General features: G+C 76.0%; 108 protein-coding genes and 2 pseudogenes (2 of these 110 only partly in view). 69 read left to right on the top strand and 41 right to left on the bottom strand.

Annotated elements, in window-relative coordinates:
* Positions 1-340, bottom strand: partial view of a GNAT family N-acetyltransferase gene (locus IEY94_RS10400; RefSeq protein WP_189169918.1) — the 5' portion only. 164 nt of this gene lie to the left of the window's left edge; only the first 340 of its 504 coding nucleotides appear in the window; it begins with the start codon at positions 338-340; the stop codon falls past the left edge of the window.
* 88 nt (positions 341-428) lie between these two features.
* Positions 429-1,214, bottom strand: a complete 786-nt coding sequence (locus IEY94_RS10405) for a hypothetical protein (RefSeq protein ID WP_189169919.1) — start codon at positions 1,212-1,214, stop codon at positions 429-431.
* 470 nt (positions 1,215-1,684) lie between these two features.
* On the opposite strand from IEY94_RS10405, the gene IEY94_RS10410 reads away from it, so the two are divergent.
* From IEY94_RS10410 to groL, 3 genes are all read left to right on the top strand, one after another.
* A complete protein-coding gene (locus IEY94_RS10410; protein ID WP_033342363.1) occupies positions 1,685-1,888 on the top strand; it encodes a cold-shock protein in 204 nt (67 codons plus the stop codon).
* A gap of 215 nt (positions 1,889-2,103) precedes the next feature.
* Positions 2,104-2,724, top strand: coding sequence for a hypothetical protein (locus IEY94_RS10415; RefSeq protein ID WP_189169920.1), 621 nt, complete (start codon positions 2,104-2,106; stop codon positions 2,722-2,724).
* A gap of 331 nt (positions 2,725-3,055) precedes the next feature.
* Positions 3,056-4,678 (top strand): chaperonin GroEL, encoded by a 1,623-nt coding sequence (gene groL, locus IEY94_RS10420; RefSeq protein WP_189169921.1) that lies wholly within the window; start codon positions 3,056-3,058, stop codon positions 4,676-4,678.
* A gap of 73 nt (positions 4,679-4,751) precedes the next feature.
* Here groL and IEY94_RS10425 read toward each other — a convergent pair whose 3' ends face one another.
* The gene (locus tag IEY94_RS10425) at positions 4,752-5,081 is read right to left on the bottom strand and encodes a hypothetical protein (RefSeq protein ID WP_189169922.1); all 330 of its coding nucleotides are present in this window, start codon (positions 5,079-5,081) and stop codon (positions 4,752-4,754) included.
* Positions 5,078-5,638, bottom strand: coding sequence for a DUF6232 family protein (locus IEY94_RS10430; protein ID WP_189169923.1), 561 nt, complete (start codon positions 5,636-5,638; stop codon positions 5,078-5,080). The genes IEY94_RS10425 and IEY94_RS10430 overlap by 4 nt, the downstream gene beginning before the upstream one ends.
* A 184-nt stretch (positions 5,639-5,822) precedes the next feature.
* On the opposite strand from IEY94_RS10430, the gene IEY94_RS10435 reads away from it, so the two are divergent.
* Complete coding sequence (locus IEY94_RS10435) at positions 5,823-7,019, top strand: dipeptidase (protein WP_189169924.1); 1,197 nt, start codon at positions 5,823-5,825, stop codon at positions 7,017-7,019.
* 4 nt (positions 7,020-7,023) lie between these two features.
* Here the strand turns inward: IEY94_RS10435 and IEY94_RS23970 are convergent, their stop codons facing one another.
* The gene (locus IEY94_RS23970) at positions 7,024-9,366 is read right to left on the bottom strand and encodes a S8 family serine peptidase (protein WP_268244832.1); all 2,343 of its coding nucleotides are present in this window, start codon (positions 9,364-9,366) and stop codon (positions 7,024-7,026) included.
* A gap of 139 nt (positions 9,367-9,505) precedes the next feature.
* Between IEY94_RS23970 and IEY94_RS10445 the strand changes: the two genes are divergently transcribed.
* The 3 genes from IEY94_RS10445 to IEY94_RS10455 are packed head-to-tail and all read left to right on the top strand — an operon-like array spanning position 9,506 to position 13,280.
* Entirely contained in the window at positions 9,506-11,278 is a 1,773-nt protein-coding gene (locus IEY94_RS10445; protein ID WP_189170230.1) for a glycerol-3-phosphate dehydrogenase/oxidase, read from the top strand.
* 14 nt (positions 11,279-11,292) lie between these two features.
* Positions 11,293-11,850: a hypothetical protein gene (locus IEY94_RS10450; protein WP_189169926.1), complete on the top strand. Its 558-nt coding sequence runs from the start codon at positions 11,293-11,295 to the stop codon at positions 11,848-11,850.
* A gap of 29 nt (positions 11,851-11,879) precedes the next feature.
* Positions 11,880-13,280: a PrsW family intramembrane metalloprotease gene (locus IEY94_RS10455; protein ID WP_189169927.1), complete on the top strand. Its 1,401-nt coding sequence runs from the start codon at positions 11,880-11,882 to the stop codon at positions 13,278-13,280.
* Between the two features lie 100 nt (positions 13,281-13,380).
* Here the strand turns inward: IEY94_RS10455 and IEY94_RS10460 are convergent, their stop codons facing one another.
* A complete protein-coding gene (locus tag IEY94_RS10460; protein ID WP_189169928.1) occupies positions 13,381-13,719 on the bottom strand; it encodes a GroES family chaperonin in 339 nt (112 codons plus the stop codon).
* A 133-nt stretch (positions 13,720-13,852) separates the two neighbouring features.
* Between IEY94_RS10460 and IEY94_RS10465 the strand changes: the two genes are divergently transcribed.
* On the top strand, positions 13,853-15,094 hold the full coding sequence (locus IEY94_RS10465) for an AI-2E family transporter (protein ID WP_373291267.1): 1,242 nt from the start codon (positions 13,853-13,855) through the stop codon (positions 15,092-15,094).
* 21 nt (positions 15,095-15,115) lie between these two features.
* Here the strand turns inward: IEY94_RS10465 and IEY94_RS10470 are convergent, their stop codons facing one another.
* Positions 15,116-17,281, bottom strand: coding sequence for an ATP-dependent DNA helicase (locus IEY94_RS10470; RefSeq protein ID WP_306341600.1), 2,166 nt, complete (start codon positions 17,279-17,281; stop codon positions 15,116-15,118).
* A 155-nt stretch (positions 17,282-17,436) separates the two neighbouring features.
* On the opposite strand from IEY94_RS10470, the gene IEY94_RS10475 reads away from it, so the two are divergent.
* The 7 genes from IEY94_RS10475 (at position 17,437) to IEY94_RS10505 (ending at position 23,485) form a co-directional block, all read left to right on the top strand.
* On the top strand, positions 17,437-17,943 hold the full coding sequence (locus tag IEY94_RS10475) for a ribonuclease FAU-1 family protein (RefSeq protein ID WP_189169930.1): 507 nt from the start codon (positions 17,437-17,439) through the stop codon (positions 17,941-17,943).
* Positions 17,944-18,065: 122 nt separating this feature from the next.
* Positions 18,066-19,052 carry an ABC transporter ATP-binding protein gene (locus IEY94_RS10480; protein WP_189169931.1) on the top strand — a complete coding sequence of 329 codons (987 nt, stop codon included), beginning with the start codon at positions 18,066-18,068 and terminating at the stop codon, positions 19,050-19,052.
* A complete protein-coding gene (locus tag IEY94_RS10485) occupies positions 19,049-19,879 on the top strand; it encodes an ABC transporter permease (RefSeq protein WP_189169932.1) in 831 nt (276 codons plus the stop codon). The genes IEY94_RS10480 and IEY94_RS10485 overlap by 4 nt, the downstream gene beginning before the upstream one ends.
* Positions 19,876-21,030 (top strand): sensor histidine kinase, encoded by a 1,155-nt coding sequence (locus tag IEY94_RS10490; protein WP_189169933.1) that lies wholly within the window; start codon positions 19,876-19,878, stop codon positions 21,028-21,030. Before IEY94_RS10485 ends, IEY94_RS10490 begins: the two co-directional genes overlap by 4 nt.
* A complete protein-coding gene (locus IEY94_RS10495; protein WP_189169934.1) occupies positions 21,027-21,650 on the top strand; it encodes a response regulator transcription factor in 624 nt (207 codons plus the stop codon). The genes IEY94_RS10490 and IEY94_RS10495 overlap by 4 nt, the downstream gene beginning before the upstream one ends.
* A 202-nt stretch (positions 21,651-21,852) precedes the next feature.
* Positions 21,853-22,479, top strand: a complete 627-nt coding sequence (locus tag IEY94_RS10500) for a DUF47 domain-containing protein (RefSeq protein ID WP_189169935.1) — start codon at positions 21,853-21,855, stop codon at positions 22,477-22,479.
* Positions 22,480-22,483: 4 nt separating this feature from the next.
* A complete protein-coding gene (locus tag IEY94_RS10505; RefSeq protein ID WP_189169936.1) occupies positions 22,484-23,485 on the top strand; it encodes an inorganic phosphate transporter in 1,002 nt (333 codons plus the stop codon).
* A gap of 49 nt (positions 23,486-23,534) precedes the next feature.
* Here the strand turns inward: IEY94_RS10505 and IEY94_RS10510 are convergent, their stop codons facing one another.
* Entirely contained in the window at positions 23,535-24,560 is a 1,026-nt protein-coding gene (locus IEY94_RS10510; protein WP_189169937.1) for a pentapeptide repeat-containing protein, read from the bottom strand.
* Between the two features lie 209 nt (positions 24,561-24,769).
* On the opposite strand from IEY94_RS10510, the gene IEY94_RS10515 reads away from it, so the two are divergent.
* Entirely contained in the window at positions 24,770-25,615 is an 846-nt protein-coding gene (locus IEY94_RS10515; RefSeq protein ID WP_229783505.1) for an NUDIX hydrolase, read from the top strand.
* Between the two features lie 222 nt (positions 25,616-25,837).
* Positions 25,838-27,304, top strand: a complete 1,467-nt coding sequence (locus tag IEY94_RS10520; RefSeq protein WP_189169938.1) for a peptide MFS transporter — start codon at positions 25,838-25,840, stop codon at positions 27,302-27,304.
* 61 nt (positions 27,305-27,365) lie between these two features.
* On the opposite strand, the gene IEY94_RS10525 is transcribed toward IEY94_RS10520, so the two are convergent.
* The 7 genes from IEY94_RS10525 to IEY94_RS10555 all read right to left on the bottom strand — a co-directional run bounded on the left by IEY94_RS10525 (position 27,366) and on the right by IEY94_RS10555 (position 35,256).
* Positions 27,366-28,496 carry a putative hexosyltransferase gene (locus IEY94_RS10525; protein WP_189169939.1) on the bottom strand — a complete coding sequence of 377 codons (1,131 nt, stop codon included), beginning with the start codon at positions 28,494-28,496 and terminating at the stop codon, positions 27,366-27,368.
* A gap of 130 nt (positions 28,497-28,626) precedes the next feature.
* Positions 28,627-29,478, bottom strand: a complete 852-nt coding sequence (gene pstB, locus IEY94_RS10530) for a phosphate ABC transporter ATP-binding protein PstB (RefSeq protein WP_189170233.1) — start codon at positions 29,476-29,478, stop codon at positions 28,627-28,629.
* Positions 29,479-29,511: 33 nt separating this feature from the next.
* A complete protein-coding gene (gene pstA, locus IEY94_RS10535) occupies positions 29,512-30,411 on the bottom strand; it encodes a phosphate ABC transporter permease PstA (protein ID WP_189169940.1) in 900 nt (299 codons plus the stop codon).
* Positions 30,408-31,451, bottom strand: a complete 1,044-nt coding sequence (pstC, locus tag IEY94_RS10540) for a phosphate ABC transporter permease subunit PstC (RefSeq protein WP_229783507.1) — start codon at positions 31,449-31,451, stop codon at positions 30,408-30,410. The genes pstA and pstC overlap by 4 nt, the downstream gene beginning before the upstream one ends.
* A gap of 88 nt (positions 31,452-31,539) precedes the next feature.
* Positions 31,540-32,598, bottom strand: a complete 1,059-nt coding sequence (gene pstS / locus IEY94_RS10545; protein ID WP_189169942.1) for a phosphate ABC transporter substrate-binding protein PstS — start codon at positions 32,596-32,598, stop codon at positions 31,540-31,542.
* Between the two features lie 675 nt (positions 32,599-33,273).
* Positions 33,274-34,359, bottom strand: coding sequence for a mycothiol synthase (gene mshD / locus IEY94_RS10550; RefSeq protein WP_229783516.1), 1,086 nt, complete (start codon positions 34,357-34,359; stop codon positions 33,274-33,276).
* 186 nt (positions 34,360-34,545) lie between these two features.
* Positions 34,546-35,256 (bottom strand): winged helix-turn-helix transcriptional regulator, encoded by a 711-nt coding sequence (locus IEY94_RS10555; protein WP_189169943.1) that lies wholly within the window; start codon positions 35,254-35,256, stop codon positions 34,546-34,548.
* 207 nt (positions 35,257-35,463) lie between these two features.
* Between IEY94_RS10555 and IEY94_RS10560 the strand changes: the two genes are divergently transcribed.
* The 5 genes from IEY94_RS10560 to IEY94_RS10580 all read left to right on the top strand — a co-directional run bounded on the left by IEY94_RS10560 (position 35,464) and on the right by IEY94_RS10580 (position 39,451).
* The gene (locus tag IEY94_RS10560; RefSeq protein ID WP_189169944.1) at positions 35,464-36,474 is read left to right on the top strand and encodes a hypothetical protein; all 1,011 of its coding nucleotides are present in this window, start codon (positions 35,464-35,466) and stop codon (positions 36,472-36,474) included.
* 47 nt (positions 36,475-36,521) lie between these two features.
* Positions 36,522-37,295 (top strand): LmeA family phospholipid-binding protein, encoded by a 774-nt coding sequence (locus IEY94_RS10565; protein WP_189169945.1) that lies wholly within the window; start codon positions 36,522-36,524, stop codon positions 37,293-37,295.
* Between the two features lie 86 nt (positions 37,296-37,381).
* Complete coding sequence (locus IEY94_RS10570; protein ID WP_189169946.1) at positions 37,382-38,224, top strand: sulfurtransferase; 843 nt, start codon at positions 37,382-37,384, stop codon at positions 38,222-38,224.
* A gap of 2 nt (positions 38,225-38,226) precedes the next feature.
* Entirely contained in the window at positions 38,227-38,547 is a 321-nt protein-coding gene (locus tag IEY94_RS10575) for a DUF1416 domain-containing protein (protein WP_373291268.1), read from the top strand.
* A gap of 79 nt (positions 38,548-38,626) precedes the next feature.
* A complete protein-coding gene (locus tag IEY94_RS10580; RefSeq protein WP_189169948.1) occupies positions 38,627-39,451 on the top strand; it encodes a hypothetical protein in 825 nt (274 codons plus the stop codon).
* Between the two features lie 8 nt (positions 39,452-39,459).
* Here the strand turns inward: IEY94_RS10580 and IEY94_RS10585 are convergent, their stop codons facing one another.
* Positions 39,460-39,828 (bottom strand): DsrE family protein, encoded by a 369-nt coding sequence (locus tag IEY94_RS10585; RefSeq protein WP_189169949.1) that lies wholly within the window; start codon positions 39,826-39,828, stop codon positions 39,460-39,462.
* A gap of 26 nt (positions 39,829-39,854) precedes the next feature.
* Here IEY94_RS10585 and mtfM point away from each other — a divergent pair, with 26 nt between their 5' ends.
* Together mtfM and IEY94_RS10590 are read left to right on the top strand one after the other, a co-directional pair.
* A complete protein-coding gene (mtfM, locus tag IEY94_RS23975; RefSeq protein WP_268244833.1) occupies positions 39,855-39,956 on the top strand; it encodes a small membrane protein MtfM in 102 nt (33 codons plus the stop codon).
* Between the two features lie 42 nt (positions 39,957-39,998).
* Positions 39,999-40,592: a heme-binding beta-barrel domain-containing protein gene (locus IEY94_RS10590; protein ID WP_189169950.1), complete on the top strand. Its 594-nt coding sequence runs from the start codon at positions 39,999-40,001 to the stop codon at positions 40,590-40,592.
* 39 nt (positions 40,593-40,631) lie between these two features.
* Here the strand turns inward: IEY94_RS10590 and IEY94_RS10595 are convergent.
* Positions 40,632-41,478: pseudogene (locus IEY94_RS10595) on the bottom strand (aminotransferase class IV); the annotation flags it as partial.
* 109 nt (positions 41,479-41,587) lie between these two features.
* On the opposite strand from IEY94_RS10595, the gene ygfZ reads away from it, so the two are divergent.
* The 7 genes and pseudogenes from ygfZ (at position 41,588) to IEY94_RS10630 (ending at position 47,001) form a co-directional block, all read left to right on the top strand.
* Positions 41,588-42,685, top strand: coding sequence for a CAF17-like 4Fe-4S cluster assembly/insertion protein YgfZ (ygfZ, locus tag IEY94_RS10600; RefSeq protein ID WP_189169951.1), 1,098 nt, complete (start codon positions 41,588-41,590; stop codon positions 42,683-42,685).
* A gap of 384 nt (positions 42,686-43,069) precedes the next feature.
* Entirely contained in the window at positions 43,070-43,684 is a 615-nt protein-coding gene (locus IEY94_RS10605; RefSeq protein WP_189169952.1) for a DUF4360 domain-containing protein, read from the top strand.
* Positions 43,685-43,771: 87 nt separating this feature from the next.
* The gene (locus tag IEY94_RS10610; RefSeq protein ID WP_189169953.1) at positions 43,772-44,731 is read left to right on the top strand and encodes an asparaginase; all 960 of its coding nucleotides are present in this window, start codon (positions 43,772-43,774) and stop codon (positions 44,729-44,731) included.
* A 63-nt stretch (positions 44,732-44,794) separates the two neighbouring features.
* A pseudogene (locus IEY94_RS10615) lies at positions 44,795-45,136 on the top strand (helix-turn-helix domain-containing protein); the annotation flags it as partial.
* Positions 45,137-45,156: 20 nt separating this feature from the next.
* Positions 45,157-45,663: a hypothetical protein gene (locus tag IEY94_RS10620; protein WP_189170278.1), complete on the top strand. Its 507-nt coding sequence runs from the start codon at positions 45,157-45,159 to the stop codon at positions 45,661-45,663.
* Between the two features lie 88 nt (positions 45,664-45,751).
* A complete protein-coding gene (locus IEY94_RS10625; RefSeq protein WP_189169955.1) occupies positions 45,752-46,117 on the top strand; it encodes a DUF2516 family protein in 366 nt (121 codons plus the stop codon).
* Positions 46,114-47,001, top strand: a complete 888-nt coding sequence (locus IEY94_RS10630; RefSeq protein ID WP_189169956.1) for an alpha/beta fold hydrolase — start codon at positions 46,114-46,116, stop codon at positions 46,999-47,001. The genes IEY94_RS10625 and IEY94_RS10630 overlap by 4 nt, the downstream gene beginning before the upstream one ends.
* 81 nt (positions 47,002-47,082) lie before the next feature.
* Here IEY94_RS10630 and IEY94_RS10635 read toward each other — a convergent pair whose 3' ends face one another.
* A complete protein-coding gene (locus tag IEY94_RS10635) occupies positions 47,083-47,847 on the bottom strand; it encodes a maleylpyruvate isomerase family mycothiol-dependent enzyme (protein WP_189169957.1) in 765 nt (254 codons plus the stop codon).
* Between the two features lie 105 nt (positions 47,848-47,952).
* Here IEY94_RS10635 and IEY94_RS10640 point away from each other — a divergent pair, with 105 nt between their 5' ends.
* Positions 47,953-49,005 carry a UDP-N-acetylmuramate dehydrogenase gene (locus IEY94_RS10640; RefSeq protein WP_189169958.1) on the top strand — a complete coding sequence of 351 codons (1,053 nt, stop codon included), beginning with the start codon at positions 47,953-47,955 and terminating at the stop codon, positions 49,003-49,005.
* A gap of 19 nt (positions 49,006-49,024) precedes the next feature.
* Here the strand turns inward: IEY94_RS10640 and IEY94_RS10645 are convergent, their stop codons facing one another.
* Positions 49,025-49,825 carry a class I SAM-dependent methyltransferase gene (locus IEY94_RS10645; protein ID WP_189169959.1) on the bottom strand — a complete coding sequence of 267 codons (801 nt, stop codon included), beginning with the start codon at positions 49,823-49,825 and terminating at the stop codon, positions 49,025-49,027.
* Positions 49,822-50,586, bottom strand: coding sequence for an SDR family oxidoreductase (locus IEY94_RS10650; protein ID WP_189169960.1), 765 nt, complete (start codon positions 50,584-50,586; stop codon positions 49,822-49,824). The genes IEY94_RS10645 and IEY94_RS10650 overlap by 4 nt, the downstream gene beginning before the upstream one ends.
* Positions 50,587-50,725: 139 nt before the next feature.
* On the opposite strand from IEY94_RS10650, the gene mshA reads away from it, so the two are divergent.
* Positions 50,726-52,045, top strand: a complete 1,320-nt coding sequence (gene mshA / locus IEY94_RS10655) for a D-inositol-3-phosphate glycosyltransferase (protein WP_229783533.1) — start codon at positions 50,726-50,728, stop codon at positions 52,043-52,045.
* Positions 52,042-52,569 (top strand): type III secretion system chaperone family protein, encoded by a 528-nt coding sequence (locus tag IEY94_RS10660; protein ID WP_229783535.1) that lies wholly within the window; start codon positions 52,042-52,044, stop codon positions 52,567-52,569. The genes mshA and IEY94_RS10660 overlap by 4 nt, the downstream gene beginning before the upstream one ends.
* Before the next feature lie 341 nt (positions 52,570-52,910).
* Here the strand turns inward: IEY94_RS10660 and IEY94_RS10665 are convergent, their stop codons facing one another.
* Positions 52,911-54,248, bottom strand: coding sequence for an MFS transporter (locus IEY94_RS10665; protein WP_189169962.1), 1,338 nt, complete (start codon positions 54,246-54,248; stop codon positions 52,911-52,913).
* Between the two features lie 289 nt (positions 54,249-54,537).
* Here IEY94_RS10665 and IEY94_RS10670 point away from each other — a divergent pair, with 289 nt between their 5' ends.
* Positions 54,538-55,287, top strand: a complete 750-nt coding sequence (locus IEY94_RS10670; protein WP_189169963.1) for a phosphoglyceromutase — start codon at positions 54,538-54,540, stop codon at positions 55,285-55,287.
* Positions 55,288-55,350: 63 nt separating this feature from the next.
* Here IEY94_RS10670 and phoU read toward each other — a convergent pair whose 3' ends face one another.
* A complete protein-coding gene (gene phoU, locus IEY94_RS10675) occupies positions 55,351-56,016 on the bottom strand; it encodes a phosphate signaling complex protein PhoU (RefSeq protein ID WP_189169964.1) in 666 nt (221 codons plus the stop codon).
* Positions 56,017-56,206: 190 nt separating this feature from the next.
* On the opposite strand from phoU, the gene IEY94_RS10680 reads away from it, so the two are divergent.
* On the top strand, positions 56,207-57,463 hold the full coding sequence (locus tag IEY94_RS10680) for a sensor histidine kinase (protein WP_373291269.1): 1,257 nt from the start codon (positions 56,207-56,209) through the stop codon (positions 57,461-57,463).
* 34 nt (positions 57,464-57,497) lie between these two features.
* On the top strand, positions 57,498-58,181 hold the full coding sequence (locus IEY94_RS10685; RefSeq protein WP_189169965.1) for a response regulator: 684 nt from the start codon (positions 57,498-57,500) through the stop codon (positions 58,179-58,181).
* Here IEY94_RS10685 and IEY94_RS10690 read toward each other — a convergent pair.
* Positions 58,163-58,357: a hypothetical protein gene (locus IEY94_RS10690; RefSeq protein ID WP_189169966.1), complete on the bottom strand. Its 195-nt coding sequence runs from the start codon at positions 58,355-58,357 to the stop codon at positions 58,163-58,165. The genes IEY94_RS10685 and IEY94_RS10690 overlap by 19 nt on opposite strands.
* Positions 58,358-58,410: 53 nt before the next feature.
* Between IEY94_RS10690 and IEY94_RS10695 the strand changes: the two genes are divergently transcribed.
* Complete coding sequence (locus tag IEY94_RS10695) at positions 58,411-58,929, top strand: DinB family protein (protein ID WP_229783537.1); 519 nt, start codon at positions 58,411-58,413, stop codon at positions 58,927-58,929.
* Positions 58,930-59,006: 77 nt separating this feature from the next.
* On the opposite strand, the gene IEY94_RS10700 is transcribed toward IEY94_RS10695, so the two are convergent.
* Both IEY94_RS10700 and IEY94_RS10705 read right to left on the bottom strand, forming a co-directional pair.
* Positions 59,007-59,858, bottom strand: coding sequence for a DUF3109 family protein (locus IEY94_RS10700; RefSeq protein ID WP_189169967.1), 852 nt, complete (start codon positions 59,856-59,858; stop codon positions 59,007-59,009).
* A 77-nt stretch (positions 59,859-59,935) separates the two neighbouring features.
* A complete protein-coding gene (locus tag IEY94_RS10705) occupies positions 59,936-61,822 on the bottom strand; it encodes a polysaccharide biosynthesis protein (protein WP_229783547.1) in 1,887 nt (628 codons plus the stop codon).
* Between the two features lie 154 nt (positions 61,823-61,976).
* On the opposite strand from IEY94_RS10705, the gene IEY94_RS10710 reads away from it, so the two are divergent.
* Positions 61,977-63,410, top strand: a complete 1,434-nt coding sequence (locus tag IEY94_RS10710) for a tyrosine-protein kinase domain-containing protein (RefSeq protein ID WP_229783556.1) — start codon at positions 61,977-61,979, stop codon at positions 63,408-63,410.
* On the opposite strand, the gene IEY94_RS10715 is transcribed toward IEY94_RS10710, so the two are convergent.
* A complete protein-coding gene (locus tag IEY94_RS10715) occupies positions 63,394-64,053 on the bottom strand; it encodes an arsenate reductase/protein-tyrosine-phosphatase family protein (protein WP_229783558.1) in 660 nt (219 codons plus the stop codon). The genes IEY94_RS10710 and IEY94_RS10715 overlap by 17 nt on opposite strands.
* Before the next feature lie 69 nt (positions 64,054-64,122).
* On the opposite strand from IEY94_RS10715, the gene IEY94_RS10720 reads away from it, so the two are divergent.
* From IEY94_RS10720 to IEY94_RS10740, 5 genes are all read left to right on the top strand, one after another.
* Complete coding sequence (locus tag IEY94_RS10720; RefSeq protein WP_189169968.1) at positions 64,123-65,238, top strand: DegT/DnrJ/EryC1/StrS family aminotransferase; 1,116 nt, start codon at positions 64,123-64,125, stop codon at positions 65,236-65,238.
* Positions 65,235-65,918, top strand: a complete 684-nt coding sequence (locus IEY94_RS10725; protein ID WP_306341601.1) for a sugar transferase — start codon at positions 65,235-65,237, stop codon at positions 65,916-65,918. The genes IEY94_RS10720 and IEY94_RS10725 overlap by 4 nt, the downstream gene beginning before the upstream one ends.
* A 56-nt stretch (positions 65,919-65,974) precedes the next feature.
* Positions 65,975-66,613 (top strand): NeuD/PglB/VioB family sugar acetyltransferase, encoded by a 639-nt coding sequence (locus IEY94_RS10730; protein WP_189169969.1) that lies wholly within the window; start codon positions 65,975-65,977, stop codon positions 66,611-66,613.
* 235 nt (positions 66,614-66,848) lie between these two features.
* Complete coding sequence (locus IEY94_RS10735; RefSeq protein ID WP_189169970.1) at positions 66,849-67,196, top strand: AbrB/MazE/SpoVT family DNA-binding domain-containing protein; 348 nt, start codon at positions 66,849-66,851, stop codon at positions 67,194-67,196.
* Entirely contained in the window at positions 67,193-67,675 is a 483-nt protein-coding gene (locus IEY94_RS10740) for a PIN domain-containing protein (protein WP_189169971.1), read from the top strand. Before IEY94_RS10735 ends, IEY94_RS10740 begins: the two co-directional genes overlap by 4 nt.
* Before the next feature lie 22 nt (positions 67,676-67,697).
* On the opposite strand, the gene IEY94_RS10745 is transcribed toward IEY94_RS10740, so the two are convergent.
* Positions 67,698-68,951 carry a glycosyltransferase family 4 protein gene (locus IEY94_RS10745; RefSeq protein ID WP_189169972.1) on the bottom strand — a complete coding sequence of 418 codons (1,254 nt, stop codon included), beginning with the start codon at positions 68,949-68,951 and terminating at the stop codon, positions 67,698-67,700.
* Between the two features lie 128 nt (positions 68,952-69,079).
* On the opposite strand from IEY94_RS10745, the gene IEY94_RS10750 reads away from it, so the two are divergent.
* The 6 genes from IEY94_RS10750 to IEY94_RS10775 all read left to right on the top strand — a co-directional run bounded on the left by IEY94_RS10750 (position 69,080) and on the right by IEY94_RS10775 (position 75,921).
* Positions 69,080-70,384: a hypothetical protein gene (locus tag IEY94_RS10750; RefSeq protein ID WP_189169973.1), complete on the top strand. Its 1,305-nt coding sequence runs from the start codon at positions 69,080-69,082 to the stop codon at positions 70,382-70,384.
* On the top strand, positions 70,368-71,609 hold the full coding sequence (locus IEY94_RS10755; RefSeq protein ID WP_189169974.1) for an O-antigen ligase family protein: 1,242 nt from the start codon (positions 70,368-70,370) through the stop codon (positions 71,607-71,609). Before IEY94_RS10750 ends, IEY94_RS10755 begins: the two co-directional genes overlap by 17 nt.
* Positions 71,606-73,450 (top strand): DUF4012 domain-containing protein, encoded by a 1,845-nt coding sequence (locus IEY94_RS10760; RefSeq protein ID WP_189169975.1) that lies wholly within the window; start codon positions 71,606-71,608, stop codon positions 73,448-73,450. Before IEY94_RS10755 ends, IEY94_RS10760 begins: the two co-directional genes overlap by 4 nt.
* Before the next feature lie 73 nt (positions 73,451-73,523).
* Positions 73,524-74,036, top strand: coding sequence for a hypothetical protein (locus IEY94_RS10765; protein ID WP_229783560.1), 513 nt, complete (start codon positions 73,524-73,526; stop codon positions 74,034-74,036).
* Between the two features lie 87 nt (positions 74,037-74,123).
* Positions 74,124-75,065 (top strand): Ppx/GppA phosphatase family protein, encoded by a 942-nt coding sequence (locus IEY94_RS10770; RefSeq protein ID WP_189169976.1) that lies wholly within the window; start codon positions 74,124-74,126, stop codon positions 75,063-75,065.
* Between the two features lie 64 nt (positions 75,066-75,129).
* The gene (locus IEY94_RS10775; protein ID WP_189169977.1) at positions 75,130-75,921 is read left to right on the top strand and encodes a sugar phosphate isomerase/epimerase family protein; all 792 of its coding nucleotides are present in this window, start codon (positions 75,130-75,132) and stop codon (positions 75,919-75,921) included.
* 116 nt (positions 75,922-76,037) lie between these two features.
* Here the strand turns inward: IEY94_RS10775 and IEY94_RS10780 are convergent, their stop codons facing one another.
* Complete coding sequence (locus IEY94_RS10780; protein ID WP_189169978.1) at positions 76,038-76,571, bottom strand: CGNR zinc finger domain-containing protein; 534 nt, start codon at positions 76,569-76,571, stop codon at positions 76,038-76,040.
* A 95-nt stretch (positions 76,572-76,666) separates the two neighbouring features.
* On the opposite strand from IEY94_RS10780, the gene IEY94_RS10785 reads away from it, so the two are divergent.
* The 5 genes from IEY94_RS10785 (at position 76,667) to IEY94_RS10805 (ending at position 80,402) form a co-directional block, all read left to right on the top strand.
* Positions 76,667-77,587 carry a proline dehydrogenase family protein gene (locus IEY94_RS10785; protein ID WP_189169979.1) on the top strand — a complete coding sequence of 307 codons (921 nt, stop codon included), beginning with the start codon at positions 76,667-76,669 and terminating at the stop codon, positions 77,585-77,587.
* A 167-nt stretch (positions 77,588-77,754) separates the two neighbouring features.
* A complete protein-coding gene (locus IEY94_RS10790; RefSeq protein WP_189169980.1) occupies positions 77,755-77,967 on the top strand; it encodes a helix-turn-helix domain-containing protein in 213 nt (70 codons plus the stop codon).
* Between the two features lie 307 nt (positions 77,968-78,274).
* On the top strand, positions 78,275-78,376 hold the full coding sequence (locus IEY94_RS10795; protein ID WP_007465623.1) for a 30S ribosomal protein bS22: 102 nt from the start codon (positions 78,275-78,277) through the stop codon (positions 78,374-78,376).
* A 36-nt stretch (positions 78,377-78,412) separates the two neighbouring features.
* Positions 78,413-79,513: an NAD-dependent epimerase/dehydratase family protein gene (locus IEY94_RS10800; RefSeq protein ID WP_189169981.1), complete on the top strand. Its 1,101-nt coding sequence runs from the start codon at positions 78,413-78,415 to the stop codon at positions 79,511-79,513.
* Positions 79,503-80,402 (top strand): lysophospholipid acyltransferase family protein, encoded by a 900-nt coding sequence (locus IEY94_RS10805; RefSeq protein ID WP_189169982.1) that lies wholly within the window; start codon positions 79,503-79,505, stop codon positions 80,400-80,402. The genes IEY94_RS10800 and IEY94_RS10805 overlap by 11 nt, the downstream gene beginning before the upstream one ends.
* 34 nt (positions 80,403-80,436) lie before the next feature.
* On the opposite strand, the gene IEY94_RS10810 is transcribed toward IEY94_RS10805, so the two are convergent.
* The 4 genes from IEY94_RS10810 to IEY94_RS10825 form a co-directional block, all read right to left on the bottom strand.
* Positions 80,437-81,966 (bottom strand): hypothetical protein, encoded by a 1,530-nt coding sequence (locus tag IEY94_RS10810; RefSeq protein WP_189169983.1) that lies wholly within the window; start codon positions 81,964-81,966, stop codon positions 80,437-80,439.
* Entirely contained in the window at positions 81,963-82,751 is a 789-nt protein-coding gene (locus IEY94_RS10815) for an HAD family hydrolase (protein WP_189170244.1), read from the bottom strand. The genes IEY94_RS10810 and IEY94_RS10815 overlap by 4 nt, the downstream gene beginning before the upstream one ends.
* 214 nt (positions 82,752-82,965) lie before the next feature.
* On the bottom strand, positions 82,966-84,084 hold the full coding sequence (locus IEY94_RS10820) for a DUF5667 domain-containing protein (protein ID WP_189169984.1): 1,119 nt from the start codon (positions 84,082-84,084) through the stop codon (positions 82,966-82,968).
* 241 nt (positions 84,085-84,325) lie between these two features.
* Positions 84,326-85,213, bottom strand: coding sequence for an ECF subfamily RNA polymerase sigma factor, BldN family (locus IEY94_RS10825; RefSeq protein ID WP_189170245.1), 888 nt, complete (start codon positions 85,211-85,213; stop codon positions 84,326-84,328).
* Positions 85,214-85,660: 447 nt separating this feature from the next.
* Here IEY94_RS10825 and IEY94_RS10830 point away from each other — a divergent pair, with 447 nt between their 5' ends.
* From IEY94_RS10830 to IEY94_RS10870, 9 genes are all read left to right on the top strand, one after another.
* Positions 85,661-86,872, top strand: coding sequence for a class I adenylate-forming enzyme family protein (locus IEY94_RS10830; protein WP_189169985.1), 1,212 nt, complete (start codon positions 85,661-85,663; stop codon positions 86,870-86,872).
* Entirely contained in the window at positions 86,869-87,117 is a 249-nt protein-coding gene (locus IEY94_RS10835) for a glutaredoxin family protein (protein WP_189169986.1), read from the top strand. Before IEY94_RS10830 ends, IEY94_RS10835 begins: the two co-directional genes overlap by 4 nt.
* Complete coding sequence (locus tag IEY94_RS10840) at positions 87,114-87,758, top strand: HAD family hydrolase (protein WP_189169987.1); 645 nt, start codon at positions 87,114-87,116, stop codon at positions 87,756-87,758. Before IEY94_RS10835 ends, IEY94_RS10840 begins: the two co-directional genes overlap by 4 nt.
* 448 nt (positions 87,759-88,206) lie before the next feature.
* Positions 88,207-88,932 carry a redox-sensing transcriptional repressor Rex gene (locus IEY94_RS10845; RefSeq protein ID WP_189169988.1) on the top strand — a complete coding sequence of 242 codons (726 nt, stop codon included), beginning with the start codon at positions 88,207-88,209 and terminating at the stop codon, positions 88,930-88,932.
* Positions 88,929-90,302: a glutamyl-tRNA reductase gene (locus tag IEY94_RS10850; protein WP_189169989.1), complete on the top strand. Its 1,374-nt coding sequence runs from the start codon at positions 88,929-88,931 to the stop codon at positions 90,300-90,302. The genes IEY94_RS10845 and IEY94_RS10850 overlap by 4 nt, the downstream gene beginning before the upstream one ends.
* Positions 90,299-91,318 (top strand): hydroxymethylbilane synthase, encoded by a 1,020-nt coding sequence (gene hemC, locus IEY94_RS10855; RefSeq protein WP_189169990.1) that lies wholly within the window; start codon positions 90,299-90,301, stop codon positions 91,316-91,318. Before IEY94_RS10850 ends, hemC begins: the two co-directional genes overlap by 4 nt.
* A complete protein-coding gene (locus tag IEY94_RS10860; protein WP_189169991.1) occupies positions 91,315-92,925 on the top strand; it encodes a uroporphyrinogen-III synthase in 1,611 nt (536 codons plus the stop codon). Before hemC ends, IEY94_RS10860 begins: the two co-directional genes overlap by 4 nt.
* Position 92,926: 1 nt before the next feature.
* Complete coding sequence (gene hemB, locus IEY94_RS10865) at positions 92,927-93,904, top strand: porphobilinogen synthase (RefSeq protein ID WP_189169992.1); 978 nt, start codon at positions 92,927-92,929, stop codon at positions 93,902-93,904.
* A gap of 127 nt (positions 93,905-94,031) precedes the next feature.
* On the top strand, positions 94,032-94,694 hold the full coding sequence (locus tag IEY94_RS10870; protein WP_189169993.1) for a hypothetical protein: 663 nt from the start codon (positions 94,032-94,034) through the stop codon (positions 94,692-94,694).
* Between the two features lie 51 nt (positions 94,695-94,745).
* On the opposite strand, the gene IEY94_RS10875 is transcribed toward IEY94_RS10870, so the two are convergent.
* The 4 genes from IEY94_RS10875 to IEY94_RS10890 all read right to left on the bottom strand — a co-directional run bounded on the left by IEY94_RS10875 (position 94,746) and on the right by IEY94_RS10890 (position 98,553).
* Positions 94,746-95,525: a class I SAM-dependent methyltransferase gene (locus IEY94_RS10875; RefSeq protein WP_189169994.1), complete on the bottom strand. Its 780-nt coding sequence runs from the start codon at positions 95,523-95,525 to the stop codon at positions 94,746-94,748.
* Positions 95,526-95,682: 157 nt separating this feature from the next.
* Positions 95,683-96,336: a chitin-binding domain-containing protein gene (locus IEY94_RS10880; protein ID WP_189169995.1), complete on the bottom strand. Its 654-nt coding sequence runs from the start codon at positions 96,334-96,336 to the stop codon at positions 95,683-95,685.
* Positions 96,337-96,449: 113 nt separating this feature from the next.
* Positions 96,450-97,451 (bottom strand): GNAT family N-acetyltransferase, encoded by a 1,002-nt coding sequence (locus IEY94_RS10885; protein WP_189170246.1) that lies wholly within the window; start codon positions 97,449-97,451, stop codon positions 96,450-96,452.
* Positions 97,452-97,518: 67 nt separating this feature from the next.
* Positions 97,519-98,553 (bottom strand): lytic murein transglycosylase, encoded by a 1,035-nt coding sequence (locus IEY94_RS10890; RefSeq protein ID WP_229783572.1) that lies wholly within the window; start codon positions 98,551-98,553, stop codon positions 97,519-97,521.
* A gap of 257 nt (positions 98,554-98,810) precedes the next feature.
* On the opposite strand from IEY94_RS10890, the gene IEY94_RS10895 reads away from it, so the two are divergent.
* The 3 genes from IEY94_RS10895 (at position 98,811) to IEY94_RS10905 (ending at position 104,240) form a co-directional block, all read left to right on the top strand.
* The gene (locus IEY94_RS10895) at positions 98,811-101,477 is read left to right on the top strand and encodes an ATP-binding protein (protein ID WP_189169996.1); all 2,667 of its coding nucleotides are present in this window, start codon (positions 98,811-98,813) and stop codon (positions 101,475-101,477) included.
* Between the two features lie 70 nt (positions 101,478-101,547).
* The gene (locus IEY94_RS10900) at positions 101,548-103,173 is read left to right on the top strand and encodes a hypothetical protein (protein WP_189169997.1); all 1,626 of its coding nucleotides are present in this window, start codon (positions 101,548-101,550) and stop codon (positions 103,171-103,173) included.
* Positions 103,170-104,240 (top strand): hypothetical protein, encoded by a 1,071-nt coding sequence (locus IEY94_RS10905; protein WP_189169998.1) that lies wholly within the window; start codon positions 103,170-103,172, stop codon positions 104,238-104,240. The genes IEY94_RS10900 and IEY94_RS10905 overlap by 4 nt, the downstream gene beginning before the upstream one ends.
* A 1,609-nt stretch (positions 104,241-105,849) precedes the next feature.
* Here the strand turns inward: IEY94_RS10905 and IEY94_RS10910 are convergent.
* Positions 105,850-106,851, bottom strand: a complete 1,002-nt coding sequence (locus IEY94_RS10910) for a 2-oxoacid:ferredoxin oxidoreductase subunit beta (protein ID WP_189170248.1) — start codon at positions 106,849-106,851, stop codon at positions 105,850-105,852.
* Between the two features lie 43 nt (positions 106,852-106,894).
* Positions 106,895-108,760 (bottom strand): 2-oxoacid:acceptor oxidoreductase subunit alpha, encoded by a 1,866-nt coding sequence (locus IEY94_RS10915; protein ID WP_268244837.1) that lies wholly within the window; start codon positions 108,758-108,760, stop codon positions 106,895-106,897.
* A 279-nt stretch (positions 108,761-109,039) separates the two neighbouring features.
* Here IEY94_RS10915 and IEY94_RS10920 point away from each other — a divergent pair, with 279 nt between their 5' ends.
* On the top strand, positions 109,040-110,707 hold the full coding sequence (locus IEY94_RS10920; protein WP_189169999.1) for an alpha/beta hydrolase: 1,668 nt from the start codon (positions 109,040-109,042) through the stop codon (positions 110,705-110,707).
* A 61-nt stretch (positions 110,708-110,768) separates the two neighbouring features.
* Positions 110,769-111,143 (top strand): NADH-quinone oxidoreductase subunit A, encoded by a 375-nt coding sequence (locus IEY94_RS10925; protein WP_189170000.1) that lies wholly within the window; start codon positions 110,769-110,771, stop codon positions 111,141-111,143.
* Between the two features lie 73 nt (positions 111,144-111,216).
* Here IEY94_RS10925 and IEY94_RS10930 read toward each other — a convergent pair whose 3' ends face one another.
* From IEY94_RS10930 to IEY94_RS10940, 3 genes are all read right to left on the bottom strand, one after another.
* Positions 111,217-111,822 carry a fascin domain-containing protein gene (locus tag IEY94_RS10930; RefSeq protein WP_189170001.1) on the bottom strand — a complete coding sequence of 202 codons (606 nt, stop codon included), beginning with the start codon at positions 111,820-111,822 and terminating at the stop codon, positions 111,217-111,219.
* Between the two features lie 131 nt (positions 111,823-111,953).
* On the bottom strand, positions 111,954-112,571 hold the full coding sequence (locus IEY94_RS10935; protein ID WP_189170002.1) for a hypothetical protein: 618 nt from the start codon (positions 112,569-112,571) through the stop codon (positions 111,954-111,956).
* 125 nt (positions 112,572-112,696) lie between these two features.
* On the bottom strand, positions 112,697-113,197 hold the 3' portion of the coding sequence (locus tag IEY94_RS10940; protein WP_189170003.1) for a fascin domain-containing protein. The gene runs 183 nt beyond the window's last position; 501 of the gene's 684 nt are visible here — the last part of the coding sequence; its start codon lies off the right edge, out of view; its stop codon occupies positions 112,697-112,699.

Below are 113,197 nucleotides of genomic sequence, written 5' to 3' on the forward strand. Positions count from 1 at the left end.
AGCCGGCGAGCGCGTCGACCAGCCCGCCGAGCACGCCGGTGCCGCGGTGGCCCGGCGCGACGTACACCGCGAACAGCGTCACCGCGGCCGGGTCGTGCGGCGTCGGCGCCCCGGCGGCGGTCGCGACGAACCGGCCGCGGTGCACCGCGACGAACTGCGCCACCCGGTCGCTGCCGGCCCGCTCGGCGGTCAGCGCGGCCAGCTCGGCGTCGGACCGCGCGGCGAAGGCGGCGGCGGTCTCCAGGTACGCGTCGGGGGAGTCGGCGAGCATCTCCAGCCGGACGGCCCGGACCGCCGCCGCGTCGGCGGCGGTCACCCGCCGGATCACCACGTCGCTCATCGACCCATCCTCCCGGGCCGCCCGCCGCGCCGCCGCGGCGCGGCGCGGGCGGGTGGGGCGGCCCGGGCGGTGGCCGGCGGCCGGGCGGTCAGCGGGCGAGGAGCTGGGTGCCGACCGACCGGCAGAGGTCCCGACCGTACGCGAAGCCGAGCTTGCTCGGGTACCGGGCCAGCACGCCGAGCACCCACTCCGGCGCGATGGCCAGGCAGCTCACGTGCCAGAGTTCGTCCTCCTCGCGCAGCAGCCACCCGTTCTTGATGGCCACGGCGGTCGCGGCGTCCGCCGGCAGCGCCGCCCGGACGCCGAAGTCGCCGGTGCCGCGGACGTTGCGCATCTGGTCGACCACCCAGGTCGTCCAGCGCGGCCCGGCGGCCCGGCCGTCGGCGACGCACAGTCCGATCCGGACGGTGTCCCGGGCCGAGGTGACCGTGTTGCTCCACCGGCCGGGCACCGGCGTGGTCTCGGTGAGGCCGCAGGTGGCGACCATCCGGCGGATCGAGGACTCGCGGCCCATCTCCTCGTACAGGTCCTCGGCCGGGCCGTTCTCCGAGTCGCGGATCATCGTGGCGATCCGGTCCAGCCGCTCCGCGCCGGGGTCCCGGTTGCGGTAGAACTGCTGGCGCAGGAAGTCCGACGCCAGCCACACCTTGATCATGGACATCGTGTCGCTCGTGGCGGCCTGGTTGGGCGAGCCGGTGATCCGCCCGGTGTTGCGGTCCAATAGGGCCCATGAGGCGAAACCGGGCGCCCGTACGGCCACCGGCTGTGGCGACAGCGTCACGGCCTGCGGCCGGGCCGGCTGTGCGGGGACGATCCGCGGTGTCGGATCGTCGACCACGAGTGCACTGATGGTGAAGCCCAGTCCGATCACCACCAGTAGTGCTACTGATGCGTACAGAACTTGTCGCAGGTGAGGAGGGGTGTCGCTGGGGCGGCGATGCGCGGGAGAGTGAGATGCCGGTGACACAGAGGACTAACGAGCGCGCCCCGAATACGGCCACGGTGTCCGGTTTGGGGCTGTGCGACGTCTGGTGCGTCGTGTAGCGTTCGAATCACTGCGTTCGGCGATCCTGCCGGACAAGGGATCACAACGGCTGACGTACGCATGGCGGACGGATGGCCGAGTCGTGAATCGGCTTGGTCGGGAGTGATCCGGGCCGAGGACGGGGCTGATGAGGACGGTGTTCGACGGGACGCCGACCACGGCGACGTCCCACCGGCACGGCACGGCGTGAACGGCACCACATACGCGGCGCACGACTCAGACGACACGGCGGCCCCGATCGGCGTACCTGCCCGGTCGGGGGTCGGAGACCCCGCACCATCACAGTGAGGAAGTGCACCGTGGCACAGGGCACCGTTAAGTGGTTCAACAGCGAAAAGGGCTACGGCTTCATCGCCGTCGACGGGGGCCAGGACGTGTTCGTCCACTTCTCGGCGATCGAGATGGACGGATACAAGGCCCTGGACGACGGCCAGCGGGTAGAGTTCGAGATCGCGCAGGGGCAGAAGGGTCCGCAGGCCGAGAAGGTCCGGGTCATCGCCTGATTCGGCCGGTGCTCTGCCGGAGCCGGTGAAACGAGCCACGTAAGGCGTCGATGGACGACCATCGACGCCTTCATCAACTCCCCGCGCGCCGCACCCCCGGTGCGGTCGACTCCGCCGCGGGGGGACGGGGCCATGACAACGACGCCGGCACCGCCGTGGTCGGACCCGCTCGTCAGCTTCCCCTGACCCGGTTCGCCGGCTGGTGGCGGTGCACGATGCGGACGCTGGCCGCCGGCTGGCCCGGTGCCGTCCTGGTCTCCCTGGTCGTACCGGGGCTGCCGACGGCGCTGGCGTACCTGCCGCTGCTGCGGTACTTCGGCACCGGCGGCACCGGCGCGCTGCCGGACCGGCCGCTGCTGCCGGACGACCCGCTGCCCCTGCTGGTCGCCGGGCTGGCGCCGCCGATCGTGCTGGCGCTGACCTACCCGCTGGGGTTCGCCGCCATCGCGCGCGTGCTGGTCCTGCGCGCGGCCGGCGAGCCGGCACCCGTGGGCGCGGCACTGCGGTACGCCGTGCGCCGCCTGCCCGGCCTGCTCGGGCCCTGCCTGGCCGCGGGCCTGCTCGTCGGGCTCGGCGCGCTGCTCTGCCTGCTGCCGGGCCTCGTCGTCCTCTTCGTGCTCAGCCTGGTCCCCGCGGTCGCGCTGTTCGAGCGGCGCCGGTCGCTGCGCCGCTCCGCCGCGCTGGTCGGCCGCCGGTGGGACGCCGTCCTCCTCGGCTGCGTGCTGGCCGGGCCCGGCTTCGTGCCGGTCGTCGCCGGCCTCCTGACCTGCTACGCCGAGGCCCGGGCGGGCGAGGCCCCGCTGTCCACCGCGACCCTGCGCGCCGAGCTGGGCTGACGCCGCGCCGGCCCGCCGCCGGCGCGCCGGCCGGGGGTCCCACGTGTGGTCGGTGCGGCCCCTGCCCGCTTGCACTCGACCGGGCAGAGTGCTAAACAAGGTGTTGGCACTCGCTGTCGTTGAGTGCCAGCTCAATGGTCGGGACGGTGGGGCCCCCGCCGGGCGCGCTGCGCCACTGGTGGGAGGCCGGTCGTCGCGGGCTATCCGGCCCGGCCGACGGTCGCGTGCGCCGTCCCGGCGCGCCGGTCGTAGGTGGGCGGAGCCCCCGCGCGCCCGGACGGGTGCGCGGTCGGCGCCGCAGTGTCGCTGATGTCCAGGAGGACAACGCCAGATGGCCAAGATCATTGCGTTCGACGAGGAGGCGCGCCGCGGCCTCGAGCGGGGTATGAACACCCTGGCCGACGCCGTCAAGGTGACGCTGGGCCCCAAGGGCCGCAACGTCGTGCTCGAGAAGAAGTGGGGTGCCCCCACCATCACCAACGATGGGGTGAGCATCGCCAAGGAGATCGAGCTGGAGGACCCCTACGAGAAGATCGGCGCCGAGCTGGTCAAGGAGGTCGCCAAGAAGACCGACGACGTCGCCGGTGACGGCACGACGACGGCGACCGTGCTGGCCCAGGCGCTCGTCCGCGAGGGTCTGCGCAACGTGGCCGCCGGCGCCAACCCGCTGGGTCTGAAGCGGGGCATCGAGGCCGCCGTGGCCAACGTCGCCGAGGAGCTGGCCAAGCTGGCCAAGGACGTGGAGACCAAGGAGCAGATCGCCTCCACCGCCTCCATCTCCGCCGGCGACCCGACCGTCGGCGAGATCATCGCCGAGGCGATGGACAAGGTCGGCAAGGAAGGCGTCATCACCGTCGAGGAGAGCAACACCTTCGGGCTCGAGCTCGAGCTCACCGAGGGCATGCGCTTCGACAAGGGCTACGTCTCGGCGTACATGATGACCGACGCCGAGCGCATGGAGGCCGACCTCGAGGACCCGTACATCCTCATCGTCGACTCCAAGATCTCCTCGGTGAAGGACCTGCTCCCGGTCCTGGAGAAGGTCATGCAGGGCGGCAAGCCGCTGCTGATCATCGCCGAGGACGTCGAGGGCGAGGCGCTGGCCACCCTGATCGTCAACAAGATGCGCGGCACCTTCAAGTCCGTCGCCGTCAAGGCGCCGGGCTTCGGCGACCGCCGCAAGGCCATGCTGGGCGACATCGCGATCCTGACCGGCGGCACCGTGGTCAGCGAGACCGTCGGCCTCAAGCTGGAGAACGTCGGCCTGGACATGCTGGGCCGCGCCCGCAAGGTCGTCATCACCAAGGACGAGACCACGATCGTCGACGGTTCCGGTGACGCCGAGCAGATCCAGGGCCGGGTCAACCAGATCCGCGCCGAGATCGACAACAGCGACTCGGACTACGACCGGGAGAAGCTGCAGGAGCGGCTGGCCAAGCTGGCCGGCGGCGTCGCGGTGATCAAGGTCGGCGCGGCCACCGAGGTCGAGCTGAAGGAGCGCAAGCACCGCATCGAGGACGCCGTGCGCAACGCGAAGGCGGCCGTCGAGGAGGGCATCGTCCCCGGTGGTGGCGTCGCGCTGGTGCAGGCCGGCAAGACCGCGTTCGACAAGCTGGACCTGACCGGCGACGAGGCCACCGGTGCCCAGATCGTCAAGGTGGCGCTGGACGCCCCGCTGCGGCAGATCGCCGTCAACGCGGGCCTCGAGGGCGGCGTCGTGGTGGAGAAGGTGCGCAACCTCCCCTCGGGCCACGGCCTCAACGCCGCCAACGGCGAGTACGTGGACCTGCTGGCCGCGGGCATCATCGACCCGGCCAAGGTGACCCGCTCGGCGCTGCAGAACGCCGCGTCGATCGCCGCGCTGTTCCTCACGACCGAGGTGGTCGTGGCGGACAAGCCGGAGAAGGACAAGGCCCCGGCCGCCCCGGGCGGCGACGGCGGCATGGACTTCTGATCCGCCGATAGCACCGCACACCCGGCCCCGGCCCCGGACGCGTCGCGCGTCCGGGGCCGGGTGCGTTCGTCCGTCAGGCGTTCACGATCTGGCCGATCAGGGCGACCACCACGGCCGCCGCCGTACCGCTGAGGGCGTCGAGCAGGAACCCGCCGCCGCGCCGCCGGACCGCGTCGAACAGCTCCGGCATGCGCTCGCGCTGGCGCAGGATCGCCTCGACCGTACCCGGGCCGGTCGGCGTGCCGTCGGCGGTCAGGTGGCCCTCGCGGTGCAGCAGGTCGATCAGCTCCCGGGCCCGGGCCACCGCCGGCCCCGGGTCGATCGACCCGACGACCTTGCCGATGTTGCCGTCGCCGTGCATCGAGATGTTGTCGCCGGTGTGGTGGTACTCCGCGGTCGTCATGCCAGCTTCCCCACATTCTTGTCGCCGTACATGTTGATCATGTCGCCGGTCAGGTTGACGATGAGCTGCTGCGGCACCTGGCGCACCACCTCGATTTCCGGCGGATCCTCGATGCAGCGAACAATGAGCTGCACCAGATCCTCGATGACCGTGAATTCCACGCTCGTGAGTACGGCCCGCGGACTGCCGGCCGTCACCAGTTCCAGGTTGAAGATGGGAACGAGCGGCCGGGCCCGCCGGATGAGGTACCCCAGAATCGCGACATAGCCGCCCAGCACGAGCAGCAGGACGACGCCGGAGGCGTTCGCGCCAGCGCTGTCGCCTCCGTTCCCGCCCGCCGAGCCGAACGCCCCGGCGGCGCAGCAGCCCAGCGCGAGCACGCCGCCGACCAGCCACCCGATCAGGCGGTTGCGCCGCCCGTGCGGGTTGATCGGGTCGAGCCGGGTGCTGCGCACAAGAGCGATGTTGTTGAGCGGGTATACCGCCGATCCGATGTGGATGGTACGTTTGGTGATGCGGACATCAATTGACCCCGGACTCACGGAATTCGGATCCATACCCCTGCCTTTCTGTTCCGGGCGCGGGGAGAGCGCGCCCGAGGACCCCCGGTGCTAGCGGAGTACGGATTTCAACGAGCCGATCTTTCGATGTGACATCGGTTCTTCGGGCATTGAAGTCGGCCCTGTCGTGCGCGCAGTGCAGTGACATGGCTCGACCCCCGGATTGTTGTACGGTCCAGGAATGACGTCGCAACGGATCACCGAGCTGCTCGCCACAGCGCCCATTCTGGACGGTCACAACGACCTCGCCTGGGAGATGCGGGTGCGGGTGGGGTACGACCTCGGGCGCCTCGATCCCGCCGCCGACCAGCGCGGCACCGGCCTGCACACCGACCTGCCCCGGCTCGCCGCCGGCGGCGTCGGGGCGCAGTTCTGGTCGGTCTACGTCGACGCGGAGGCGCCGCCGGAGCAGCACGTCACGGCGACCCTGGAGCAGATCGACTTCATCCACCGCTGGGTCGCCGCCCACCCCGACCGGCTCGCCCCGGCGGGCACCGCCGACGAGGTCGAGGCCGCCCGGGCGAGCGGCCGGATCGCCTGCCTGCTCGGCGCCGAGGGCGGGCACTCGATCGGCGGGTCGCTGGGGGCGCTGCGGATGCTGTACCGGCTGGGCGTCCGGTACCTGACCCTCACCCACAACGTGAACGTCGGGTGGGCGGACAGCGCCACCGACACCCCGGCCGCCGGCGGGCTGACCGCGTTCGGCCGCGAGGTCGTCGGCGAGATGAACCGGCTGGGGATGCTCGTCGACCTCTCGCACACCGCCCCGGCGACCATGCACGCCGCGCTGGACGCCAGCGCCGCCCCGGCGTTCTTCTCCCACTCCAACGCGCTGGCCCGCTGCGCCCACCCGCGCAACGTCCCGGACGACGTGCTGCGCCGGGTGCGCGACACCGGCGGGGTGGTGATGGCGACGTTCGTGCCGTGGTTCCTCACCGACGAGTGCCGGCAGTGGGCCGAGGGCGCGTTCGCCGAGCTGGACGCGCTGGCCGACCGGTATCCGCCGGGCAGCCCCGAGCTGGCCGCCGCGCGCGAGCGGTGGCGCGCGGCCCGGGCCGCCCCGCCGGTCGGGCCGGGGGACGTCGCCGACCACCTCGACCACCTGCGCGACGTCGCCGGGGTCGCCGGGGTCGGCCTGGGCGGGGACTTCGACGGTACGCCGATCGTGGTCCCCGGCCTGCCCGACGTCGCGGCGTACCCGGCGCTGCTGGCGCTGCTCGCCGAGCGCGGCTGGTCCGACGCGGACCTGGCCGCGCTGACCCGGCACAACGCGCTGCGGGTGCTGCGCGAGGCGGAGGCGGTGTCGGCGCGGCTGCGCCGCGAGCGCGACCCCTCGGTCGCCACCCTGGCCGCCCTCGACGGCCCGCCCGCCGCCTGAGGCGTCAGCCCGCGCGGGCGGCGGCCACCGCCGCGGCCGCGTCGACCAGGCCCGCGCCCGTGGCGTTCGCCGGGTCGCCGCCGCAGGTCACCCCGGCGCGCACGTCCCGGCTCGCCGTGCGGCGCAGCAGCTCCCGGGTGCCGGCGACGTCGCCGACCAGGCGCGGGTTCGCCGACCAGACCAGCGCGACCACGCCCGCGACGTGCGGCGTGGCCATCGACGTCCCGTCGTTGCGGGTGTACGTGCCGCCCGGCACCGCGGACAGGATGTCGGCGCCCGGCGCGACCACGTCCGGCTTCACCGCGCCGGCCGGCGTCGGCCCGCGGCTGGAGAACGAGGTGACCGCGCGGCCGGCGTCGACCGCGCCGACGGTGAACGCGTCCGGGTACGGCGCCGGCGGGTCGTCGATCGTCGCACAGCCGGGGCCCTCGTTGCCGGCGGCGGCGGCGAAGAACACCCCGGCGGCCCGGAACGCGGCGATCGCCGGGGCCAGCGAGGCGGTGTCGCAGCCCTCGGCGGCCGGGCAGCCCCACGAGTTCGTCAGCACGTGCGAGGCGCGGGCCGGGCGGCCGTCGCGGAACGGGTCGCCGCCGGGCGGGAACGGCGCCAGCATGAATTGCAGGCAGTCCAGGTACCGGGCCGGGTTGCCCAGGTTCCGGTCCAGGTTGACGCAGCCGACCCAGCCGGCGCCGGGCGCGACGCCGATCCCGCCCGCCCCGACGGCGGTGCCGAGCGTGTGCGTGCCGTGGCCGCCGCGGTCGGTGGGGGAGCGGCTGCCGTTCCACGGGTCGTACCAGGAGTCGTCCCCGCCGCGGAACGTGTTGCTCAGCCGCGGGTGCCGGCCGTCCACGCCGGAGTCGGACGTGCCGACGGTGATCCCGACGCCGGTGACGCCGGTCCGCCAGACCCGGTCGGCGCCGATCAGCCTGATGTTCCACGGCACGCCGACCGGGGCGGCGTCCTCGCCGCGGTTCGTCGGCACCGGCGCGGGCAGCGGGCGCAGCCGGGGGCTGAACAGCACCCGGGCGACGTCGGAGCGCCGTTCCAGCAGCGGGCGCAGGGCCGGGCCGGCGTCGACCTCGATGGCGTTGACCAGGTAGTACGGCGTGTACCGGAGGCCGCGGTCGGCCAGGTACGCGCGCAGGCCCGCCTGGGTGCGCTCGGCGTGCGCGACGAGCCCGGCGTACACCGCGCCGGTGCGGGCGGCGTGGCCGGGCAGGCCCGGCGGCGCGGCCGGGGCGGCGGGGGCGGCCTGGTCGCGCAGGACCACGAACAGCCGGTCGCCGAAGAAGCCCGGCTGCCCGGCGGCGGCGTACACGGCGGTGCCGGCGAGCAGCGTGGCGACCAGGGCGATCCCGGCGGTGACCCGGCCGGGGCCGGTCGGGCGGGCGAGCGCCGCGCAGGCCGCGCCGACCAGCCAGGCGGCGCCGACGGCGAGCAGGGTGCCGATCAGCGTCCAGTACGGCACGTCCCGGTCCAGCAGCAGGAGCGTGACCTCCTCGCCGTCCACGCCGGCCAGCGGCCCGAACGCGGCCAGCGCGACCAGGGCCCCGGCGGCCGCCCCGCCGCCGAGCGCGGCGGCGGCGAAGCCCGCGGCGCCGAGCACGAGCAGCACGGCCAGGTGCGGGCCGGCCGGCCCGGTGCCGGCGCCGAGCAGGAGCAGCGCCACGCCCGCGATCGGGCCGAGCGCAAGGGTGCGGCGCAGCCGCCCGGCCACCGGGTACGCCGCCCGGAAGCCGCGGCCGAGCAGGACGGCGGCGAGCGCGCCCACCGCGAGCGCGGCCAGGGCGGCCAGCGCGGTCTCGAGCGGGCCGCCGGCCGCGCCGAGCCACAGCCAGGGCAGCAGCACGACCGCGCCGGCGGCGGCGCCCAGCGGCAGCGCGCCGCGCGGCGCGGGCGGCGCGTCGACCCGGCGGTCGACCAGCCGGCCGGCGAGTGCGGCGAGGCCGGCGAGGAGGGCCAGCAGGAGCAGGTACCGCTCGTTCTCCGCCGGCGGGACCAGCCGGGCCGGGCCGAGCCAGGCGAGCAGCCCGGCGGCGGCCAGCCACAGCCGGCCGGTGTACCGGGCCCAGCCGGGGCGGGCGGCGACGGCGAGCAGCAGCGCGGGCAGCCCGACCAGCAGCGCGGTGCCGAGCGCGCCGGCGGTCCACAGCCAGTGCGGCAGCGCGCCCCCGGTGGCCAGCCGGAACTGGTCGACCACCCAGCCGGTGAGCTGCCCGCCCGCGGCGACGGCCGCGCTCCACAGGCCGACGAGGACGATGCCGACGATGCCGGCGGCCTTCCCGGTGGGCGGGGGCGGCGGGGCGAGGTACGGCGGCTGCGGGTGGGCGGGCCAGGGCGCATTCACGGACGAAACACTACGTGCCGCGCGCCCCGGCCGCGCCGCGTCCCACGCGGCCGGGGCGGGCGGCGGCATCGACGGGCGCCGCGATCGGCCGCCCGGCCCGGGGCCGGCGGGCTACGGTGGTGGCGTGCGTACGGCAACGGTGTCCCGGTCCGCGGCGAGCGAGCTGTCCCCCGAGCGGCGCCGCGCCGACCTGCGCCGGCTCGCGGACGGCGAGTTCGACGTGGTCGTCGTCGGCGGCGGCGTCACCGGCGCCGGGGCGGCGGTGGACGCCGCGTCGCGCGGGCTGCGGGTGGCGCTGGTCGAGGCGCGGGACCTGGCGGCGGGCACGTCCAGCCGGTCCAGCAAGCTGATCCACGGCGGGCTGCGGTACCTGGAGCAGTTCGAGTTCGGGCTGGTGCACGAGGCGCTGACCGAGCGCGGGTTGCTGGCCACCCGGCTCGCCCCGCACCTGGTCCGGCCGGTGCCGTTCCTGGTGCCGCTGGCCGCGCCGCCGGGGGTGCGCGGCTGGCCGGCGCGGGTGGCCCGGCGGGCGTACTACGGGGCGGGGCTGGCGTTGTACGACGCGTTCGCCACCGCCATGGGCTCCGGGCGCGGGATGCCGCTGCACCGGCACCTGTCCCGTGACGCCGCCCGGCGGCTGATGCCGAGCCTGCGCCCGGACGTGCTGACCGGCGCGATCCGGTACCACGACGCGCAGATGGACGACGCCCGGATGGTCGTCGCGCTCGCCCGCACCGCCGCGTCGCTGGGCGCGGCCGTGCTGACCAGCGCCCGGGTGACCGCGATCACCCGGACCGCGCGCGAGGTGACCGGCGTCCGGGTGACCGATGTGGAGGACGGCGCGGAGTACGCGGTCCGCGCCCGCACGGTGATCGCCGCGACCGGCGTGTGGAGCGACGACATCTCGGCCCTGCTGCGCGACGTCGGGGTGCGGCCGGGGCTGCGGGTGCGGGCGTCGAAGGGCGTGCACCTGGTGGTACCCCGGTCGGCGATCTCCGGGACCGCGGGGCTGATCCTGCGGACGGCCAGCTCGGTGCTGTTCGTGATCCCGTGGGAGGGGCACTGGATCATCGGCACCACCGACACCGACTGGACGTTCGACCGGGACCACCCGGCGGCGACCGCGCGGGATATCGCGTACCTGCTGGACCAGGTCAACCCCGTCCTCGACCGGCCGCTGACGACCGCGGACATCGAGGGCGTGTACGCCGGCCTGCGCCCGCTGCTGACCGGCGACTCCGAGGCCACCTCGGCGCTGTCCCGCCGGCACGCGGTGGTCGAGCCGATGCTGGGGCTGCTGCTGGTCGCGGGCGGGAAGTACACGACGTACCGGGTGATGGCCGCCGACGTCGTCGACCGCGCGGCCCGCCGGCTGCCCGCCCCGGTGCCGGCCTCGCGTACCGACCACCTGCCGCTGCTGGGCGCCGACGGGTACCACGCCGCCTGGCGGGACCGGGCCGACCTGGCCCGCCGGCACCAGGTCAGCGTCGGCGTGGTCGAGCACCTGCTGGAGCGGTACGGCAGCACGACCGTCGACGTGCTGCGCCGGGTCGCCGCCGACCCGGCGCTGGCCGCGCCGCTGCCGGGGGCGCCGGAGTACCTGGCCGCCGAGGTCGCCCACGCCGCCTCCGCCGAGGGCGCGCTGCACCTGGAGGACGTCCTCACCCGGCGGACCCGGATCTCGATCGAGACCGCGCACCGGGGCCTGGACACCGCCCCGGCGGCGGCCGCGCTGATGGGCGACGTGCTCGGCTGGGACGCCGCCCGGCGCGAGCGGGAGATCGACTGGTACCGGCAGCGGGTCGACGCCGAGCGGCGCTCGCAGGCGGTCGGCGACGACGCGGGCGCGGACGCGGTCCGGCGCACGGTGGCCGATGCGCGTGCGGCGGCGGGGAACCAGCGGGGCGGCTGAGGCGTCGCATCGACATGAATCGAATCCCCACGGCCCTCGCCGGGCTCGTGGCCCTCAGCGTGGTCGCCGGCTGCGACGCCGGCGCGGAGCAGCCCCGACCGGCCGCCGGCGGCGTGATCGAGACCGTGCCGCCGGAGCCCGTCGCCACCCCGAGCCCCCTGCCCAGCGCGACGCCGCGCCCGAGCCGCCCCGCCGGGCGCGGCGACGGCGACCGCCGGCGCGCCCGGGCCGGCGCCGGCCGGGTCGCGGTACACCGCTCGGGCGGCCTGGTCGGGCACGACGACGTCCTGACGGTCACCGACGCCGGGAGCTGGCGGTTCACCTCCGACGGCCGGTCGCGCGGGCGGGGCGCGCTCAGCGACGAGCGGGAGGCGCAGCTCGACGAGCTGGTCACCGGCGCGGCCCTCGCCGACGAGTCCCGCAAGCCGATCAAGTACGCCTGCCAGGACGGCATCCTGTACCGGGTGGTCAGCGGCGGCCGGACGGTGAGCTGGCGGGACTGCGGCCCCGGCAGCTACCCGCGGGCCGCCCGGACCATCGCCGAGCGACTGCGCGCCTGGACGGCCCTGTAGCGCCCGGCGGGGGGCACTAGGCTGGCGGCGTGGCCGATCACCCCGCCCCGCAGCCCGCCGTCCCGCCGGAGCCCGCGCCGGACCCGGCCGCCGCACCGACCACGGTGATCCCGCCGGAGGAGCTGGTGCCGCCGCGCGGCGGGCGCTGGCGCCGGGTGCTGCTGCTCGCGGCCCTCATCGGCGGCATCGCGCTGTGCGCGCTGGCCATCCTCGGCTACCTCGGCTCGCGGATCGGCCCCGGCGCGCTCGCCATCGGCGTCGGCGCGGCGGTGCTGCCCGTACCGGTGCTCGTCGCCGCGTTCCTCTGGCTGGACCGGTTCGAGCCGGAGCCGGTCAAGTACCTGGCCTTCTGCTTCTGCTGGGGCGCGTTCGTCTCCACCCTCGCCTCGCTCGCGGTCAACAGCGGCGCCAGCGCCCTGTTCGGCCGGGTGGACCTGCCCGACTCGCTGGTCGCCGTCCTCGTCGCCCCGTTCATCGAGGAGCTGACCAAGGCGCTCGGCCCGCTGCTGCTGCTCTGGCGGCGGCGCCGGGAGATCTCCGGGATCACCGACGGCATCGTGTACTGCGGGCTCGCCGCCACCGGCTTCGCCATGGTGGAGAACATCCTGTACCTCGGCGGCCACGGGTACGCCAGCAACGCCGACGAGTACGGCCCCGCCTCCGGCGCCCAGGCCGTACTGGCGATGTGGATCGCCCGGATCCTGTTCACCGGCTTCGCCCACCCGCTGTTCACCGCGATGACCGGCATCGGGGTCGGCTTCGCCGCCCGCTCGGCGCACCGCTGGACCAGGGTCGCGGCGCCGCTCGCCGGCCTGCTCGTGGCGATGATGCTGCACGGCTCGTGGAACCTCATGGCCACCCTGGCCGCCGACTCCGGCGAGCCGGCGATCCTGCTGTACGGGTACGTGGCCGTGATGCTGCCGATCTTCTTCGGCATGGTCGGCTTCGCGCTGGTGCTGCGCTCGTGGGAGGGGCGGCTGACCGAGCGGATGCTCCCGTACTACGTCCGGGCCGGCTGGCTCAGCCCGCCCGAGGTGGCGGCGCTGAGCACGCTCACCCGCCGGCACGCCGGCCGGGTGTGGGCCCGCCGGGTGGCCGGCGAGGCGGGGGTGCGGGCGATGCGGGCGTTCCAGTTCGCCGCGGTCCGGCTGGCGCTGCTGCGCGACGGGATGCGCCGCGGCCTGGACGGCACGCCCGAGCAGGTCGCCGCGACCGCCCGCGAGGAGGCGGAGCTGCTGGCGACGATGAGCGCGTACCGGCAGGTGTTCACCGGCCGCGACCCGGTCGCGCCGCCGGCCCGCTGGACCGGGACGCACTACGAGATCGACTTCCCGGACGGGGTCCGCCGCCCGGTCGACCCGCCGCCGGAGCCGGTGGTCCCGCTGCCGATGGTGCCGGCCGTACCGCTCCACGGCTACGGCCCGCGCTGACGCGCACCCGGCGCGGGCCGGCGGCGGGTTCGGGCTGGTGGCAGGTCGGGCCGATGGTGGCCCGGCCGGGGCTGGTGGCGGTGGGGGGCCGGCCCGCGATTCAGAGGTACAGGCCCGTGGCGTCCGGCTCGACGCGGCTCGCGGCGACCGCGTGCACGTCCCGCTCGCGCAGCAGCACGTACTGCCGGGCCTGCAACTCGACCTCGGCCTTGTCCTCCGGGTCGAACAGCACCCGGTCCCCGGTGACGATGGCCCGGGCGTGCGGCCCGACGCCGACCACGGTGGCCCAGGACAGCCGCCGGCCGACCGACGCGGTGGCGGGGATGACGATGCCGGACGACGAGCGCCGCTCGCCCTCGGCCCCCTCCAACTCGACCAGCACCCGGTCGTGCAGGAGCCGGATCGGGAGGCCGGAGTCGATCTTCGCATCGGTGGTCACGCGAAAGACGGTACATTGCGCCCGCGCGGCCAGCCGGACGAGCCGCGGCCGACTACGGTGGGCCGGGGGTACACCGGCGGGAGGATTGACCGATGACCGGCGCGGCACGCAGGAGCGGGGCGACCTCGGGCGGGTGGGGCACGTGAGCCGCTGGGGTTCGTGGCTGCGGCGCTTCGGTCGCCGCCCGGCGCCGCCGCCGGGCGAGGCCGAGCCGGTGGCCGCCGACGAGGCGCCGACCGAGAGCGTCAGCCCGGTCGACCGGCCCGACCCGGCGGGCCCGCTGCCGTACAAGCACGTGCCGTACGGGCTGCGCGTCGGCGGCGCCTGGGCCTGGCGCCTGCTGGCGATCGGCGTGGCCGGGTTCTACCTGCTGGAACTGATCGGCGTCCTGCGCATCGTGATCATCCCGTTGATCATCGCGATGCTGCTCGCCGCGCTGCTCGGGCCGGCCGTCCGGGCGCTGCGGGAGATCCGGGCGCCGCGCTCGCTGGCCACCGGCGTCGTCCTGGTCGCCGGGCTGACCGCGGTGGTCGGCACGCTGACCGCGGTGGTCAGCCAGTTCGTCGAGAACGCCACCAAGCTGAGCACCAACGCCTCGGCCGGCGTGAACAAGATCTCCAAGTGGCTGCGCGACGGCCCGCTGGACCTGTCCGACCGGCAGCTCGACCAGGCGCTCGAGACCGGCCAGAAGTGGCTGGACGAGAACACCGCCTCGCTGACCAGCGGCGCGGTCTCCACCGCGGCGACGCTGTTCGAGATCCTCACCGGCATGGTGCTGGTGCTGTTCGCCACGTTCTTCTTCCTGCGCGACGGCGACCGGATCTGGGCGTTCCTCGTCCGGCTGTTCCCGACCGCGGCCCGGGAGCGGGTGGACGGCGCCGGCGAGGCGGCGTGGGCGTCGCTGGGCGCGTACGTCCGGGCGACCGTGCTGGTGGCGTTCATCGACGCGATCGGCATCGGCCTGGCGCTGTACGTGCTGGACGTCCCGCTCGCGTTCGCCCTCGCGGCGCTGGTGTTCCTCGGCGCGTTCGTGCCGATCATCGGCGCGGCGCTGTCCGGGACGGTCGCGGTGCTGGTCGCGCTCGTGGACGTCAACGGCGGCCCGGTGACGGCGCTGCTCGTCCTCGGCGCGGTGATCCTCGTCCAGCAGATCGAGGGGCACGTGCTGCAACCGCTGATCATGGGCAAGGCGGTGGCGATCCACCCGCTCGCCGTGATCATCGCGATCGCCGGCGGCGTGGTGCTGGCCGGGATCATCGGCGCGCTGATCGCGGTACCGCTGGTCGCGGTCCTCAACACCGGCATCCGCCACCTGGTCCAGCGCTTCCCGGCCCCGCCGCCGGACGCGGTGGTGGTCAAGGCACCCCCGGCCTGACCGGCCGGGGCCGGGCGCCGGTCAGGCGGGGGTCTTCGGGCGGGCGGCGTCGGCCAGGCGGGTCAGGGCCGCGCGGGCCACGTCCGGGCGGGTCGTGTACCAGAACGGCGGCAGCGAGCGGCGCAGGAACGCCCCGTACCCGCGGGCCGTCTCCAACCGCGAGTCCAGCACCGCGACCACGCCCCGGTCCCCGGCCGAGCGGATCAGCCGCCCCGCCCCCTGGGCCAGCCGGATCGCCGCGATCGGCACGCTCACCGAGGCGAAGCCGGACCCGCCGGACGCGTCCACCGCCGCCGACCGGGCGGCGGCCAGCGGCTCGTCCGGCCGCGGGAACGGCAGCCGGTCGATGACGACGAGCTGGCAGGCGTCGCCGGGCACGTCCACCCCCTGCCACAGCGACATGACGCCGAACAGACAGGTCCGCGGCTCGGCCCGGAACCGCTTGACCAGCAGCGGCAGCGCCTCCTCGCCCTGCAACAGCACCGGCAGGTCGGTCCGGGCGCGGACCACCTCGGCCGCCTGCTGCGCGGCCCGGCGGGAGGAGAACAGGCCGAGGGTCCGGCCGTCGAGCGCGCCGACCAGGTCGACCAGCTCGTCGGCGCCCGCGTCGGGCAGGCCGCTGGCGGCGGGGCGGGGCAGGTGCGCGGCGACGTACAGGATGCCCTGCTTCGGGTAGTCGAACGGCGACCCCACGTCCAGCCCCCGCCACCGCGGCGCTCCCGCGCCGCCGTCCGGGGCGCTCCCCGCCGCCCGCGTGCCACCGCGCCGCGGCGCCCCGGCGGCCGCGCCCTCGCCGGCCGGAACACCGCCGGCACCGCCGGGCGGGGCGCCGCCGGCCGCCGCGGAGCGCGGTGCCGGCACGTCGGCGACGACCGGCTCCGCGACCGGCGTCGGCGGCAGGCCCAGCGACCGGGCGACCGTGTCGAACCGGCCGCCGAGGGTCAGCGTCGCCGAGGTGGCGACCACGGTCCGGTCGGCGTACAGGTGGCCGCCCAGCGTGGCCGCCACCGACAGCGGCGCCACCACCAGCGCCCGCCGCGACCCGCCGCCGAACTCGCCCCGCTCGACCCAGGTCACGTCGTGCGGGTCGGCGGCGAGCAGCCGCTGGGCGGTGTCCGACAGCTCGTCCAGCAGCGCCCGGGCGGCCTTCTTCCGGACCGCGTCGGCGTCGTCGGCCTTGATCTCGCCCAGCCCGTCCAGCGCGCCGCGGGCGGCCGAGTCCAGCAGTGTGCAGGCGGCGGCCAGGGCCGGCGGCAGGCCCTCGGTGAGCCGGCCGGCGGGGGCGCCGTCCAGGCCGAGGGCGAGCGCGTCGCCGGCCTCGGCCAGCGCGTCGTACCCGCCGCCGGGCGCGACCGGGCGCAGCCGCTTGGCCGCCCGGTCGATCGACTCCGGCGTCAGCTCGGCCTGCGCCGCCGAGGACACCCGGTCGGCCAGCTCGTGCGCCTCGTCCACGACGAGCAGCTTGTGCGGCGGGATGATGTGCCCGCCGGCGATCATGTCCGCGGCCAGCAGGCTGTGGTTGGTGACGACGATGTCCGCCTCCCGGGCCCGGGCCCGGGACGCCTCGGCGAAGCACTCGTCGCCGAACCCGCACCGGCTCGCGCCGACGCACTCGCGGGCCGGCATGGAGACCAGCCGCCACGCCTTGTCGTCCACGCCGGGGTCCAGCTCGTCGCGGTCGCCGCGCGGGGTCTCCATCGCCCAGTCGCGCAGCCGCTCGATCTGCTTGCCGAGCCGCCCGGCCTGGCCGAGCCAGGTGGTCGCGCCGGCGGTCGGCGCGTCGAACAGCCCGTCGTCCGGCTCGGCCTCGGTCGAGGATTCCAGCCGGGACAGGCACAGGTAGTGGTGCCGCCCCTTGAGCACGGCGAACGTCGGCTTGCGCCCGAGCACCGGCTTGACGGCCGCGGCGAGCCGCGGCAGGTCGTGGTCGACGAGCTGCGCCTGGAGCGCCAGCGTGGCCGTCGAGACCACCACCGGGCCGTCGACCAGCAGGGCCGGGGCGAGGTACGCCAGGGACTTGCCGGTGCCCGTGCCGGCCTGCACGAGCAGGTGCTCGCCCGCGCCCACCGCGGCGTCGATCGCCTCGGCCATCGCCTGCTGCCCCGGCCGGGCGCTGCCGCCCGGCACCGCGCCGACGGCGGCGGCGAGCACCGCCCGTACGTCGACCGTCCGCGTCCTGTCCACCACCGCCCGACGGTACCGGCCGCCCCCGACGCCCCCGCGGCCCGGACCGGCATTTCCCCGGTGATCACGGCGGGCGCCGGTCCGCGCCCGGCGATTCCTGCGGGTAGTCCCTTGATCACGCAACGGTCGGCCGAGCAAGCAGACGGTTAAATGGGGGAATGGGCGGTGGCGAGGTGCGGGTGGTCTACACCAAGTACGACGGCGGCGTGCATCGGGACTACCCCGCGCGCCGGCTCGCCGAGGACGACCTCGGCACCTGGCTGGGCATCCCGGCCGGTACCCCGTCGATCTACCACGGCCGCCCGCTGCGCCAGGAGCATCCGTACGTGGTGCTCGTCCCGCGCGACCGCTGGTGGACGGCGATGTTCAACCCGCCGCCGCGCACCGCCGAGGTGTACTGCGACATCACCACCCCGGCCCGGTGGACCGGCCCCGACGAGGTGCACCTGGTCGACCTGGACCTGGACGTGGTCCGCCGCCGGCACACCGGCCTGGTCCAGCTCCTCGACCAGGACGACTTCGCGGACCACCTGGACGGGTTCGGCTACCCGGCCGACCTGGTGGTGGCCGCCCGGCGGGCGGCGGGCTGGCTGTTCGGGGCGCTCGGCGACGGCACCGAGCCGTTCGACACCACGTACCGGACATGGCTCGCCCTGGTGACCTGACAGCCCGCGACCCGACAGTCCCCGGGTGACCCGGCAGCTCGCCCGGGGACCTGACAATTGTCACGCCCGATCGGTGACGGCCCGCACCGGTCCGGCCGGCGCCCGCGGCGTCGAATGGGTCCATGACGACGACACTTCCCGCCCCCGCCCCGGCCGCCCGCCGGGCCGCCGCGCCGGACGCGGTCGCGCTGGCCGGGGTGACCAAGACGTTCGGCCCGGTCACCGCGGTCGACGACCTGAGCCTGCGGATCGCCCCCGGCGAGGTGGTCGCCCTGCTCGGCCCGAACGGCGCCGGCAAGACCTCCACGATCGACCTGGTCCTCGGCCTGGCCGACCCCACCCGCGGTTCGGTGGCGGTGTACGGGGGGCCGCCGGCCGCCGCGATCGCCACCGGCGCGGTCGCCGCGGTCATGCAGACCGGCGGGCTGCTCAAGGACTTCACCGTCGCGGAGACGGTCCGGTTCACCGCCGCCCTGTACGCCCGCCCGCGCCCGGTCGCCGAGGTGCTCGACCGGGCCGGCATCGCCGACCTGGCCGGCCGCCGGGTCGGCAGGTGCTCGGGCGGGCAGCAGCAGCGGCTGCGGTTCGCGCTGGCCCTGCTGTCCGACCCGGACCTGCTCATCCTCGACGAGCCGACCACCGGGATGGACGTCGGCGGCCGGCAGGACTTCTGGTCGGCGATGCGCAGCGACACCGACCGCGGCCGCACGGTCATCTTCGCCACGCACTACCTGGAGGAGGCCGACCGGTACGCCGACCGGATCGTGCTGATGCGCCGCGGCCGGGTGGTCGCCGACGGCACGGCGGGGGAGATCAAGGCCCTGGCCAGCATCCGTACGGTGCGGGCCACGCTCGCCGGCGCCGACCGCGCCGCGCTCGCCGCCCTGCCCGGGGTGAGCGGCGTGGACGTGCGCGGGGACAGCGTGGTGGTCCGCGGCCGCGACTCCGACGCGGTGGCCCACTACCTGCTGACCCGCACCGACGCCCGGCACCTGGAGATCACCGGGCACGACCTCGAGCAGGCCTTCCTGACCCTGACCGGCGACGACGACACCGCGCCCGCCGGCCGCGACCACGCCGCCGCCGGCGCCGAGAGGGGTACCCGATGACCGCCGCGACCACCGCACCCGCCGCGACCACCACCCGCGCCGCGACCACCGCCGCGGCCGGCGCCCGCCGGGCGCCGCGGCTCGGCGGCTTCTCGCCGACGCTGATCGGCCTGGAGATCCGCCGCGTGCTGCGCAACCGGCGCAACGCCATCTTCACCATGATCATGCCGGCGGTGTTCTTTCTGATCTTCGGCACCTCGCGGGAGTTCCGCACGCAGTCCATTGGCGACGGCGGTAACGTGACCGGGTACGTCCTGGTCAGCATGGCCGTCTATGCGGCGCTGCTGGCGACCACGGCCGCCGGCGCCGCCGTGTCGATCGAGCGGGCCGCCGGGTGGAGCAGGCAGCTCCGGCTCACCCCGCTGCGGCCGGGCGCGTACATCGCGGTCAAGGTGATCGTGGGAATGCTCTCGGGGGCGGTGGCGGTGGCGGCGGTATCGGTGGTCGGCGCGTTCGCCGGCGCCCGGCTGTCGCCCGGCGACTGGGTCGCCTGCCTGCTGCTGGCCTGGGGGTGCGCGCTGGTGTTCGCCGCGTTCGGGCTGTTCATGGGGTACCTGCTGCCGAGCGAGAACGTCATGCAGGTGCTCGGACCGGTGCTCGCGGTGCTGTCCTTCGCCGGCGGCCTGTTCATCCCGCCGGAGCAGCTCGGCACCGTGCTGGCCGACATCGCGCCGTACTTCCCGACGTACGGGGTGGCGCACCTGGCCCGGTACCCGCTCACGCAGGACGGCTCGCTCGCCGGCGCGATCCTCAACGTGGCGCTGTGGACGCTGGTCTTCACCGCCGGCGCGATCTGGCGCTTCCGCCGGGACACCGCCCGGGTATGAGCCGCTGCCCCGGACCCCGACCGCCGGCCGCCCGCGCGCGCCGGCGGTTCGGCCTGTTCTTCGCCGCGATCTGGCTGGTCTTCCTGTACGAGACAGCGGTCCGGGTCGGCGCCGCGCCGCTGGGCGAGCGGCTGACCGGCTGGGCCGCGCTGGCCGCGTTCGTCGGCGTGTACCTGCACACCATGCTCGCCTTCGGCCGGGCCGCGCACCTGCACCGCCCCGAGCCGGCCGGGCTGGTCTGGCTGCGGATCGTCGCGCTCGCCGGCCTGGTCCTGCTCGTCGTGCCGGCCGCCGGGGCGCACGCCGCCGTCATGCTCATCTACGTGACCGCCGCCGGGGTGTTCGGGCTGCCGACGGCGCAGGGCGGCGCGCTGGCCGCGGTCCTCGGGGCGACGCTGTTCGGCACGGTCCTGGCCAGCCCCGAGCTGGCCGGGCCGGGCCTGGCGATCGGCTTCACCATGGCCACCGCGGCCTCGTTCGCGAGCCGCCGGGCGCAGGAGCACCGGGGCCGGCTGGCCGAGGCCCGCGACGAGCTGGCCACGCTCGCCGTCCAGCAGGAGCGGGCCCGGATCGCCGCCGACCTGCACGACATCCTCGGCCACTCGCTGACCGTGGTCACGGTCAAGGCCGAGCTGGCCCGCCGGCTGCTCGACGTCGACCCCGAGCGGGCCCGGGCCGAGCTGGCCGACCTGGAGCGGCTGAGCCGGGACGCGCTGGCCGACGTCCGGGCGACCGCCCGCGGCATCCGCGGCGCCTCGCTGCCCGGCGAGATCGCCGCGGCCGGGGTGGCGCTGGCCGCCGCGGACATCGAGGCGGACCTGCCGACCGCCACCGACGAGGTGCCCAGCGCCCGGCGCGAGGTGCTGGCCCGGGTGATCCGCGAGGCGGTGACCAACGTCGTCCGGCACAGCGGCGCCCGGCACTGCACGGTCCGGCTGCGCCCGGACGGCGTCGAGGTGGTCGACGACGGCGCCGGCCCGCCGCCGGGCGCCGACCCGCTCGCCGCCGGGGACGGCCTGGCCGGGCTGCGCCAGCGGGTCGAGGCGGCCGGCGGCGTGCTGACCATCGGGGACCGGGCCGACGGCGCGCCCGGCTTCCAGCTCACGGTGACGCTGCGGGGCGACCCGCCGGCCCCGCGGGAGGGCGCATGACGACGGACCCGATCCGGCTGCTGCTGGCCGACGACCAGGCGCTCGTCCGCGACGCCCTGGCCGCCCTGCTCGACCTGGAGCCCGACCTGGCGGTCGTGGCCCGGGTGGGCCGCGGCGATGAGGTCGTCGCGGCGGCCCGCGAGCACCGCGCGGACGTCGCCCTGCTCGACATCGAGATGCCCGGCGGCGACGGCCTGGCCGCGGCGGCGGACCTGGCCGCGGCGTACCCGCGGTGCCGGGTGCTGATCGTGACCACGTTCGGCCGGGCCGGCTACCTGCGCCGGGCGCTGCGCGCCGGCGTCGCCGGCTTCCTGGTCAAGGACACCCCGGCGGAGCGGCTCGCCGACGCCGTCCGCCGGGTGCACGCCGGCCTGCGGGTGGTCGACCCGGCGCTGGCCGCGGACTCCCTGGCGTACGGCGAGTCGCCGCTGACCGAGCGGGAGGCCGAGGTGCTGCTGGCCGCCCGCGACGGCGGCACCGTCGCCGACGTCGCCGGGGCGCTGGCGCTCTCGCCCGGCACGGTCCGCAACCACCTGTCCTCGGCGATGGGCAAGACCGGCGCCCGGACCCGCGCCGAGGCGGTCCGGCTGGCCGAGGAGCGGGGCTGGCTGCTGGGCTGATCGGGCGTGATCGGCGGGGTTTCGCCGGCAGCGACCGGTTCTCGTGTGAACCTGGGGTGAACGCGACGTGAAGGCAAAGGGTGGCGCCGCACCTGGCTGTCCGCCGCTGGTGGGGGTTACCTAGCATTCGCGGTGAGTTCATCGGACATTAGAGCCCGGCGTCGCCGGGGTCGTGAGCGACCAGGCTAAGAGGTGCCCTGCGGTGAAGTTCTCCTTCCGTCCGTCCGAGGGTGTGTTCTACGAGCTGTTCACCAGGGCGGCGCAGAACCTGGTGAAGGGCACCGACCTGCTCCTGGAGCTGGCCCTGCCCGGGGTCAACGTGCAGTCGGTGAGCGAGCGGCTGGTCGAGGTCGAGCACGACAGCGACGAGCTGACCCACGAGCTGTACAACAAGATCAACTCGACGTTCATCACGCCGTTCGACCGGGAGGACATCTACCGGCTCGGGTCGCTGCTCGACGACGTGATGGACCACATGGAGGCCGCCGGCAGCCTCATCTACCTGTACGGCCTCACCGACCTGCCCGCGCTCCCGCGCGAGCTGCACGAGCTGGTCAACGTCCTGGACCAGTGCGCCAAGGTCACCGCCACGGCGATGCCGCAGCTCAAGGTCATGAAGGACCTGTCCGAGTACTGGGTCGAGATCAACCGGCTGGAGAACGAGGGCGACCGGGCGTACCGGATGCTGCTGGTCCGGCTGTTCTCCGGCGAGTACGACGCGCTCACGGTCCTGAAGATGAAGGAGGTCGCCGACGAGCTGGAGGCCGCCTGCGACGCCTTCGAGCACGTGGCGAACACCGTCGAGACCATCGCGGTCAAGGAGTCCTGACCCCGTGAGCCCCGAGTTCATCGCGGTCGCGGCGGTGATCCTGGCGGCGTTGGCGTTCGACTACACCAACGGCTTCCACGACGCCGCCAACGCGATCGCCACGTCCGTCTCCACCCGCGCGCTCACCCCGCGGGTGGCGCTGGCCATCGCCGCCGTCGGCAACCTGCTCGGCGCCTTCGCCGGCGCCAAGGTGGCCAAGACCGTCGGCAGCGGCATCGTCAGCCTGCCCACCGGCATGGACAGCCTCGGCATCGTGCTCGCCGGCGTGATCGGCGCGATCGCCTGGAACCTCATCACCTGGTACTTCGGCCTGCCCTCGTCGTCCTCGCACGCCCTGATCGGCGGGCTGGTCGGCGCCACGATGTTCGGCTCCGGCACGGTGCTGTGGGACGGCATCCTCGAGAAGGTCGTCATCCCGATGATCGCCTCGCCGCTGGTCGGCTTCTTCCTCGGCGGGGCGGCGATGGTGGCGATCATGTGGACCTTCCGCCGCGGCAACCCGGGCCGGCTGAACCGCGGCTTCCGCCTCGCGCAGTCGCTGTCCGCCGCCGCGATGGCCGTCGGCCACGGCATGCAGGACGCCGCCAAGACCATGGGCATCGTCGTCCTGGCGCTGTACACCGGCGGCTTCCAGGCCAACAACGAGCACATCCCGACCTGGGTCTTCTTCACCTCGGCGACCGTCCTCGCGCTGGGCACGTACGCGGGTGGCTGGCGGATCATCCGGACCCTCGGCCGCCGGGTCATCCACCTCGGCCCGCCCGAGGGGTTCGCCGCGGAGGCGGTGGCGTCGTCGGTGCTGTACTCGGCGGCGGCGCTGAGCATGCCCATCTCCACGACGCACACGATCACCTCGGCGATCATGGGCGTGGGGGCGACGAAGCGGTTCTCGGCGGTGCGATGGGGGGTGGCGGGGAACATCGTCACGGCGTGGGTGTTGACGATCCCGGCGGCGGGCGTGATCGCCTGCCTGGTCCACCTGGCCATCGCCCCACTGTTCCACTGACGACGCGCGACTGTCGGCGGGCTGCCACGGCGGTCCGCCGACGGCTCGGTCAGAAACTTTCGAGCGTCTGCCGAACCCGGTCACTGACGCGGGGCGCCAGCGGGGGACAGTGCTCGACCGGCGTGATCGGCGGCGCGCCGCATGCGCCCGATAGATCCGCTCCGGCCAATTTTGCTCCGGCCATCCTCGCGCCGGTGAGGTTCGCACCCGCGAGCCGAGCGCGGGTCAGGTCGGCGCCCCTGAGGTCCGCCCGCGCGAGGTGGGCCCCACTCAGGTCCGAATCCGGTAGCCGGGCGCCCCGGAGATCGGCGTCCAGGAGAACCACCCGGATCAGCTCGGCGTTGGCGAGGTTGGCAGTCCCGAACTTCGCTTTGATGGCCACCGCCTCGGAAAGGTCGGACTCGCCGAGATCGGTACCGGCGAAATCCGCCAGGAATAGTTGCGCATTCCGGAGGTGAGCATGATTCATGGTGGCCTTCGTGAATTCGGCGGCGACGAGTTCTGATTCGGACAGGTTGATGCGCCACAGAATGGCGTTGTTCACTTTGCAGAGCTTGCAGTCGGTACCGCGAAGGTCGGCATGGGACAGTTGGACGCCGCTGAGGTTGGTGGCTTGGAGGTTCACCCGGCCGCGGGCACTGGGGTCGGGGCGCTCCGGCCGCCGGGCGAGAACGCGTATCGCGGCCTCCACGTCGATGTCCTGCTTCTCCGGTGCGGCGGTGCGCGCGGGGGTACGATTCCGCACGAACGCCGACAGAACCTCGACGATCGTCGACTGGTCGAACTCCGATTCGCGCATGATGCGCTCGAGCGAATAGATGCCGCCGAGCCGCATGTCGAGCTTGTCCGCTCCCGGCGTACCGAGCTGTTCGATCGCCTTGTTGAATCTGTCCGTGAGCTGCCCGGTCAGGGTGATCTGCCGCTGGCGCTTGCTCTCCTCGGCCGTGGCGACGATGCCCCGCGCCGCCCAGCTCGCGGCAAAAGCCGTCACGACGACCGTGAGCAGCGAAACGAACTGGGAGAAGCGGTCCGGTTTCGGCTCCAGCCGGCCGGAGAGGTCGACCTTGACCAGCATCGGCTGTCGGCGTGCGGTCCGGAGGCGTCGGCGGAGACTCGACATGGCCCCCATTGTCTGTCGTGGACGCTCCGGCGCCGGCCCACTCACCCGAACCGGGGATCCCCGATCGGGCCCCGGATACGCGGGTCCGCAGCCCGGCGACGATTTCCGCCGGGGCAACGAGTGGCAGAGTGGGCGTGATCCGCCGCCGAGCAGGGAGAAAACAGGTGACTGGGGACATTACGCCGACGCGCTGGCCGCTACCGCCCGCCCTCGCCGAGAAGGCCGCCGCCTTCGCCGCCGCCGGCGCGCCGCCGGCCGCCCCGCGGGTCGCCGCCACGGTGGTGCTGCTGCGCCCCGCCGGCACCGGGGACGGGATCGAGGCGTACCTGCTGCGGCGGGCCGCGACGATGGCCGCGTTCGGCGGCATGTACGCCTTCCCCGGCGGCAGCGTCGACCCCGCGGACGCCGACGCCGAGGTCGGCTGGGCCGGCCCCGACCGGACCGCGTGGGCCACCCACCTGGGCCTGTCCGGCGCGGCCGCCGGCGCGGTCGTGGCCGCGGCGGTGCGCGAGGTGTTCGAGGAGGCGGGCGTCCTGCTCGCCGGCCCCGGCCCCGGTACGGTCGTCGGCGACGTCGACACCCCGGCCTGGGAGGCGACCCGGCAGGCGCTGCTGCGCCGCGAGCGCAGCCTGACCGGCGTGCTCGCCGACGCCGGCCTGGTGCTGCGCTCGGACCTGCTCGTGCCGTGGGGCCGGTGGGTGACGCCGGACTTCGAGCCGCGCCGGTTCGACACGTACTTCTTCCTCGCCGCCCTGCCCGCCGGCCAGCGCCCGCGGGACGTCTCCGGCGAGGCCGACGAGGTGCGCTGGCTGCCGCCGGCCGACGCGCTGGCCGGCTGGCGGCGCGGCGAGCTGGCGATGCTGCCGCCGACGGCGGGCACGCTGGAGTCGCTCGCCGGCTTCGCCGACGTCGGCGCGGCGCTGGCCGCCGCGGCGGCGCGCACGCCGGTCCGGCCGCTCCAGCCGCGGCTGGAATTGGTGGACGGGCGGCCGTACGCGGTGGTCGATTAGTTGAAAACGAGTACCGTTAGCGATTAAGGTTTGGGGTAACGCCCTACGGGGGACTTCGGTGCTCGGGCGTACCGGGCGGCTGCTGTTGGGGCGGCCGCGGCACATGGTGGCGCCGCGGGACCGGTGGGGGAGCCGGCCCGCGGCCCGCTCCCGGAATGGTCCGCGTCACCTGGTTAGGGCGGCCTAATTCGGCACTCGTCGATGTGTGCCATAGTGCGGGGCATGATCCAGCCAACGCGCGCCCCGGAGCGCACTTTCCTCGGCCAGCCGCGCGCGCTGGCGAACCTGTTCGGCCTCGAGCTGTGGGAGCGGTTCTCGTTCTACGGCATGCAGGGCATCCTGGTGCTGTACCTGTACTTCACCGCCGCCGAGGGCGGCCTCGGCATCGACAGGGCCACCGCGACGAGCATCGCCGGCGCGTACGGCGGCACCGTCTACCTCTCCACCATCCTCGGCGCCTGGCTCGCCGACCGGCTGCTCGGCCGGGAGCGGGTGCTGTTCGCGAGCGCCTGGGTGGTGATGGCGGGGCACATCGCGCTCGCCGTCCTGCCCGGCCTGCTCGGCATCGGCGTCGGCCTGGTCCTCGTCGCGCTCGGCAGCGGCGGCGTCAAGGCCACCGCGACCTCGCTCGTCGGCACCCTGTACCCCGACGGCGACACCCGCCGGGACGCCGGCTTCTCGATCTTCTACATGGGCATCAACATCGGCGCCCTGCTCGGCCCGCTGCTCACCGGCTGGCTCCAGCAGTCGTACGGCTTCCACCTCGGCTTCGGCGTCGCGGCCGTCGGGATGGCGCTCGGGCTGATCCAGTACCGGCTCGGCCGCCGCCGCATCCGCGAACTCGGCGGCGGCGTGGACCGCCCGCTGCCCCGCCAGCACCGCGCCCTGTACATCGCGGTGGCCGCCGCGGCGCTGAGCGTCCTCGCCGTGCTGGTGGTGACCGGCGTGATCACCGCGGACCGGCTCTCCACGGTCGTCGTCGGGCTGGCCCTGACCGCTGCCGTGGCGTACTTCGCGATCATCCTGGGCAACCGGGCGCTCAGCCGGGTCGAGCGGCGCCGGGTGCTGGCGTTCATCCCGCTGTTCATCGCCAGCGCGGCCTTCTGGGCGCTGTTCCAGCAGCAGTTCACCGTCCTGCCGATCTACGTCGACGAGCGGCTGGACCGGCACATCCTCGGCGGCGAGATGCCGATCGCCTGGGTCAACTCGATCAACCCCATCTTCGTGATCGTCTTCGCCGGCGTGCTGGCCGCGCTGTGGACCCGGCTGGGCCCGCGGCAGCCGTCCGCGCCGCTGAAGTTCGCCCTGGGCACGATCGTGATGGGCGCGGCGTTCCTGCTGTTCATCCCGCTGGCCGGGGGCGGGGCGAACAGCGTGTCGCTGCTGCCGCTGGTCGGCATCCTGTTCTTCTTCACCCTCGCCGAGCTGCTGCTGTCCCCGGTGGGCCTGTCGGCGGCGACGACGCTGGCGCCGGCGGCGTTCCGCACCCAGATGGTCGCGCTGTTCTTCCTCTCGGTCTCGCTGGGCTCGGCCCTGGCCGGCACCCTCGCGGGCTCGTACTCCGCCGACAACGAGGTCCCGTACTTCGGCGTGATCGGCGCGGTGGCGATCGCCCTGGGCCTGGTCCTGGCTGCCATCTCCCGCCCCATCCGCCACCTGATGTCCACCGAGGACGCCACCGGCGCGTGAACATCGGGGGTGGGGTGCCGACGTCGTACCCCACCCCCGATGTTGATCTCGGGTGGCGGGTTCAGGGGGATTGGGTCCAGATCAGGCTCAGGTACGCGCCGAACCAGGCCGAGACCAGGCCCGCGCCCGCCAGGGCCGTCCAGCGGCTTCGGGGGCCCGCGTCGGCGAGCATGGCGGCCAGGGGGAGCAGGAGCGGGAAGGCCGGAATGAGCAGGCGGGCCTTCGAGTGGAAGAAGCCCGCCGTGCCGACGACCAGCAGCAGCGAGACCAGCGCGTAGACCGCGACCGGCGCGGGCGCCCGCAGCATCGCGAGCGAGAGGACGGCGAGGAACAGCACCAGTACGACCATCGAGATCGCCAGCGCGACCGACCGGTCGGTCAGCAGCCGTGCCGCCGTGCCGAGGGTCCAGCCGCCGCCGTCGAAGCGGGACCCCCACACACTCTGTACCTGCAACCAGCCGTCCCACCGACCCAGCCGCCGGCCGACCCAGCCCTGGTAGGCGAGCCAGCCGACGGGGGCGAGGGCGGCGCCGGCGACGGGGCGCCACCACGGGCCCGCCGCCGGGTCGGTACCGCGCGTCCGGAATCGCTGCCACAGCGCCATCCCCGCGGCGACGCCGACGGCGGCGATCAGCGCCGGCGCGTTCGCCCGGGCGAGCCCGGCGACCGCGCACAGCGCGCCCGCGACCAGCCACCGGCCGCGGAGCAGGGCGAGCAGGCAGAACGCCGCCAGGGCCGTGAAGAGCGACTCCGTGTACAGCATCTGCTGGACGACCGCGTGCGGCAGCGCCGCCCACAGCGCCACGAGCGCCAGCCCGGTGCCGCGGTCGCGTACCTGCTTCCCGACGAGGTAGAGCCCGGCCGCGGCGGCCAGCGAGGCGACCCAGCCGACGAACAGCCCCGCGCCCACGGGGTCGACGGCCGGCAGCAGCGCGACCAGGCGGATCAGCAGGGGGTACAGCGGGAAGAAGGCCAGGTTGGACGCACTGCCCGGCGGGGCGCCCGCGTCGTAGCCGTGGGTGGCGATGCCGACGAGCCAGGCGGAGTCGTAGCGCCGGCCGAGGATGGTGAGCAGGTCCGTGCCGCTGCGGTCCGCCCACACGGCCAGCACCGCCAGTGCCGTGGCGCGGATGACGACGTATACGCAGAGCGCGGTGACAACGCCCGGAATGCGGCGCCGTACCCGGTCCATGCGCCTGCCCACTCCCGCCCGTCCTGCCGGTCGCATCGTACGCCAGACCCGGTCGGCGCGGAGGTCGGCGGCGGGGCCGTGACCGGTGCGGCCGGCCGGGACGTGGACCCGTCCCGGCCGGCCCCGGGGATCAGCCGAAGCGGCCGGTGATGTAGTCCTCCGTGCGCTTGTCGGCCGGGTTGGTGAAGATCTTGCCGGTTTCGCTGAACTCCACCAGGCGGCCGTGCCGGACGCCCGCGTCGTCCACCTCCGCCGTGAAGAACGCCGTGTAGTGGCTCACCCGGGCCGCCTGCTGCATGTTGTGCGTGACGATCACGATCGTGTACTGGCCCGCCAGCTCGTGCATCAGGTCCTCGACCTTGCTGGTGGCGATCGGGTCCAGCGCCGAGCACGGCTCGTCCATCAGGATCACGTCCGGCTGGACGGCGATCGTCCGGGCGATGCACAGCCGCTGCTGCTGCCCGCCGGACAGCGCCAGCCCCGAGGTCTTCAGCTTGTCCTTGACCTCGTCCCAGAGGGCGGCGCCGCGCAGCGCCTGCTCGACCCGGTCCGGCACGTCGTTCTTGATCTTGTTGATCTTCAGGCCGTACGCGACGTTGTCGAAGATGGACTTCGGGAACGGGTTGGGCTTCTGGAACACCATGCCGATCCGGCGGCGGACCTGGATCGGGTCCACGTCCCGGCCGTAGATGTCCTGGCCGTGGTACGTGATCCCGCCCGCGACCCGGGCGCCGGCGATGAGGTCGTTCATCCGGTTCAGCGAGCGCAGGACCGTGGACTTGCCGCAGCCCGACGGGCCGATCATGGCGGTGATCTGGTTGGTGTGCACGGGCATCGTGGTGTTGCGGACGGCCTCGTACTCGCCGTAGAAGACGCTGACGTCGGCCAGCGACATCACCGGGGGGAGGCCGGGCGCGTGCCGCGGCTCGGGTACCAGCCCCGCGGCGACGGGGGCGCTGGTGAAGCCGTCCGGGTGGGTCATCTGGGTCACCTGTTTTCCTCCTGCCGAACCTGGTCAGCGTTCCTTGATGGCGAACCGGGCCGAGATCAGCCGGGCGATGACCGTGGCGGCGAGCACGATCGCCACGAGCGTGATCGCCGCGCCCCAGGCGCGGCCGTTGGCCGCCGGGAACGGCTCGGACGCGTTCTTGAAGATCAGCGCCGGTAGCGCGACGTTCTCGCCGCCCAGCGACCAGTTCGACCGGTACGTGAGGCCGATCGTGAAGATCAGCGGCGCGGTCTCGCCGGCCGCCCGGGCGATGGCGAGCATCGCGCCGCTGGTGATGCCGGAGATGGCGGCCGGGATGACCACCGTCAGGGTGGTGTACCAGCGCCGGGCACCCAGCGCCGCGCTCGCCTGGCGCAGGTCCTCGGGGACGAGCCGGAGCACCTCCTCGGTGCTGCGGATGACCACCGGCAGCATCAGGCAGGCCAGCGCCAGCGCACCGGCGAAGCCGGACTTCTGCTGGAGCGGGACGACCAGGACCACGTAGATGAACAGGCCCATCACGATCGACGGGACGCCGGTCATGATGTCGGACATGGAGCGGATGAGCTTGGCCAGCGCGGAGCCGCGGCCGTACTCGTTGAGGTAGACCGCCCCGAGCACGCCCAGCGGGATGGCCAGCAGCGCCGCCGTACCGGTGATCACCAGGGTGCCGATGATCGCCGGGTAGATGCCGCCGCCGGTCCGCCGCGGCGAGTTGGGGATGTCCGCGGTGAGGAACTCGGCGGAGATCGCGCCGGCGCCCTGCGCCACCACCTTGTAGATGATCAGGGCGAGCGGGATGGCGGCGAGCGCCAGCGCCGCGTACATCGCGGCGTTGGCGAGCTGGTTGCGGACGCGCCGTTCGGCGGGCAGCGCCCGGCGGGTCAGGTTCAGGGCCGGGGTCGGCCGCGGCGGTGCGACCGTCATGCGGCGGCCCCCCTCATCCGGATCTCCGCGCGCCGGACGACGAACCGCGCCAGCACGTTGACCAGTACGGTGATGACGAACAGCACCACGCCCAGCCCGATCAGCGACGACCGGTGCAGCGGCCCGGACTCGCCGAACTGGTTGACGATGACCGCGGGCAGCGCGTCGCCGGAGGCGAACAGGTTCGCGGTGATCTGGACCGAGCTGCCGATCACCAGCGCGACCGCGATGGTCTCGCCCATCGCCCGGCCGAGGCCGAGCATCACGGCGCCGACGAGGCCGCCGAAGCTGTGCGGGAACACCGCACCCTTGATCATTTCCCACCGGGTCGCGCCGAGGGCGTACGCGGCCTGCATGTCCGCCGACGGCACGGTGGTGAAGACCTCCCGGGAGAGGGAGGTGATGATCGGGATGATCATGATGGCCAGGATCAGGCCGGCGGTGAGGTAGTTGCGGCCGGTGCTGACCGGCTCGCCGAGGACCGTGTCCAGCACCGGGATGCCGTCGACCGCGCGGTGGATCGCGCCGTACACCGGGCCCAGCGCGGGCGCCACGACCAGGATGCCCCAGAGGCCGAAGACCACCGACGGTACGGCGGCCAGCAGGTCGATGACGGTGATCGCGGGCCCGCGCAGCCTGCGCGGCGCGACCTGGGTGAGGAACAGCGCGATGCCGACCGCCACCGGGACCGCGAACAGCAGCGCCAGCGCCGAGACGACGAGCGAGCCGTAGATGAACGCCAGCGCGCCGAACGACGCCCGCTGCGGGCCGTCGCCGTCGGGGTCGTTGGGTACCCAGGCGCTGTCGGTGAGGAAGCCGAGCCCGGACTCGCGCAGCGCGGGCCAGCTCTGCTGCAGGGTGGCGAGGAGGATCAGGGCGAGGACGGCGAGCACGGCCAGGCCGGAGCCGAGGCACAGGTACCGGAACAGGCGGTCGCCCAACAGGTCCCGGCCGTGACTGGCCAGGGCGGGAGCGGCGGCGGCGCTCCGCTGGTGCCGAGCCGCGGCGCTGCGGCCGTTCGGTTCGGGGGGACTGGTCAAGGTCAACTCCATCAGCGTGGTCGCTGGCTGTGGGATGCGGGCAGCCGCCGGGCGGACCGGGTCCCCCCGGCGGCTGCCGGTCGTCGGATCAGATCTTGTCGAGCTGGGCGAGCGCCTTGGTCTTCAGCGCGTCGGGCAGGACCGCGAAGTTGACCTCGGCGGCGATGTCCCGGCCGTCGTTGAGCAGGTACGTGATGAAGCCCTTGATGGCCTTGGCCTTGGCGGCGTCGTCGTACTTGGTCTTGACCAGCAGGAATGTCGGCGCGGTGATCGGGTACGCGCCCGCGCCGGCGGCGTTGAGCGGGCTGTAGCTGACGTCCGCGGCGACCTCGGCGCCGGCCAGCGCGGCGGTGGCCCCCTCCAGCGTCGGGGCGACGAACTCGCCGTTCTTGTTCTTCACCGCGGCGAAGGTCAGGCCGGTGGCCTTGGCGTCGCTCAGGTCCACGTAGCCGATCGCGCCGTTGCCCTGCTTGATGAGCTGGGCGACGCCGCTGTTCTTGGCGCCCGCCTGGGTGTCGGCCGGCCAGGCGACGGTGTCGCCGCTGCCGAGCTTCCACAGCGGCGAGGCCGCGGCCAGGTACTTGGTGAAGTTGCTGGTGGTGCCCGAGCCGTCCGACCGGTGCACGACCGTGATCGGGGTGGCCGGCAGGGTCACGCCGGCGTTGTCCGCGGCGATCGCCGGGTCGTTCCAGACCTTGACCTGGCGGGAGAAGACCTTCGCCAGCGTGTCCGGGCTGAGCTTGAGGTCGCTGACCCCGGTCAGGTTGTACGAGATGGTGATCGGCGCGGCCACCGTCGGGACGTACAGGAACTCGCCCGTCTTCGGGCCCTGCCCGTCCTTGACCAGGCTGTCGGTGCCGGCGAAGTCGGTGAGGCCCTTGCCGAACTCCTCCTTGCCCGTACCGGAGCCGACCGGGTTGTACGTGACGGTCAGCTTCGGCGCCGCGTCCTTGAACTTGGCGATGACCTCCTGGTAGTACGCGTCCGGGAAGCTGGCCCCCGACGCCTTCAGCTCGCCGGAGAGGTCGCCGAGGCCGCCGGCCGCCGGGTCGCTCGTTCCCTTGTCACCGTTGGAACAACCCGTCAGGGCCAGTGCGGCCAGCGCGAGACCGGCCAGACCGGCGCGGTAGCGCGTGTTGCGGTTCACCTCAATGTGCCTCTCTGTCAGGGAGATGAACCAGCTAGCCACTGGCCCATCGAGTGCGAACGTAGGGGCAGCAGGTGACCGGGGAAGTCGACCGAGTTGAACGCCCGGTGAACAGGCAAAACCGTATGCGTGGCGTGCCCGGAAGGGTCACATGTCCGTTACGTGAATCGATTCCCGACATCAATGTCAACAGGTATATCGGTCAAAGCGGCGGACAGTGCGGACCGGCGAACCCGGCCGGTCGTAATCGGTTACGGCACGCATAGACGGAAACGAGATCCCGCCCCGTTCGGTAATCGGCGCGCGCCGATGCACACAGCGAGTGGGGCGGTCCGCGTCCGGACCGCCCCACTCGCTGGTAAGCACATGTGTCGTTGGTCAGCGCGCGATGGCTACCTCCGTCGTCGTGGGGCCGCCGGGACCTGGCGGCGCAAGGTGGAATAGTCGGCGCCCCGCCCGCGGGAGCGGGGGGAGCGGCTGACCCGTCTGCGCTATACGCTAGGCAAACGCCGGCAAATCGGACAGCTAGCATTCGGCCACAAGCCCGCGTCGCGGAGCCAGGGGCGCGCGCCGGACGGCGGTCGATGTACGCCGGTCGACGTAACCCGACCGTGGCGGATCCGTGACGGAACGTGGTTCACTCCGGCGGCGTACGCGCGCCGCCGCCGGCCCTCCTCAGTGGCGGTACTGCACGTCGGTGGTGTGCCGGACGAAGCCCAGCCGGGTGTACAGCCGGACCGCGGCGGCGTTCGCCTCGTCCACATAGAGCAGGACGGTGTCCAGCCCGCGCCCGCGCAGGTGGTGCAGCCCGGCCAGGGTGAGCGCGCGGCCGAGCCCGCGACCGTTCGCGGCCGGGTCGACGCCGAGCACGTACACCTCGCCCAGCGCCGCCGTGCCGCCCGCCGCGGGGTGCATCTTCGTCCAGTGGAAGCCGACCAGCGCGCCGTCGTCCACGCGCTCGGCCAGCAGGAAGCCGGCCGGGTCGAACCACGGCTCGGCCCGCCGCTGGGCCAGGTCGTCGGCCGTCCACGCGCCCTGCTCGGGGTGGCTGGCGAAGGCGCGGGCGTTGAGCGCCAGCCAGGCGGCGTCGTCGGCGTCGGGCACGTACGCCCGCAGCCGGACGCCGGCGGGCAGCTCCGGGGCCGCGGCGTCGTCGGTGAGCCGGCGGCGGAGCTGCCACAGCTCGCGGGCGCGGGCGAAGCCGAGGCGCAGGGCGAGCGCGCTCGCCGCCGGGTGGTCCCCGTGCGCCCACACGGCCAGCCCGCTACCGACCGTGCCGTCCCGCCGCACACCGCCCGCGCCATCGGCGCCGCCCGATCCGCCGGTGTCCGCCGCGGACACCGGGCCGCTCGGGGCGGCATCCGATCCGGCGGTGCCCGGTGCGGCGTCGGCGGTGCCCGGTGGGGTGGCGGTGGCGTCCGCCGCGGCTACCGGCGCGGGGCTCCCCGCCGCGCCCGGTGCCGATGCGGCGGCGAGGGCCGCCGTGGCCAGGGCGCGGCCGATGCCGCGGCGGCGCCACAGCGGGTGCACGACCCACTCGGCGCCGGTCGCCCCGAGGTGCGCGTACCCGACCACCTCGCCGGACTCCGTCCAGCGCGCGACCAGGTGGGTGCCGGCGCCGCCGTGCCGCAGCGCGAGCAGGGTGTGCTCGCTGAGCGCCGCGGCGCCGTCGGTGGTGTCGGCGAGGGCGGCGAGCGCGGCCACGGCGGCGATCAGCGTCGGGGTGGGGGCGGGTGCGGGCAGCACGGCGAAGGGCGTCACCGCCCCACCGTAGCCACCGCCGCGCCCGCCCGCCGCCGCCCCGACCACCGCGGCACCGCCGGCTCCCCGACCCACCCGCACCGACCGCACATCGCGACCACCGACGGGAGCCCCGACCCCGACCACCGACGGCCCCGACGCCGACCACCGACGGGAGCGCGGCGAGAGTGCGGCCGGCGGTGCCGGTCAGGTGCGGGCCGGCTCGGCGTCCGGGACCGCGCGCGGCGGCGGCACGACGAACTTGTACCCCACCTGCCGCACCGTCCCGATCATCGCCTCGTGCTCCGGCCCGAGCTTGGCCCGCAGCCGCCGGACGTGCACGTCCACCGTTCGGGTGCCGCCGAAGTAGTCGTACCCCCACACCTCGCGCAGCAACTGGTCCCGGCTGAACACCCGCCCCGGGTGCTGGGCGAGGAAGCGCAGCAGCTCGAACTCCTTGTACGTCAGGTCCAGCGGCCGCCCGCGCAGCCGCGCCGCGTACGTCTGGGGGTCGATCGTCAGGTCCCCGGCCCGCACCGGCCCGCCGGCCGCGCCCCCGTCGGGGTCCTCGGCGCGCAGCCGGCCGACGGCGAGCCGCAGCCGGGCCTCGACCTCGGCCGGGCCGGCGCCGGTGAGCAGGACGTCGTCGATGCCCCAGTCGGCCCGGACGACCGCCAGCCCGGCGTCGTCGACGACGGCGAGCAGGGGTACGGACAGGCCGGTGTGCCGCAGCATCCGGCAGGTCGCGCGGGCCTCGGCGAGGTCGGCCCGGGCGTCCACGAGGAGGGCGTCGGCCTCCGGCGCGGCGACCAGCTCGCGCACGTCCCGGTCGGCGGTGCGGACGACGTGGCCGAGCAGGTCGAGCGCCGGCAGCACGGCGGCGGCATCGACCGTGGCCGTCAGCACCAGCAGGCGCACCGTTCCCACCTCCGTCCCCCGCGCGGGCGGTGCGCTGCGCACCGGCGCCGTCACCGGCCGCGCCGCGGGCCCCGGCCGGGCGGCGGTCCGGCCCCCGGCGGACCGGCCGGCGGACCGGCCGCCGCGGCGGGGCGGAAGCTCAGACCCCCGAGAATAGCGGCCGCGCCGCGCACCGGGCTCGACCGCGCGTCTGGCACCATCGACTGCGTGACCCCCTCCAGAACTGACGCCGGCTCCGACCCGTGGGCCGATGACGACCCCGCGCTGACCGGCGCTCGCGCCCCGGCGGGGGCCGCGCGGGAGGTGGCGGAGGACCCGCGGGTCACGGCCGAGGCGGCCCGGGTCGAGGCGGCCCGGGAGGCCAAGTCGGCCGAGCCCGTACCGGTCTCGCCGGTGCTCTCGGTCGCCGTGGCCGCGTTCGCCGCGCTGCTCGCGGTGGGCCTCACGCTGGGCGCGCAGGGGATCGGGCTGGGGTCGGGGCGGCTGCCGTACGTCGCGGTGATCCTCGGGGTGCAGTTGCTGTTCATCCTCGCCTCGACGATGGCGATGCGCCCGCCCGCGCTGCCGGCCGTGTTCGGCGTGTCACTGCTCGTGGCGCTCGGCGCCGACCTGGGCGCGGTGCTGCCGGACGAGGCGTCCCTGGCGCCGCTCGGCCTGGTTGCGGCGGCGGGCTTCGGGCTGGCCGTACTGGCGCAGCTGCTGCGCCGCGCGGACCGCGAGCGGGTCACCGAGTCCCTCGGCGCCACCCTCATGATCATGATTGGCGTGGTGGCGTTCGCCACACTGGTGGTACTGACCCGGACGCCCGCCGGTACCCAGACGATCACGCTCTGCGTGACCGCCGCCGGGGTCGGCCTGGTCGTCGCCCGGCTCACCGACCCGATCTCCGCGACGCCGCGGCTGGCCCCGCAGGTGCCGCGGGGCGCGCTGGGCGTCGTCATCGGCGCGATGACCGGTACGGCGGCCGGTGCCCTGCTCGGCAGCTACCTGATCAGCCCGTTCAGCCCGACCAACGGTGCCGTCCTCGGGCTGCTGTGCGCCTGCGCGGCGGTGCTCACCGACCTCGGCGCCAACTACGCCGAGGCCGGGCGGCAGATGGCGGGGGACCCGCCGACCTTCTGGATCGCCCGGCACATGCAGGGCCCGATCGCCGGGTTCGCGCTCGCCGCGCCGGTCGCATATGTGGGGAACGCCCTATTCCTCTTGCCGACCGGCTGACTTAGGATACTCACACCCGTCTATTAAATATTCATTAATTGGTGAACATGGCTCACTCACACGCGCCCGACGCGCCGCGCCCCAAGCGGCGCCGGGTCGTCAAGACCCTCCTCATCCTGCTGATCGTTCTCGGCTCGCTGGTCGGCCTGGACAAGTTCGCCGCGATGGTCGGCGAGGAGCAGATCGGCAAGACCATCCACGACCGGCTGATCACCCGGCAGGTCACGGCCAGCGACCCCACGGTCCGGGTCCGCGGCTTCCCGTTCCTCTGGCAAGTGCTCACCGGCGAGTACCGGCAGGTGGACGTCACCCTGACCGACGTCCGCGCCGAGGGCGTCCGGCGGAGCGCGTCGGCGGTCCGGCTGCCCCGGCTGGCCGTCAGCTTCCGCGACGTGCGGGCCCGGCTGGACCAGATCCTCGACGGCGGCGACATGGTCGCCAAGACGATGACCGGGACCGCCCTGATCGACTACCCGACCGTCGCCACGCTGGCCAACCAGCCCGGCCTGGAGCTGTCCGGCGTCGACGGCAAGCTGCGCGCCCGGCTGCCGGTCTCGCTGTTCGGCCGCGACTTCACCGTCGTCGGCATCGGCCGGCTGGAGCCGGACGAGGACACGATCGGCATCCGGTTCGAGCAGGTCACCGTCGAGGGCGACCGGGTCGACGCGAGCGTCCGGGACGCCGTCCGCGACTTCGGCTCGAAGATGTCGATCGACCTCCAGCTCCCCGACCTGCCCTTCCCGCTCACGATCGAGCGGGTCGAGCCGGGCCCGGACGGGCTGACGATCACCGGGACGACGACGGACGTATCGCTGCGCTGACCCGCGAATCGCCCCGAACCTGGATAATCGGCCCTGTGGCCGGGTCATCGGCCCGGACGGGTCACACCTCCAGCGAAGGGTTGCGCATGAGCCGGGACACCGCCCTCGTCTCCGCCGACTGGGCCGAGGAGCACCTGGGCGCCGACGGCGTCGTCTTCGTCGAGGTCGACGAGGACACCACGGTGTACGACAAGGCCCACCTGCCGGGCGCCGTGCGGCTGGACTGGCGCACGGACCTGCAGGACCCCGTGCGCCGGGACTTCGTGAACCGGGAGCAGTTCGCGGCGCTGCTCTCGGCCCGCGGCATCGCCACCGACGACACGGTGGTGCTGTACGGGGGGAACAACAACTGGTTCGCGGCCTACGCGTACTGGTACTTCACCGTGTACGGCCACGCCGACGTCCGGCTCCTCGACGGCGGCCGCAAGCGCTGGGAGCTGGACGGGCGGCCGATGGACGACCTCCCGGTCAGCCGGCCGGCCACCGCGTACGCCGCGGGGGAGCCGGACCGCACCCTGCGCGCCTTCCGGGACGACGTGCTCGGGGCGCTCGGCTCCTGCAACCTGGTCGACGTACGCTCGCCGGACGAGTACGCCGGCCGGCTGCTCGCCCCGGCCCACCTGCCCCAGGAGCAGTCGCAGCGGCCGGGCCACATCCCGACCGCGGTGAGCGTGCCGTGGTCCCGGGCGGCGAACGAGGACGGCACGTTCAGGGACGACGACGAGCTGCGCGCGTTGTACGCCGACCTGGACCCGGACCGGCCCACGATCGCCTACTGCCGGATCGGGGAGCGATCGGCTCACACCTGGTTTGTGCTCAGAGAACTGCTGGGAATGTCGAACGTACGGAACTACGACGGCTCCTGGACGGAGTACGGCTCGCTCGTCGGCGTGCCGGTGGCACTGGGGGACCGACCCGGGGAGGCATGATCATGGTGGTGTCGGCGGTGAGCGGGTGTGCCGCTCCGTTGCAGGAGGCACCCCTGCCCGCGGGAGTGGATGTGACCAGGGACACGGTGATCAGCGGCATCGTGCGCGCGGGCGGGGCGCCCGTCGGCGGCGCGTACGTCCGGCTGCTGGACCATACCGGCGAGTTCGCCGCCGAGGTCGTCACCTCGGCGGCCGGCGAGTACCGGTTCTTCGCCGCGCCCGGCGACTGGACGCTGCGCGTGCTGTCCCGGTCCGGCAACGCCCGGGCGCGGCTGACCGCGGTACCCGGCATCAACCCCACCGACATCACCGTCGCCGCCTGACCCGCGCGCCCCGGCAGCCCCCGGCGCGGCCCGCCCGCGGGCCGGCGGGGCGCCCGGGCCGCGGCACTACGATGGCGCGGTGACCGAGGGATCCGCCGCGCCGCCGCCGACCGTCCCCCGGCCGTGGCGGCGGGTGCTGGTCGCCGCCGCCGTCGCCTGGGGCCTGCTGCTGGCCCTCCTCGGGTACCGGTCCGCCGCCGACGGCCCGGCCACCGTCCGCGAGCAGCGCCCGGTCGCCGCCGCCGCCCCGACCGTCGACCGCGCCACCGTCGAGGTCGCCCGCGCCGCCGCGGCGGCCGGTGCCCCGTTTGTCCTGGACCCGGCCCGGCTCCGGAGCTGCGACCTCACCCCGCTGCGCCCCGGCGCCGCGCTCGACCGCGAGCTGACCGTCGTCGCCCCCGGCGGGGACGCCGCCGCCCTGCTCGCCGCCCTGCGCCGGGCCCTCCCCGCCGGGTACGGGGCCAGCCTCGGCCGGTCCGCGGACGGCCCGCGGCTGGCCGCCGACGCCGGCGACTTCGTCGCGCTGACGGCCGCGGCGTCCGGGCCGGCGATCGCGGTCCTGATCTCCACCGGCTGCCGCCCGGCCTCGCCCGGCTGGACCCCGGCCCCACCGGCCGACGGGTCGGCCGACGCCGCGATCCCCGGCCTGGCCGGCTGGCTGGCCGGCGGCGACCCGGTCCGGGTCCTGGTCCGGCTGCCGGACGGGCGCGCGGCCAGCTCGGTCACCGTCGAGGGCGCGCCGCTGCCGTCCGGCGACGGGCTCGCCGCCCGGCTCGGCCGCCCGCTGCCGGGCACGCCGCAGCGGTGGGTGCGCGGGGCGGGCGGCGCGGCGCTGCTGTGGGAGCGCAGCGGCGACCGCCTGCGGGTCACCCACAGCGGCTACGAACCACCCGCCGCGAGCTGACCGCGGCCTCAGTAGACGAGCGGGCGGGCGCCGTCGGCCAGGCACTCCTCGACGAACGCCGCCGCGCCCGCGATCCGGACGCCCGGCAGCAGGTCCGCCCCCGTCAGCTCCCGGCGGGCCGCGCACTGCGTGCACACCGTCACCGTGCCGGCGGTGAGGACCGCGGCGAGCAGGTCGTCCAGCGGCGCCGAGTGCGGCAGCGCGAACTCCGCCGCCCGCCCCGGCACCGCGAGCCACGCCGACTCGCCGGTCAGCCACAGCGAGACGGGCACGCCCGCCGCCGCGGCGGTCGCCGCGACGGTGAACGCCTGCGCGCACCGCTCGGGCGCGTCGGTACCGGCGGTGGCTTTGACGACGAGCGAGGGGTTGTCGGCCATGCCGACAGCTTAGGATGGTGGCCATCATGGTGACCGAGGTCGGGTTCGTCAGCCTGCTCGTCGCGGCGTTCGGGGCGCTCGCCGGCGGCCTGGCGTACCTCGCGGTCCGGCTGATCCGCGGCCGCTAGCCGGCCGCCCCGCCGCGCGCGGATGGCGCGTATCCTCGCCGGGTGACGAGCGAGAACCCGATGCAGCCGCCCCCCTGGCTGAACGCGCCGCCGGTGGAGCCGTACCCGTACGAGGAAACCTACGACCTGCGCACCGGGCCGGACCTGCACCCGGCGCTGCTCGGCCTCCTGCCGTACGTCGGGCTGTGGCGCGGCCGCGGCCGCGGCGGCTACCCCGGCATCGAGGACTTCGACTACGCCCAGGAGATCAGGATCACCCACGACGGGCGGCCGTTCCTGTCGTACGAGTCCCGGTCGTGGATCCTCAACGACGTGTCCGAGCCGGTCCGGCCGGCGTTCCGCGAGGTCGGCTGGTGGCGGCCGGTGCTGGTCGACGGCAAGGGCACCGACGAGGTCGAGGCCCTGCTCACCTCGCCGACCGGGGTGATGGAGCTGTACCTCGGCAAGCTCGACGGCGTGAAGCTGGAGCTGGCCACCGACGTGGTGATCCGGACGGTGACCGCGAAGGAGGTCACGGCCGGGCACCGCCTGTTCGGGATCGTCGAGGGGGCGCTGCTGTACGCGCAGGAGATGGCGGCCGAGGGGCGCGGCCTGAACCCGCACCTCTCCGCCCGCCTCATCCGCGCCGGCGGCTGACGACTCCCCCGCGGCCGACCGACCCCGGGCCGGCGGCCGTCCGGCCGGGGCGTCAGGCGGTCGGGAAGCCGGCCAGGTCGAGGAGGGCGGCGGTCAGCGGGGAGGTCGGCAGGTCCGCGTCGTCGAGCCGCCGGACCGGTGCCACCCCGCGGACCGAGGACACCAGCCACACCCCGTCCACCCCGCGCAGCTCCGCCGGCGTGATCATCCGCTCGACCGGGCGCAGGTCGAGCTTGTGGGAGTGGTCGAGCAGGTAGCGGGCCGTGCAGCCGGGCAGGATGCCCGTCGTCGTCGCCGGTACGGTGCCCAGCTCGTCGCCCGCCGACCACAGCAGCGACGACGTCGGCGCCTCCAGCGCCCAGCCGTCGGTGGCGACCCACAGCAGCTCGTCGGCCCCCTGCGCCGCGGCCCAGCGCAGGGCGGCCATGTTCATCGCGTACGACAGGGTCTTGGCGCCGCCGAGCAGCCACGGCGCGGCCGTGCGCGCGTCGGCGGCGACGCCGAGCGACGCGGTGATCGCGGTCACCCCGCCGGACCGGGCGGCGCGCGACGCCGGCGGGACCGGGCCGAGCAGGGCCAGGACGGTGACCGCCGGGCCGCCCTCGGGGCCGCGGGTGCAGATCAGCCGCAGCGCGCCCTCGCGGTCGGCCGGCCACTGCTCGCACGCCTGCGCGGCCAGCGTGGTCAGCGCGGCGGCGGGCGGGAGGTCGAGGTCGAGCCGGGCGGCGGAGCGGGCCATCCGGTCGAGGTGCTGGCGCAGCAGCCAGGGCTGGCCGCCGCGCACGTGCATCGTCTCGAAGACCCCGTCGCCGCGCAGGACGCCGATGTCGTCCGCCCGCACGACCGGCGTGTCCGCCGGTACGACGCCCCGCCCGAGTACGGCCACGACCCGCTGCTGCTCGCCCACCCCCCGAGCCTACGCCGCCCGCCCCGCCGCCGCGGCGGCCCGGCCGGGCGGTGCGGCCTAGGATGGAGGCCGGCCGCAGGGAGGGCATGTGATCGCGCAGCAGGGGGCGGTGGCCGCCGAGGCCATCGATCCGCAGACCGTCGACCAGCCGAGCGCCGCGCACCGCGCCGCCGGCGTCGCCTCCGTCGCCGCGCACTACGGCGACCCGCTGCGCGAGCAGCGCACCCTGGAACGGGCCGCCGGCCTGGTGGACCGGTCGCACCGCGGGGTGCTGGCCGTCCCCGGCGCGGACCGGCTGAGCTGGCTGCACAGCCTCACCACCCAGCACCTGACGGCGCTGGCCGAGCCGGCCGGCACCGAGCTGCTGGTCCTGTCGCCGAACGGGCACATCGAGCAGCACGCCCTGGTCGCCGCCGTCGGCGGCACGGTCTGGCTGGACACCGAGCCCGGCGCCGCGGCCGACCTGCTCGGGTTCCTGGACCGGATGCGGTTCCTCACCCGGGTCGAGCCGCGCGACGCCACCGCCGAGTGGGCGGTGCTGTCGCTGGTCGGCCCGGACGCCGCCGCGGCGCTGGGCGTCCCGCTGCCGGGGGCGGCGGCCGTCGCGCCGGTGCCGGGGCCGAAGTTCCCAGCCGGTACGGTCGCGGCCGCGCCGACCAGCGCCTACCCGGTGGTGCCGCTGCCCGCGGGCGGGTTCGCCCGGGCCGGGCGGCTCGGCATCGACCTGGTGGTGCCCCGGCCCGCGGTCCCGGACGTGGTCGCGGGGCTGGGCGTCCCGCTGTGCGGGGTGTGGGCATACGAGGCGGTGCGGGTCGCCGCCCGGATCCCGCGGGTCGGCGTGGACACCGACCACCGCAGCATCGCCGCCGAGGTGGACCTGATCGGCCCGGCCGTGCACCTGGACAAGGGGTGCTACCGCGGCCAGGAGACCGTGGCCCGGGTGCACAACCTCGGCCGGCCGCCGCGCCGGCTGGTCCTGCTGCACCTGGACGGCGTGGCCACCGACCTGGCGCCGGCCGCCGGTACCCCGGTGCTGACCGCCGAGGGGCGGGCGGTCGGCTTCGTCGGCACGGCCGTCCGGCACCACGAGCTGGGGCCGGTCGCGCTCGCGGTGGTCAAGCGGAGCATCGCCGACGACGCGGCCCTGCGGGTCGGGGAGTCGACCGCCGCCATCGACCCGGCCTGACCGCCGGGCGACCCCGCCCCGCCCCGCCCCGCCCCGCCCCGCTGCCCCGCGGCCGCCGGGCGCCGAGCGCCGCGTGGCACAGGTGGCGCTCGGGCGGCCGGGGCGCCACGGCGGGGCGCGTTCATCCGCGCGCCGATCGGTCCGAAGTGGAGTCGGGACCGGGCGGGTCGGCGGCGGCGCGGCGCACCGGACTGGCCGGACAGTCCGGCCCGATCGGACGTCCGGCCAGTTCGACGTCGTGCGGGTTGGTTTGACGTATCGACGGCGATACCTTCTATCCACGCTTCGGGGGGCGCGGCGCGGCCGCCGTTCCCGATCCGTCCGGTGGTGCGCGCCAGCCATCCGCAACGATGTTTGGGGGAGCCGATGACCAGGGCAACGCGAATGACATTCGGAATCGCCCTCGGCGCCGGCCTGCTGGCGACCGCGGGCACGGCAGTCGCCGGTACCGCCGGGGCCGACCCGGCGATCACCGTGAAGGGCCTGATCGGCCACAGCGGCGCCTGCGCCTCGGCCAAGCCGAAGCTGGTCGGCGTGCAGGAGAACAACGTGGTGGCGATCGCCATGCCGCCGATGGCCGTCCGGGTGGGCCAGGTGGACAGCGGCGAGCCGGTGGCCAGCGGCAGCGCCACGTGCAGCCTGAACTTCCGGGTGGTGGCGCCCGCGGGGTACACCGCCGAGCTGAAGCAGGCCCGGTTCGTCGGCGCCGCGACGCTGGCCGAGGGGGCGACCGCCAGCAGCGAGGTCAACTACCTGCTGCCCGGCTTCGCCGGCAAGTACGTGACCACGACCAAGCCGTTCACCGGGCCGAGCGCCGACCCGTGGACGTACACCGACGAGCTGCCCGCCGCGTCCGGCAAGGCGCAGGGGCAGTCGGTGTCGCTGGACGTCGTCCTGGCCGCCAAGGCCGGGCCGAACAGCGCGGCCGGCTCGATCCAGTGGACCACCGAGGCGGACGGTGCCACGATGCACCTGGCGTTCGCGCTCAAGGCCCGGTAAGGACGGCGGACCCGGGCGCGCGGCCGGCGCCCGGCTCACGTACCGTTCGGGCCGTCTCGTCGTGATCAACTGGGTACGGTCGGGGGCATGGGCAAAGCGTATGAGGGCGGCGCGCCGCTGGTGGAGGTCGTGCGGTCCGGCTTCGCCGAGGGGCAGCACCGCGGCTCGGTCGTCGTGCTGGACGCCGACGGCGCGCCGGTCGCCGCGGCCGGTGACGTGACCGGGGCGATCTTCCCGCGCTCGTCCAGCAAGCCGCTGCAGGCGATCGGCATGCTCCGCTCCGGCCTGCGCCTGGCCGACCCGGCCGACCTCGCGCTCGTCGCCGCGAGCCACTGGGGCGAGGACTTCCACATCGCCCGGGTGCGCGCGCTGCTGCGCAGCGCCGGCCTGGACGAGACCGCGCTGCGCTGCCCGCCGGCCCTGCCGCACAGCGAGGCCGCCCGGGCCGCCCTGTACGCGGCGGGCGGCGGCCGGGCCCGGATCTTCATGGACTGCTCCGGCAAGCACGCCGGGATGCTGCTCACCTGCCGGGAGAACGGCTGGCCGCTGGAGGAGTACTTCGACCGCGAGCACCCGCTGCAGGAGCGGCTGGCGCTGGCGATCGAGGAGTTCACCGGCGAGCCGGCGGTGGCCACCGGCGTGGACGGCTGCGGGGCGCCGGTGCTGGCCGCCTCGCTGACCGGGCTGGCCCGGGCGTACCTGCGGATCGTGCACGGCGACGTCGGCTCGGTCGAGCGCCGGGTGGCCGACGCGATGCGGGCGCACCCCGAGCTGGTCGCGGGCACCGGCGCGCCGGACACCGCGTTCATGGCCGGCGTACCGGGGCTGCTGTGCAAGGTCGGCGCCGAGGCGGTGTGGGTGGCCGCGCTGCCCGGCGTGGGCGCGGTCGCCCTCAAGATCGATGACGGCGGGGTTCGGGCCCGGCCGCCGGTGCTGGTGTCCGCGCTGCGCCGGCTGGGCGTGCGCGGGGACGTGCTGGACCGGTCCGCCGAGGTGCCGCTGACCGGCGGCGCGGCCGTCGTGGGCAGCCTGCGTGCCCTTTGGTGACGCCGCTAACTTTTGCAAGCATTCTGCTTGCAGTTGCTAGCGGCGGCGGGCTAGCGTCGGTGCGTGACCGAGGGCAGCCGCGACGTCGGCGAGTTCATCCGGGACCTGCGCCGCAGCGCCCGGATCTCGCTCCGGCAGCTCGCCGAGCAGGCGGGCGTCAGCAACCCGTACCTCAGCCAGATCGAGCGGGGGCTGCGCAAGCCGAGCGCCGAGGTGCTCCAGCAGCTCGCGACCGCGCTGCGGGTGTCGACGCCGCTGATGTACCTGCGGGCCGGCCTGCTCGACGGCGCGCACAGCCCCGGGGTGCTGGCGGCGATCGCCGGCGACCCCGACCTGACCACCGCGCAGAAGCAGTCCCTGACCCAGATCTACGAGACCTTCAAGCGGGAGAACCAACGCCACGCACCGAGCCCGGAGGAGCCGTCATGAGCCACGAGTCGAAGAACCGCATCCCGAATCCGCTGTACGCCGCCGCGGGCGCCGGCGACCTGGCGTTCCAGCAGTTGCGCAAGCACCTGCCGGCCGCGGTCGACCAACTGCGCGGACGCGCCACCACCCTGCGCGAACGGGCAACCGCCGGCGAGTTCGACAAGCTGCGGTCCGACGCGCGCAGCGCGCTGTACCAGGCGACCGAGAAGGCCGGCGAGATCTACCGCGACCTGGTCGTGCGGGGCGAGCGGGTGGTCGGGCACGCGACCGAGCCGGCGGAGCCGGCCAGGGGCGTGGCGACCGTACCGGCCGCGACCCGGCCGGCCGGCAAGCCCGCCGCGCGCAAGCCGCGCAAGACGGTCCCCCCGCCGGCCGCCGCCGACACCGGCGGCGCGGGCGCCCGCAAGCCGGGCCTCACCGCGCACAAGGCCGCCCCGGCGCCCGAGCCGCGCGACGGGTCCGGCCCGGAGCCGCACCGGGACGGGCCGGACAACCGGTCCTGACCGGGGCGGCTGGGGCGGGCCCGGCCACCCGGCCCGGCCAGCGGGGGTGTGGCAGGCGCACCCCCGCCACCCGGCATAAGCTGACCGCATGGCCCTCACCGCGCCGCTCTTCTATCTGACGGTCGTCGCCGCGCTCGACCTGGTCGTCGGGCTGATCGCCTCCGGCCTCACCGTCGTATCGTTCGGGCACTGCCTCACCCAGCGCGCCGACGCGTTCACCGCCATCGGGACGCTGCCCAAGCCGGGCTGGCTGGCCCTGCTCGGGCTGACCGGGCTGCTCAGCCTGTTCCAGACGCTGTTCGCGTTCGTCGACCTGGTCAACGGCGGCGGGGGCGGCGGCGGGCTGCCGTTCGGCCTGCTCGCCCAGCTCATCGGCGCGGCGGCGGGCCTGGTGTACCTGCTGGACGTCCGCGCGGGGCTGCGCGGCCTGACCGACGGCCGGGGCATGTGGTGAGGGATTTCCGCTGGCCGCCGCCTCCCGAGGGCGGCCCGCGGATCTCCGGCCCGGGCCCGAGCGCCCCGCGCAGCGGCCGGCCCACCCTGCCCCCGACGCCCACCGCGCTCGTCCCGACGCCGCACGGCGTCGAGCTGGAGCACCTGAGCACCGGCTCCGGCGAGCCGGTCACGATCTTCGCCCACGGCCTCGGCAACGGCATCGCCGAGACCCGGCCGCTGGGCAGCGGGGTGGCCGGGCGGCGCGAGTTCTTCCACTTCCGCGGGCACGGCCGCTCGGCGGCCCCCGCCGGCCCCTGGGGGTACGCCGACCTGGCCCGCGACCTGCGCGCGGTGGCCGACCTGACCGGCGCGGACCGGGCCGTCGGGGTCAGCCTGGGTGCTGGCGCGCTGGCCCGGCTGCTGGTCGAGAGCCCCGAGCGGTTCAGCCACGCGGTGTTCTTCCTGCCGGCCGTCCTGGACCGGCCGCGCGGGCCGGTCGCCCGGCTCCGGCTGACCGAGCTGCTCGCCGCGATCGAGGACGGCGACCCGGCCCGGATCGCCGACGCGGTCGCCCGGGACATCCCGCCCACCGTGCGGCACACGCCGGCCGGCTGGGCGTACCTGCGGCAGCGGGTCGAGCAGCTCAGCACCGAGGGCCTGGCGCCGGCGCTGGCGGGGCTGCCGGAGGCGGTCGCCGTACCGGACCGGGCCGACCTGCGCCGGGTCACCGCCCGCTGCCTGGTGCTCGGCGCGCGCGGCGACGAACTGCACCCCGCGGCGGTCGCGGAGGAGCTGGCGGCCGCCCTCCCGGACGCCACCCTGCACGTGTACGACCGCCCGGGCGTGCTGTGGACGGCCCGCGCGGACCTGCGCACCCGCATCTCCGGCTTCCTCAACGCCTGACGCGCCGACCGCGCGCGGGTGGGTGCATCCGTGGTCGCTCCCGCGACAGCGCATGCACCCGGTCCCGGTGGAGCGCCGGCGTCAGCCGGGGCGGAGGGCCGTGAGGAGGGCGGTGTCGCCCGTCGTGGCCAGCGTGCCCATCGGGATCCGGCCCCACAGGGCCAGGTGCAGGTCGCTCGCCGTACCGGCGGCCGTCGCCGTGGTCGGGTGCTCCTCCGAATCCAGCAGGGTGTCGGTGTCCAGCAGGGCGATGCCGCCGCCGCGCAGCCGGACGTACCACTCGCTGGCGATGTCCGTGGCGGTCAGCCGGACCACCCCCTCGTGCGGGCCCGGCGCCAGCCAGCGGCCCGCGGGCAGCCAGGTGTCCAGCACCTCGGTCACGCCGTCGGCGGCCAGCTTGGCCTCGGTCGGCACCGGGGTGCCGGTCGCCGCCTCGGCGTCCCACCGGTGGATGGCCGTCTCCTGGGCGGCCCGGCGGAACCAGAACCCGGCCGTCTTGCTCTGCGGGGCCCAGTTCCACGCCGGCAGCGCCGGGTCCAGGTGCTCCAGCGTCGCCAGCAGCAGCTCGTACCGCTCGGCCCACCACTGCGCCGCCGCGGGCCAGGGCGGGACCTCGACCCGGTGGTCGACCAGCCGCTCGGGCGGCTCGGTCACGCCGCGGTCCACGTGCGATCTCATCCACGAGTAGACCCGGCCGACGTGGCCGACGAGCGTCTCCAGGGTCCAGCCGGGGCAGCTCGGCACCGGGGCGGCGCCGTCCGCCGACTCGGTGGCGAAGCGCAGCGCCGCCCCGTCGTGCCGCAGGGCGGCCAGCCAGAAGTCCTTGCCGCCGATGATCCGGTGCATCCCGCACCCCCTCGCCTCGTGCGGGTCGGCCGGACCCGCGCGCGGTCCACTGCCGTTGGCGGGCCGACGTGGGGGTGACCCCGGCGCCCGGCCTAGGGTGGTGGCGTGTCCGACGATAACTCCGATGTGCCCGCCGTGGCGGATCTGTCGCTCGCCGTCCACACCACGTTGCGCCTGGGCGGTCCGGCCGCGGAGCTGGTCATCGCGGCGAATGAGGACGAAATTATTCAAAACGTCGCAGGTGAGACGCCCTCCGTGGTGCTCGCCGGGGGCAGCAACGTCGTCGTGGCCGACGCCGGCGTACCGGGGCGGGCGCTGCTGATCCGCAGCCGCGGATTCACCCCCCGGCGGGACGGCGACGCCGTCGCGCTGACCGTCGCCGCGGGCGAGCCGTGGGACGGCGTGGTCGCCCGGGCGGTCGAGGCCGGGTACAGCGGGCTCGAGTGCCTGTCCGGCATCCCCGGCTCGGCCGGGGCCACGCCGATCCAGAACGTCGGCGCGTACGGCCGGGAGGTCGCCGAGACGATCACCGCGGTCCGGGTGTACGACCGGGTCGACGGGGTGGTCCGGACGCTCGCCGCGGCCGACTGCGGGTTCGGCTACCGGCACTCGCGGTTCAAGCGCAGCACCCGCTGGGTGGTGCTGGACGTGACGTTCCGGCTGGCCGCGGTGCCGCTGTCCGCCCCGATCCGGTACGCCGAGCTGGCCGGCGCCCTCGGCGTCGAGCCCGGCGGCCGGGCGCCGCTGGCCGACGTGCGGGCGGCGGTGCTCGCGCTGCGCGCCGGCAAGGGGATGGTGCTCGACCCGGCCGACCCGGACACGTACTCGGTCGGCTCGTTCTTCATGAACCCGGTGCTGGACGCCGCCGCGCACGCCGCGCTGGCCGCCCGCGGCGACGCCCCGCGCGGCTGGCCGGGCGCCGACGGCACGGTCAAGCTCAGCGCGGCGTGGCTGATCGAGCACGCCGGGTTCGGCAGGGGGTTCAGCCTCGGCGGCGGGGTCGGACTGTCCACGAAGCACACCCTCGCGCTGACCAACCGCGGCGCCGGCAGCACCGCCGCGCTGCTCGACCTGGCCCGGCACCTGCGGGCCGGCGTGCACGACCGGTTCGGGGTGACGCTGCAACCGGAGCCGGTGCTGGTCAACTGCGCCCTGTAGCGGCGGCCCGGCGCCCGGTTCAACCGTCGCCGGCGACGGCTCCGGGCGGCAGCCCGGCGGCCGCCACCGACCACGGGACGGTCAGCAGCCCGCGCCGGTGCTCGGCGTCGGTGGACAGCAGCGGGTACGCCGCCGCCACCGCCGCGACGGCCCGCCGCCACCGCTGCCGCGCGCCGAACGACCCGGCCGCCGCGGCCCAGCCGGTGTCGAGGGCGGCGAGCAGCGCGTGCACCCCGGTACCGGGGACATTGTGCTGGATCAGCGCCTTGGGCAGCCGCTCGGCGAGCGTCGCCGGCCGGTCCAGGTGGCGCAGCCGGGCGGCCAGCGTCAGCGCGGACGGCACCGGGTCCAGCGTGATCCAGGCGGCGTGCCGGCCCAGCTCGTCGCTGGTCGCGTCGACCAGCGCGCCGCCCGGCGCCAGCGCCCCGGTGACCGCCGCCCAGGCGGCGGGGACGTCGACCGCGTCGTACTGGCGCAGCACGTTCGCCGCCCGGACCAGCACCGGCCGCAGCCCGGCCAGCTCGAACCCGCCGCGGCGGAAGTCCAGCCCCGGCGGGTCGGCGGCGGGCGCCGCCGCGGCCACTCGGGCCGGGTCGATCTCCAGGCCGACCACCCGGACGTCCGGCCGGACCCGGGCCAGCCGCGCCCGCAGCTCCACCGTGGTCACCGGCGAGCCGCCGTAGCCGAGGTCGACGACGAGCGGGTCGGCGGCCGCGCGCAGCCGGTCGGCGTACCGGTCGGCGAGCCACAGGTCCAGCGCGCGCAGCCGCTGCGGGTTCGTGGTCCCGCGGGTGATCACGCCGAGCGGCCGCCGGCTCACGGCACCCGGTGGACCCGGTGCTGCGCCGCCTGGGCCAGCGGCCGGACGACCAGCCGGTCGATGTTGACGTGCGCCGGGCGGCTGGCGCACCAGGCCACGCAGTCGGCGACGTCGGCGGCCACCAGCGGCTCGGCCACGCCCGCGTACACCGCCGCGGCGGCCGCGGCGTCGCCGCGCGTGCGGACCAGCGCGAACTCCTCGGTCCGGACCATCCCCGGGTCGATCTCCACCACCCGGACCGGCCGCCCGCACAGCTCCAGCCGCAGCGTCTCGGCGAACGCCCGCTCGGCGTGCTTGGCTGCGGCGTACCCGCCGCCGCCCTCGTACGTCGCCAGCGCCGCCGTCGACCCGATCACCACGACGGTCCCGGCGGCGGCCTCGACCGCCGGCAGCAGGGCCCGGGTCACCCGCAGCGTGCCGAGGACGTTCACCTCGTACATCCGCAGCCAGTCCGCCGGGTCGGCCGCCTCGATCGACTCGGTGCCGTGCGCGCCGCCGGCGTTGTTGACCAGGAGTGTCACCTCACCGGACAAATCGGCCACTGCGGACGCCAGGCCGGCGACCGCGGCATCGTCGGTGACGTCGCAGGTCACCGCGGTGGCGGCGCCCCCGGCCGCGGTGATCTCCTTGACCAGTGCGTCGAGGCGGTCCGCGCGGCGCGCGGCGGCGACGACGTGGAAGCCCTCGGCGGCCAGCCGGCGGGCGCTCGCGGCGCCGATGCCACTGGAAGCGCCGGTCACGACGGCGATCGGTGTGCTCATGGGCCACATTGTCGCCCGCCGCCCGCCGGCCCGGGCGAGAGGTCGGTCACCGGGGATTCACTTCGGTCGCCGGCGGCGGGAAGATGTCCCGCGGTACGGGCGTTCCCACCGCTGGGCACTCGACCGGAGGGAGCACAGGGTGGCGGAACGGGCAGGGGACACGCCGCGGCGCATCGCCACCGTATCGGTACACACCTCGCCGCTGCACCAGCCCGGCACCGGCGACGCGGGCGGCCTGAACGTCTACGTCGCCGAGGTCTCCCGCCGGCTCGCCGCCCGCGGCGTCGAGGTGGACGTGTTCACCCGGGCCACCGCCGGCGGGCTGCCGCCCGTGGTCGAGATGGCGCCCGGCGTCCGGGTCCGGCACATCGTCGCCGGCCCGTTCGAGGGGCTGGTCAAGGAGGACCTGCCGGCGCAGTTGTGCGCGTTCAGCACCGGCGTGCTGCGCGCCGAGGCCGGGCGGCCGCCGGGCTGGTACGACCTCGTCCACTCGCACTACTGGCTGTCCGGCCAGGTCGGCTGGCTGGCCAAGGAGCGGTGGGGCGTGCCGCTGGTGCACACCGCGCACACGCTCGCCAAGGTCAAGAACGCGCAGCTCGCCGAGGGCGACCGCCCCGAGCCGATGGCCCGGGTCATCGGCGAGGAGCAGGTCGTCGGCGAGGCCGACCGGCTGATCACCAACACCGCCGCCGAGGCGCGCGACCTCGTCGACGGGTACGGCGCCGAGGCCGACCGGGTCGCGGTCGTCGCGCCGGGCGTCGACCTGGAGCGGTTCCGGCCGCCGGCCGCCGGCTGCGCGGCGACCGTGCGCCGCCGGGCCCGCCGCGAACTGGCGCTGCCCGAGGACGGCCGGATCGTCGCGTTCGTCGGCCGGATCCAGCCGCTCAAGGGCCCGGACGTGCTGCTGCGCGCCGTCGCCGCGCTCGCCCGCCGCGACCCGGCCGCCCTCGCCGGGCTCACCGTCGCCGTCGTCGGCGGCCCCAGCGGCAGCGGGCTGGACCGGCCGACCGCGCTCATCGAGCTGGCCCGCCGGCTCGGCATCGCCGACCGGGTGCGCTTCCTCGCCCCGCTGCCGCCGGACCGGCTGGCCGCGCTGTACCGGGCGGCCGACCTGGTGGCGGTCCCGTCGTACAGCGAGTCGTTCGGCCTGGTCGCGCTGGAGGCGCAGGCGTGCGGCACGCCGGTGCTCGCCGCGGCCGTCGGCGGGCTGGTCACCGCGGTCCGGGACGGCGTCAGCGGCGTCCTGGTCGACGGCCACTCCCCGGCCGCCTGGGCCGCCGACCTCGGCCGGCTGCTCACCCGCCCGGCCCGGCTCGCGGCGCTCGGCGCCGGCGCCGCCGCGCACGCCGAGCGGTTCTCCTGGGACCGGACGGTCGACGAGCTGCTCGCCGTCTACGGTGAGGCGATGGTGACGAACCGGCGCCGACTGCGGGCGCTCATGGCCGGGGCGACGCGGTGACGGCCGCCGTCGCCGACCTGATCGAGCGGGTGTGCGCGGAGCGCGAGCTGCCGTGCGAGCGGACCGGGCCGCGGTCGTACGCGGTCACCCTCCCCGGTACGCACAAGCTCAGGACGGTCTGCAACCTGATCGTCGGCGAGCACGCGCTGCGGCTGGAGGCGTTCGTGATGCGCCAGCCGGACGAGCGCCGCGAGGACCTGTGGGCCTGGCTGCTGCGCCGCAACGCCCGGCTGTACGGGGTGGCGTTCTCGATCGACGGCGCCGGCGACGTGTACCTCACCGGCCGGGTGGGCCTGGCCGCGGTCACCGAGGAGGAGCTGGACCGGCTGCTCGGCGCGGTGCTGACGTACGCCGACGAGTCGTTCGACACGATGCTGGCGATCGGGTTCGGCGAGTCGATCCGGCGGGAGTGGCGGTGGCGGCGCAGCCGGGGCGAGTCGGTGGCCAATCTGCGCGCGTTCGCCCACCTCATGCCGGCGGACGCCGCACCGGCCGGATCGGACACCGGGGTCGGCACCGGATAATTGTGATCACTTCCCGTGGTCAACCGGCAACCCGAATGTGACCCGAGCGACATTCGCAAACGGTTGTCGTACATGAATCCTTTCCCTAAAGTCGGAGCCGGCACCGGATTGGGACACGGTGCCGATCCCGGGCTCCACGGCAGTGGCAGCCGCCCGCGCGAGCGGGCCGGCGCCGCGACCGGGTGGAGCATGGGGTGGGGAATGGGCGACCTCGGTCGCCTTGCCGTTGGGGAACGGCCAACGAAACCGGCGGGCCCTGCTGCGCACTCGTGCGCGACAGGACCTCGCCGGTTTCCTTTGTCTCCGGACGATATGGTTCGGGCCCTCTGTCGGCGATGCGGTCAGCGGGCCCGTGCGGGCGTCCCCGGTGGGGGTTCGCCCGCCGCCGCGGGCATGGGCTCGCCGGGCATCGGCTCGGCCGGCAGCGGCCCGGACGCCCCGGACGCGGTCGGCAGGGCGCCGGCCAGGCTCGCCGCGATCGCCATCCGGCGGCGCCGGGCGGGCGCCGCGGCCAGGTGCAGCGCCGCGATGGCCACGCCGATCCCGCCGCAGCCCAGCCAGAGCACCGTGTCGCCGCCGTGCTGCTGTACCCAGCCGCCCAGGATCGGCGCGCTGAAGCTCGCCACCTGCCAGGACAGCGACCACATGCCCTGGTACCGGCCGCGCATGCTGTCCGGCGCCAGCCCGGCGACGAGCGTGTTCGCCGCCGGTACGTTGATCATCTCGCCGACCGTCCACACCAGCACCGTCGCCGCGTAGACCCCGGCGGTGTCGGCGAACGCGGTCAGCGCGAAGCCCACGCCGGTGACCAGGCCGGCGGCGGCCAGGACCGCGGAGTGGTCCCGGCGGCCGAGCAGCCGCGGCACGAACAACTGCCCCGCCACGATCAGCACCCCGTTGACCGCGATCACCCAGCCGAACGTCGCCGGCCCGAGCCCGTCGTGGCCCATCGCGACCGGCAGCGTGGACATGTGCTGCATGACGACGATGGCCAGCAGCAGGTTGCCGAGCAGGAAGACGCCGAACACCCGGTCCCGCAGCACCGCCCGGACGCCCCCGCGCCGGGGCGCGGCCGCCGCCGCGGCGGGCAGCCGCGGGGTGCCGCGCAGCCCCACCGCGACCAGGACGGCCATCGCCACGGTCGTCGCCGCGTCGACGACGAACAGCAGCGCGAAGTCCGCCCGCGCGGCCAGCCCGGCGAGCGCGGCGGCCAGCGCGAAGCCCAGGTTGATCGCCCAGTAGTTGAGGTTGAACGCCCGCAGCCGGTCCCGCTCGGGCACCACGTCGACCATCAGCGCGCCGACCGCCGGCCGGACGCCCTCGGTGAACGTGCCGAGCAGGAACGCCACCGCGACGATCGCCGCCCGGTCGGTCACCGCGCCCAGCGCCAGCATCAGCGCCGCGGCGCCGAGCTGGGCGGTGACCAGCGTCGGCCGCCGCCCCCAGCGGTCGGCGAGCACCCCGCCGGCCACCGCGCCCAGCGCCCCGCCGGCGCCGTACGCGCCGAGGACCAGGCCCGCGTACGCGGGGGAGAAGCCGCGCGCGGTGGTCAGGTAGATCGACAGGAACAGGACGACGAAGCTGCCGACCTTGTTGACCAGGGTGCCGGTCCACAGGATCCAGAACGCCCGGGGCAGCCCGCCCGCGGTCCGGTACAGCCACTGCCGCGCCGCCCGCATCCGCCCCCGCCTTCCGCCGCGCCCCGATGCCGGCCCACCCCGCCCACCGGCCTTCGGTAATGTGCCGTTGCTCCGCCGTACCTTACCGGGGGTCATGCTAGCCGCCCGGCGGGCATCGGCGCACCCGGATATGTGCGGCGGCCGCGCACCCTTCGGCTCCGGCCGAAGGGTGCTGCGCGCGGGCGCCCGGCCGGCCATGCTGGGCGGGCGCACCCGCCGACCCCACGACCCCGCGGCCGGCGGGTGCGCACGCCGCCGGCGGCGCCGGCCGGTAGGGCAGGATGGGGCCATGACTGTGGGTACCCTGGTGCTGCTGCGGCACGGCGAGAGCGAGTGGAACGTCAAGGGCCTGTTCACCGGATGGGTCGACGTCGACCTGACCGCGAAGGGCGAGGCGGAGGCGCGGCGCGGCGGCGAGCTGCTGGCCGAGCACGACCTGCTGCCGGACGTCGTGCACACCAGCCTCCAGCGCCGGGCGATCCGGACCGCCGAGCTGGGCCTGGCCGCCTGCGAGCGGCACTGGATCCCGGTCCGCCGGTCCTGGCGGCTCAACGAGCGGCACTACGGGGCGCTGCAGGGCAAGGACAAAAAGCAGACGCTCGCCGAGTTCGGCGAGGAGCAGTTCATGCGCTGGCGGCGCTCGTACGACACCCCGCCGCCGCCGCTGCCGGACGACAGCGAGTTCGCCCAGGCCGGCGACCCGCGGTACGCGTCGCTGCCGGGCGAGCTGCGCCCGCGCACCGAGTGCCTGCGGGACGTGGTCGGGCGGCTGCTCCCGTACTGGTACGACGCGATCGTGCCCGACCTGCGGCTGGGCCGCACCGTGCTGGTGGCCGCGCACGGCAACTCGCTGCGCGCCCTGGTCAAGCACCTCGACGGGATCTCGGACGCGGACATCGCCGGGCTGAACATCCCGACCGGGATGCCGCTGCGCTACGACCTCGACGCCGACCTGCGCCCGACGGTCGCCCGCGGCACCTACCTGGACCCGGCGGCGGCCGCCGCGGCCGCCGCGGCCGTGGCCGACCAGGGCCGATGACCCGGTCCGCGCGGCCCGCGGCGCCGGCCCGCCGGGCCGCGCCGCCGGGCCGCGCCGGGTCGGTCAGGGGCGCTGGTCGGCGCCGGGGCCCGCGGGCGCGCCCGTGACCAGGTACACGACGTGCTCGCCGACGTTGACGGCGTGGTCGGCGTACCGCTCGTAGAACCGGCCCAGCAGCGCCGCGTCCACCGCCGGCTCGATGCCGTGCGGCCAGCCGGGCCCCAGCACGACCTGGAGGAGCTGGCGGTGCAGCGAGTCCATCGCGTCGTCGGCCTCGTTCAGCCGGGCGGCTCTGGCCGCGTTCGGCGCCGACAGCACCGAGGTCATCTCGGCGACCAGCCGGTCGGCGACGTTGCCCATCTGCCGGAACACCCCGACCAGCTCCTGGGGCAGCGCCGGCGCCGGGTGCCGGCGGCGGGCCGTCCGGGCCACGTGGGTGGCCAGGTCGCCCATCCGCTCGACGTCGCCGGCGATGTGCAGGGCGCTCACCACCGCGCGCAGGTCGCTCGCCACCGGGGCGCGCAGCGCGAGCACGCGGTGCACCCCCTGCTCGACGTCGTGGTACATCGCGTCGATCGCCGCGTCCCGGGCGACCACCGCCTCGGCCAGTTCGAGGTCCGCGGCGATGAGCGCGTCGGTGGCCTGGCTCATGGCCGTACGGACGGCCTCTCCCATCGATACGAGTAGGCGGCCGATCTCCAGCAGGGCGGCGTCGAACTCCTCGCGCATGGTGCTCCTCACCTCGGGTTACGGGTCACGGTAGGGCGGGGGAAGCGGCGCGCGGGTGAACTGCGGTGAACGGTTGCCGGCAGCGCCGTGAACACTGCCTTGCCGCTGTCGCATTCGTCACGAACACTGCCCCGCTGGGGTGAACAATCGACCGTACGATCAGATCGTGGAATCGGCGGTAGGGATGGCGCTGACCGACGCTGCGGTGGTCAGCGCGGTCGCCGGTTTCGCCGGCGGCCTCGCCGCCGCGGCCGGACTGCTCCTCCTCCGCCGGAACTCACGGGTGGCGTCGCTCGGCAGCGGCGTCCGCCGGGCCCCGGGGAGGTCGACCATCGGCGTTCAGCAACTCCCGCTCACCGCGGATGTGCACCGGCGCAGTCTCGACGCGCTGCGCGCCGGCGTCGTGGTGCTCGACATCGACGACGAACCGGTGCTGGTCAATCCGGCCGCCCGCGCGCTCGGCCTGCTCCGCTCCGGCGGCGCGCCCGGCTCGGTCGTCGCCCACCCGATCATCCGGACGCTCGCCGGCCAGGTCCGCCGCACCGGCGTCCGCCGGGAGGTCGAGCTGGACCTGCCCCGTGGCCACGACCGCGCCCAGGACCCGCTCGGCATCCACCTGTGCGCGGTCTCGCTCGGCGGCGGGTACGTCGCCATCGAGGCCGCGGACGTCACCGAGGCGCACCGGGTCGCCCGGGTGCGCAAGGATTTCGTCGCCAACGTCAGCCACGAGCTGAAGACGCCGATCGGCGCGCTCCAGTTGCTCGCCGAAGCGCTGCTCGACGCCACCGACCCGCAGACGATCGCCGAGGACCCGACCGAGGACGTCGCCGCCGCGCGCCGGTTCGCCGAGCGGATCCAGATCGAGTCCACCCGGCTCGGCCGGCTGGTCAACGAGCTGCTGGAGCTGTCCCGGCTGCAGGGCGGCGAGCCGCTGCCGGACCTGCTCCCGGTGTCGCTGGACTGGGTGCTGGCCGAGGTCGTCGACCGGTCCCGCACGGCGGCGCACGCCAAGCGGATCGAGGTCCGGGTCGTCGGCGGCAAGGGCTACACCGTCTACGGGGCGGACACCCAGGTCGCCACGGCCGTGGCCAACCTGGTGGAGAACGCCATCGCGTACGCCGGCGAGGGCACGAGCGTCACGGTCCGGGTGGTGCCGGAGGACGAGTACCTGGCCATCTCGGTGACCGATGAGGGGATCGGGATTGCCGCTGCGGACCTGGACCGGATCTTCGAGCGGTTCTACCGTACGGATCAGGCGCGTTCCCGGACGACCGGCGGAACCGGCCTCGGGCTGGCGATCGTCAAGCACATCGCCACCAACCACGGCGGCCGGGTCGACGTGCGCAGCACGCTGGGTGAGGGCTCGACGTTCACCCTGCGGCTGCCCGCCCGCCCGCCGGACGAGTCGTTGACGACACCGATCCCCGGTGGGATCGGCGGACACTAACGCGGCGTACGCCGCGTAGAGGGAGGAAGTTCAGTTGGCCCGGGTACTGGTCGTGGAGGACGAGGAGTCGTTCTCCGACGCGCTGTCGTACATGCTGCGCAAGGAAGGCTTCGAGGTATCGGTCGCCCCGACCGGTACGTCGGCATTGACGGAATTCGACCGGACCGGCGCTGATATCGTCCTGCTCGACCTGATGCTGCCGGAGATGGCCGGCACCGAGGTGTGCCGGCAGCTCCGGCAGCGGTCCGCCGTACCGATCATCATGGTCACGGCCCGGGACAGCGAGATCGACAAGGTGGTCGGCCTGGAGATCGGCGCCGACGACTACGTGACCAAGCCGTACTCGCCGCGCGAGCTGGTCGCCCGGATCCGGGCGGTGCTGCGCCGCCGCTCCACCGAGCCGGTCGAGTCGACGGCCGGGACGCTGTCGGCGGGGCCGGTCCGGATGGACGTCGAGCGGCACGTGGTCACGGTCGACGGTTCACCGGTGCAGTTGCCGCTGAAGGAGTTCGAGCTGCTGGAGCTGCTGCTGCGCAACGCCGGGCGGGTGCTGACCCGGGGTCAGTTGATCGACCGGGTGTGGGGCGCGGACTACGTCGGCGACACGAAGACGCTGGACGTGCACATCAAGCGGCTGCGCTCCAAGGTGGAGCCGGAGCCGTCGTCGCCCCGGCACATCGTCACCGTCCGCGGCCTGGGCTACAAGTTCGAACCCTGATCCGACACGAGTACGGCCGGGTCGCCGGCGAGCCGGCGCAGGAGCGGCGCGTGCCGCTCGATGATCTCGTCCGCCAGGGCGGCGAATTCGACCTCCGCCGGGTGCTCCGGCCCGGCGGGGCGGGCGGCCGGCGCGCGGATTCCCTCGAGGTGCCGCTCGTCCGTGGGCGTGGCCATGCCCGTCATGGTGGCAGAGTGGGGGCCACGATCGCATCGGGTGGGGAGCAGCCGTGGACAGTGACGTCGATCCGGTGCTGGACGGGCCGGGGCTCGGCGAGACCGGTACGTGGGAGCTGCTCGTCGGCTACCTGCGCTGGTACCGCGCCGCCCTGCACCGCAAGCTCGAGGGCCTGACCGACGCGCAGCTCCGCACCCCGCTGCCCCCGGTCGGCTGGGCGCCGCTGGCCCTCGTCCAGCACCTCGGCTGGATGGAGCAGCGGTGGCTGGTGTGGGGCTTCCGCGGCGAGTCGGTGCCGGCCCGCCCGCCCGGCGGCGCGGCCGCGGAGTGGCGGGTCGAGCTGCCGACGGACGGGATCCTCGCCGGGTACGCCGCCCGGACGGCCCGGTCCGACGCGATCCTGGCCGGCGCCGCGGTCACCGACGTGGCCGCGGTGGGCGGCCGGTTCAGCCGGGCCGCGACGGCGCCGTCGCTGGGGCGGATCCTCGCGCACATGGTGCAGGAGTACGCCCGGCACGTCGGCCAGCTCGACATCGTCCGCGAACTGATCGACGGCCGCACGGGCGAGTAGCGCCCGCGGGGTCGGCCCACGGACGGCGGCGTACCCGCGGCACGGTCAGCGCCACGATCCGCGCGGACGGAGAGGCGCTAGGGGATCGGGTGCGGCGGGGCGGCCGGTTCGGCGCCGCCGGGGGTCGGGTACGGGTGGGTCGCCGCCGTCGTCGCCGGGTGCGGGGCGAGCTGCCCGCCGTTCGCCCGCGCGCCGCACAGCCGGGCCAGCTCGGTGTACGCCGGCTCGCCGATCAGGGCGACCAGCTCCGGCGCGTACGACACGTACACCGGCTCGGCGCCGACGTGCGCCTCCGGCGACGAGGTGCACCACCAGTGCAGGTCGTGGCCGCCCTCGCCCCAGCCGCGACGGTCGAACTCGCCGAGCGTGGTCAGCAGGATGCGGGTGTCGTCGGGGCGGTCGACCCAGTCCTGCTCGCGGCGGATCGGGAGTTGCCAGCAGACGTCCGGCTTGTACTCCAGCGGGTGCGCGCCGTCGCGCAGCGCCTGGCCGTGCAGGGCGCAGCCGCCGCCGCCGGGGAAGTCGGCGTCGTTGAGGAAGACGCACGGGCCGTCGTCGCGGGTGGCCGTGCGCCGGGCCGGGGACTCGCCGTCGACGCTGTCCATCTCGGTGTAGTTGGCGAAGCCGCGGCGGTAGTGCTGCCAGGTGGCCCGGCCGAGCCGGGCGGCGGCGGCGCGGACCCGCTTCTCGTCGTCGGCGTCGGTGAAGAACGCGCCGTGCGAGCAGCAGCCGTCGGCGGCCCGGTCGGCGATGATGCCGTGGCAGCCGCGGCCGAAGACGCAGGTCCAGCGGGACAGCAGCCAGGTGAGGTCCGCCCGGACGCGGTGCTCTGCGTCCGCCGGGTCGGCGAACTCGATCCACTCGCGGGCGAAGTCCAGGCCGACCTCGCGGTCGCGCGGAAGGATCGTCACCGGGGTACGGGTAGCCACTCGCTGAGGGTAGGGGAGCGCGGCGCCGGACGGCCGGCTTCCGGGCGGATGTCGCTCCCCGGATGCGGACCGGCGGGTCAGGCCCCGTCCCGCGGTGGGCTGGCCGCCGCCGATGCCGGCGTGACCGCTGCCGGCGGCATCGGGGTCGGCGGCATCGGGGTCGGCGCGGCCGGGGTCGGGGTGAGCAGCCGGACGGCCGCCGCGTGCGGGACCGGCGCGGCGCACAGCTCGGCCAGCGCCGCCCGGACCGCCGCCGGCTCGCCGTGCGGGTCCAGCCGGTCGAGCAGGGCCGGGTCCAGCGGCGGTACGGCGACGTGCGAGATCATCGGGTGGATCGGCCGGGCGTCGCGCTCGCCGGTGCCGAACAGGTCCTCGTGCACCTTCTCGCCCGGCCGCAGTCCGGTGTAGACGATCTCGGGGGTGCGGCCCATCATCGCGCCCATCTGGTGCGCGACGTCGACGATCCGCACCGGCGGGCCCATCTCCAGGATCAGCGCCTCGCCGGCCCGGCCGATCTCGGCCGCCCGCAGGACCAGGGCGACCGCCTCGCGGACGGTCATGAAGTACCGGGTGACCTCGGGGTGGGTGACGGTGACCGGGCGGCCGGCGCGGAGCTGGGCCCGGAACGCGGTCAGCACCGAGCCGCGGCTGCCCAGCACGTTGCCGAAGCGGACGGACAGGAACGTGCCGGCGGCCCGGCCGGCGGCCTCGGCGGTGAGCCGCTCGGTGATCCGCTTGGACAGGCCGAGGACGCTGGTCGGGTTGGCCGCCTTGTCGGTGGAGATGTTCACGAACCGGTCCACCCCGCCGCAGGCGGCCAGGACGTTGAGCGTGCCGACGATGTTGGTCTTGACCGCCTCGGCCGGGTGCGTCTCCAGCATCGGCAGGTGCTTGAGGGCGGCGGCGTGGAAGACCACGTCGGGGCGGCGGGTGGCGGCGATCCGGCGCAGCGCGGCGGCGTCGCGGATGTCGGCCAGGATCGTCTCCGGGCCGTCCAGCAGCGCCCGGCCGGACATCGAGAGCTGGGTGGCGTGCAGGGCGGACTCGTCGCGGTCCAGCAGCATCAGCTCGGCCGGGTCGAGGCGGGCGATCTGCCGGCACAGCTCGGAGCCGATCGAGCCGCCGGCGCCGACCACCAGGACCCGCCGGCCGGTCAGGTACGCCGCCGAGCCGGCCAGGTCGGGCGGGACGGGGTGCCGGCCGAGCAGGCTGGCCACGTCCCACGCGCCGGGCTCGTCGGCGCCCTCGATGAGCAGGTTCGTCTCCGGTACCGGCTGGACCGCGGCGCCCGCGGCCCGGGCCTGCCGGTACAGCGCGTCGAGCCGGTCCGGCGGCACCGGCGAGGTGAGTACGACCAGCCGGGCGCCGGTGGCGGCGATGGCGGGGGCGACGTCCGCGCGGTCGCCGACGACCGGCACCCCGCCGTCGGCGGCGGCCGGGTCGACGGGGTGGTCCGGGACGAGGCCGACCGGGCGGTACCGGCAGCCGTCGTCGGTGCGCATGAGGCCGGCGAGGGCGTACGCGCTGGCCGCGCTGCCGTACAGCAGGACGGGCGTGCGGCCGGCCGGGCCGCTGCGGCGGCCCCGGCGGCGGTCCCAGCCGGCCCGGCCGGCGAGGATGAGCGCGGCGGCGACGGCGCAGCCGGTGGCGGTCGCGTCGGCGGGCAGCAGCGCGCCGGCCGCGGGCAGCGCGAGCGCGACGACCACGGCGGCGGCGAGCAGCAGCGTCCCGGCGAGCCAGGCGGTCGCCCCGCGGCCGGTCAGCGCGGCCGGCGGGCGGGGGGTGACGCGCAGCAGCACCTGGTGCAGGCCGAACGCCACCGCACTGGTCACCACCAGCGGGTCGGGGCGCGCGCCGCCCGGCCCGGCGGCGAGCGCGCCCGCGGCGAGGCCGAGGGTCCAGGCGACGGCGTCCGGGACGGCCCAGCCGCTCGGCGGAGCGGGGGGCGGTTCGCGCACGGTCACGACGGCAACACCTGCCCTGGGTCTATGTGGGGCTTCGGTGAGCGTATGGGGGCCGGGGGCTGCTCCTCCCCGAATTCGGCTAATCGGGGTTCTCCGGCAATCAGTGACCATATAGTCGGTTCGCGGCCTTTGTCCGAGACTATGGGGTGATCGGGTGAACGTGCGCGACCTGCTGCGCATCCTCCGCAAGCGCTGGTGGCTGGTGCTCGGCGCGGTGACGGTGGCGCTCAGCCTCGCCGCGGTCGTCACCGTGCGGACCACGCCGCGGTACCGGACCGACCTGACCTTCTTCGTCACCACCCCGAACTCGGGCGTGGGCGAGGCGTACGAGGGCGGGCTGTTCTCGCAGGCCCGGGTCAAGTCGTACGCGGCGCTGCTGAGCAGCGACCGGCTCGCCGCCGCGGTGGCCCGCAAGGCCAACACCGGCCTGTCCCCGGACGCCGTCCGCCAGCGGGTCAGGGCCGAGCCGAACCCGGACACCGTCCTGCTCGACGCCACCGTCACCGACGAGTCCCGGCAGCGCTCGACGCTGCTGGCCCGGCACGTGGCGACCGAGTTCGAGGCGCTGGTCGAGCTGCTGGAGACGCCGCCGGGCGCGCCGAAGTCCTCGGTCAAGGTCGAGGTCGTCGCCGGCCCGACCCTGCACCCGGATCCGGTCGAGCCGCGGCCGCTGCGCAACTTCCTGCTGGCCGGGCTGCTCGGGCTGCTGCTCGGCGCCAGCGCCGCCGCGCTGCGCGAGCTGCTCGACACCACCGTCAAGACGGCCGAGGCGCTCAGCCACGCGGCCGGGGCGCCGGTGCTGGCCGCGGTGCCGCTGGAGAGCGCGCTGCGCGACGCCCCGCACCGGCTGGTCACCACGATGGCGCACACCCCGCGGGCCGAGGCGCTGCGCCAGCTCCGGACGAACCTCCAGTTCGTGGACGTGGACCACCCCGTCCGGACGGTGGTGGTGACCAGCGCGATCGCCGGCGAGGGCAAGTCCTCCACGGCGTGCAACGTGGCCACGCTGTTCGCCGAGGCCGGCCGCCGGGTGCTGCTGGTCGACGCCGACCTGCGCCGGCCGCGGGTGGCCGAGTACCTCGGGCTGGAGGGCGCCGCCGGGCTCACGACGCTGCTGGCCGGGCAGGCGACGATCGACGACGTGGCCCAGCCGTACGGCACCCGGATGTGGGTGCTGCCCTCGGGCTTCCAGCCGCCGAACCCGTCCGAGCTGCTCGGCTCCGAGCACATGTCGGTGCTGCTGGACATGTTCCGCGAGCGGTACGACATCGTGGTCGTCGACTGCCCGCCGCTGCTGCCGGTCACCGACGGCGCGATCGTCGCCGCCCGGGCGGACGGGGCGCTGCTCGTCACCCGCGCCCGGCGCACCAACGTCGCCCAGGTCGAGGCCGCCGCGGCGGCCCTGCGCTCGGTGGACGCCCGGCTGCTGGGCTGCGTGTTCAACATGGTCACCCGCGGCGACGGCGACCCGTACGGCTACTACGACTACGGCACCGCCGTCGCCATCGGCCGGCACGCCGGGCCGCGGGCGACCGGCCCCGGCGGGCTGCCGGACCCGCGTCCCGAACCGGTCAGCGCGGGTCGATGACCGCGGCGACCCGGCCGACGGCGCGCCGGATGGTCTCGGCGCAGTCGCGGAACGCGGTCAGCGGTCCGCCGACCGGGTCGGCCAGGTCCTCCTCGGCCGGGTCGCCGGCCGGCGCGAGCGCGCGCAGCCGCGGCACCGCGGCCAGCAGCCCGGCCAGCCCGCCGGCCGGCGCCGGCGCCGGGGCGAGCGCGCCGACCGCGCCCGCGGCCACCGGCCGCGGCTCGGCGGCGAGCAGCGTGAGCAGCAGCGGCTCGGCGGCCGCCCGCGGGCCGGCGATGCGGTCGGCGTGCGGCAGCGCGGCGGCCAGCCGGGCGAATTGCAGGAGCGTGAACGTCCGCCCGACCGCGGCGGGGACCAGCCGGACGCAGGCCGCCCGCTCCGCCCGGCTCGCCGTCAGCACCAGGTCGGCGCCGTGCAGCAGGACCGGGTCCAGCCGGCGGCTGCGGAACCCCTCGTCCAGCAGGCCGGCGCGGCGCAGCACCTCGGCGGCGTGCGGGTGCATCGGCTGGTCGTCGCGGGCGTGCGTACCGGCGCTGGCCACCTGCACCCGCGGCCCGAGGGCGGCGGCGGCCAACCGCTCGGCCATCGGCGACCGGCACAGGTTGGCCCGGCAGACCACGAGGATGCGGAAGTCCTCGACCACGGTTCCCTCCCCGTCGGCGCGGCACCGGGCGGCCCCGGTACGAAGTCACGATATATCGGGAGTGGCCGAATGACCCGCGTGCTGCTCTCCCCGCCGGACATCGGCCCGCTGGAGGAGGAGTACGTCCTGCGCGCCCTGCGCTCGGACTGGCCCGCGCCCGGCGGCCCGGAGGTGGCCCGGTTCGAGGACGAGCTGGCCGCGTCCGCCGGGGTGCCGCACGTCGTCGCGGTCAGCTCCGGCACCGCCGCGCTGCACCTGGCCCTGCTCGCCGCGGGCATCGGGCCGGGCGACGAGGTGGCGGTGCCGACGCTGACGTTCGCCGCGACCGTCCACGCCGTCCGGTACACCGGGGCGCGGCCGGTGCTGGTCGACGTCGACCCCGCCGACGGCACGCTGGACCCCGAGCTGCTCGCCGACGTGCTCGCCGCGCGGCCGGCCGTCCGGGCGGTGGTGCCGGTGGACCTGTTCGGCCGGTGCGCCGACCACGCCCGGCTGGAACCCGCGTGCGCGGCGGCCGGCGCCGCGCTGGTCGTGGACGCCGCCGAGTCGCTGGGCGCCGCCCGGCACGGGGTGCCGGCCGGGGCGGCCGGGCGGGCGGCGGCGTTCTCGTTCAACGGCAACAAGATCATTACCACCTCCGGCGGCGGCGCGGTCGCCACCGCCGACGCCGCGCTCGCCGACCGGTGCCGGCACCTGGCCAACCAGGCCCGGCTGCCGGTGCCGCACTACGAGCACGACGAGCTGGGGTACAACTACCGGCTCAGCGCCCTGCTCGCCGCCCTCGGCCGGGCCCAGCTCCGCCGGCTGCCGGAGCTGTTGAAGCGGCGGCGGGCGATCCGCGAGCGGTACGTCGCCGCCCTCGCCGGCCGCCCCGGCGTGCGGCTGCCCGGCGCCGACGACCCCGACGCGAACTGCTGGCTCACCCCGCTGCTGGTCGACCCGGCCGACGCCGGCTGGACCGCGGGCGCGCTCGCCGCCCACCTCGCCGCCGCGGGCGTGGAGACCCGGCCGATGTGGCGGCCGATGCACCGGCAGCCGGCCAACGCGGGGCTGCCGGCGTACCGGACCGGGGTCGCGGACCGGTGGGCGGCAACCGGCCTGATGCTGCCGAACGGGTCGGCCACCGACGACGCCGCGCTGGACCACCTGTTCGGCGCGCTGCGGGCGTTCCCGGGGTGGGCGTGACGGGGACCGGGCGGCGGGCGGCCGGCGGGCGTACCGGTCGCGGGCGTCGGTGGTACCGGCGCGGCAAACGGCTGCTCGACATCGCGGGGGCGGCGGCGCTGCTGCTGCTCGCGGCCCCGCTGTACGCGGCGGTCGCGGCGACGGTGTGGGCGGCGCTCGGCCGGCCGGTGCACTTCCGCCAGGTCCGGCCGGGGCTCGGCGCGCGGCCGTTCGCGCTGGCCAAGTTCCGCACGATGCGGCCCGTCGGGCCCGGCCGGGTCAGCGACGCCGACCGGCTCACCCCGGTCGGCCGGTGGCTGCGCCGGACCAGCCTGGACGAGCTGCCGACGCTGTGGAACGTGCTGCGCGGCGAGATGAGCCTGGTCGGGCCGCGGCCGCTGCTGCCGGAGTACCTGCCGCGGTACTCGGCCGCGCAGGCCCGCCGGCACGAGGTGCGCCCCGGTGTGACCGGGCTGGCCCAGGTGCGCGGGCGCAACGGCGTGCCCTGGCCGCGCCGGCTGGCCCTGGACGTCCGGTACGTGGACACCTGCTGCCTCGGGCTGGACCTGCGCATCCTCGCCGCGACCGCGGCACTGGTCTGGCGCGGCACCGGGGTGGCCGGCCCCGGCTCGGCCACGATGGAGGAGTTCCGCGGCCAGCCGGCGGGGGCGCCGCGGGTGACGGCCGGGGCGCCGCGGTGACGGCCGGAGTGCAGCGGTGACGGCCGGGGCGCAGTGGTGATGGTCGGGGCGCCGCGGTGACGGGCGGGGCGAAGCCCGACGGGGTGGTGGTGCTCGGCGCCGGCGGGTTCGGCCGCGAGGTCGCCCAGTACGCCGAGGAGACGTGGGGCGCGGGCGTGGTCCGCGGCTTCCTGGACGACCGGTACAGCACCGGCGCCGACCTCGGCGCCGAGGCGCCCGTGCTGGGCGGCACCGACCTGATCGAGTGCGGCGCCGACTACCTGGTGGCGATCGGCAACGCCCGGGCCCGGGCGCGGCTGGCGGCCGTGGTCGCGGCGCGCGGCGGCCGGCTGGTCACGCTCTGCCACCCGGCGGCGCACGTGGCGCCGACCGCGCGGCTCGGCGCGGGGTGCGTGCTGTGCCCGTTCGCGTTCGTCGGGGCCGGGGCGTGGGTGGGCGAGAACGTGGTGCTGAACACGTACGCGTCCGTCGCGCACGACGCGGTCGTCGGGCGGGACTGCGTGTTCTCGCCGTACGCGACGGTCAACGGCGAGGTGGTGCTCGGCGCCGCGGTGTTCCTCGGCACCCGGGCGACGGTGACGCCCCGGCACGAGGTGGGGGCGGGGGCGGCGCTGAGCGCGGGGGCGGTGGCGTTCCACGACATCGCCGCGGGCACGGTGGTCGCCGGCAACCCCGCGGCCGTCCGCCGCGACTGACTCCCGCGCCGCCGTCATTCGCGAATCGTCGCCACCCGGACGCGCGACGATCGGACTCGGACGCCCCGCGGCAGCTCCGTCGGCAATAGCGGTCTCGACTGACGATAACGGACGTGAGGTGCGACGCGACCCGGTATTCGTGGCACGATTTCCGATCATGCCAATATCAGCGTAGTGTGGCGGATGCGGTCAAGTGGGCAGGTGCTGAACCTCGCCGGAGAAGGGGAGCTGAGCCATGCAGCATGCGGGGCTGGCCCGTCCAGAGCCCGAGACGATCCCGAGCCGGGTCACCGGCAACCGGGTGCAGATCCCGCTGGAGGTGCGCCGCACCCTGGACCTGCAGCCGGGCGACCGGTTGGTATGGATCACCGACGCCACCGGCGTGCGGGTCACCACCGCCCGGGCGCTGGCCGAGGCGGTCTGGGCCAAGAACACCGGCGGCGACGCCGGCGATTCCGGGGAGTACGTGCGCGCCCAGCGCGACGCTGAGGAGCAGCGCGTCCGGCACACCGACGAGGCCGACTGGGCCGGCGTCGACACCGGCAGCGCCAAGCTCGCCGCGGCGCTGTTCCCCGGCGCGTGAGCGCCCCGGGGTCGGCGGGTAAGACCGTCCTGGTCTTCGACACCTCGGCGGTCCTGGCCTGGCTGCTGCAGGAGGTCAATCGGTGGAAGCGGATCGACAACGTGCTCAAGCATCCGGACGTCGAGGCCGTTCTGCCGGCGGCCGCGGTTGCCGAGGTGCTGTACGGCGCACCGATGCGCGGCAACACCGCCACCCGCGACGAACTGCTGGTGAGCATGGCCGCGCATCTGCGCGTGGAGCCCGTAACCGCCGAGGACGGCGCGTGGGCCGGCGACCGGATCCTTGAATCGCACCGCAATCCGGTGGTCTGGCCGCCGGAGAAGAAGCGGAAGAACAGCACGCTGGCCTTGGGCGACGGCTTGGTCCTGGCCGTGGCTCACCGACTCCGCGCCCCGGCGGTCACCTTCGACGCCGCCTGGGCGAAGTTCCGCACAATGGAGTTCAGGCTGTTCAACCCGTACGACGTGCCCAACACCTGAGCTCGCGGGCGGCCCCGGGGCGTCAGGCGACCGGGGTCGGGATGCGGCGGGTGCCGGCGGCGGCCAGCAGCAGGCCGTGGAAGCGGTCGAACAGGTCGTCCCGGCTGAAGTGCCGCTCGCCCACCCGCCCCGCCGCCGCGCCCGCGACGCGCAGCCGCTCCGGGTCCCGCAGCAGGTCGGCCAGGGCCGCCGCCGCCGCGCCCGGGTCGCCCGGCGGCAGCCGCAGGCCGGCGCCGTTGGCGACCAGCAGGTCGGTCAGCCAGCCGCCGTACGTCAGCGCCACCGGCCGGCGCGCGGCCAGCGAGTCGAAGACCTTGTTCGGCGCGCTGCCCTGCAACGACGGCAGGTCGGCCAGGGTGGAGACGGTGACCGTGCTGGCGCCGAACCAGGCGGCCGCCTCGGCCTTGCTCATCGCGCCGCGCAGGAACACCGTGCGGTCCAGCAGCCCGGCGGCGGCGGCCAGGGCGCGGACCCGGCCGAGCCGGTTGCCCGTACCGACGATCGCCACCCGGGCCGCCGGCAGGGCCGGCGCGAGCGCCGCCGCGATCCGGATCAGGTACTCGACGTCGTTGGCCAGGCCGACGGTGCCGGCGTACAGCAGCAGCGGCCGGTCGCCGAGCCACGGCTCGCGGGCGCGCAGCCGGGCGCCGGCGGCGTCGGCGCCGGCGAACACGTCCCGGTCGGTGCCGTTGGGGACCAGGTCGACGACCGTCGCGGGGAACCGCCGGCGGATGCTGTCGACGATGCCGGGCGTCACGCCGATCACCCGGTCGGCCCGCCGGTACGCCCACCCCTCGAGCGCCCGCCCGGCCCACCGGCCGGCCGGCGACCGCAGCGCGCCGAAGTCGATGGGCAGGTCCGGCCACAGGTCGCGCACCTCGAGGACCAGCGGCGCCCTCCAGCGCCGGGCCGCGGCGGCGCCGGGTACCGCGATCGTCAGCGGGGTGCTGGTGGCGAAGACGAGGTCGGCCGGGAGGCGGACGGCGCGCGCGCTCGCGGCGGCGGCGAACGCGGCGAAGGCGCGGATGCGCCGGCGGAAGGCCATCCGGTTGTCGCACGGCACGGGCAGCCAGTGCACCCGCACGCCGGCCTCGTCGGTCACGTACGGGCGCCGGCGCGGCGGGCCGTCGTCCGGCGGCGGGCCCGACACGACCGAGACCCGGTGCCCGGCGGCGGCGAGCCGGCGGGCGAACTCGTACGGCCGCTGGCCGCCGCTCATCGCCGGGGTCCGGAAGTACTGCGTCAGGTAGGTGATGCGCACCGCGTCCCCGGCCATCGGAGGAGTGTCACTGGACGGTCGCCGAATACCCGAAACCGTCCTTATTAAACCAGTTATGCCGGTAATGTCGCTTGCGCCGAGCGGTGCCGCCGCCCGGACCGGAAACGGGGGAGACAGCACGCGTGATGTCCGCGGCCGGAAGGACGGCGTGGTACCTGCTCGCCGGGCACGCGGTCGTCCTCGTCGCCGGCCTCGGCGTCAACATGGCGTCGGCGCACGCCCTCGGCCCCGGCGGGCGCGGCGAACTGGCCCTGCTGCTGCAACTGTCCTACCTGCTCGGCGTCGTCCTCGTCGCCGGCGTCGACCGGGCCTACCCGGCGGCGCTGCCCGCCCCGGCGACGTTCGCCGCCGCCCGGCGCGAGGTCGCCGCGCTGGTCGCGCCGGCGGCCGTACCGGTGGGGCTGGGCTGCGCCGCCGTCGCGGCGCTGCTGGCCGTCCGGGGGGCGGGGGCGCCCGCGCTGTACCCGCTGCTCGTCGGCGGGCTGGCCATCGCCTCGCTCGGGCTGACCACGATCCGGATCAGCGCCGCGACCGTCGCCGACGGGCGCGGCTACCTGCGGGCGAACGTCGCGGCCCAGGCGCTGCTGCTGGCCGGCGCGGCGCTGCTCGCGCTGACCGCGCGCGGCGGGCCGGCGGCGTGGCTGGCGGTGTACGCCGCCGCCCCGCTGACCGCGGTCGCCGCCCACCGGTTCGCCGCCCGCCCGCCGGACCCGCGCCGGGTATCCGGCGCCGCCGCGCCGGCCGGCGCCGGCGATGCGGCCGGTCCCGATCCGGCGGCGGTCGCGCGGCGGCGGCGGATCCGGGCGGCCGGGCGCCGGCTGCTGCCCGGCGCGCTCGCCTCGTTCGCCACCCTGCGCGCCGACCGGCTGCTCATCCCGCTGCTGGCCGGCCTGCCCGCACTGGGCCTGTACGCCGTCGCCGCCGCCTTCGCCGAACTCTGCCTGATGCCCGTCCAGAACTACGTCGACGCCCACCTGCCCCGCTGGCACCTCGCCGCGGCGGACGGCGCGCTGCCCGCCGGCGGGCTGCTGCTGCGCGCCGCCGGCTACGCGGTGGCCGCCGCGCTCGCCGTCACCGCCGTCGGGACGGCGTTCATCCGGCTGGGCCTGCCGGCGGCGTTCGCCGGGTCCGCGCTGGTGCTGCCGCTGCTCGCCGCCGCGGCGGGCGGCTGGGCGGTCTCCCGGGTCGCCGCCGGCCTGGCGCTGGCCCGCCGCCCGGCCGCGGCGGTCTCCGTCGCCGACGGCGCGGTGCTGGCCGTCACCGCGGGCGGCCACCTGCTGCTGATCCCCCGGTACGGCCTGTGGGGCGCCGCCGTCGCGGCGCTGGCCGGCTACCTGCTCGCCGCCGCCGCGATGAGCGCGCTCGCCCTCGGCGGCGGCCGGCGGCCGGCCGGGGCGGGGCGGGAGGCCGCGCGTGCCGGCGCCCGCTGACCGCGCCCGGACGGCCTCGCCCGTCCTCGTCGCCGGCCTGTTCGTCGTCGTGCTCGGCGGGCGGTTCGGCCCGGCCGCCGAGCACGCCCGCCCGCTCGGGCTGGACCCGCGGGCCCTGGCCTGCCTGGCCCTGCTGCTGCTGACCGTCCTGTGGGCGCTGGGCGCCGGCCGGTACCGGGTGCCGCTGCGCCCGCTCGGCGGCGTGCTGGCGCTGCTCGGCTACCTGCTGCTGGGCGGCCTGTGGGCGCACCCGGCCGCCCGGCTGGACGCCGTCGGCCTCGACCTGGCCATGCTGGGCGTGCTGGTCGTCGCCGCGGCGCTGATCGTCGCGCCCGACCCGGCCCGCGCGCTGTACTGGTTCCTCCTGCTGAGCCTCGGCGCGGCAGTGGTGTTCGCGGTCGCCGCCTGGTACAGCGGCCCGGGCCAGCAGGGCCGGTACGCGGCCTTCGGCGGCGGCCCGAACGTCTTCGTCCGGATCCAGTGCCTCGGCGTGATCAGCGCGATCGCGTTGGCCCTGCGCGACCGCCGCGCGTGGTACCTGACGCCGACGCCGCTGCTGCTGTACTCGGCCTTCCTCTCCGGCTCCCGCGGCGGCCTGGCCGCGCTGACCGTCGCCGCCGCGGTCGCGCTGGTGGTCGGCTGGCGGCTGCGGCTCGGGCACGCGCTCGGCGTGCTGGCCGCGGGCCTCGGCCTGGCCGTGCTCGCGTACGTCGCCGGCAACGCCGGGCTGACCCGGCTGTACCGCCGGTACACGCTCGCGGGCCTGCAGGGCGGCGACTTCTCCGTCCGGCCGGAGCTGCTGCGCCGGGCCTGGCGGGTGCTCGCCGACGACCCGCTGTTCGGCGGCGGGCTGGACGGCTTCCGCGCCCACGCGGGCCGGTACATCGACATGGACTACCCGCACAACCTGGCCGCCGAGGTGGGTGCCGACGGCGGCGCCGTCGGCCTGGCGCTCCTCGCCGGGGCCGTCGCCTGGCTGCTGCTGCACGCCGGCGGGCGGGCGACGTGGGCCACCTGGGACCGCGGCGGCTGCCTGGTCGCCGCCGCGTACCTGGCCGCGGCGAGCATGTTCTCCGGCGGCTACTACGACACCCGGCAGCTCTGGGTGTACCTGACCTTCCTGGCCGCGCTCGCGGCCAGCGGCGGGCCGGCGCCGGCGGCGCCGCGGCCCGGACAGCCGCCGGTGCCGCGCGCCGGCGCCGACCGGAGGGAGATCGCCGCGTGACGCTCATCGAGGACCCGGCCGTACCCCGACTGCGCCCGCCCGCCCAGCGCGGCGAGCGCCGCCGCCGCTGGCGCGCCCGCCGCCGGATCCGCCGCCGGGTCGCCGCGCTGGTCGGCTGCGCCGCGCTGCTGCTGCCCGGCCTGGTCTGGGCGGGCAGCCGCGGCTGGATGGTCCGGGACCACCTGGTGCTCGCCGCGCAGCTCGTCCGGACGCTGAACGGGCAGGTCCGGGCGGGCGAGGTCCGGGCCGCCGAGCGGACGCTGAGCGAGTTGCAGGTGCACGCCGACGCGGCCCGGATGTACGCCGACGACCCGCTGTGGCGCGGCGTCGGGCACGTCCCGGTGGCCGGCGACGACGCCCGCGCGGTGTCGGTGGTGGCCGGCACGGTCGGCGAGCTGGCCGACGTCGGCCTGCCCGCGCTGCTGCGCTCGGTCGGCCGGGTCGACCCGGCCGCGCTGGCGCCGACCCGCGGCCGGCTGCCGCTGACCCCGCTGGCCGCCGTGGCGGCCGACCTGGCGACCGCGGAGGCGACGTTCGCCGCCGGCGCCGCGCGGATCGCCGGGCTGCGCCGGGCCGGCCTGGTCGGGCCGGTGCGCGCGGCGGTCGACCGGCTCGGCGCCGAGCTGCGCGCGGCCACCGGCGACCTGGGCACGGCGGCCCGGGCGGCGGCGCTGCTGCCGCCGATGTTCGGCGCGAGCGGCCGGCGGGAGTACCTGCTGGTGTTCCAGAACCTCGCCGAGGCGCGGGCCACCGGCGGCCTGCCCGGCGCGTACGCGGTGGTCGCGGCCGACCACGGCCGGGTCACGGTGGTCGCGCAGGGCAGCGCGTCCTCGCTGCGCCCGTTCCCGCGCCCGGTGCTGCCGCTGGACCCCGCGCAGGCCGCGCTGTACACCGACCGGCTCGGTACGTTCCCGGCCGACGTGAACCTCACCCCGGACTTCCCGACCGCGGCGACGACGCTGCGCGAGATGTACCGCCGGCGCAGCGGCCGGCTCGTGGACGGGGTGCTCGCCACCGACCCGGTGGCCCTGTCGTACCTGCTCCGGGTGCACGGCCCGGTCCCGGTGCCGGGCGGGCCGCCGCTGGCCGGCGACACCGCGGTGCGCACGCTGCTGTCCGGCACGTACCGGCGGATCCGCTCGTCGGTGGCGCAGGACCGGTACTTCGCCGCGGCGGCCCGGGCGACGTTCGCCGCGCTGACCGGCCGGGCCGACCGGCCGGCGGCGCTGATCCGCGCGCTGGGCCGGGCGGCGGGGGAGCGGCGGCTGCTGGTCTGGTCGGCCCGGCCGGACGAGCAGCGCCGGCTGGAGCCGACGGTGCTGGGCGGCCGGCTGCCCGCCGACGACGGCGCCCGCCCGACCGTCGGGGTGTTCCTGAACGACGGCAGCGGCGCGAAGCTGGGCTACTACCTGCGCCAGTCGGCCGCACTGCGGCCGGGCGGCTGCGTGGCCGGGCGGCGGGAGTACGCGCTGACCGTCCGGCTGTCCTCGACCGCGCCGCGGTCCGGGCTGCCGGTGGCGGTGACCGGGCTGGCGCTGGGCGGCGACCCGTACACGCTGCGGACCAACGTCACGGTGCTCGCCCCGGCCGGCGGGGCGCTGGTGGGGATGGCCGAGAACGGGCGGCCAGTGCCGTTCGGCGCGGGCGCCGACCGCGGCCGCCGGGCCGGCATCCGGACGGTGGACCTGCGCCCCGGCGCGACCACCGAGCTGACCGCGGTCCTGCGGGCGCCGCGGGCGGCGAGCGCCGCCGCGCACACGCCGCGGCTGTGGTTGACCCCCCGACTGACGGGCTGGTCCCCATCCACCGATTCGACTGACGGGTGCCGGAACGCGCAGTAGCTTCGTCCTAGGGAGGGTTTTTCGCGAAAGTCCGTCATTTTCGGTCCTGGGGGATATTGTGCGTTTGCTGCGAGTGTTGATCCCGCTCCTCGCGATGCTGGCGGTCGCCACGCCCGCCGCGGCCACGCCGTACCCGCCCGCCCCGCCCACCGCGACCGTGAACATCGGCACCGTGGGCAGCGGCGGCACGGTCCAGTTCACCGCCACCGGCTTCCTCGGCGGCGAGCAGGTCAGCGTGAGCGTCTCCTACACCGGCGCGACCCTGGGCCTGCGGCTGGTGTCGGCCCGCCGCGACGTCGTGGCGACCGTGACCGCCGACAGCGGCGGCACCATCACCCTGCCGCTGACCCTCACCACCCCCGGTACGGCGACGATCACCGCGACCGGCCTCACCTCCGGCGTGACCGTCAGCACCACCGTGACGATCGCCGACGGCGCCGGCGCCGCCGGCCTGCCGGTCACCGGCGGTACGCCCGGCGGCCTGCTGCGCAACCTGCTGCTCGCCGGCACCGGCGCGGTACTGGTCGGCGCCTGGCTGGTGGCCTGGATGCTGCGCCGCCGGCGGGCGGGCACCGCGCCGGCCTGACGGGCGTCGATGCGACGGCCCGGGCGCCCGCCGCCCGGGCCGTTTCCGTACGCGGGGACGTCACCGTGATGCCCTAAGGTGCTCGGCATGCGACTGGGTGTACTCGATGTCGGCTCCAACACGGTGCACCTGGTGGTGGTCGACGCCCACCCCGGCGCCCACCCCTGGCCCGGCTACTCGGAGAAGACCCCGCTGCGCCTGGCCGAGCGGCTGGACGGCGACGGCCGGATCACCGAGGAGGGCGCCGCGGCGCTGACCGAGGCGGTGGCCCGGGCCCGGCTGAGCGCCGAGGAGCGCGGGGTCGAGGAGCTGCTGGCGTTCGCCACCTCCGCGGTCCGCGAGGCCGGCAACGGCGCCGACGTGCTGGCCACCGTGCGCGAGCGGTCCGGCGTCGACCTGCGGGTGCTCTCCGGCGCCGACGAGGCCCGGCTGACCTTCCTGGCCGTCCGGCGCTGGTGCGGCTGGTCCGCCGGGCGGCTGCTCGTCCTGGACATCGGCGGCGGCTCGCTGGAGCTGGCCGCCGGGGTGGACGAGGAGCCGGCCGAGGCGCTGTCCGTCCCGCTCGGCGCCGGCCGGCTCACCCGGCAGTGGCTCGGCATCGGCCCGGCCTCGACCGCGCCGGCGTCGGCCGAGGCGGTGGCGGGGCTGCGGGCGTACGTGGACGAGCTGCTCGTCCCGGTCGCCGAGCGGCTCGCCGGCACCGGCTGGGACCGGGCCGTGGTCACCTCGAAGACGTTCCGGACGCTGGCCCGGCTGGCCGGCACCGCCCCGTCCTCGGCCGGGCTGTGGGCGCCGCGCCAGCTCACCCGGACCGGGCTGCGCCAGGTGCTCGGCTTCGTCCGGCACATCGCGCCGCCCGCGCTGGCCCGGATGGAGGGGGTCAGCCCGACCCGGGCGCACCAGGTGCTCGCCGGGGCCGTGGTCGCGGAGTCGGTGCTGCGGGCGCTGCGGGTGGAGACGGTGGACGTCTGCCCGTGGGCGCTGCGCGAGGGAGTGATCCTGCGCCGGTTGGACCGCGCTCGCCACTGACGTTCATCCCGCTTTGGGATGATTCAGTGGGAGTCGGGCGGCGTGGCGGATATACGCTGGGTCCGTGGTTCAGGTACTGCTCTCCAGCAGCTCGGTCTTCCCCGAGCCGACCGCCGCGGCCTTCGAACTGGCCGCGGCCCTCGGCTACGACGGGGTCGAGGTCATGGTCTGGACCGACCCCGTCAGCCAGGACGCCGGCGCGCTGCGCGGCCTGGCCGACCACTACGGGGTGCCGGTCGGCTCGGTGCACGCCCCCTGCCTGCTGGTCACCCAGCGGGTGTGGAGCCCCGACCCGTGGCAGCGGCTGCGCCGCGCCGCCGCGCTCGCCACCGACCTCGACGCCGGCACCGTCGTCGTGCACCCGCCGTTCACCTGGCAGCGCGAGTACGCCCGCGGCTTCGCCGCCGGCCGGGCCCGGCTCGCCGACGAGTTCGGCCACCTGCGGTTCGCGGTGGAGAACATGTACCCGGTCCGGCTCGGCCGGCGCGAGTTCGTGCCGTACGTACCCGGCTGGAACCCGGTCGCCGCCGGCTACGACGCGTACACGCTGGACATCTCGCACTGCGCCGCCGCCCGCACCGACCCGCTGGCGATGGCCGACGACATGGGCGCCGGGCTGGCGCACGTGCACCTCGGCGACGGTACGGGCGAGGGGCGCGACGAGCACCTCGTCCCCGGCCGCGGCGCCCAGCCCTGCGCCGAGCTGCTCGCCTCGCTGCCGGCCCGCGGCTTCACCGGCGCGGTCGCGGTCGAGGTGGCCACCCGCGGCGCCCGCAGCCGGGACACCCGCGAGGCCGACCTGGCCGAGGCCCTCGCCTTCGCCCGCCGCCACCTCCCGGCCGCCCAGCCGGCCTGAGCCGGTCTCGACGGCCGCTCGCCCGGTCCCGCGCCGCCCGGCCGCCCGGCCGGTCCCGCGCCGCCCGGTCGGTCGCCCTGCGTGGGATTTGATCACTTGGGCGGGTGCGGCGGCGGTCAGGCCGGGGCGGTCGCGGCGCGCTTGCGGGCCCGGTGGGCCGCGACGTGGGCGCGGGTCGCGCACCGCTCCGAGCAGAACCGGCGGCACCGGTTCGAGGACGTGTCCAGGTAGACGTTCGGGCAGCGGTCGTCGGCGCACGCGCCCAGCCGCGAGCTGCCGTGCTCGCACAGCCACGCCGCCAGTCCCCAGGCCGCGCCGGCCAGCAGCTCCGCGCTCACCGACGCGCCCCGGCTGGCCACGTGCATGTGCCAGTCGCTCGCGTCGTGCCCGGAGATGCGCGGGCGGGCGGGGAAGTCGTCCAGCAGGACGTTGACCAGCGCGACGGTCTCGGTGTCCCGCCCGGCCGCGCCGAGGTGGAACACCTCCCGGAACCGGGGCTGCGCCCGGCGCAGCGCCGCGAGGTCGCGCTCGGTCGCCTCGGTGCGCATCCAGGACAGGTCGCCGACGAAAACGTCCGCGGCCGTGTCGGGATCGGTCAGCGTCCCGTTGACGAGCTGCACGGCCGTCTGCGCATAAGCGGCGAAGTCCACGCCATCACACTAAACGCGAGCGCGCGTTCCGCCCAGTGCCCGCCCGTACCGGATGCGACTCCCCAGCGGCGCGCGGGCGCGGTAGTCTCTCCGCCATGCTGCGGAGACTTATCCTCGCCGCGGCCCGCTCCGGCACGGTGGAGCAGGTCGTGGAGAGGGCGCCGGTGAGTCGGGATGTGGTCCGTCGATTCGTCGCCGGATCGACGATCGACGACGCACTGCGCGCCACCCGGGAACTCGTCGACGAGGGCCTGACGATCACGATCGACAACCTGGGCGAGGACACCACCAACCTCGACCAGGCCGCCGGCGTGCGCGACGAGTACGTCAGCCTGCTGGGCGCGCTGTCGGCCGCCGAGCTGACGCCCGCCGCCGAGGTGAGCGTCAAGCTGTCGGCGCTCGGCCAGCTCGTCGACGAGAAGGTCGCGCTGGAGAACGCCCGGGCGATCTGCACCGCGGCGACCGAGGCCGGCACCACGGTGACCCTCGACATGGAGGACCACACCACCACCGACTCCACGCTGGAGATCCTCGCCACGCTGCGCAAGGACTTCCCGACGACCGGGGCGGTGCTCCAGGCGTACCTGCGCCGGACCGAGGCGGACTGCCGCGAGCTGGCCGGCGCCGGGTCCCGGGTCCGGCTGTGCAAGGGCGCGTACAAGGAGCCCGAGTCGGTCGCATACCAGGACAAGCTGGAAGTGGACAAGGCGTACGTCCGCTCCCTGAACGTGCTGATGGCGGGCGAGGGGTACCCGATGCTCGCCACCCACGACCCGCGGCTGATCGCGATCGGCCAGGACCGGGCGCGCTGGTTCGGCAAGAGCCAGGACGGGTTCGAGTTCCAGATGCTGTACGGCATCCGCCCGCAGGAGCAGCGCCGGCTCGCCGCCGAGGGCTACACCACGCGGATCTACGTGCCGTACGGCTCGGACTCCTTCGGCTACATGATGCGCCGGCTCGCCGAGCGCCCCGCCAACCTGCTGTTCTTCGCCCGCGCCCTGGCCAGCCGGGGCTGACCGCGCCGCGCCGGCCCGGGGTGACCCGCCGGCGTGTCGGCTTGACGTGATCGCGGAAAGTGGCCTCACCGTCACAGCGGTATCGCTACCGTACAGGTGACACGCAGGGGTACGCGCGTCGGCGCCGGGGGCGCCCACGCGCCGGGGAGCGGACGGTGGGTGGTCACATGGCTGGGGCGCCGCAGGTCGACAGCGAGCTAGCGGAGGTCAAGTTCCTCACCGTCGCCGAGGTGGCGACCGTGATGCGCGTGTCGAAGATGACCGTGTACCGGTTGCTGCACGGCGGCGAGCTGGCGGCGGTGCGGGTGGGCCGGTCCTTCCGCGTGCCCGAGCATGCCGTCCACGAGTACCTGCGCGGCGCGTTCTCCGAAACCGCCTGACCGGGGGCGGCTTGGTGACACCCGGGGCGGGCGGCTACGCTGAGGGCCGACCGCTGACCGCCATGTCCCCACCGACGGCCATGTGCATGCCGGCAGGCCCGCCGATCCCGGCGGCCCGCCCCGGCGCGGCTGGCCCGCACCGCGTGGGCGAGCCCGCGCGCCGGGACAGCCCGGCTCGTGCAGATGACCCCCGCCCGGTGCCCGTGGACGCGACACGTCACCGGTCCCGTGTCCAGAAGTCCGGGCTCGACCCGCGGCCGGGTACCTCCCGGCCCGGCGGCCCGGTGCGGGTGAGGAAGGCTGACGTATGGGCTCTGTGGTCAAGAAGCGCCGCAAGCGTATGGCGAAGAAGAAGCACCGCAAGCTGCTGCGCAAGACCCGCGTCCAGCGTCGCCGTCTCGGCAAGTAGCCGACCGGTCCGGTCCGCCCACGGTAGGGAGGCGCGATGAACGCACCCCGCCGTGGCGCGGCTCCCGGCTGTCCGCAAGTGGTCGTCGTCACCGGCGTCAGCCGGTACCTCGCGGCCACCGTCGCGGCCCGGCTGGCCGCCGACCCGCGCCTGCCCCGGGTCGTCGGCCTGGACGCCGTGGCGCCGCCGCCGGAGGTCGCCGCGCTGCTGGCCGGCGTCGAGCTGGTCGAGGCGGACGGGCGCGGGGCCCGCAACGTCCTCGTCGAGCTGGGCGCCGACGCCGTCGTGCACATGGCGGTGACCACGCGCCCGGCCCGGCCGGGCGCCGCCGACGACGAGGACGCCAAGGAGCGCAACGTCATCGGCACGATGCAGCTCCTCGCCGCCTGCCAGCGCGCGCCGGACCTGCGCAAGCTGATCGTGCGCTCGTCCACCGCCGCGTACGGCGCGTCGTTCAAGGACCCGGCGGTCTTCACCGAGGACACCGCGCCCCGGGCCACCCCGCGCGGCGGCTTCGCCCGGGACATCCTCGACATCGAGGGGTACCTGCGCGGCTTCAACCGGCGCCGCCCCGACGTCGTCGCCACCGTGCTCCGCTTCGCCCCGATCATCGGCTCGACCGCGGACACCACGCTGACCCGGTACTTCGCCAGCCCGCTCGTGCCGACAGTGCTCGGCCGCGACCCGCGGCTCCAGTTCGTCCACCTCGACGACGTCGGGGCGGTGCTGCACGAGGCGGTCCTGCGCGACCACCCGGGCACGTTCAACGTGGCCGGCGCCGGGGTGCTCACGCTGTCCCAGGCGATCCGGCGGGCGGGGCGGCTGCCCGTACCGGTGCCGGAGCCCGGCCTGACCGCGGCCGCCGGGCTGTTCCGCGGCCTGGACCTCGGCGGGTTCGGCTTCGACCAGCTCGACCTGTTCGTGCACGGCCGGGTCGTCGACACTGCCCGGCTGGAGGCCGAGTTCGGCCTGACGCCGCGGTCGACGCCCGAGGCGTTCGACGACTTCATCCGCGCCCACCGCGGCGGCAGCCTGCTGCCCAGCGCCAGGGTGGCCGCGGTGGAGCAGGCGCTGCTGGACGGCATCCGCCGGATCCGCGCCGCCCGCCGGCCGGGGGAGCCCGCCGATGCCCGCTGACCCGACGCCCGACCCGCGCACCGGCGGGCGCAGCGCGTACCCGACCGCCGACCCGTGGGACCGCCGGGTGGCCGACGCGCTGGCCTTCCTGCGCGGCCGCCTCACCGGCCAGTACGAGGTGGACGAGTTCGGCTTCGACGTCCAGCTCACCGAGCGGGTGTTCCTGCCGATGCTGCGCTGGCTGTACACCGACTGGTTCCGGACCGAGGTGACCGGCGCCGAGTACCTGCCCGAGAAGGGCGGCGGGCTCGTCGTGGCCAACCACGCCGGCACGATCGCCGTCGACGGCCTGATGCTCGCCGTCTCCGCGCACGACGCCCACCCCGCGCCCCGGCACCTGCGGCTGCTCGGCGCGGACCTGGTGTTCACCACGCCGATCCTGTCCGAGCTGGCCCGCAAGGTCGGCACGACCGTCGCCTGCCACGCCGACGCCGAGCGGCTGCTCACCACCGGCGAGCTGGTCGGGGTGTTCCCGGAGGGCTTCAAGGGCGTCGGCAAGGGGTACGCCGAGCGGTACCGGCTGCAACGCTTCGGCCGCGGCGGCTTCGTCTCGGCGGCGCTGCGCACCGGCCAGCCGATCATCCCGGCGGCGATCGTGGGGTCGGAGGAGGCGTACCCGATGCTCGCCGACATCCAGCCGCTCGCGCGGCTGCTGCGCCTGCCGTACTTCCCGGTGACCCCGACGTTCCCGGCGCTCGGCCCGCTGGGCCTGCTGCCGCTGCCGAGCAAGTGGCTGATCGAGTTCTGCCCGCCGATCGAGACGGCGGACCGGATGGGCCAGGCGGACGACCCGATGGTGGTGTTCGACCTGGCCGACGAGGTGCGGGAGACGATCCAGTCCACCGTCGACCGCCTCCTCGCCCGCCGCCCCGACCCGTTCGCCCGCTAGCGGGCGCGCTGCCGGGGACGGCAGCCGCCGCCGGTCAGTGGAGGGTGCGCAGGTCGAGGGTGTGCCAGCGGGTCGTCTCCGCGGAGCCCGTCGACCACCAGAGCCGCCCGTCCCGGCAGTTGACCAGGTTCACGCCCTGCGCCACGACCACCGTCCGCCTGCGCGCGATGTCGTACAGCACCAGCTCCTGCTGGCTGTCCGCCGCCCCGGCCGTGACCGCCCGGCTCAGCACCTCGAACCGGTCCAGCACGCCCACGTCGGTGATCGCCGCGCTCGTCCCCGGCCCGGCGATGCGGCGCCGCTCCCGCCCGTCCGGGCGCATGACGTCGAGCTGGCTCGGCCCGGCGTCGCCGAGCACCTGGACCCGGCACCAGGTCGGGCCGCAGGTCACCAGGTCGACGGCGTCCGACGGGACGTCGAGCTGCCGGTTCGTCGCCAGGTCGTAGCGCTGCGCCCCGCCGCTGCCCGCCGACGCCACGCTGACCAGCCACGGCCAGCGGGACATCGCCCACTGCCCGGCGAGCGGCCGGACCTCGACCGCGCCGCCGGACAGCGGCATCGAGCGCAGCTCGCTCACCGGCGTCGCGCCGGTGCCGACGGCGATCCAGCGCAGCTTGTCCTCGGCGTGCACCAGGTCGTACTGGGAGTGGAAGAACGCGAGCGCGCCGGTGCGCGCGGTCAGCCGGGCGGGCGGGCCGGCGCCGCGCAGCGGGGCGCTCCACAGGCTGCTGGCCGCGGCGCCGCCGGGCCCGCTGACCGTCTCGGCCCAGACCAGCCGGTCGCCGGCGAGGCCGACGCCGCCGAACAGCGGGTCGGCGTCGAACGACAGCGTCCGCAGCGTCCGCACGGCGCCGGCGGGGTCGAGGTGCACGAGCCGCTGCGCCCGGCCGTCCGGGGTCGCGGCGGTGCCGACCGAGCCGCCGCCGTCGAGCAGCAGCACCGGGTCGTACGACGGGCCGTCGGGCAGGTGCGCGGCCAGCGTGCCGACGGCGGCCCTCGGCCAGGCGGCGGCCAGCGGTACGGGGGCGCCGGAGTCCCGCTCGCGCAGCTTGGGGCCGAGCAGCAGCGCGCCGGTGGCGCCGACGGCGAGGATGAGCGCCAGGATGCCGGGGGAGACCCGCGGCTGGAGCAGCCGCCGCCAGCCGGTCGGCGGGGGCGGCGCGGGCTCCGGCTCGTCGGCGTCGGGCCGCGGCCGGCGGTGGTGGCCGGCGCCGGCGAACGGGCCCCCGCCGCGCTTGCGGTCCCGCTCCCCCCACGCGGCGTGCCGGCCGGCGTCGGGCCGCCCGCCCGCGGCCTCGGCCCACCCGCCGGCATCGAGCAGCGCTGCACTGCCGGCCCCGTCCCCGGCCCGGTCGGGCGACACGTCGACATCGGGCCGGCCGGCCGGGTGATCGGGCCGGGTCGCGGCATCCGCGGCCGGGTGGTCGGGCCGCGTGGAGGTGCCGGCGGCCGGGCGGTCGGGCAGCGTCGGGGCGCCGGCGGCCGGCGGCTCCGGGGCGGCGGCGCGGGGCGGGCGGGTGGCGTCGGCCGGGCGCGGGGCGGCCGGCTCCCCCGGCCGGGTCAACGCAGCCCCGCCCGCTTCCGGCGGACCGCCAGCCCGGCCGACACCCCGCCGACGACCGCGCCGGCCGCCAGCGCCGTCGGTACGGCGAGCTTGGCCGCCTTGCGGCCGGTCCGGAAGTCGCGGACCTGCCAGCCGCGGTGCCGCGCCTCCCGGCGCAGCGCCCCGTCCGGGTTCACCGCGACCGCGCGGCCGACCGCGCTGAGCATCGGGATGTCGTTGGCCGAGTCGCTGTACGCCGTGCAGCGGGACAGGTCCAGGCCCTCGGCCGCGGCGATCCGGGCGATGGCCTCGGCCTTGGCCGGGCCGTGCATGAGGTCGCCGACGAGGCGTCCGGTGTAGACGCCGCCGTCGATCTCGGAGACCGTGCCGATCGCGCCGGTCAGGCCGAGCCGGCGGGCGATCAGCCGGCCGATCTCGACCGGGGCGGCGGTGACCAGCCACACCCGCTGGCCGGCGTCCAGGTGCTCGCGGGTGAGCGCTCTGGTACCCGGCCAGATCCGGTCGGCCATCAGCTCGTCGTAGATCTCCTCGCCGATCCGTTCCAGGTCGGTGACCCGCCAGCCCTCGATGAACGCCAGGGCCATCTCCCGGGCCCGGTCCATGTGGCCGGCGTTCTCCTTGGCCAGCACCCGGAACCGGAGCTGCCCCCAGGCGAACCGGGCCAGGTCCCCGGCGGTGAAGTAGCTGCGGGCGGCCAGCCCGCGGGCGAGCCAGTAGATCGACGCGCCCTGCATGATCGTGTTGTCGACGTCGAAGAACGCCGCGGCGCCGGGGTCGGGCGGCATGACCGGCGGGCCCGGCTCGGCCGGCAGCACCGGCAGCGGCGCCGGCTTCGGCTTCGGCACCCGTACACCCCCTCCACTGCCCGTTCCCACCGCCCGAGGGTATCCGGCCGCGCGGGCATTGGCCGCACACGCGCGAACGGCGCGCCACCCGTTCAGGTGGGCGCCGTCCGTGGGTCACGCTCGGGCCACTGGGCGGCCGCGCGGCGCTCCAGCCTCAGTCGCCCCGGCCGTCGCCCGGCGTACCGAGCAGGGGGTCGAGCAGGCCGGGCGGGTCCTCGCTGCGGCTGTTGCCCGTGCCGCGGCTGGGTGTCACCTCGGACTCGTCGTCCGCGCTGGGCTCGGCCGTCGGCGCGGTGCGCGGGGTGCCGGTGCTGCCGGTGGTCGGCTGCGTCGTCCGGGCCCGGCTGGTCGGCGGGTTCGCGGTCCGCTCGGGGGCGGCGGCGCTGTCCCGCGGGGTCGGCGTGGCGGCCGCCCCGCACGGCCGGGCCTGCGGCTTGGGGCCGAGGTTGTCCGTACCGGCGATGCCCGCCCCGCAGCTCAGCGCGTTGTTGAGTCCCTGGGACCGCTTGGCGACGGAGTCCAGCAGCAGCAGCGACCACAGGGTCCGGCTGCGGTTGTTGACGTTCACCTGGCCGATCAGCCCGCCGAGGGCCATCCGCTGGCTGGTGACGAAGCCGTCGACCGACTGCAGCGGCGCCGGGTCCCGCTCCTTGACCGCCGCCGTGGTGAGCAGGCGGACGCCGTCGCGGACATCGTTCTCCATGTCGGTGAGCACCCGGTCGAAGCTGCCGGGGTCCTGCCGGACGGCGACGGCCTCGTTGACCCGGCCCTTGGCCAGCGCGAGGTGCCGTTCGCCGCGCTCCACGTCGGACGTGGTGAAGCCCAGCCCGGCCCGCTCGGTCACCCGCTTGACCGGGTACAGGGCGTCGCCGGGCAGCGCGTTGTCGCTGGCGAAGGACATGCCGGACAGGACGACCGCGCCCACCGTGATGCCGACCAGCGCGCTGATCCGCGCCTGGGTCCGGCTGAGCTGGGGCAGGAACCGCCGCCGGCCGGCCGCCGGGGCGGCCGCCGGCTCGGGGTGGCGGGCGGTGACGCCGATGCCCTCCCGCTCGGCGGTGGCCACGAGCAGCGCGCGCAGCCCGGTGCGGAATTCGTCCTCCGGCGCGGAGCGCGGGGCCAGGGCGTCCCCCAGCCCGGTACCGCGGCGGGCGAGCGCGGCGAGCGCCGCGAGTTCGTCGTCGGCCGACGTGCGGGAGCGGCGCCGGCGGGCGGCCGGCGGATCCTCAACGAGCTGGTGAAACCGTTCGACCCGCAGACGGCCGAAGAGCATCGTTTTCACCGCGGGCACCTGCTTTCGTCGAAAGCTGCGGTGGCGGCGGGAGTGCCGCTGTGCAGTAGTCGGGCAGTGGGGGGTGTCGGTACCCCGGTCAACCCCGAACGGGTGCGATTGGTTACGGCTGCGCGCCCGGTTCGGCGACGGCCGTGAATATCCCGCCGGAGCGGTGCGGTGTCCGGTGTGCGGGGGTGTGCGCACCGGCGCGGTCTGGAGCGGTCGATGAGGGGGGTATCGATCACGGTCGGAAGCCGTCCGGGAGTAGTCGGTTCAGGGCGCGCACGGCGCGGTACTGGAGGGCCTTGATCGCGCCCTCGTTCTTGCCCATGGCGCGGGCGGTCTCGGCGACGGAGAAGCCCTGCAGGAAGCGCAGGACGATGCACTCCTGCTGCTCGGGGTTGAGCTGCTTGACGGCGGTGAGCAGGGCGACGTTGGTGATGTGGTCGACGACGGCGGCCTCGGGGCTGCCCTCGGGGCCGTACTCGGGCTTGTCGGCGTCCATGACGTCGCCGGTGGTGACCTCGAGCCGGTACCGGCCGGACTTGAAGTGGTCGGCGACGAGGTTGCGGGCGATGGTGACGAGCCAGGCGCCGAGGTCGCGGCCCTGCCAGGTGAAGGAGCTGATCCGCTTCAGCGCCCGCAGGAACGTGTCCGAGGTCAGGTCCTCGGCGAGCTGGCGGTTGCCGACGCGGAAGTAGATGAACCGGAAGACCGTGTCGACGTACCGGTCGTAGATCAGGCCGAAGGCCTCGGCCTCGCCGGCCTGGGCGCGTTCGACCAGGGCCCAGACCTCGGCGGCGGGGTCGCCGCGGTCCGGCCGGCTCGGCGGCGGGGTCGCCGGCGGGCCGGCGGGGGGGCGCTCGGGGCCGACCCGGGCGGTGCCGACCGCGGCCGGGCGGTCGCCGCCGGACTCGCCGGGCGGCTCGGCGGGGCCGGGCTGCTGCGGCATCGCCGGCCGGGCCGGGCTGGCCACGCCCCGGCCGTTGAGCGGCTTGGCGCTGTTGCCCGTACCGGGCCGGGTGTGCGGGTCGGCGCTGTGCGGCCGGTTCCGCGTCCGCTTCACGCCGTCGCCGCCGCGTACGGCCACGCTGCGGCTGAGCAGTTCGGTGAGAGCCGTACCGATCATCGCCATGCCGTCGGCCAGCACCTGCCGCGCCGGGGTTCCCGGCAGTCCACCGGAGTGCGCGTACCCGGTCATGCATTCACCTCGCTGATCCGCTGGGTGGGTGTCCGCCGCTGCGGTGGGCGGTGCGGTACCGCCCGGCGAATGGCGATGGGGGTGTCGTTCGCGTCCGGGCACCGCGCTGTGCGGTGCGTGGGGGGCGCGAAAACGGGCACAGCGGCCTCCTCAGTATGAGGGGTGGCGACTCGGTACGAAAAGGGGCGAGTCGACCTAAAGATGATAGGCCACCGTCACCCGAGTGCGTAGATTCACTTTCTGAGAGCGGGATTCTTCCGTTGATCCCGCAAATGAAGTCGCACAGCCTGTCCGTTCCGGTGTGTCGCCACGCGGGGCCGGCGCGAACTTTCGGGGTATCCGCGACGAGCGCGTGATGTGCCACACTCGGAGACCGTGGAGGACCCCCGTACCCCTCTGACGGGTTCTGCTGATCTGTCCGATTATGTTCGCGATGCGGCGCAGCGTACCCCGGGGCGCCCGGCGTTCCGGAACGGCGTGACCATCCTCACGTGGGCGGAAATGGACGCCCGGGTGAGCGCGTTCGCCGCCGGTTTCGCCGCGCTCCCGACGCCCGCCGCCGGCCCCGGCGACTGCCCGCCGCGGCTGCTCATCGCGCCCGCCGACGGGCTGGCGTTCGCGGCGGCGTACTTCGGCTGCCTGCGCGCCGGGCTGGTCGCGGTACCGGTGGATCCGCGGGCCCCCGCGCCCCGGCGGGCGGCGATCGCCGCCGACGCCGGCGCGTTCGCCGAGCTGACCGACGCCGGGCTGCGCCCGCTCGACCCGCCGGCCGCGCCGGTGCCGGCCGGGCCGGAGTGCCCGGCGGTGCTGCTGTACCCGCCGGGGGACCCGGTGCCCGGCGGCGCGGCGATGCTGCCGCACCGGGCGCTGCTGGCCCACCACGAGCAGCTCTCCCGGGTCGAGCCGCCGCTGGTCCGCGGGGACGACACGGTGCTGCTGGCGGCGCCGCTGCACCAGGCGTACGGGCTCAACTGCGGCCTCGGTGCCGTCGCGTACCACGGCGCGTGCGGGGTGCTGGCCGACCGGGCCGACCCGGCCCGGCTGCGCGAGCTGGTCGCCGCGCACCACGCGACGACGGTGCTCGGCGTGCCCGCGCTGTACGCCGGCTGGGTGGATCTGCCGGATCTCGGGCCGGCGCTGGAGACCGTCCGGCTCGCCGCCTGCGGCCCGCGCCCGCCCGGCCCGGCGGTCGCCCGCCGGTTCAGCGCCCGCACCGGGCACCGGATCTTCGCCGGGTACGGGCTCGCCGAGGCCGCCCCGGTGCTCACCACGACGCTCGCCGGGGCCGAGTCGGACCGGCGCGGCGTCCGGATCGGCCACCCGCTGCCGGGCGTCCAGGTGCGGCTGCGCGGCCGGGACGGCGTGGCGGTGCCGACCCGGGCCGACGACGGCGCGCCCCCGCCGGACGGCGAGATCGTGGTCCGCGGCCCGAATCTGTTCACCGGCTACTGGCCGGACGGCCGCGGCGGCCCGGACCCGGACGGCTGGTGGGCCACCGGGGACCGCGCGCACGCCGACGCCGACGGCGCCCTCTACCTTGAGAACCGGGCCGACGAGAACCGGGCCGACGAGGGGGAGGGACCGTGACCGAGCCGCGGCTGGAACTGATCACGCGCGCCGAGTGCCACCTGTGCGACGACGCGAAGGCGGCGCTCGCCCGGCTGGCCGCCGAGACCGGCGAGCAGTGGCGCGAGGTCGACGTCGCGGCCGACCCGGAGCTGGAGCGCGAGTACGGCGACCGGGTCCCGGTGATCCTGCTGGACGGCCGCGAGCACGGCTACTGGCGGGTGGAGGAGGAGCGGCTGCGGCGCGATCTGGCGGCGCCGAGGTGAGGCGCCCGCACCTGGTCTGGGACTGGAACGGCACGCTGCTCGACGACCTCGCCCTGGTGATCTCGGCGACGAACGTGGCGTTCGCCAGCGTCGGCGGCCCCGAGATCAGCAGCGACGTGCACCGGCGGCAGTTCCGCCGGCCGATCGCCGACTACTACGGCGAGGTGCTCGGCCGGGCGGTGGACGCCGACGAGTTCGCCCGGCTCGACGTCGTGTTCCACGAGGCGTACCGGCGGGGGCTGGTCAAGACCGGGCTGGCCGCCGACGCGGAGGCCGCGATGCGCGCCTGGCGGGGCAGCCAGTCGCTGCTGTCCATGTGGTTCCACGACGAGCTGGTCCCGGCGGTGGAGGGGTACGGGCTGGACGCCCTGCTGCGCCGGATCGACGGCCGCCGGCACGAGGTCGGCGGCGGGCACAAGGTCGCCCACCTGCGCGCGCACCTGGCCGCGCTGGAGCTGCCCGGCGAGCGGGTGGTGCTGATCGGCGACACCCTCGACGACGCGGACGCCGCCGCCGCGGTCGGCGCGGCCTGCGTCCTCTACACCGGCGGCCTGACCGACCCGACCCAGCTCCGGGCCCGCGGCGTACCGGTCGCCGACACCCTGCTGGGCGCCGTGGCCCTGGCCGCCGTGGCCGCCTGACCCGGGCGGCGCCGGGTGCCCAACGTCACTCCCGCCCCGACCGCCCCCACCCGCCCCGGCCGCCCGTCGACCACCGCCGCCGGCGGGTCGCGCGCTGCCCTTCCGGGCAGCGTCGGGCGGGGCCGCGAGCGGGGGTGGCGGGACCCCGGGGGCCGGTGACGGGGCCCGGGGACCCATGTGGATCACCTGCCCCGGGGGTGCCCGGGGTGCCCGGCCCGGGCCGGGCGTAGCCCGTCCGAGCTGCCAAGATCGCGATTTGTGCGTGCGTTCACAAGCGCCTACGCTGTAGTTCGGTCCGACCCGCCGGGGCGGCCGTGGACTGCCGTCCGCGCGCCGCACCACGGGGCCGGGCCAGCCAGCATCGGGGGCCCGCCGCGGCCGCCCGGAGACCAGCCGCGGGTGGCCCGCATGTCGGGCGGGGCCCGCGACCCGCATGTGTCGGAGTCAGATGAGCCAGGCAACTTCCGGACCCGCCCCGGGCACCACCCCGGGCCCGGACTTCCCGGATCTCCCGGAGGCGACCGTCGCCCGGCTCCCGGAGTACCTGCGCGCGCTGCACCAGTCCGCCGACGCCGGCAACGAGACCGTCTCCAGCGAGGCGCTGGCCACCGCCGCCGGGGTGAACTCGGCGAAGCTGCGCAAGGACCTCTCCCACCTCGGCTCGTACGGCACCCGCGGCGTCGGGTACGAGATCAACCTGCTGATCGCCCAGATCGAGCAGGTGCTCGGCCTGACCAAGCGGCGCGGGGTCGCCCTCGTCGGCGTCGGCAACCTCGGGCACGCCCTGGCCGGGTACGCCGGTTTCGGCAGCCGCGGGTTCCGGATCGCCGCGCTGTTCGACGCCGACCCCCGGCTGGTCGGGTCCACCCTGCACGGCCTCGTGGTCCGGCACGTCGACCACCTGGGCGACGTCATCGGCGCCGAGGCCGTCGCCATCGGGGTGATCGCCACCCCGGCCGCCGCCGCGCAGGCCGTCGCCGACCAGCTCGTCGCCGCCGGCATCACGAGCATCCTCAACTTCGCCCCGTGCGTGCTCACCGTGCCCGACGGCGTGGATGTCCGTAAGGTGGACCTCGCGGTCGAGCTCCAGATCCTGTCGTTCCACGAGCACCGCAAGTCGTCCACCAACGGCGCCGGGTATCCGGGTGCCGGAGCGGAGGCGCTGCCGCGATGAACCTGCTCGTGGTCGGACTGTCGTTCCGCACCGCGCCCGTCGCGCTGCTGGAGCGGCTCGCCGTGCCGCCGGACGCCACCGCCGAGGTGCTGCACCACCTCGTCGCCGGGGCGTACGTCGGCGAGGCCGTGCTGCTGTCGACCTGCAACCGGGTCGAGGTGTACGCGGCCGTCTCCGGCTTCCACGGCGGCCTCGACGACGTCTGCGCGGTGCTCGCCGCCCGGGCCGGGGTGCCGTCGGCGACGCTGGCCCCCCACCTGTACGTGCACTACGCCGACGCCGCCGTCCGGCACGCGTACCGGGTCGCCTGCGGCCTGGACTCGATGGTCGTCGGCGAGGCGCAGATCCTCGGCCAGCTCCGCGCCGCGTACGACGCGGCCGCCGCCTGCGACGCCCCCGGCCGGCTGCTGCACGAGCTGATGCAGCAGGCGCTGCGGGTCGGCAAGCGGGCGCACTCGGAGACCGGCATCGACCGGGCCGGGCAGAGCGTGGTCAGCGCGGCCCTGGAGGTCGCCGCCGCCACCCTCGCCGACCCCGGCCGCCCCACCCCGGCGCAGGACGCCGCCGCCGGGCCGGCCGGCGTGGTCGGGCTGGCCGGCGTACCCGCGCTGGTGGTCGGCGCCGGGGCGATGGGCGCGCTGGCCGTCGCCACGCTCAGCCGGGTGGGCGCCGCCCCGATCCGGGTGGCCAACCGCGGCTCCGTCCGGGCCGAGCGGCTCGCCGCCGCGTACGCCGCCGAGGTCCTGCCGTACGACGGGGTGCCCGGCGCGCTGCGCGCGGTCGACGTGGTGGTCACCGCGACCGCCGCGGCCGAGCCGGTGCTGGACGCGCCCACCGTCGCCGCGGCCGTGGCCGGCCGGCCGGCCGGCGCGCCGCCGCTGATCCTGCTCGACCTCGCCGTGCCGCGCGACGTGGACCCCGCCGTGGCGGAGCTGCCGGGCGTCCGGCTGGTCGACATCGAGGCGCTCAGCCACCAGCTCCGCGGCGGGCCGGCCGCGGACGACGCCGCCGCCGTCGACGGGATCGTCGACGCCGAGGTGGAGGCGTTCCTGAGCTGGCTGCGCGGCGCCGACATCGCCCCGACGGTCGCCGCGCTGCGCGCCCGGGCCGAGGACGTCGTCGCCGCCGAGCTGGCCCGGCTCGCCCAGCGCCGCCCCGAGCTGACCGACGACCAGCGGGCCGAGATGGCGCACGCCCTGCACCGGGTGGTGCAGCGGCTGCTGCACTCGCCGACGGTCCGGGTCCGCCAGCTCGCCGCCGCCCCCGGCGGTGACCAGTACGCCTCGCTCTTGCGGGAGCTGTTCGACCTGGACGTGCCGCACACGACCTCCGCGGGCTCCGTCCCCTCGCTGGAAGGTGGTGACCGATGACCCCGCTGCGTCTGGGTACCCGGGGCAGTGCCCTGGCCCTGGCCCAGGCCGAGCAGGTCGCCGACGCGCTGCGGGCCCGCACCGGCCGCGCCGTCGAGCTGATCGAGATCGGGACGACCGGCGACCGGTCCGACCGGCCGGTGCCCGAGCTGGGCGTGGGCGTGTTCGTCTCCGCGCTGCGCGAGGCGCTGCTCGCCAAGGAGATCGACTTCGCGGTCCACTCGTACAAGGACCTGCCCAGCGCGCCCGCCGACGGCCTGATCGTCGCCGCCGTACCGCAGCGGCAGGACCCGCGGGACGCGCTGATCGCCCGCGACGGCCTGCCGCTGTCCGCGCTGCCGCCCGGCGCCCGGGTCGGCACCGGCGCGGTCCGCCGGGTGGCCCAGTTGCACGCGCTCGGGCTCCAGCTCGACGTCCGGCCGATCCGGGGCAATGTGGACACGCGGCTGCGCCGCGTCGCCGAGGGCGAGCTGGACGCGGTCGTGCTCGCCCGGGCGGGCCTGGCCCGGCTGGGCCGCGCCGACGAGATCACCGAGTCGTTGGACCCCATGTTGATGCTGCCGGCGCCGGCGCAGGGCGCGCTCGCCGTGGAGTGCCGCTCCACCGCGGTCACCGACGACGACGCGGACCTGCCCGCGCTGCTGCGCGGCATCGACGACCTCGACAGCCGGCTCTGCGTCGCCGCCGAGCGGGCGCTGCTGGCCACCCTGGAAGCCGGGTGCAGCACGCCCATCGCGGCGCTCGCCGTACTGGCCGAGGACGAGGACGGCACGCTGGAGCTGTACCTGCGCGGCGCGGTCATCAGCCCGGACGGGGCCCGCGCCATCCGGCTGTCCCGCACCGCCGCTCTGCCCACCACCGACCCCGAGCCCGCGGCCGCCGTCATCGGCCGCGAGCTGGCCGCCGACCTGCGGGACGCCGGGGCCGACGACCTTCTCGCGCCGGGCGCGGGAACCGACGAGAATCCGCAGCCGGGGGACGCCGGCCGCGGGTCGCAATCCGGGAGTGCACGATGAGTCGCAGCCGTAAGCCCGTGGGGCGGATCTCGTTCGTCGGGGCGGGGCCCGGCGACCCGGGTCTGCTCACCGGCCGGGCCCGGGCGGCCCTCGCCGACGCCGGGCAGGTCCTCTACGACCGGTCGCTGCCGGCCACGCTGCTCGACGCCGTCCGGGCCGAGGCCGCCGCGGCGGTCGAGGCCGGGACCCGCACCGAGCTGCCGCAGTACAGCGTCGCCGAGGGCGGGCCGGGCGACATCGCCAAGGTCCTGCTGTCCGCCGCGAAGGCCGGGCAGCCGGCGGTGCACCTGATCGCCGGCGACCCGTTCGGGCTGGAGTCGGTGGTGCAGGAGGTGCAGGCGGTCACCCGCACGGCGGTGCCGTTCGAGGTGGTCCCCGGCATCGGCCGGGCCGCCGGCGTCGCCGCGTACGCCGGGGTGCCGCTGACCGGCCTGCGCGCCGCCGCCGACGTCGAGGACGTGGCCGCGCTGGACTTCGCGGCGCTCGCCGCGGCCGCCGCCCGCGGGCCGCTGGCGCTGGCCGTCGACGCCGCCGACCTGGGCGCGGTCCAGGAGGGCCTGCGCGGGGCCGGGATCGCCGCGGACGTACCGGTCGCGGTGACCGGCGACGGCACCGGCGAGACCCAGTACACCACCACGTCCACCCTGGACAGCTTCGTCAACGCCGCGCTCGGCTTCACCGGCCGGGTGGTGCTGACCGTCGGCAAGGCCGTCGCCGACCGGGACACCCTCGGCTGGTGGGAGTCCCGCCCGCTGTACGGGTGGAAGGTGCTCGTGCCGCGGACCAAGGAGCAGGCCGGCGCGATGAGCGCGCTGCTGCGCGGGTACGGCGCCATCGCCTGCGAGGTACCCACGATCGCGGTCGAGCCGCCGCGCACGCCGGCCCAGATGGAGCGGGCGATCAAGGGCCTGGTCGACGGCCGGTACGCCTGGGTGGTCTTCACCTCGGTCAACGCCGTCCGCGCGGTCTGGGAGAAGTTCGCCGAGCACGGCCTCGACGCCCGGCACTTCGGCGGCGTCAAGATCGCCTGTATCGGCGAGTCGACGGCGGAGGCCGTCCGGTCCTTCGGCATCCAGCCGGAGCTGATCCCGGCCGGCGAGCAGTCCAGCGAGGGCCTGCTGGCCGAGTTCTCCCCGCACGACGAGATCCTCGACCCGGTCGGCCGGGTGCTGCTGCCCCGCGCCGACATCGCCACCGAGACGCTCGCCGCCGGGCTCACCGAGCGCGGCTGGGAGGTCGACGACGTGACCGCGTACCGGACGGTGCGGGCGGCCCCGCCGCCGGCCGAGATCCGCGACGCGATCAAGTCGGGCGGCTTCGACGCGGTGCTGTTCACCTCGTCCTCGACGGTCCGGAACCTCGTCGGCATCGCCGGCAAGCCGCACGCCCGCACGGTCGTGTCGGTGATCGGCCCGAAGACCGCCGAGACCGCCACCGAGTTCGGCCTGCGGGTCGACGTCCGGCCGGAGCACGCCAGCGTGCCCGACCAGGTGGAGGCCCTGGCCGCGTACGCCATCGAGCTGCGCGAGAAGCTCGCCACGATGCCCGCCAAGCAGCGCCGCGGCGCCAAGGTCCAGGGCCCGACCGCGCTGCGCTTCCGGGCCTGACGTGGGCTACCCGCTGTCCCGGCCGCGGCGGCTGCGCCGCACCGCCGCACTGCGCGGCCTCGTCGCCGAGACCCGGGTCGACCCGGCGCAGCTCGTGCTGCCGCTGTTCGTCCGCGAGGGCCTCGACGCCCCGCGGCCGATCGCGTCGCTGCCCGGCGTCGTGCAGCACTCGCGCGAGTCGCTGCGCAAGGCCGCGGCCGGCGCGGCGGCGGCCGGGCTGGGCGGGGTGATGCTGTACGGCGTACCGCGGCACCGCGACGCCGCCGGCTCCGCCGGCACCGACCCGGCCGGCGTGCTGAACGTCGCCATCGCCGACGTCGTCGCCGAGACCGGCGACGACCTGGTCGTGATGAGCGACCTGTGCCTGGACGAGTTCACCGACCACGGCCACTGCGGCCTGCTCGCCCCCGACGGCGCGGTGGACAACGACGCCACCCTGGTCGCGTACGGCGAGCTGGCACTCGCCCAGGCCGCCGCCGGGGCGCACCTGCTGGGCACGTCCGGGATGATGGACGGCCAGGTCGGCGCGGTCCGCGCGATCCTGGACCGCGCCGGGTACACCGACACGGGCATCCTGGCCTACGCGGCCAAGTACGCCTCGTCGTTCTACGGCCCGTTCCGCGACGCGGTCGAGTCGGCGCTGCAGGGCAACCGGCGCACGTACCAGCAGGACCCGGCGAACGTCTCCGAGTCGCTGCGCGAGGCCCGGCTGGACGTCGCCGAGGGCGCCGACATCCTGCTGGTCAAGCCCGGCCTGCCGTACCTGGACGTGCTCGCCGCCGTCCGCGCGGCGGTGGAGGTGCCGGTCGGGGCGTACCAGGTCTCCGGCGAGTACGCGATGGTCGAGGCGGCGGCGGCGAACGGCTGGATCGACCGGGAGGCGGCGATCCTGGAGTCGCTGACCGCCCTGCGCCGGGCGGGCGCCTCGCTGATCCTCACGTACTGGGCGGTCGAGGCCGCGGCCCTGCTCCGCCGCTGACGTGTGATATCCACAGTCGGTATCTCTTTTCGTACCGCGCCCGGCGCGTGCTATGCCCTGCGCTCCCTTGTTCCATGTAATTGGTCGAAAGTCAAAATGCTATCGGCAGTCGCCATAGATGAGCTATATGGATCGCTGGGATTATTCACACAGTGGTGCGGGTGACAACGTCATCCGAAGTGAATTCCCACCCACAGCACCGGGAGTACCCCCCACGCGATCCCTGACCAGCCGACTGCTGATCGCCGCCCTCGCGGTACCCGCGGTCATCGCCGGGGCCGCCGGCTCGGCCCTCGCCGCCGGCCCCGCCTCGCCCGTCACCGACCCGACCGGCGACGTCATCGCGGAGACCGGTTTCCCCACCGAGCAGCCGAAAGCCGACATCATCGTCGCCAACGGGCGCCGCGTCGGGGCCGAATTGGAGCTGGGCTTCAAGACGGCCCAGCCCACCGACCCGCAGCGGGACCCGCTGTGGAAGCACGTCCTCACGGGCTCGGTATTCCGGATCGACACCGACAACGACGAGTCGTTCACGGAATTCCACCTCGTGTTCCGCGCGGGCGACAAGGAGCGCCCGACCGCCGACGTCTGGGGGAACGGCGAGGTGCTGTGCACGGCGAAGGATGCCCACGTCGACGGCACCAACGTCTTCACGTTCCCGCTGTCCTGCATCGACAACCCCGCGGAGCTGTACTACAGCGCGCACCTGTCCTACGCGCAGGTGGACGACGCGGGGGGTCTGGACGCCTCCGACTCCGCGCCCGACAGCGGCTACGCGGCCGTCGACTAGTCGGGGCGCGGGGCGGTGCCCGCGGTCCGGACCGGGACCGCGGGCACCCCGTCATTCGGTCGGTCGGACGCCCCCGGCGGCACAGTCGGCACCCACCCCTCGGGCGCGCGCCGCGACCACCAGGGCCGTGCCGTCCGGCGGGGTCGCGCCGATGCCGTCGACGCTGACCAGCAGCGGGCGCCAGCCGGCCGCGGCGAGCATGTCCGGCCAGTCGACGGCGGGGACCGGGCGGCGGCGCAGCCGGTCCACCTCGACCCGCGGCGGGTCGCCGGGGAAGCACCAGCGGCGCTCGGTGACCAGCCACGGTCCGGCGCGGCGATGCGTCACCGTCGCCGTACCGGCGACCCCGGCCACCTCGACCCGGTGCACCGTCGACCGGTCGAGCGGCGGCGTGCCGGCCATGGCCTCCACGATCAGCGTGGCACCCGGTGCGGCGTGCGCGGCCAGCCGGCGCAGCGTCGCCCCCGCGCCCGCCGCGTCGGGATAGTTGATCGTGTAACCGAGGCAGGTGATCGCCTCGAACGTCCGGCCGAGCGCGAGCGCCGTCATGTCCGCCCGCCGCACGTCCAGGTGCGGCCTGGTGGCCCTGGCCAGCGCCACCAGGCCGGCGAGCAGGTCGACGCCGACGAGGTCGTCGATCGCCGCGGCGAGACCGGCGAGGGTGTGGCCGGTCGCGCAGCCGACATCGAGCAGCGAGCGCGGGCGGGCGGGTCGGTGGTGGTCGAGGACGGCGAGTATCCGTGCCGCCCGATCGCCGGCGGGGTCGGCGGTCAGCGCGTCGTACACCGCCGGCTCCCGGTACGGCCAGCTCGCCGCAGCGAGATCACTCACGGCTGCCGCCGGGGGCGAGCAGGCTGCGGAGACCGATCTCGCATCGCCCGGGCCCATCCGCAGACCTTACCGGCGGAGGCCGCTCCGCATCACCTCCGCGAAGCAGCCGGATACACGTCCCCCGCGCCGCGGACGCACCGCCGTGGACGTAGCCCGGTCAGGCGCAGCGCAGGGCGCGGTCGGCGACCTCGCAGCGGGCGCTGACCGCGTTGTTCGCCGGGTCGCTGTCGCGCGGCAGCGTCGACGTGATCCCCAGCGTCTGCTCGATCGTCGCCGGCGTCGTCAGCGGTACCGTCGTCACGAAGCGGGCCGTCGCGGTCGGGCCGCCGTCGCCCGCGGCCGTGGGCCGCAGGAAGCAGTCGACGGCGCGGTCGGCCGAGTCGTGGTAGCAGCGGTGGCCCTCGTTCCAGGTGACGCCGGCCGGCAGCGTGCCGTGCACCCGGACGCCGCTGCGGTCGATCCCGGACGTCGCCGTCAGGGTGTACGTCAGGGTGCCCTCGTCGCCGGCCGCGTTCGGCTCGACCAGCCAGCGGACGCCGAAGTCGGTGACCTTGCGGACGCCGTCGCCGCAGGCGCCCTTGTTGTTGTTCCAGGCGGCGCCGTCGGGGCAGGTGTGCTCCGCGACGAGGACGCCGTTGCGGCACTGGATGTACATGTTCCACGCGTACGGGTGGCGCCGGTTCCCCTCCTGCACCTGGCAGTGGAAGGGCACGTCGGTCGGGTACGTGACGGCTGCCTGCGCCGGCCCCGGCGTCCCCAGCAGCGCCGCGGCCACTGCGGCCGCCCCGATCCACCCACGTCGCGCGCTCATCGATCCACCCCATCCACGAGTTTTGCTGCCGCGGCGACGATAAGCGGCCGGGCCGGGGCGGGCGCGCGGCCACGCCCCGGGCGTCACCCGATCGCGCGGGGTGGATGCGGTCGCTACGGCGCCAGGCGGGTGACCAGGTCGGCGACCTCGGCCTCGTACTCGAGCCAGGGCCGGTCGGTCCGGAAGCCCATGTCGCTGTTGATCTTCATGAGGTGCTGGTCCTCGGGGTCGTTCCAGGTCTGTACCTCGTGCACCCGCGGGGCGGCGGCGCGCAGCTCGAACAGCATCCGGGCCTTCATCGCGCGGTCGATGCCGTACCCGCGGTGGTCGGGGACCACCACCGTGTCGTACTGGTCGGCCCGGCTCGGCCGCTGCGCGGGCACCACCACCTCGGTCAGCCCGGCGACGTCGTCGCTGCGCTCGTGGATGGCCACGATCACGTGCGGGGCGAGGCCGCGGCGGTGCAGGCAGGCGATGCTCTCGGTGAGCCGCTGCGGGTCGTACGAGCTGGGCCGCAGCTCCAGGTCGCCCTCGTCGCCGGCGTTGCGCATCTCGGCCTTGGCCAGGGCGTACGAGGGCAGCAGCTCGGTCGGCGGCCCGCCGCTGTGGTACGCCAGCCGGTACCCCGAGCCGATCCCGCGGGCCATCTCGCCGAGGGCCAGCCAGTCCACGGTGGCGAGGTCGAGGATGCTGCGCACCTCGGCGTACGCCCGGCGGAAGCCCAGGCCCTCGTAGAAGTCGACGCCGGGGGTGTCGCCGGGCACCTCGACGCCGACGGACGCGTACCCCTGCGCGTGCGCCCAGCGGACCGCCCGGCCCAGCAACTGCCGGCCCAGGCCGCGGCGGCGGACGGCCGGGTCGACCACCAGTTCGATCACGCCCGTGTCACCCATCAGGAGCATGCTCACGTGCCCCCGCAGCACGCCGTCACCGTCGGTGGCGATCCACGCCTGCCGGCGCTGGCCGGGCATCAGCTCGGCGATGTTCTCGCGGAAGAGGGTGTTGCGCCACAGTGGATCACCGGGTTGGTCGGCCGTGAGCGCGGCGTTGAGCAGCGTCAACAGCGCCGCCACCTCGACCTCCGACGCGGTACGGGCATCCCACTCGCGAAACAGCACCCGTCTAGCTTGCCCGTAATGGACGCCCGACGGAAGCGCCCTGCACACCCGACCGAGTATCGCGCTAGCTGCGGCTTCGCACGCCGTAGTCGTTGGCGGTCGTGTAGACCTTCTGCGCGTAAGGGGCGAGGTTGTTGTACGCCAGGATCGCCCGCCACCACTGGGCGGCGTCGCCGAGGTCCCGGCCGCCGGCGCAGAGGTACTGGCCGGCGGCGAGCGCGGCGTCGTCGAGGTCGTTCGGGTCCTTGATCCCGTCGCCGTCGCCGTCGGCGCCGCTGCGCTGCCAGGTCGTCGGGATGAACTGCATCGGGCCGACGGCCCGGTCCCAGACCTTGTCGCCGTCGAGGACGCCCCTGTCGGTGTCCTTGATCGGCGCCCGGCCCTCCTTGCCGTCCAGCGGCAGGCCGATGATCGTCGGCAGCGCCTTGCCGTCGGGGCCGAGCTGGGCGCCGTTGTGGCTGCCGTGGCCGGACTCGACCAGGCCGATCGCGGCGAGCGTCGTCCAGCTCAGCCGGCAGCGGGGGAGGGTGCGGCCGACGACCAGCTCGGCGTACCCGTACGCCTCCAGCGCCGTCGGCGGGATGACCGTGCGGGTGGCCAGGCCGGCGGCCCAGCCGCGCAGCGTGTCGGCCGGGCGGCCGGTGGTGCCGGTCGGCGGCAGGCCGGTCGGGCCGAACGTGGGGGCGCCGGTGCCGGTCGGCCCGCCGGTGGGCAGCGCGCCGCCGTCCAGGGTCGGCGTGGGGTTGGTGGTGGGCGCGGCGTCCGCGGCGGGCGGGTCGCGCAGGTCGGGCAGCAGGCCGCCGGTGAGCACCGAGGCGGCGATCAGGGCCACCATGACCAGGTACGGCGCGGCCAGGCCCACGCCGGGGTGGCGCAGCCAGCCGCCTAGCGTGCGGTGCGGCGGCGGCGCGGCCGCGCCGCGGTGCCGGGCGGCGTCGGCGGGGGTGCCGGGGCGGACGGCCGGGCGGCCGGGGGTGACCGCGGCGTCGGGGGTCGCGGCGCGCACCCGCGGCGGCGGCCCGGGGGGTCGCTCGGTCGCCGCGGCGCCGCCGTCGGCGGCCGCCGCGGCCGGGTCGGTACCGGCGCGCGCCCCACTCACCCCGCCAGTATGGCGCAGCGAGGCGCATCACACCGCCCGTACTGCCGGCGAGCGGGTTGCCAAGACCCACTAGGCTCGGGGTCCATCTCGGATCACCACGGTCGACCACCCACCCCCGGTGACCAGCGCGGTGACCCGCGGCGACCCGTGCGGGGTGACGGGTCGACCTACCGAGGGTCAGCTACCGGATCAGCCGGTGTGCCCGGTCGCCGCAATGTGATCTGCTGACGGGTGACGAGCAGGGCGGAGGTTACCGATTGCCGGCACGGGTTGCAGCGCCCAGTGGACAGGTCACGTTCGTCTTCACCGACATCGAGGGTTCGACCCGCCTCGCCCGCGTCCTGGGCGACCGGTACCAGGCGCTGCTGACCGCCCACCGCCGCGTGCTGCGGGCCCACCTGACCGTGCACGGCGTCGAGCTGTTCACCGAGGGTGACTCGTTCTTCCTCGCCTTCGCGGGCGCCCGCGAGGCGATCGACGGCTGCCTGGCCGCGCAGCGCGCGCTGTACCGGTGCGACTGGCCCGCCGGCGCCCGGCCGCGGGTCCGGATGGGCCTGCACACGGGGTACGCCGTCCCGACCGCCGGCGAGTACGCCAGCCCCGAGGTGCACCGCGCCGCCCGGGTGGCCTCGGCCGCGCACGGCGGGCAGGTGCTCTGCTCGGCGGCCACGGCCCGCGAGGCCGGCGCGCTGCCGGCCGACGTGGAGGTGCGCGACCTGGGGCTGCACCGGCTGCGCGGGTTCGACGGCCGGACCAGGCTGCTGCAACTGACCTGCCCGGGCGTCGACCGCGACTTCCCCCGGCCGCGCACCTCGGGCGTGGTCCGGCACAACCTGCCGGCCCCGGTCACGCCGTTCGTCGGGCGGGAGCGGGAGCGGGCCGACCTGCGGGCGCTGCTCCAGGCGCACCGGCTGGTCACCGTCGTCGGCGCGCCGGGCGTGGGCAAGACGCGGCTCGCCGTGCGGGTCGCGGCCGGGCAGACCGAGCGGTTCGCCGACGGCGTCTGGTACGTCGACCTGGCCGGGCTCGCGCCCGCCGCCGTGCCGGCCGCGGTCGCCGCCGGGCTGGGCGTGCGGCTGGAGACCGGGCGCGGGCTGCCGCCGCGGATGGCCGAGATCACCACCGCGCACGACGTCCTGCTGGTGCTCGACACCTGCGAGGTCGCGCCGGACGTGCTCGCCCAGGTCGCGACGCAGCTCCTCGCCGGCTGCGGCGACACCCGGCTGCTGGTGATCGGCCGGCAGCCGCTCGGCGTGCCGGGGGAGTGCGTGTGGCGGACCCCGCCGATGGGCTTCCAGCCGGGGCCGGGCGGGGAGCCGAGCGACGCGCTGACGCTGCTGCGCCGCCGGGCCGAGGCCGCCCGCGGCGGGCGCGCGGTCGAGCGGGCCGAGCTGCCCGTGCTGCAGGAGGTCGCCGCCGGGCTGGAGGGCCTGCCGCTGGCGCTGGAACTGGCCGCGGCGCAGTTGCGCTGCGTACCGGTGGCGGACCTGCCCGCCCGGCTGGACGAGCTGGTCGGCGCGGCCGGGCCGGAGCCGGTCGAGCCGGCGGCCGGGGGCGCGGCGGCCGGGCGGATGACCAGCCTGGCCGAGAGCGTCGGCTGGTCGTACCGGCGGCTACCCGGCCGGGCCGCCCGGCTGCTGCGGGCGCTGTCGGTGTTCGCCGGCCCGGTGCCGGCCGAGGCGATCCGCTGGGTGATCCAGGAGGACCCGCTGGAGCCGCTGGCCACGCTCGTGGACGTGTCGCTGGTGGAGGCGGTGCCCGACCCGGCGGGGGTGCGGTACCAGCTCCTGCGGCCCGTCCGCGCGTACGCGGCCCGGCGGCTGGCCGGCGCGGGCGAGGAGGCGGCGGCCCGCGGCCGGCACGCCCGCTGGGTGGCCCGCGAGCTGGCGCTTCAGCACGTCGCCGAGGACGGGCGCCCGGCCACCTGGGCGCTGTCCGCGATCGACCCGCTGCGCGGCGAGATCGACGACGCGCTGGCCTGGACGGTCGCCGCGGGCGACCCGTGGCAGGCGCTGCGGCTGGTCCGGGCGCTGGACGCGTGGTGGATCGAGCGCGGCGCGACCGCCCGGGCCCGGGCCTGGCTGTGCCGGCTGTACGGCCGGCTCGGCGGCCCCGACCCGCTGACCGACGCCACCCCGCCCGGCCAGGGCCCGCTGCTGGTCGAGCTGTTCCTGCTGCACAGCCGGCTGGCCGCCGCGGCCGCCGACGCCCCGGCCGCCGCGGTGTTCGCCGGCCGGGCCCGCCGGCTGGCCCGCTCCCTCGACGACCCCGGCCTGTGCCTGCTGGTCGACGCGTGGGCGCCGGTCGAGGCGACCGAGGACGGGTACCGCGACGTGCTGCGCCGCGCGGCGGCGCTGCGGATGGCCGGCGACGCGCTGCCGGCCGTGCACGGCCTCGGCACGCTGCTCTGGCAGCGCGGGGCCTGGTCGGAGCTGGTCGACCTGCTGGTCGGCGCCCGCCCGGTGGAGGCGTCCCGGCCGGCCGTGCGCGGCCGGCGGACGATCGACGCCGCGCTCGGCCTGACCGCGCTGGCCCGCGACGACCTGGTCTCGGCGCACCACCACCTGAGCGGGGCGCTGCGGGCGCAGGTGGCGTTCGGCTTCGAGCTGGCCGCCTGCAACACGATCGCCGGGGTCGCGGTGCGCTGCGCGGCGACCGGCGACGGGCTGACCGCCGCCCGGCTGTTCGGCGCTGCCGACGCGAACCGGGCCGCGCGCAGCGCGGTCGCCGACGTCGCGGCGCCGTTCTTCGCCCAGCGCGAGGAGCGCGCCCGGGCGCTGGGCGGGCCGGCGTTCGACGCCGCGTACGCCCAGGGGGCCACGTGGAGCCTGGCCGAGGCGGCCGAGGTGGCGCTGGCCATCCCCGCGCCGAGCCCGGCCGAGGGGCGCCGCTGCCGGACCCCGAACGCGGTGGCCCGGCGCTGACCCCGTCCGAAATGCGTTTCTTTACCTGGTCAGTCCCGTTATCCGGGGTGTGTGGGGTGATGTCGACCAGGTGACGTACCAGCGCTTCCTCGACGAAGCGCACGTCTACTGGTGCGGCCAGCTCGCCGCGCCGCACGCCGACCAGGTGGTGCTCGCCGAGGTCGGGCACCCCGACCCGCGGGTGCTGCTGCGCGTGCTCACCCTCGCCAACGCCGTCCGCCGGCTGCACCCCGCCCGGCTGGTCCTGCTCGCCGGCGCCGACGGCGAGCCGCCCGAGCTGGGCCCGCTCGCCGCCGCGTACGCCGCCGACGAGATCGTCGACATCGCCGGCCGGACCGAGCGGCGGGTCACGGCGCTCGCCGCCCGCGCGGCCGGCGGCGGGCCGCCGGACGCGGCGCACGCGCTCACCCCGTACGTCGACACCGGCCACCGCCGGCGCACCCGCGGCCCGCTCACCGCCCGCCGCCGGACCGCGCCCGAGTACCGCCTCGCCGGCCTGCGCGCCCGCGCCCGGGCCGCCGTGTACGAGGACGTCCTCGCCGTCGGCCGCCCGGTCGCGCTGGTCGCCGCCGACACCACCGACGACGGCGCCGGGCTCGCGGTCCGGGCCGCCCGCCGCGCACACGTGCCCGTGCTCGCCGTCCAGCCGCGCGGCGGCCTGCGCGCGTACTGCCTGTTCCCCGGCCACAGCCCGCCGGACGCGCCGTTCGCCGACGCCCTCGAACCGCTGCTCGCCGAGTACTTCGCCGGCCGGGTCTGGGCCCGCCGGGCCGAGCTGGCCCCCGCCGCCGAGCACACCGCGTGGCGCGCCCGCCGCGGCCTCGGCCGCCCCGCCGGCCTGCTGCCCGACGCCGTCGAGCTGGCCACCGCCGCGCAGCGCCGGCAGGTGCGCGCGCACGTCGCCGCCCGGTACGGCCTCGACCCCGCCCGCCCGACCGTCGTCGTCGGCCACCGCCCGGTCACCGAGGCGCCCACCGGCCCGGCCGCCGAGGTCGCCGACTGGTACGCCCGCACCGCCGCGCACGCCCGCGACCTGCCCGCGGCGAACTGGCTGCTGCTCGACCACCCGGCCCAGGACGACCGCACCGGCAGCGTCGCCGCCCTCGCCGCCGCGCACGCCGGCGCCGACCACCTGCGCTTCCTGCCCGGCCGGGCGCTCAGCCGCAACGCGCTGCTCGCCCTCGCCGACCTCGGCGTGGTCCTGCACGGCCGGCTCGGCCCGACGCTGGCCGGGTACGGCGTCCCGGTCCTCGCCGCCGGCCGCGGCCCGTGGACCGGCTGCGGCCTCGCCCTGCCCGCCGCCGACGTGGCCGACCCCGGCGGCCTGCTCGGCGAGTGCGTCGCCGCGCTGCGCGCCGGCCGGTCACCGCTGCCGCCCGACGCCGTCGCCCGGGCCCGGCTGTGGCGCTGGCTCGCCGACGCCGGCGGGGACGTCGCGTCCGGGCTGGTCCCGCCGTACGAGCTGTGGCCCGCCGAGCACCTGCTGCGCGCGCTGACCGCCCACCTGCGGCACGTCGAGCCGGACGCCGAACCGGTGTTCGCCGCCGTCGAGCGGGCGTTCACCCAGCGGCTGCCGCTGCTCACCCGGGTCGACCTGCCCGGCGGGCCCGAGCCGGCCCGCCGCCCGGCCCCGGCGGCCGTGCCGCACAGCCGCGCCGACGCCGACGCGCCCGCCGCCCCGGCGGTGGCCGAGTGAGCGCGCCGACCACCCGGTACGACGCGCCGGCCGCCGCGCTCGCCGTACCGGGCAGCCTCGGCGCCGGCACCGACCCGGCGCTCGCCGTCGTCGACCACGTCGTCCGCGGCCGGCGGATCGTCGGCCGCTGCGCCGCGCCCGCCGGCCTCGTCGGGGTGGCGCTCGCGCCGGTGGACCACGCCCTGCACGTCACCGTCGAGCTGCGGCTGGACCGGGCGGCCGGCGACTGGCGCGCGTACGGCGCCGTACCCGCCGCCGACCCCGGCGCGGCCCGGGTCGGCCCCGGCGTGCCCGCCCGCCCCGGCCGGACCCCCGACGACGAGCGCCCCCGGCTGCTGCTGGTCAGCGCCACCGGCGACGTCCGGCGCGGCGTGCTGCTCGCCCGGGCCCGGCGCGGCGCGGACCACGTCCGGGCCCGGGTCTGCTTCGTCGTACCGGCCGGCGCCGTCCCCGCCGACGGCCTGCTCGTGGTCGACCTCGCCGACGCCGCCGCCCGGCTCCCCGCCGAGGTGGCCGCCGGCTTCGCGCCCGCCGGCCCGGCCGGCGTCCGGATCGACCGCCTCGACGTCACCCCGGCGGCGCCCGTCGCGCCCACCGGCACCGGCCCGGTCGACGGCCGGACCGCGGAGTGGTCCGGCCTGGTCAGCGCCGGCGGCGCGATCGGCTCCGGCGGCGACCCGCGCATCGGCGCGGCGCACAGCCCGTACCTGGTGGTGAACCCGGTCGCGGACACGCCGCTGACCTGCCGCATCCGCACCAGCCTCGCGCCCGACCGCCCCGCCGGCGCCGGCGCGCCGGCGCGGGTGGCCAGGGCCGTCGAGGGCGCGCTGCGCCGCGCCCTGCCGGCGCCGGCCCGCCCGGTGCCGGCGCAGGACGTCCGGCTGCGGGCGCTGGACCTGCGCACCGGCGAGCCCGTACCGGTCGACGCGGTCGCCGACGGCGCCGAGCTGGCCGTCCTGTTCCCGGCGCCGCCGGCCGGGCCGGTCCTGCTGCACACCGCGCTGTGCGGCGAGCCGCCGCGCCGGGCCCGGCTGGTGGCGGAGCTGACCGAGTGCGCGGCGCCGTGATGTGGTGGGCCGGGCGCGGACCCCGCCCCACCCGGCCGGCGGGCCGCCGCCGCGGCGGCGACCGCCCGGCACCCGGCCGCCCGGACCGCGGCCGCCCCGACCACCCCGGCCCCACCCCCACCTGACGCCTCCCGGTGATGTTCGACGGCACCCGCTGCGGCCGATCACGGACCCGGTCCGGTCCCGGCCGCGGCGGCGGTGGGGCGACGCGCCATCGCCGGCCGGGCTCGACCGGCGCGGGTCGGCGACGCCCGGGAGGCCGCCGGCCCGGTGCGACCAGCGCGCGGCGCCCGGCGTCCCCGGCGCCAGCACACCCTCCCGCTCCCTGCCGTCCCCGCTCCCTGCCGTCGCTCCACAGGGGACCTATTCCGGTGCACTACCCGGCTTTCGGGGTCCACCGTTCGGACCGTCCGCAACGGCCGGTTGGCCATATCGTTAGGGCTGTTATGGCGCTCCTCGTGACGTGGGCCCGACGCTACGTCGCCGACCCCGGACCGCGCACCGCGGCCCTCGCCCGCATCGCGCTCGCCGCGTCCCTGCTCGTGGTCCTGGCCCGGCACCGGGACACCCCGCGGCTCGTCGCCGACCAGCCCGCGGACCGGTACCGCCCGGTCGGCATCGCCCGCCTGCTGGACCACGCGCTGCTCGGCCCCGCCCTGCTCACCGCGCTGCTGGCGGTCGCGGTCACGGCCACGCTCGCCCTGCTGGTCGGCTACCTGGCCCGGGCCGCCCTGCTCACCGCGTACGGCAGCGGCCTGCTGCTCGTCTCGCTGTCCTACTCGTTCGGTCTACCGTGGAGCCAGGGCGAGAGCGCCACCTTCCTCGCCGGCCTGCCGCTGCTGCTCGCCCCCGTCGGCGACGCGCTGGCGCTGGACGCCCGCCGCAGCGCCGCCCGCGGGGTGGACGCCCCGCCGCCCGGCGCCCGGTACGGGGTACCGGTCCGCGGCGCGCAGATCCTGCTGGCGCTGTACCTGCTCAACGCCGTCCACGGCCAGCTCGCCGCCGGCCCGGCCCCGCTGCTGGCCGACGCGCTGCGCCACCTGGCCGCGCTGCGCCCGCCCGCCGCGGGCGGGCTGCCGTGGCCGGCGGCACCGGCCCCCGGCCACGCCGCCGCCGTCGCGGCGGTCGGCCTGGCCCTGCAGGCCGCGCCGTTCCTGCTGCTGCCGCTGCTGCGGTACCGGGGCGCCCGGGTCGCCGCGGCCACCGCGGTCGCGGCCGCGGCGGCGGGGCTGGCCGCCGTGCTGCCGCTGTTCGGGGCGGCGCTGCTCCCGCTCGCCCTGCTGTACCTGAGCGCGGACGGCCGCCGGGCGCCGGAGCCGCCGGTGCTGGCCGCCGGGCTGCGGCCGCTGGGCATCGCGGGGTCGGCGCGGGCGGGGTGGCGGCGCCGGCTGCCGACGGCGCGGCTGGTGGGGCTCGCGGTCCTCGGGTGCGTGGCGACGCAGGCGGCGGTGGCGTGGGCGGACGACGACGAGCGGCTCCGCGCCTACCCGTTCACCGCCGCCCCGGCCTACCCGCGCCCGCCCGCACCGACCGCCCTGCCGGCGGTCGAGCCGCCGCGGCAGGGTGCGCCGGTACCGCTCGCCGGGTGGAGGGGCAGCCGGGAACGTGGTCAGAGGGTCCAGGTGTCGCCGGCGTGCAGGAGGGCCGTGAGCCGCTCCTCCGCCGACCCCGTCACCCGGGACCGCGCCTCGTCGACCTGGTGCCGGACCGTGTCGTCGTACGTCGGCCGCGGCACGTCCCGGAACACCCCGATCGGCGTGTGCCGCAGGTCGGGCCGCGGCAGCCGGGACAGCGCGAACGCGTACGACGGGTCGACCACGTGCGCGTCGTGCGCGACGATCTCGTCCGGCTGCACCGCGCCGGTCGGCCGGACCTCCAGCCCGAAGCCGCCGCCGGTGCGGGCCACGCACCACTGGCCCTCGGCGCCGAACGTCATCGGCTGCCCGTGCTCGAGCCGCAGCAGGTAGTCGTCCCTGGTGTCGGCGTCCTTGAGCGGCTCGAACGCCCCGTCGTTGAAGATGTTGCAGTTCTGGTAGATCTCGACGAACGCCGAGCCGGGGTGCCCGGCGGCCGCGCGCAGCACGGATTGCAGGTGCTTGCGGTCGGAGTCGATCGTCCGGGCGACGAAGGTGGCCTCCGCCCCGAGCGCCAGCGACACCGGGTTGAACGGGGCGTCCGCCGAGCCGGCCGGCGTCGACTTGGTGATCTTCCCGGACTCGGACGTGGGGGAGTACTGCCCCTTGGTCAGCCCGTAGATCCGGTTGTTGAACAGCAGGATCTTGAGGTTGACGTTGCGCCGCAGCGCGTGGATCAGGTGGTTGCCGCCGATCGACAGCGCGTCCCCGTCGCCGGTGATCACCCACACGGACAGGTCCGGCCGGGTCACCGACAGGCCGGTGGCGATGGCGGGGGCGCGGCCGTGGATGGAGTGCATGCCGTACGTGTTGAGGTAGTACGGGAACCGGGATGAGCAGCCGATGCCGGAGAGGAAGACGATGTTCTCCCGCGGGATGCCCAGTTCGGGGAGGAAGCCCTGGACGGCGGCGAGGATGGCGTAGTCCCCGCAGCCGGGGCACCAGCGCACCTCCTGGTCCGACTTGAAGTCCTTCATGGTCAGCTTCACCGGTACCGCGCCGTTGCGCGCGCCGTTCAGCTCAGCCACGGACGACCACCTCCAGCAGCGCGGATTCCAGTTCGGCGGCGGTGAACGGCAGCCCGCGCACCCGGTGCACCGGCACGGTGTCGACCAGGTACCGGGACCGGATCACCATGGCGAGCTGGCCCAGGTTCATCTCCGGGACGACCACCCGGTCGTACGCGCGCAGGACGTCGCCGAGGTTGCCCGGCAGCGGCGCCAGGTGGCGCAGGTGCGCCTGCGCGATCCGGTGCCCGCCGGCCCGCAGCCGCCGGCAGGCGGCCCCGATCGGCCCGTACGTCGAGCCCCAGCCGAGCACGAGCACCCGCGCGCCCCCGTCCGGGTCCTCGACCTCGACATCCGGGACCACGATCCGCTCGATCCGCTCGGCCCGGGTGCGCACCATGTGCTCGTGGTTGGCCGGGTCGTACGAGATCGCACCCGTCCCGTCGGCCTTCTCCAGGCCGCCGATCCGGTGCTCCAACCCCGGCGTGCCGGGCACGGCCCACGGCCGGGCCAGCGTCTCGGGGTCGCGCAGGTACGGCAGGAACGTCCCGTCCGGCCCGTTCGGCGCCGTCGCGAACGGCGTCCGCAGGTCGGGCAGCGCCGCGACCTCGGGGAGCTGCCACGGCTCGGAGCCGTTGGCCACGTAGTTGTCGCTGAGCAGGATCACCGGCGTCCGGTGGGTCAGGGCGATCCGGCACGCCTCGATCGCCGCGTCGAAGCAGTCCGCCGGGGACCGCGGGGCGATCACCGCCACCGGCGCCTCGCCGTGCCGCCCGAACAGGGACATGTTCAGGTCCGCCTGCTCGGTCTTGGTCGGCATGCCCGTGGACGGGCCGGCCCGCTGCACGTCGACGATCACCAGCGGGAGTTCCAGCATCAGCGCCAGCGAGATCGTCTCGCCCTTGAGCGCGACGCCCGGGCCGCTGGTGGTGGTCACCCCGAGCGCCCCGCCGTACGCGGCGCCGACGGCCGCGCCGATCGCGGCGATCTCGTCCTCGGCCTGCACGGTGACCACGCCGAAGCCCTTGTGCTTGCTGAGCGCGTGCAGGATGTCCGAGGCGGGGGTGATCGGGTACGCGCCCAGGAACAGCGGCAGCTCCGCCCGCACCGACGCGGCCACCAGGCCGAGGGCCAGCGCGGCGTTGCCGGTGATGTTGCGGTAGGTGCCGGCCGGCATCGGGGCGGGGGCGACCTCGTACCGGACGGCGAAGGTCTCCGTGGTCTCGCCGAAGTTCCAGCCGGCCCGGAACGCCGCCACGTTGGCGGTGACCAGGTCGGGCCGCTTGGCGAACTTCTGCTCCAGGAAGCGCAGCGTCGACTCGTACGGCCGGGAGTACAGCCACGACAGCAGCCCGAGCGCGAACATGTTCTTCGCCCGCTCGGCGTCCTTCTTCGCCACGTCGTGCTCGGCCAGCGCGTCGATCGTCATCGTGGCCAGCGCGGCGCTGTGCACGTGGTACGCCGCCAGCGACCCGTCCTCGATCGGGTTGCTGGCGTAGCCGACCTTCTTGAGGTTGCGCGGGGTGAACTCGTCGGTGTTGACGATGATCGTCGCGCCGGGGTCCAGGTCGCCGACGTTGGCCTTGAGCGCGGCCGGGTTCATCGCCACCAGGACGTCCGGTTTGTCGCCGGGGGTCAGGATGTCGTAGTCGGCGAAGTGCACCTGGAAGCTGGACACGCCGGGCAGCGTCCCGGCGGGCGCCCGGATCTCGGCCGGGAAGTTCGGCAGCGTGGAGATGTCGTTGCCGAGCTGCGCGGTCTCCGAGGTGAACCGGTCGCCGGTGAGCTGCATGCCGTCGCCCGAGTCGCCGGCGAACCGGATGATGACGCGGTCGCGCCGCTCGACGGGCTTGCCGCCGACGGACGTATCGCCACCGATGTCCGATACCTGCGTCACCGGGTCGCTCCTCCTGCTCGCCTGGCCGGTCCGCCGCGCCGCGGACGGGCTGCGCGTGCGCGGGCTGATAAGGCAAGCCTACGTCGCCCCCGCCCGCCCCGGCCGGGCCGGGTGCCGGGGGTCACGCCCCCGGCGGGCAGCCGAAATGAGATTCGTCACTGTCGCGGTAGCCCGATTAGGGGTGGATTGCCCCTTGCGGTGGTGTGGTCGGCTGGGGGGTGGACGCTCCGATGTGGAGACCACCCGCACGGAAGGACCCATATGCGAACCGCATCCGTCATCGCCGGGGTGGCTGCCGCCGCCCTGGCCCTCGGCACGCTCGGCGCCCCGGTCGCCGCCGCGCCCCCGCCGGCCGCCCCGCGCCACGACACGACCAGCCCGGAGGAGGCGCGCCGGGTCGACGGCGTGGCCACCCCGCGGCTGTACTGGAAGAAGTGCCGGGAGAACTTCGAGTGCGCCGAGGCGGCGCTCCCGCTCGACTACGACCGCCCCCGCGGCGGCCTGATCAAGATCGGCCTGCTCCGCGCCCGGGCCACCGACCCGGCCAACCGGATCGGCTCCCTGCTGTTCAACCCCGGCGGGCCCGGCGGCTCCGGCATGGACGTCGTCGAGGGCCTGGCCGACGCCGTACCGGACCTGCGCGCCCGGTTCGACCTGATCGGCTTCGACCCGCGCGGCATCGGCGAGAGCGACGTGCTGCGCTGCCTGCCCGAGGACGCCGAGCGGGAGCGGCTGCTCACCGCGTACTACTCGGTCAGCGCCCCGCTCACCGCCGCCCAGCGGCGCACCCGGCTGGACGCCGCGCGGACCATCGGCCGGGCCTGCGGCAAGGCCGGCAAGCGGACCGCCGCCGCCATGCACACCGCCCAGGTGGCCCGGGACATGGACGTCCTGCGCCGCGCCCTCGGCGACGCCAAGCTCAACTACCTGGGCTTCTCGTACGGCTCGATCCTCGGCCAGTACTACGCCAACCTGTTCCCCGACCGGTTCCGCGCCCTGGTCATCGACGGCGTGGTCGACGCGCGCGAGTGGGTCGGCACGCCCGCCTCGGCCGGGCGGCCGGTGTTCGACCGGATCGGCTCGGCGGCCGCCTCGCACGAGGCGCTCACCGAGTACCTGCGCCGGTGCGCCGCCGCCGGGGCCCGCTGCCGGCTCGCCGCCACCGGCGACCCGGTCGGCACGTACGACGACATCGCCGGGCGGCTGCACCGCGAGCCCGTGGTGATCGACAAGGTGCCGCACGGGTACCAGGACCTCGTCCTGTTCACCGCCCGGCTCACCTACAGCCCGTACGGCATGTCGCTGCTCGACCGGTACCTGGCCGACCTGTACGTCCTCACCCGGCCGGGCGACCCCGCCGCGCAGGAGCGGGCGCGCAGGTCGCTGGGCGAGCTGTTCGCCGAGCAGAACCCGCCGCAGCCGCCGGCCAGCAGCGTCGGCGTCGAGGCGACGTACGGGGTCATGTGCGGCGACGCCGACAACACCAGCCGGCTGCGCGACTGGCCGGAGCTGGCCGACGCCGCGGCGGCCCGGGCCGGGCACCTCGGCCGGTTCCGCGCCAACCAGGACGACATCTGCGCCGCCGACGCGTGGACGGCTCCCGCCCACGACCGGTACACCGGCCCGTTCAACCGGCGCACGGCCGCGCCGGTGCTGGTCTCCGGCAACCGCTGGGACCCGGCGACCGCGTACCGCAACGCCCGGACCGTGCACGACCAGCTCCCCGGCAGCCTGCTGCTGGAGACCGACAGCTGGGGCCACCTGGCGTACCCGTCCTCGGTGTGCGCCGTCCGGGCGATCGACGCGTACCTGCTGACCGGCGCGAAGCCGCCGGCCGCGGGCTGCGCGGACGGCTGGCAGCCGTTCGGCACCGACAAGGCCGCCCCGGCCCGGCCGCTGCTGCCGGTGCCGCCGCTCCCGACGCTCTGACCGGACCGCCCCGGGCGCGGACCACGGCGCCCGGGGCACCGGCGGCGGCTAGGCTGCGGGGGTGACGTACCTCGGCTCGTACGCGACGCTCGGCCTGCTGCTGGCCGTCGGCGCGCTGGCGTTCCCCGGCGCGTTCGCGCTGAACCGGGCGCTGCGCCCGGCCCGCCCGGCCGAGCCGCCGGGCAAGCGGGCGCCGTACGAGTGCGGGCTGGACCCGGCCGGCGGCGACTGGGTACACGCCCGGATCCGCTACTACGTCTACGCCTACCTGTACGTGCTGTTCGCCGTCGAGAGCGTCTTCCTGTTCCCCTGGGCGGTCGTGTTCGACCGGCCCGGCTTCGGACTGACCGCGGTCGCCGAGATGGGCGCGTTCGTGGCGGTCCTCGCCCTCGGCCTCGCGTACGCCTGGCGCAAGGGCGTCCTGCGCTGGACCTGAACCGGCCGCGGCGCCGACCCGATCGGTCGGCGCCGCGGCGCGGATCAGCTCGCGGCCGCGGGCGGCCGGGCCGTCAGCGCTTCCAGAGCACGAAGCGCTCGCCGGAGGCCGGTTCCGTCCGGCCGGCCCGGACCACCTCGTCGTCGGCGCCCGGGTAGTTGCGCTCGACCGTCACCCACCGGTCCACGTACGTCGACCGCAGGCTGAACACCGGCTTGTCCCCGCCCGGCGTGGTCGCCTCCATGTCGGTGCTCGCCGACAGCGCGTCCGCGCGGGCGCGCAGCAGGCCGTGCAGCCGGCCGGCGTACTTCTCGACCTGGATGAACTTGCGCACCCGCTGCGACCGCAGGTACACCTGCACGCCGTCGTCGCCGCCGCCCAGCACGCACAGCTCGAACAGCTCGTTCTTCGCCGGCGCCGAGCCGGTGGCGCGCAGCAGGTTGCGCCGGTCGCTGGTGCCGGACGTGTCCACAGTGAGGTACTGCCCCGACCGCTCGTGCTGGATGGCCAGGTTCTTGAAGCACTCCTTGCGCGCGGCGAGCGCCCGGTTCGAGCCCGGGTCGAACCGGGTCCAGCCGGCGGGGTCGGCCGCGGCCGCGGGTGCGGCGACGGCGACCGTACCGACGGCGGCCGCTGCGGCCGCGACCGCCGAGGCCGCGATGCGTCTGGCAAACACCATGATGTCCTCCGAGGGGTGGTGGATTGCGTCGGGCGTCAGCTACCCCAGCGCGCCGGAGGCGAACCACCCGCGGTGTGAACGATGCGGGGCGGCGGCCGGATCGGCCGCCGCCCCGCATCGGGGTCGCTCGCTCAGCCGCCGAACGCCCAGAGGACGAAGTTCTCGCCCGTCGCGGCGGCCGGCCGGCCGGCCCGGACCAGCTCGTCGTCGGTGCCCGGGTAGTTGCGCTCCACGGTCACCCACTTGTCGTTGTACGTCGACCGGAACCGGAACACGGCTTCGGTCTCGGCGACCACCACGGCGTCGAAGTCGGTGCTCGCCGCCAGGGTCGAGGCCCGGCCGCGCAGGGCGCCGTCGCGCCGGCCCGCCACCTTGTCCACCTGGACGAACTGGCGGACCTTCTGCGAGCGCAGGTACACCTGCGCGGTCTCCTCGTCGCTGCCCGGCCCGAGGATGCACAGCTCGAACAGCTCGCCCTTGGCGGCCTTGGCGCCGGTGGCGCGCACCGTGTTGCGGGTGGCGCTCGGGCCGGTGGCGTGCACCTCCAGGAACTTCTTCGAGCTCTGGTGCTGGATGGCCAGGTCCTTGAAGCACTCCTTCTCGGCGATCAGCTTCCCGACCGTCCCGATCCGCACCCGGCTGAAACCGGCGGTGGCCGGGTCGGCCGCGGCGGCCGGTACGGCGGCGCCGAGGGTGAGCGCACCGGCGGTGAGGGCGAGGGCGGACGCCGCAACGCGCTGGACAGTCACGATGTGAACTCCAATGGGGACGCTGAGGGATGGACCCGGTGGGTGTCGGCACCCGCCGACCCCCACTCAATCAGCGCCGGATGACCCTGTCCATCCGGCTTGCCCGGTCCGGGCCCGGGCGGCGGTCAGCGGTCCGCGGTGTACACGGTGAACAGCTCGCCCGCGCCGCGCGCGTCCCGGCCGGCGCGGGCCATCTCGTCGTCGCCGCCGGGGTAGTTCCGCTCGACGGTGACGAACCGGTTGTTGGCGTTCGCCCGCAGGTACACCCGGCCCTTCCCCTGCAGGTAGAGCAGGAACTGGGTGTTCGCCGACAGCGCGGCCGCACCCGCCCGGACCATGCCGGCGCGGCGGCCGGGCAGCTCCGGCTCGGCGCTGACGAACCGGCGGGCGGCGGCGGACCGCAGGTACGCCCGCAGCGTGCCCGGGTCCTTGGCGCTGGTGATGCAAATCTCGAAATGCTGCTTCGGCCCGGGGTCGGCGACGGTGGCCCGCAGCATCCCCTTCGCCGGGCCGGGGTAGCCGGTCTCGACGGCGAGGTAGCGCTTCGTCCGGTCGTGCTCGATGATCAGGCCCTTCGTGCAGGTCGGGCCGTCGGCGCGCGCGGCGCCGGGCGTCCACGGGGTGCG

The organism is Pilimelia anulata, assembly GCF_014647895.1.
Lineage (GTDB): Bacteria > Actinomycetota > Actinomycetes > Mycobacteriales > Micromonosporaceae > Pilimelia > Pilimelia anulata.

Bases quoted from the DNA above. Each gene is read 5' to 3' on its own strand.
- IEY94_RS10415 (WP_189169920.1), top strand. From the start codon at position 2,104: ATGCGGACGCTGGCCGCCGGCTGGCCCGGTGCCGTCCTGGTCTCCCTG.
- groL (WP_189169921.1), top strand. From the start codon at position 3,056: ATGGCCAAGATCATTGCGTTCGACGAGGAGGCGCGCCGCGGCCTCGAG.
- IEY94_RS10425 (WP_189169922.1), bottom strand. From the start codon at position 5,081: ATGACGACCGCGGAGTACCACCACACCGGCGACAACATCTCGATGCAC.
- IEY94_RS10430 (WP_189169923.1), bottom strand. From the start codon at position 5,638: ATGGATCCGAATTCCGTGAGTCCGGGGTCAATTGATGTCCGCATCACC.
- IEY94_RS10435 (WP_189169924.1), top strand. From the start codon at position 5,823: ATGACGTCGCAACGGATCACCGAGCTGCTCGCCACAGCGCCCATTCTG.
- IEY94_RS10450 (WP_189169926.1), top strand. From the start codon at position 11,293: ATGAATCGAATCCCCACGGCCCTCGCCGGGCTCGTGGCCCTCAGCGTG.
- IEY94_RS10475 (WP_189169930.1), top strand. From the start codon at position 17,437: ATGGGCGGTGGCGAGGTGCGGGTGGTCTACACCAAGTACGACGGCGGC.
- IEY94_RS10480 (WP_189169931.1), top strand. From the start codon at position 18,066: ATGACGACGACACTTCCCGCCCCCGCCCCGGCCGCCCGCCGGGCCGCC.
- IEY94_RS10485 (WP_189169932.1), top strand. From the start codon at position 19,049: ATGACCGCCGCGACCACCGCACCCGCCGCGACCACCACCCGCGCCGCG.
- IEY94_RS10490 (WP_189169933.1), top strand. From the start codon at position 19,876: ATGAGCCGCTGCCCCGGACCCCGACCGCCGGCCGCCCGCGCGCGCCGG.
- IEY94_RS10495 (WP_189169934.1), top strand. From the start codon at position 21,027: ATGACGACGGACCCGATCCGGCTGCTGCTGGCCGACGACCAGGCGCTC.
- IEY94_RS10510 (WP_189169937.1), bottom strand. From the start codon at position 24,560: ATGCTGGTCAAGGTCGACCTCTCCGGCCGGCTGGAGCCGAAACCGGAC.
- IEY94_RS10520 (WP_189169938.1), top strand. From the start codon at position 25,838: ATGATCCAGCCAACGCGCGCCCCGGAGCGCACTTTCCTCGGCCAGCCG.
- IEY94_RS10525 (WP_189169939.1), bottom strand. From the start codon at position 28,496: ATGGACCGGGTACGGCGCCGCATTCCGGGCGTTGTCACCGCGCTCTGC.
- pstB (WP_189170233.1), bottom strand. From the start codon at position 29,478: ATGACCCACCCGGACGGCTTCACCAGCGCCCCCGTCGCCGCGGGGCTG.
- pstA (WP_189169940.1), bottom strand. From the start codon at position 30,411: ATGACGGTCGCACCGCCGCGGCCGACCCCGGCCCTGAACCTGACCCGC.
- IEY94_RS10565 (WP_189169945.1), top strand. From the start codon at position 36,522: ATGGCTCACTCACACGCGCCCGACGCGCCGCGCCCCAAGCGGCGCCGG.
- IEY94_RS10570 (WP_189169946.1), top strand. From the start codon at position 37,382: ATGAGCCGGGACACCGCCCTCGTCTCCGCCGACTGGGCCGAGGAGCAC.
- IEY94_RS10575 (WP_373291268.1), top strand. From the start codon at position 38,227: ATGGTGGTGTCGGCGGTGAGCGGGTGTGCCGCTCCGTTGCAGGAGGCA.
- IEY94_RS10585 (WP_189169949.1), bottom strand. From the start codon at position 39,828: ATGGCCGACAACCCCTCGCTCGTCGTCAAAGCCACCGCCGGTACCGAC.
- mtfM (WP_268244833.1), top strand. From the start codon at position 39,855: ATGGTGACCGAGGTCGGGTTCGTCAGCCTGCTCGTCGCGGCGTTCGGG.
- IEY94_RS10605 (WP_189169952.1), top strand. From the start codon at position 43,070: ATGACATTCGGAATCGCCCTCGGCGCCGGCCTGCTGGCGACCGCGGGC.
- IEY94_RS10610 (WP_189169953.1), top strand. From the start codon at position 43,772: ATGGGCAAAGCGTATGAGGGCGGCGCGCCGCTGGTGGAGGTCGTGCGG.
- IEY94_RS10620 (WP_189170278.1), top strand. From the start codon at position 45,157: ATGAGCCACGAGTCGAAGAACCGCATCCCGAATCCGCTGTACGCCGCC.
- IEY94_RS10625 (WP_189169955.1), top strand. From the start codon at position 45,752: ATGGCCCTCACCGCGCCGCTCTTCTATCTGACGGTCGTCGCCGCGCTC.
- IEY94_RS10635 (WP_189169957.1), bottom strand. From the start codon at position 47,847: ATGCACCGGATCATCGGCGGCAAGGACTTCTGGCTGGCCGCCCTGCGG.
- IEY94_RS10650 (WP_189169960.1), bottom strand. From the start codon at position 50,586: ATGAGCACACCGATCGCCGTCGTGACCGGCGCTTCCAGTGGCATCGGC.
- IEY94_RS10665 (WP_189169962.1), bottom strand. From the start codon at position 54,248: ATGCGGGCGGCGCGGCAGTGGCTGTACCGGACCGCGGGCGGGCTGCCC.
- IEY94_RS10670 (WP_189169963.1), top strand. From the start codon at position 54,538: ATGACTGTGGGTACCCTGGTGCTGCTGCGGCACGGCGAGAGCGAGTGG.
- phoU (WP_189169964.1), bottom strand. From the start codon at position 56,016: ATGCGCGAGGAGTTCGACGCCGCCCTGCTGGAGATCGGCCGCCTACTC.
- IEY94_RS10690 (WP_189169966.1), bottom strand. From the start codon at position 58,357: ATGGCCACGCCCACGGACGAGCGGCACCTCGAGGGAATCCGCGCGCCG.
- IEY94_RS10720 (WP_189169968.1), top strand. From the start codon at position 64,123: ATGACCCGCGTGCTGCTCTCCCCGCCGGACATCGGCCCGCTGGAGGAG.
- IEY94_RS10735 (WP_189169970.1), top strand. From the start codon at position 66,849: ATGCAGCATGCGGGGCTGGCCCGTCCAGAGCCCGAGACGATCCCGAGC.
- IEY94_RS10745 (WP_189169972.1), bottom strand. From the start codon at position 68,951: ATGGCCGGGGACGCGGTGCGCATCACCTACCTGACGCAGTACTTCCGG.
- IEY94_RS10750 (WP_189169973.1), top strand. From the start codon at position 69,080: ATGTCCGCGGCCGGAAGGACGGCGTGGTACCTGCTCGCCGGGCACGCG.
- IEY94_RS10770 (WP_189169976.1), top strand. From the start codon at position 74,124: ATGCGACTGGGTGTACTCGATGTCGGCTCCAACACGGTGCACCTGGTG.
- IEY94_RS10785 (WP_189169979.1), top strand. From the start codon at position 76,667: ATGCTGCGGAGACTTATCCTCGCCGCGGCCCGCTCCGGCACGGTGGAG.
- IEY94_RS10790 (WP_189169980.1), top strand. From the start codon at position 77,755: ATGGCTGGGGCGCCGCAGGTCGACAGCGAGCTAGCGGAGGTCAAGTTC.
- IEY94_RS10795 (WP_007465623.1), top strand. From the start codon at position 78,275: ATGGGCTCTGTGGTCAAGAAGCGCCGCAAGCGTATGGCGAAGAAGAAG.
- IEY94_RS10800 (WP_189169981.1), top strand. From the start codon at position 78,413: ATGAACGCACCCCGCCGTGGCGCGGCTCCCGGCTGTCCGCAAGTGGTC.
- IEY94_RS10805 (WP_189169982.1), top strand. From the start codon at position 79,503: ATGCCCGCTGACCCGACGCCCGACCCGCGCACCGGCGGGCGCAGCGCG.
- IEY94_RS10815 (WP_189170244.1), bottom strand. From the start codon at position 82,751: ATGCCGCCCGACCCCGGCGCCGCGGCGTTCTTCGACGTCGACAACACG.
- IEY94_RS10820 (WP_189169984.1), bottom strand. From the start codon at position 84,084: ATGCTCTTCGGCCGTCTGCGGGTCGAACGGTTTCACCAGCTCGTTGAG.
- IEY94_RS10825 (WP_189170245.1), bottom strand. From the start codon at position 85,213: ATGATCGGTACGGCTCTCACCGAACTGCTCAGCCGCAGCGTGGCCGTA.
- IEY94_RS10845 (WP_189169988.1), top strand. From the start codon at position 88,207: ATGAGCCAGGCAACTTCCGGACCCGCCCCGGGCACCACCCCGGGCCCG.
- IEY94_RS10850 (WP_189169989.1), top strand. From the start codon at position 88,929: ATGAACCTGCTCGTGGTCGGACTGTCGTTCCGCACCGCGCCCGTCGCG.
- hemC (WP_189169990.1), top strand. From the start codon at position 90,299: ATGACCCCGCTGCGTCTGGGTACCCGGGGCAGTGCCCTGGCCCTGGCC.
- IEY94_RS10860 (WP_189169991.1), top strand. From the start codon at position 91,315: ATGAGTCGCAGCCGTAAGCCCGTGGGGCGGATCTCGTTCGTCGGGGCG.
- IEY94_RS10870 (WP_189169993.1), top strand. From the start codon at position 94,032: ATGGATCGCTGGGATTATTCACACAGTGGTGCGGGTGACAACGTCATC.
- IEY94_RS10880 (WP_189169995.1), bottom strand. From the start codon at position 96,336: ATGAGCGCGCGACGTGGGTGGATCGGGGCGGCCGCAGTGGCCGCGGCG.
- IEY94_RS10910 (WP_189170248.1), bottom strand. From the start codon at position 106,851: ATGAAGGACTTCAAGTCGGACCAGGAGGTGCGCTGGTGCCCCGGCTGC.
- IEY94_RS10920 (WP_189169999.1), top strand. From the start codon at position 109,040: ATGCGAACCGCATCCGTCATCGCCGGGGTGGCTGCCGCCGCCCTGGCC.
- IEY94_RS10930 (WP_189170001.1), bottom strand. From the start codon at position 111,822: ATGGTGTTTGCCAGACGCATCGCGGCCTCGGCGGTCGCGGCCGCAGCG.